Below are 112170 nucleotides of genomic sequence, written 5' to 3' on the forward strand. Positions count from 1 at the left end.
CGGGATGTGATAGAGCACGACCTTGAGCCTGGCATCGCCAATGCGCTGCACGATTTCGCTATAGGACGCGTAAACGCCATCGTCCGTGACACCCTTATAATAAAACGGCGGCAGCATCACGACGGTGTCGACGCCGACTGAAAGCGCGTGGCGCGTCAGGGCGATGGTCTCGCTGAACGCGGCAACGCCGGTGCCCGGCAAAAGTCGTTGCGGCGCGATGCCGGCGGCCACCACCGCCTCGAGCAGCGCCATGCGCTCGGCCGCGGAGAAGGAGTTCGCCTCGCCTGTCGTGCCGAGCAGCGCGATACCGTCGCAGCCCTCATCGAGGAGATAGCGGCAATGCGCGATGAAGCGCGCATGATCGGGGGCGAGCTCGGCGTCGAGCGGAGTCAGCGCGGCGGAGAACACGCCATGAGGGTGCAGTGATGGTGTCGACAAACTTCCTCCGATCGTCAAATCTGTTGTTCGGAATGCGAACATTTGTTATTGGCTTGCACCAGTCGTAAAATCAGCTTGCCGCCGCGTCAAGGGCGGTGGCTGTCATGGCAAGGCATTCGAGCATGGCCAAGGTCGAAAAGAAGGCCACGAAGCGCAAATCGGAATCGTCCCCGAAAAATCCCAAAAATCATGTCGCGTCCGTCGGCAAGGCCTTTGCCGTGCTCAAGAGCTTCAGCAGCGAAGCCTTTGAGCTCACCCTGAGTGAGATTGCCGCACGGGCGGATCTCGATCGCGGAACGGCGTTCCGGCTGATCCAGACCCTGACCGAACTCGGCTATCTGCAAGCCGTGCCGCAGAGCCGCCGGTTCCGCCTCGGCGTTGCCTGCCTCGACCTCGGCTACACCGTGCTGTCGCACGGATCGCTAAGGCCGATGGTCGAGCCGTTGCTGCGAGATCTCGTGCCCGATGTCGGCGATGCGGCTTCGCTCGGCATCCTCGACGGCGGTGACGTGGTCTATCTCGCGCGCGTCGGCGCGGGCCTCGACCGCCACAAGATGGATCGCCGGCCCGGCACGCGCATTCCCGCCTATAGCGCCGCGCTCGGTCATGTCATGCTGGCACATCTGGCGCGGGACGAGCAGATCGAGCGACTGGAATCGCGCCCTCGCGTCAAACTGTCGGAACGGACGCTGACCGATCTCGATGCCCTGCTCGCCCGGCTCGATCAGGTGAAAAAGAAAGGCCACGCCGTCTCCGACGGGGAGAACGCCTACGGCCTGCGCACGCTGGCAACGCCGATCTTCGACGCCCAGGGCCTCGTGATCGGGGGATTGAGCATCACGGTCGATGCCATGCGCATGGACATGCCGACGTTCCGTGACCAGGCGCTGCCGCGGCTGATGGAGCTGACCAGCCAGGTGCAGGATCTCGCGATCAAGTCGGGATTGACGAGCTGAGCGATCTCTTCGCGGATGTCCCGTGCGACCTCACAGCTGACGATCTGCATTCGAAGATCATTGTGAAAAAGCTTTCGCGACCTATATCCTCGAGGCTTCCTTCCGAAACCCGATCTCCCCTTGCGAAGAGCCGTGCTCATTTTCTTCCTGCTCCTGTTCGTGCCGATCGGCCTATCGGCCGCGCGGTACTATTGGCTTGGAGATGGCCGCGGCAATTGGCAGACGGCTGACCGTTCCAGCGCGGGCCTGCTGCCGCCGGCTTCTTCCCATCCCGACGCCCTGATCCGGGTTTATGCGGCCCGGACGGTCCGGTGGCGAAGCATCTTCGCCGTCCACACCTGGATCGTCGTCAAGGAAAAGGATGCGACCAGCTACAGCCGATACGACTACACCGCGTGGGGCGAACCGATCCGGAGCAATGGCTTCGCCCCCGATGGAAGGTGGTTCGGCGCCCTGCCGGAAACCGTCGTCGCCGTAGATGGGTCACGGGCCGAGCTCCTCATTCCCAGGATTCGGACTGTGATCGAGACCTACAAGTTTCGAACCTGCGGCGACTACAGCGCCTGGCCGGGACCGAATTCAAACACCTTCGTTCAAGCCGCGCTCGATGCCGTGCCGGAACTCCGCGCGGTTCTGCCGCCGACCGCGATCGGCAAGGATTATCCCTATTCCGGGGAATGGATTGGGCTGACCGCCTCGCGCACCGGCTTCTATGCCTCGCTCTTCGGCTATCTCGGCCTGACCCTCGGATGGGTTGAAGGCCTCGAGGTCAACTTCTTCGGCGCCGTGCTCGGCCTCGACATCCGCCGGCCCGCCGTCAAGCTGCCGGGCATCGGCCGCCTCGGTGTTGCCGCCGGTCTGTAGAGCCGGCCGAGACGGCGATGTCTCGTCGCGACGGCTAGATCACGACGTGATCGAAGTCGGCGGCAATCCGGCTGTTCGGAAAGATCCGCGCCGCCTCCGCGAAAATCTCTTCGTCCTCATAGCGTCCCGACATATGGGTCAGCACGAGCTGCTTCACATTGCTCGCCGCCGCAAACGACGCCGCTTCTGCCGCGGTGAGATGGCCGTAATCCCGCGCGGTTGGCGCGTCACGATCGAGGAACGTTGCCTCGATCACCAGCATGTCGGCGTCAACGACGTGTTGCGCCAGCCCCTCGGTGGTTTCGGTGTCGCCGATCACGACGAGTTTCCTGCCGCCGCTCCGCGGCCCCAGGACGTCTTCCGGATCGATCGTTTGATCGCCCTCGATTACGACTGCCCGGCCTGCGGCCAGCTCGCCGCGCAAGCGACCGTCGGGAACGCCAAGCGCCGCCAGCCGATCCGGCTGAAGGTGGCGGCGAGCGGGGCTTTGGAAGACGAATCCAAAACTGTCGGTGTCGCGATGGCGGACCGGAAAGCAGTCGATGGTGAAATCACCGGCGTCGACGAACCGTCCTGCGGCCAACGAGGCGAACTCCACTGGGAGCGGCGCCCTGCCCGCGCCCCACAAGCCGGCCAGCATCTGGATGACCGTATCAAGCGTCGATGGGCCACCATGAACCATCATCACCTCGGCGCTCTGCCGCAAACGCAGCGTCGAGAACAGGCCGGGGATGCCGAGCACATGATCGAGATGGGCATGCGTCAGTAGAATGCGGTCGAGCCGTCGAAAACCTGCGCCACTGCGCAGCAACTGACGCTGCGTGCCCTCGCCGCAATCGACCAGCATGCGCTGTCCGGCAGCCTCGATCAGCAGGGCCGGATGGTTGCGTTCCGCGGAGGGAACGCTCGCCGAGGTGCCGAGGAATGTCAGGGCAAACATGGTCGTCGATGTCCAGCGACCGCCCCTCTCCGCGACGGTACGGTGGACGGTCTCACCGTCCCCAATGCCACGCGAGCAACAACGCGTACAGCCCCATCGAAGCGGCGTAGAGCGCGGCAAGAAGTGCATAGCCCGCGATCTGGCGACTGATCGCCGCCTTCGGCGCGACCCACCAGTCGAGTGCCCTGAAGGCCGCGGGCACGAGCCACCAGCCGAGCAGCTGGGTGCTGACGAGATTGCCGACAAACAGCGACAGCCAGATCGGTACGCCATGGCTGTCGATCAGGGGCCGGCTGACGAAAGTGCCCCAGAGATAGACCACGGGGTAGAGCACCAGGAGGACGATGAGGTTGCTCTTCCAGATCATGGCCGGGCCCTGCTCGGGAGCCCCAGTCTTGCCGGCCGGGAACCAGAAATTGAAGCCGTAGCTCGCGCGCTTCACGTTCATGCCGGCGTTGAAGCGCTCGCCCTCTTTCAGCAGGGTCTGACGGACGGGTGAGCCAAGCCATGCATTGAGGTTGGCATCGCTGTCGAACGACAGGATGACGATCCATTCGTCGCGCAAGCCTGGAATCGGCCGCTCGATCTTGTGACGCAAAAATCCCTTGAACTCGGCCTCCGCGGCCTGGATGCGCTGCTGCCATTTCAGAAACGCGTCCTCGAGTCCATCCGGCACCTTGAAGGAGATGACGGCCGACACCGCGCTGTCACGCTGAACGCCGGTGTCGGGCAGGATGTGGACATCCTCCGAACCGACGAAGAAGCGCTGCACCTCAGCGATCAGCTTCGCCCGCACCTCGCTCTGGAGCCAGGCGCGCGCCGCGGCCGGACTGGCGAAACGCAAAATCGTCACCCAGTCGACATGCGCCGGCGGCTGCGGCGGCACCACCTCCTGCCCCAGGAAACCGGGCCAGGCCTTCAGCGCCTCGCCCACCTCGCCGTTCCACCGCGCGAACGCGGCAAAGCCCTCGTCAGCGATGCGGCGTTGGATGACGAGGGCGACCGGCTGGCCGGCCGTGTCAGGAGATGTGCTCATCGCGGCGGCTTCAGCCTTTTTTGTAGAGACGCTTGCCCATCACCCAGGTCTCGTCGACGCAGCGATCGTCGCCGACCATCATCACGGCGAACAGCATGCTCGCGGCCTCGTCCATCGTGCGCGGGCCGGCGCCCTCGGCGATCAGCGATTGGTGCCACGCTTGGGCGATCTGCCCGCCGTTCGGATCGAGCGCAACGAAATCGGCTTCTTTGCCGGGCTCGAAATTACCGAGCTTGTCGTCGATGTAGAGGCCCTCGGCACCGCCAAGCGTGATCGACCAGAAGCCGCGATAGGGCGAGAGCTTGTTGCGCTCGGCTTCCGCAAGGTCCTTCCGCGTGGGATCGATGCTGCCGTCGAGCAGCGTGTTGTTGCACATGCCGACCTTGTAGGCGTCGTCGAGCACGGAGATCATCGAGAAGCGGTTGCCGCCGCCGACATCGGTGCCGAACGACATCTTCACGCGATGCTCCGGATCGGTGGCGCGGCCGAGGCGGAACAGGCCGCTGCCGAGGAACAGGTTCGAGCACGGACAGAACACCACCGCCGCGCCCTTCTTCGACATGCGCCGGAATTCGTTGTTCGAGAGATAGACGCCATGGCCGCCTGAGAACTTCGGCCCGACGAGGTCGAACTTCTCGTAGACGCCGAGATAGTCCTCGCAGTCCGGATGCTCGACCAGCACGCCACTGCATTCAGCCGGGTTCTCGGAGATGTGGGTGTTGACCCAGCAGTCCGGATGCTCGTGCTTGAGGCGCTGGCACGCCTTGAGCAATTCCGGCGAGGCACCGAAGGCGAAGCGCGGCGTGATGGCGTAGAGGTTGCGGCCCTTGTTGTGATACTCTGCTATCAGCCGCTTGCTGTCGCGATAGAAATTCTCCGGGGTATCGATGAAGTCCGCCGGCGCGTTGCGATCGATGCCGGTGAGGCCCGCGATGACGCGCATGTTGCGGCGGGCCGCTTCCTCGAACAGTTCCTCGGTTGAAACAGGCGAGGAGCTCGTGAAGGCCTGGCAGGTGGTGGTGCCGGACGCGAGCAACGCGTCGAGGAAACGCTTGACGCCCTCCCGCGCGTAGTTGCGATCCCGGTATTTGAGCTCTTCCGGATAGACCCATTTCTGGAGCCACGGCAGCAGCTGCTCGCCATAGGCCCCGAGCACGCGGGTCTGCGGCAGATGGATGTGGCCGTCGATGAAGCCCGGAACGATGATGCGGTCCTTGATGTGGGTGATCTCAACGCCGGGATGGGCGGCGGCGATCGTCTCGTAGGGTCCGAACGCCTTGATGACGCCATCGGTGACGATCATGAGACCGTCCTGGTGAAAGCGCGCGGCGGCTTGCTCGTTGCCGACATGCTTCCAGGGATCGTCGACGAAGTCGAAGAACGTGCCGCGAATACCGACCGTGGTCATGATTGGGTCCCTTCCTTAAGACTGTGTGGCTTGGCGCACTGACGGCAGCGACATCGCGAGCAGCGTGCCCGCGATGGCGCAGAGGCCGAGATAGAGCCATCCGATCGGCGCCTGCGTTGCCTCAGGCAACACCGCCGCGATCGCCATGGCGCCGCTCACGGCGAGATAGCAGAGCGCGCTGATCAGACCGCCGATCAGGCCGTGGTCGCGCTCGAACAGGCCGAGCGCCATGCCGTACATCATCGGGCACAGCACGCCGCAGCCGCCGAGCACCAGCGCACCGCCGATCGTGATCGACGCGAAATCGAGACCGACGACCATGCCTGTTACGGTCAGCACGGCGGAGCCGGCGAGAAACAGCGCGAAGGCACCGAAGCCCAGCAGGCGCGCCGGCATGAAGCGCGCAAAATGCGCGCAGCCGAGCTCGCCGGCGAGATTGACCCCGCCGAGGCCGAGCGCGACGAGGCCGTAGATCGCCGCCGAGTAACCGAGGCCGGTCTGGTAGAAGAACGGCGCGACGACGCCGAACGCCAGCTGCGCGCTCGCCGCCGCGGCGAAGACCAGCACGAAAGCCAAAAAGCCTGGACGGACCAGCGCCTCGCGCAAGATACCCGCCGTGCGGCGCGGATCGAACGGCGCGCGCCGCTCCGACGGCAATGTCTCGGGCAGAAGAAAAACGACGATCGCAGCGACGATGGCCGCGGCAATCGCAATGATGACGAAGACACCGCGCCAGGACGTCAGCTCGACGATGAAGCCGCCGGCCGCGGGCGCGAGCACCGGCGCCAGCCCCCAGGCCGCGCCAAGCAGGCCGGAGATCGCGGTGAGCTCACGGCCGCGATAGCAATCGGCCGCAACCGCATAGGCCACGACGAGGCAAGTGCAACCGCCGATCCCTTGCAGGAAGCGCAAGCCCAGCAGCAGCGAGGCGCTGGTGGCGAGCGCGCAGGCGATGCTCATCGCGATCAGCATCGACAGGCCTGCGAGCAGGACGTTGCGGCGGCCCAGCGTGTCGGAGGCGATGCCGACCGGCACCAGCGCCAGACTCATGCCGAGCATGTAGGCGGTGACGGTGTTCTGCATCGAGGCGGGATCGGCGGCGAGATCCACCACCATCTGCGGCAGGCCGGGCGTATAGGCATCGAGCGGAATCTGGCTGAACGGCACGACGCACAGCAGGATCGGCACGATCCCGCGCTTCGCGCAACCGGCGTCCGAAGCAAGTGCGGTCATGAGCAACGCCCCCTTGATCTCCGCGGGCCCCGTCTTTTCGTGCGCGCAGTGAGACGCGACGATGCAGGTTGCGGGAACTTTGACGCGCGGGAGCGTGCCAGAACTGTGTGTAAGAATTCTTAGGAGCGCCCGTATCGATACGGCCTTTGATGATGCTCTGGCCGGGGGACGCCCAAACAAAAAACGCGAAAACAACCCCATGCAAAGTACAAATCATTGAAGAATTTCGCGCCGCACTCCGCCAAGGCCTGCCCGCGCGGACGTTTGACACGTCGGGCAAAGCAGGCGCTGACTCGCCTGATGGCCGATTGTGGATCCCGCCAGCGCGCCGGTCCGTTAACGGGGCGGAAGGCATAGCTGCTTCGAAGCCCGGGCCTCCGCACCGGTGCCCCCGGCAAGCAGATCTGGTGCCCGTTGCGCCGCCTCCTCATCCCCCTTTCAAAATCGCATGTTCGGTGCCCCGAGCGATCTGCAGCGGGGATAGTGTAGATGCCGCGATGAGAGACATTGGAGTTCGTGATGACCGCAGATGCTGCTGACCTGAACTACGGCTCGATCAGAGCACTGGCGAGCGCCCTGCACGCGCGCAAGATATCTGCCTCGGAATTGCTCGAACACACGATCGCGCGCATCGAGGCACTGGACGGGCGGATCAACGCGGTCATCGTGCGCGATTTCGACCGCGCGAGAGCGGCCGCGCGCACCGCCGATGCCGCGCTTGGACGCGGCGAGCAACGGCCATTGCTCGGCATCCCCGTGACCTTGAAAGAACCCTTCAACGTCGCGGGCCTGCCGACGAATTGGGGCTTTCCGCATTTCAGGGATTTCCAGCCGGCAGAGGATGCCCTCGTCGTCTCGCGGTTGAAGGCGGCCGGCGCCATCGTCATCGGCAAGACCAACATTCCGATCGGGCTCAGGGATTTCCAGAGCTACAACGAGATCTACGGGACGACCAACAACCCCTGGGACCTCGGCCGGTCGCCCGGCGGTTCCTCGTCCGGCCAGCTCCCGCGCTTCTCCGGTGGCACCGAGGACGAGCGCCAGCAGATCGTGCAGATGCCCGACCCCGAGCTGCCGCAGCACGGGCGTCGCGAACGCCTTCTCCCGCACCAGCGTCACCGCGTAGTCGACCAGCAGCCTAAGTCCGGCGGAGCTTTCAGGCATGATGCGCATCACGGCATCGTCGACGTCCACGATCATTGGCGCCAGCACGCGCCTCGGCACGCGCAGCGAGAAGCAGCTTCCCAGCAACAGCCGCTCGAACGTCGTGACGTCCTCCGCGCTCGTCAGCACCGCCTCTCCTGCATGAAGCCTCAGATCGTGTCCCCGCTCGGATATGCCGAGAACGCCGGACCTGTTCACGATCAGGGCGAGGCTGTCGTCGCCATCGGCCACCAGTTGCTTGGTGCGAATGACCCGCGCTCCGCACAGCCCCCCGATCAACAACTGGGCTTCCGGCAGGACATGAGAGGTGAAGCTCGCCGCGGCCGGCTTTCCATCCCTTGCCTCGACCTCCGCCTTCAGCACCCCGCGGCAATAGAAATCGCGAAGCAACGGGATGCGCTCGTTTTCGGGAATTTCGTTCGTTGAAACATTGAGAACGGAAAAATCAACCATGCTGCTCACTGCAATCTCTCCAGCCGACGAGCAGACCCGGCCACGCGCTGTCGTTTCCTCCACACGCGCGTTCGATGCCGTTGTGGCAAGCTTCGCGGCGCTCGCTGCTCTTCAATTATCAGAAGCGCGATATACGAAAGTCTCGAATGAATCGCGTCCTGCATTCGGATGACCCGCGAGCGCCGATCATCACAATGGATTGAGAACGCGGCACGTAACATCGAGGCATGTGAAATGAATCACGCGGCGCCGTCATCGCCGCTCGTTCGCCGCGCGAACGGCACGGCAAAGCCGGCGGCGATCTTCACCAGATCAGCCTGCCTGCCGGCGCCCGTCTTCTCGAACAGGCGACCGAGATGCGTCTTCACCGTCGTCTCGGCGACGCCGAGTTTTGCGGCGATGTCGGGAACACCGCCGGTCTCGATGATCGCCATCAGCACGCGCAATTCAGACGGCGTCAGCCTGAAGGCTGCTGCGATCGCGTCGGCTGCGAGCAGCGGCAGCATGGAAGCTCTTTGAACGAAGAGCATCGTGGCTGCAATGTCCCGCGGCAGGCTGCGATCCCGCTTCAGCGGAAAAGCATGGAGCAGATAATGCTGCCCATCGGCCGACGTCGCAAGTTCGATCTGACGACGAGCGGCAGAATGTGTGCCTTCATCGAATTCGCACAGGCTGCGGAATATTTTATCGGTCTGGGTGTTGCGGGCCACGATCCGGTCACCGACGATCGCAAGCAGATTGGCATCGGCGAACAACTGGCGGCATGCCGCGTTGGCATGAACGACGCGGCCGTCCGCATCGAGCAGGCAGATCGCCGTGTTCAATCCGTCGAGGACGTCGGCAAGGTCGTCCACCGTATGCGAGCGCGCCCTGATCTGCCGGCCCATGATCTGCGACCGATGGATGTGCGGAGCGAGCAGCCGCATGCGCTCGCGCATCGCATCGTCGACGGTTCCACGGGAGCGGTGGCGCAACACCTGCAGGATCGTGGTGCGCGCGGCCGTCTTCTCGAGCGCGACGGTCGCGAGGTCTATCGCCCCCTGCGGTTCCACCCACTCGCGATGGAAGCTCGTCTCGAGAAAATCAGCATGGGACATGATGTCGGTCACGCCGATCGTCTGTTCGGACGCGAGGGTGAGGTGACGGTCGAGCAGAGGATCGAGCTCCACATACCGGTCGCGATAAAGCTGGCGGAAGCGGGCGTCGGTTCCAAAATGCTGCTGAATCTCGATCGTAAGCCGTGCTGAATCCCTGGACAGGATCATCGCGGCGCAACCACCGACGAACTGCGAAACCTGTTCCAGCGCGCCGCTGCGCAAGGCGGGGTCAACCGCCGCGTCGTAAATCTCGCCGATGAGAGACGAGAACCGGTTTGCCTGATGGGTCGTCATCGGACGGACGACGCGATCTGCGTGCGGCCCGTCCGAGACGGAGAGCTCGCGATCCGGGAACTGACGGAGAAGACGGGCCGGTCAATTGCCGCCTTCGACGAGGAAAAAACGTTGCAGCCAGATGCTGGAATATCGAACATCGTCCTTGCGTAACGTCAACCGCAGGGTGCGGCTTGGACTGTTTCGCCAAAGACTAGGATAAATGCGAACAGCGCGCGGACTGTGTGCGATGAGTCACGCGCCGGTTCGCTGCCGCCCGCTTCGTTGCCACGTCCTGCCCGCTTCACGGCCGGCAGCGGCAACCTATTTCCGATTCTCCTCGCAGAACTTCAACGCGGCCAGCGCTTCGCCGGCACGCGGTACCTGCATCTCGATACTGTCGTCGTCATCGTCCTCGAAATCGAGCGTCAGGCGTCTCGCCTTCGACAGGCGGTCCATCATCGACTGGTCGTACTCGAAGATGCCGCGCACGGTGGTCTTGTCCATGACCTCCCACTTCGCCTTCTTCATGATGTCCGCATCGTCAGTGCCGACATCGGCCCGAAGGATCTCGCCGACCTTCTCCCATTCCCAGCCATCATAGATCATCACGATCACGATCGCCTTCTCGGAATAGGTGATCACGATGACGTAGTCGCGGTTCTCGTCCTCCTTGTCCTTGTAGCCACGGCTCGCATTGCAATGCGTGTCCTGCGTGCGCTTTTCGATGGTCCAGTCGCCGACCTTGGATTGTTGCGCAAGCGCCGGTCCGGCGCTTAAGGCGCCCGTCGCGATCAGCAAAGCGGCAAGAAGGAATCGTTTCATGTCAGCCTCCAGCGCGTTCCCCGGGCCGAGATGACCACCTCCGCGGGAGGGCCGCAAGGGCTTACCCCGGCAGAACGGCGGCGCCCGTGCCTATCCCCGCCGCGGCACGATCGCGATGGGAGTGAAGGTGTAAACCTCCTCGCCGCTCTGGTTGAACATGGTCCATTTCACCAGCGCGATACCCTGCGGCTTCGACTTCGAGGGCGTCAGGCTCATCACCTCCCCAACCAGATGCAGGCGGTCATTGGGCCGTACCGGCATCGTCCAGCGCAGGCCGTCGACGCCGGCGCCGATCAGCGGATGCGGGCCGAACGGGCGTGTCTGGATCGCGAGATTCATGGCTATCGCCGCGGTGTGCCATCCCGATGCCGCCAGGCCCTTGAACAGGGTCGCCTTGGCCGCCTCGTGGTCGAGATGCATCGGCTGCGGATCGAACTCGGCCGCGAAGCGCTTGATGTCGGCCTCGGTGACCTCGACCTCGGGGGACCTGAACCGCATTCCGATCGCCAGATCGTCGAACCATTCGACCTGCGCCATGATTTTGCCTCGCAATGTCGTGCGCCGCCTTCGAAGAGACGGCCAAAGGGCTCCAGCAATGGCGGGACCGCAGCGCACAAAACCAGCCCCGAGGTTCCCCGCGAAACCCCTTTCCCGAGGCGACGAAACACCGCTGAAACAGATGGCCGCTTAAGTCGTTGTCAAAATAAATACAGGGACGGCTACCATGCAATTCCTTCTCGACCTGATCTACGACTATTCCTGCTGCCGCAACCTCGTTGCCCATTCAATACGGGAGGACGAGCTATGATCGAGCTGATCTCGGGCCTGCTCGCCCTTTGCAGCGCCGGTGTCTTTGCGGCGCACGCGCTGGACGCCTACCGCACCACACATCACTAATCACTGACCGCTTCACCGTTTCAGCCGCTAAAAAGGCCGCCGGTAGAAGTGCTCCGAATGCGTTGCCGGCGGAAACCGGTTGGCAAGAGCGAGCGCGCCTGTCTCGTCGGTCTCGAGCGCGATCTTCTGCGCCAGCATGACGTCGCCCGGCACCAGGAAGCCTGACGGGACGAAGCACCATCCCATCGTGGCGCGGCCTTCGCCGTCAATTTCATGGACATTGGCGGCGGTGCCGTAGTGAATGCGATAGGTCTTGCCGGTGTCGCATCCAATGACGTCGAAATACCGGTGCTCTTCGAATTGGGCGCGCTGTGCGGGCGAGAGCCAATCGAAGAGCAGCCGGCGACCACGGGCATCCGGCGTGTTCTCGCCGAAGAAGCGCCGATACAGTTCACGCAGCGCATGCAGACGCGCACGCGCCGGCGCGCGGAGCCAAACCGCCGTAATCATGAGCAGCTCAGATCAACCGCCGACCAGGCGGGGATAGAACAGCGTTTCCTGCGCGGTCGGGTCGAACGATCTGATACGAGTGACTTCGCCGGGTCCGTTGCGAAGGGCCGCGGTGAAGCCGGCTCCAGTCAGCTCCCGAAAGCGCCGTTCGGCTCGCGCCAGCGCTTCGGCATTGCCAGGATCAAACTCGTGGCGCGTATCGCCAGTCTGGTCCATCACGATCTGGGTTGCCATGTTGAGTCTCCTCATGCCCAGCCCTGAATCTGATCAAAGCAAACCTCGTGCCCTCGGTTCCTGATGGCAACAACTTTCTCATGTCGGCGCATCACGCCTTGCTGAGCAGGAGCGTTTTTCGAGCGAAGTGGACGGGTTTTCGTCAGCGCGAGGCCGCCGCTCCGCCGCCCTCGTCGATCTGCCGGCCCATCAGCGCGATCGCCTTCTGATAAACGCCGGCCGCATTCCAGGCCTCGATGGCGACGAAATTCGGCTCGCCCGGCTGGTAACCGGCTCCTGCTTTCCAGCCATGACCTTTAAGGAAATTCGCGGTCGAGTTCAGCGCGTTGGCGGCCACCTCGAGGTTGCCGGTGCCATAGGCCAGGATGTTCTTGGGCATGAACTGGGTCTGGCCGACCTCGCCATGCATGGAGCCGCGGGTCGCCCCCGACAGCGTGCCGCGGTCGACCAGCTTCAAGGCCGCGTAGAGCTGGTCGGTGAAGAATTCAGGACGGCGGCAGTCATAGGCCAGGGTTGCGATCGACGACAGCATGTTCTGGTTGCCGCGCTGGCTGCCGAAACCGGTCTCCATGCCCCAAATCGCGATCAGCGGGCCGGGCGGGACGCCATAGCGCTGCTGGATGGAGGCGAACAAGGCAGCCTGCGACTGCTTGAGCTGGCGCCCCTTGGCGACGATAGTGGTGGCGCCGCGCTTGGCGAGAAACTGGTCGAGCGTCAGCGAAAAGCTGCGCTGGCCGCGGTCGGCCGCGATGGTGGCACTGGCGTAGTTGGTCTGCATCAGCGCCGAGAGCGCGGTCTGGCCGATGCCCTTGCCCTGCGCCTCTGCGCTGAACTCTCGTTTCCAGGCCTCAAAACCCGCCGGCGAGCTGCCGCATTGCGCGGCCGCGGCGGCGGACGCCAGGCACCCGAGCAGCGCCATCGCACCAACAACCGCTCCCGCAACAGCCCTGCCCGTGGTCATACCCAATCTCCCGTCCTGTAACCGATCGGCGCAACCTTACCCGGAGGAACGCGCCGACTCCATGGCCTGATCATAGGACAATTCGAGGCCGTCCAGATTGCCTTCCTTCCGCCATTTGTCGAGCAGCCGCAGGAAGGCCACCGGCCCGCGCCAATATTGGCTGTTTCTTGCCGCGATCGGATCGAACACGCCCTCGTTGTTGTAGTAACCGGGCGTGCATTCGGCGAGATAGGTCTGGCGGCCGAGCGCGGCCTTGACGACCTCCTCGACCCAGGCGTTTTCCGCGGCCAGCGTCGGCTCCAGCGTTCGGGCTTTGCGCTTGCGCGCTTCGGCGATCACATAGGCGATGTGCTGTGACTGCTCGTCGATGATGTGGGGGAAGTTAGCGCTCTGGCCGGCCTGCACCGTGACGATCAGGAAGCAGTTCGGAAAGCCGCGGCTGTAGAACCCATGCATCGTCTTGACGCCGCCCTGCCAGCGCTCGGTCAGGCTCATGCCGTCGCGGCCGTAGACCTCGAAGCCCATGCGGCGGGCATAGTCGGTGCCGACCTCGAAGCCGCTGGCATAGATCAGGCAGTCGAGCTCGTAAGCCTTGCCGCCGGCCATGACGGCGTTCTCGGTGATGCGATCGACACCCTGCCCTTTGGTGTCGACGAGATGCACGTTGGGACGATTGAAGACATCGAGATATTCGTCGTGGAAGCACGGCCGCTTGCAGAACGCCTTGTACCACGGCTTGAGCGCGTCCGCGGTCGCCGTGTCCTTGACCACCGCATCGACGCGGGCGCGGATCTCCTCCATCTTGCGGTAGTCGGCCTGCTCGATGACCTTCAGTGCCTCTTCCATCGAGGTCACCGGCTGCGGCTGACGACGCGGCGCCAGCAGGATCTCGCCGAGCAGGCCGGTCCAGCCGTCCTGCACCAGGTCCCGTTCGACCGGCTCGCCGGAGATCACGGCAGTGAAATTGTCCATGCGCTCGCGCTGCCAGCCGGGCTTGAGGCTCTGCGCCCAGTCTTGATCCGTCGACCGGTCGTCACGCACGCCAATCGCTGACGGCGTGCGCTGGAAGACATAGAGCTCCTTCGCAGCGCGGCCGAGATGCGGCACGCATTGCACGGCGGTGGCGCCGGTGCCGATGATTCCGACGCGCTTGTCGGCAAGTCCGGTCAGTCCACCATCCGCATTGCCGCCGGTATAGCCGTAATCCCAACGACTGGTATGGAAGCTGTGACCTTTGAAGGTCTCGATGCCTGGAATGCCCGGCAGCTTCGGTCTGCTGAGCGGACCTCCGGCGAGAATGACGAAGCGTGCACGGATGCGATCGCCCCGATCGGTCTCGACCAGCCATCGCGCCTCCTGCTCCTGCCATGCCATCCGCGAGATGACGGTCTGAAACAGCGCGCGATCGTAGAGATCGAAATGGCGGCCGATGCGGCGGGAGTGCTCGTAGATCTCCGGGGCGCGCGCATATTTGCGCACCGGCATGTAGCCGGTCTCTTCCAGCAGCGGCAGGTAGATGTAGCTCTCGGTATCGCAGGCCGCGCCGGGATAGCGATTCCAGTACCAGGTGCCGCCGAAGTCCGCAGCCTTTTCCACGATACGGAAATCATCGATGCCGGCCTCGCGCAGACGCGCGGCACAGAGAAGCCCGCCAAAGCCGCCACCGACGACGAGCACTTCAGTCTCTTCACTGACAGGTGCGCGCGCAAATCCGGGATCGGCCCAGGGGTCGTCGAGGTAGCGGCCGAATTCCCCTGTTACCTCGACATACTGAGCCTTGCCCTCGGCACGCAAACGGCGGTCGCGCTCGTCACGGTAGCGCGCGCGGAGGGCTGCAATATCAACGGTAGGTTCGCCGGCTGCACCGGTCTTGTGTCTTTCCGCTGACATGCATTTCCTCCACGGAGAACGCTGCTTCGCCGGCAGCTCGGATCAGTTAGCCCTGAAAAAGTGACGCATGCAATCGCGTCCAATGTTTTTTGCGTGAACGCCGCGTGACGTTCCGCTAACCTCGCGCACAAATCACAAGCGCAACGCCACGCAACGACGTGGCCGTGGAGGAGACCATGCAGGGATTGATGATGGACATGCCGCTTCTGATCAGCGGCCTGATCCAGTATGCCGCGGACTATCACGGCGAAGCCGAGATCGTCGCGCGCGAGATCGAGGGCGACATTCATCGCTACACTTATGCCGATGCCCATCCGCGCATCAAGCGCATGGCGCTGGCGCTGAAGCGGCTCGGCATGAATCCGGGCGATCGCGTCGGCACGCTGGCCTGGAATACGCATCGTCATTTCGAGATGTTCTATGCCGCGCCGGGCATGGGCTATGTGCTGCACACCGTCAACCCGCGGCTGTTTCCCGAGCAGCTCGTCTACATCATCAACCATGCCGAAGACCGCCTGCTGTTCATCGACCGCGCCACGCTGCCGATCGTCGAGGCGATCGCGCCGCAGCTCAAGACGATCGAAGCTTATGTCGTGATGTCGTCGCGCGAGCGGATGCCCGAGACCAAGCTCGCCAACGTGCATTGCTACGAGGAGCTTCTCGACAAGGAGAACGAGGCCGGCTTCACCTGGCCGGAGTTCGACGAGAAGTCCGCCTCCACCATCTGCTACACGTCGGGCACGACCGGCAATCCCAAGGGCGTGATCTATTCGCACCGTGCCGCGATCCTGCAGACCATGACCTGCTGCAATTTCGACTTCCTGCCGGGACATGTCGAAGGCGTGCGCGAGGTGATGATGCCGATGGCGCCGCTCTTCCATGGCAATGGCTGGAACATGCCGTTCACGGCTCCCTACACCGGATCGAAGCTGGTGCTGCCCGGCCGCAACTACGAGCCCGACAAGCTCTATGAATTGCTCGAAGGCGAGAAGGTGACGCTGTCGGCGGGCGTGCCGAGCTTCTGGCTGATCCTGCTCGACTGGCTGGGCCGCACCGGCAACAAATTCTCCACGCTGCGGGCAACGTTGTCGTCGGGCTCGGCGCCGCCGCGCGCCATGGTCGAGAAACTGAAGCGCGACTACCATATCGACTACATCCAGGCATGGGGCATGACCGAGGCGCTCGGCTGCTCGATGCCGGGCTTGAGGCCCGGCTCGGAGCATCTCGGCGACAAGGAGAGGTTCGACCGGCGCCAGGTATCTGGCCGCGCCTGCTTCGGCACGAGCTTGCGCATCGTCGACGACAGCGGCGCCGAGTTGCCACGCGACGGCAAGTCCGTCGGCCATTTGCGCGCCCGTGGCCCCTGGGTCGCCTCCGGCTACATGAAGCTAGACGAAGGGCTCGACCGCGACGGCTGGCTGATCACCGGCGACATGGCGGTGATCGACCCACAGGGCCACGTCACGCTCACCGACCGCTCCAAGGACGTGATCAAGTCCGGCGGCGAATGGATCTCCTCGATCCAGCTCGAGGACGTCGCCTTGTCTCACCCCGACGTGCTTCAGGCAGCCGTGGTCGCGATCAACCATGAGAAATGGCAGGAGCGTCCCCTCCTCCTCGTCGTCCGCAAGAAGGGCGCGACCGTCGACGGCAAGACGCTGCTCGACCATATGCGCCCGAAAATCGCGAGCTGGTGGATGCCGGACGCGGTCGAATTCCTCGACGAATTCCCGATGACGGGGACCGGCAAGGTGTTGAAATCGGCTCTGCGCGAGAAGTTCAGGGAGTATCGCGTCGCGTGAGCCGCGCGCAGAGGCGTCGACCTTGTAGCCCGGATGGAGCGCAGCGCAATCCGGGCTACGAAGGCGGACATCGGTCGTCTTCCCTGACGCCATCATCTTCACCTTTTGGTCAATTCAGCGACGATATATCGGGAGGTCGCTAACCCCGCATCGAGGACATCATGGCGTTTTCCGGATTGGGCCTGCATCTCGGCAATCTGTCGCGCCTGTCGAACGCGCAGACGCGTTCGATCAGCCCCGAGAACTTCACCGGCGAGAAGGGCAAGGGCGGCATGTCCGTCGATGGCCCCGCCGCCCGCCAGGCCCGCGATCTCGGACAGGGCTGGAAGGTCTCGCCCTACGTCGTCATCGAACCGGGCACGACCTTCACGCTCGGCGACATCGCCGGGCAAGGCGCGATCCAGCAGATCTGGATGACGCTGGCGCGCGGACGGCTGCGGCATTCGATCCTGCGCATCTACTGGGACGACCAAACGCTGCCGAGCGTCGAGTGCCCGGCCGGCGATTTCTTCGCCTGCGGATGGGAAGAGTTCGCGCAGGTGTCCTCCCTCGCGGTCTGCGTCAATCCCGGCCGCGCCTTCAACTGCTATTGGGAGATGCCGTTTCGCAAGCGCGCGCGCTTCACGCTCGAGAACCGCAGCGAGGAGCAACTCACCGCCTACTACCAGATCAACTACACCCTGACCGACGTGCCGGAGGACTGCGCCTACTTCCATGCCCAATTCCGCCGCACCAACCCGCTGCCTTACAAGGAGGTCTATACCATCCTCGACGGCATCAGCGGCGCGGGCCACTATGTCGGCACCTACATGGCCTGGGGTGTCAACAACAACGGCTGGTGGGGCGAAGGCGAAATCAAGTTCTTCATCGACGGCGACGGTCACTTCCCGACGATCTGCGGCACCGGCACCGAGGACTATTTCTGCGGTGCCTATAATTTCGATCCCTATGTCGCCCATTCCGGCCAGGGCCAGCAATCGCGCTACCAGGAATTCACCACGCCCTATGCCGGCCTGCCCCAGGTGATCCGCCCCGACGGCGTCTACAAATCGCAGCAACGCTTCGGCATGTATCGCTGGCACATCCCCGATCCCGTGCGCTTCCGCTCCGATCTGCGTTTGACGATCCAGGCGCTGGGCTGGTTGTCGGGCACCAAGGAGGCCAAATACCTTCCGCTGCAGGACGACATCGCCTCCGTCGCGTTCTGGTATCAGACGCTGCCGACGGCGCCCTTCCCGGAATTGCCCGGCCCGGATTATCTCGAAATCGGCTGATCCTGCCGCCGATCAATAAGGAGACCAGAGATGCTTTACCCGATGTCGCCAAAAGTCGTCGAACTCAAGCGCAAGCTCGAGAGCTTCATGGACCGGCACATCTACCCGAACGAGGAGCGCTTCTATCGCGAGGCGGAAGAGCTGGGGCCCTGGAAGGTCTATCCCGTCGTCGAGGAGTTGAAGCCGCTGGCGCGTGCGGAAGGTCTCTGGAATCTGTTCCTGCCGGAGTCCGGCCATGGCGCAGGCCTGACCAATCTCGAATACGCGCCGCTCTGCGAGGTGATGGGCCGATCGCATCTGGCGCCCGAAGTGTTCAACTGCTCGGCGCCCGATACCGGCAACATGGAGGTGCTGGAGCGCTACGGTTCGGAGACGGACAAGGAGCGTTGGCTGAAGCCGCTGCTCGCAGGCGAAATCCGCTCCTGCTTCGCCATGACGGAGCCTGCGGTCGCCTCATCCGATGCGACCAACATCGAGAGTTCGATCCTGCGTGACGGCGACCATTACGTCATCAACGGCCGCAAATGGTACACGACCAATGCGACCGACCCGCGCTGCAAGATCTGCATCTTCATGGGCAAGACCGATCCTGACAATCCGGACCGCCACAAGCAGCAATCGATGATCCTGGTGCCGATGGACACGCCTGGCATCGAGGTGAAACGCCCCCTGCCCGTGTTCGGCTTCTACGGCGTGCCTGACCGGGCGTCCGAAGTCGTCTTCACCAATGTGCGGGTCCCCAAGGAGAACATGCTGCTCGGCGAAGGCCGCGGCTTCGAGATCGCGCAGGGCCGCCTCGGCCCCGGCCGCATCCACCATTGCATGCGGCTGATCGGCCTTGCCGAACGCACGCTGGAGAAGATGTGCCGCCGCGTGCGCAGCCGCGTCGCCTTCGGCAAGCCGGTCTCCGAGCAAACGGTGACGCAAGAGCGCATCGCGGAATCCCGCATCATGATCGAGCAAGCCCGGCTGCTGACGCTGAATGCGGCCTACGCGATGGACACGGTCGGCAACAAGGTGGCGAAGGCCGAGATCGCAATGATCAAGGTCGCGGTGCCCAACATGGCCTGCCAGATCATCGACTGGGCGATCCAGGCCCATGGCGGCGGCGGCACCTCGAACGATTTCGGTTTGACCCAGGCCTATGCGACCGCGCGTTTGCTGCGGCTTGCCGATGGACCGGATGAGGTGCACCGAAACCAGATCGCCCGGTTCGAGCTGAAGAAATATTCGAACGCGTAGATCCGGTGTTCGCCGAGAGCGCGCGGGTCGTTTCCCGCGCGCCTCGGCGCCCTCGCCTCAGTTCGCCAGATACACGTCCGGATCTGCGCTCCAGCTCGGTTTCTTGAAGGCGTTGCGCAGGGCGGGCGACATCGGGACGTTGTAGTTGAGGCCGTTCGGCGGCGTCGGGGACTGCAGCCATTTCTTGTAGAGCACCTCGATCTCCGGGCTTGCATAGAGCTCCGCAGTCGCACGGTCGGCGAGCGCCTTGAACGGCGCATCCTCCCGCCGCAGCATGATGCCGTAGGGCTCCGGCTTGGAGAACGCCTCCTCGCTGATCATGAAGGCTTGCGGCTCCTTCGAGCGCGCGATCGCGACCGCGAGTTGCACGTCGTCGAGTGCGTAGGCCTGGGCGCGGTCGGTTTCCAAGAGCAGGAAGGCCTCGGCCTGGTCCTTCGCCGGCATCAGGCTGATGCCGAGATTGCGTTCCGTATTGACCTTGGCGAGCTGCGTCAGGTTGACCGAGCCGGCCACGGCCGTGACCGCCTTGCCCTTGAGATCGTCGATGGTGTTGATCTTCGTGGCCTTCTTGGCTGCAAATCGGGTCGCACTGAGGAAATGCGTGTTGGTGAAGGCGACCTGCTTCTGGCGATCGGCGTTGTTGGTGGTCGCGGAGCAGTGCAGGTCGAGCGTGCCGTTGACCATCAGCGGGATCCGGTTCGACGAGGTCACCGCGAGCGTGTCGACGGCGATGTCGGGCATGCCCAGCTGCTTCTTCACGGCATCGACGATCCTCAGGCAGATCTCCATGGCAAAACCGACCGGCTTCTGGTCGCCGTCCAGATAGCTGAACGGGACCGAGGCCTCCTGATAGCCCAGGGTGATCTTCTTGGTCTCCTTGACCTTCTGGAGCGTGCCCGACAGATCTTCGGCTGAGGCTGCGCCGGCAAGACATGTGAGGGCCAGGATAACGGTGGGTAGACGCATCGGCTGCTCCTAGAGGGGGCTCGCGCCTCCATGCCGGGCGCAATCGCGGAACTTGATAGCGCAGGGGCGCGACGGCCGCCAGACAGGCTAGCGCCTATCAGCTATCGCAGCTTTCGATATGACGAGCGGCCGTTCGGCTCCGCCTGTGGCGTGACGGACCTTACGCGTCGATGCCGCGCTGGACCAGGATGCGCTCGGCGCTATCGTTCCAGACATCCATCCTGGTGATCTTGCCATTGCGCACAACGAAGCGGTCGACGTAACGGTTGCCCTCGAACGGGGTCCCATCCTTCCATTCGCCGTAGAGCGTGCCGACGCTGTAAACCACGGTCTCGCCGTCGCCGGGGCAGACGTCGAACCGGTCCATCTTCTTCTTGACCCAGCGGTAGCGCTTGGCGTTGAAGCCGGTCGGGCCGCGCGGATGATCGAACTCGCGCCCGCCGGTGAAGGTGATCACGGTGCCCGGCGCCATATAGGTCGCCGCAGCGTCGGGATCGGGAATCATCGATGCCGTGAGATAGGCCTCCACGATCGCGGCGTCGGACAAATGAGCAGTTTCGGCTCTGGCGGCAACGGACATGGCAGGCTCTCCCCGGTTCGCGAGATACTACCGCCACGGTCACGGAATCCATGCATATATTTTGAACATTTGCCTCGCTACACTGCCGACAATCTGGAGCCGCCGATCCCCGCTGATTGCTCGAAATTCCGTCCGTAAGAACCATGATCACCCAGCCCGCCTTCGACCTGATCTTCCGTAACGCGCTGTTGCGGTCATCCGCCGCGCCCGTCGACATCGGCGTGAAAGCCGGCCGGATCGCCGCAATCGCGCCAAAGCTCGCCTGCGAAGCGGTCGAGGTCGATATCGGCGGTCACCTCGCCCTGCCCGGCTTCGTCGACACCCACATCCATCTCGACAAGGCCTGCCTGCTCGACCGCTGCGGCCACGATCACGGCAGTCTCAGTGACGCCATCCGAGCCGTATCGGCGATGAAACGCGACTTCACCGTCGAGGACGTCTACGCCCGCGGCGCCAAGGTGCTCGAACGCGCGATCGTGCACGGCACGACGCACATGCGCACGCATGTGGAAATCGATCCGCGGATCGGCCTGCGCAGCTTCGAGGCGGTGAAGGCGCTGAAGCGCGACTATGCGTGGGCCCTCGACCTGTCGCTCTGCGTGTTCCCGCAGGAGGGGCTCACCAACGATCCCGGAGCCGAGGAGCTGCTGGTCCGGGCGCTACGCGACGGCGGCGAGACGATCGGCGGCTGTCCCTATACCGACACCGATCCGACCGCGCATGTTGCGCGCATCTTCGACCTCGCCCAGGAATTCGACGTCGACGTCGACCTCCATCTGGATTTCGATCTCGATCCCTCCTGGTGGCATCTCGACGAGGTCTGCCGCCAGACCGAGCGGCGCAACTATCATGGACGGGTCGCGATCGGCCATGCGACAAAGCTCTCGGCATTGCCGCCCGAACGGATGAAGGCTGCCACCGCACAACTGGCAAGAGCCGGCGTCGCCGTCACCGTGCTGCCCGCGACCGATCTCTATCTCATGGGGCGCGAAGCCACCCACAACGCTCCGCGCGGGCTGACCCTCGCCCACAAGCTCGCGGGCGACGGCGTGGTTTGCTCGGTCGCGACCAACAACGTCCTCAATCCCTTCACCCCGTTTGGCGACGCCTCATTGCTGCGGATGGCGAACTTCTACGCCAATGTCGCACACGCTTCGGTCGGGGATTTCGACACCTGCCTCGATCTCGTGACCGAGCTGCCCGCGCGGCTGATGAACCTCGACGATTACGGCATCAAGGTCGGCAATCCCGCCGATCTCATCGTGCTTGATACGCAAGACAGCCGCTTCGCCATCGCCGAGCTGCCCGACGTCATGATGGGCTTCAAGGAGGGCCGACAGACGTTTGCACGGCAGCGGCCCACTCTGTTCCGGCCTGGGGCCTGAACGCGTTTCCGGTCGAATCTCCAACGGTAAAATCGTCGGGAACAGGGCTGATCGTCGGACCGTTTCGTACCGATTCACGGCCGATACGTCCCCAGATCCGAGCCCGGTAGAATCCCGGACCGTAGCTGTGCGCATTGCGCAACGGGTCGTCCGGATCATACTAAGGGGACGCACTGAACGAGCTGTTCAGTGGGGAAGTATGTATATGTTCAGCGCATTCAGTAGCATCGATTATCGCTCCATTCGGGCCAACTCGCCGGCTGAAACCGCCGTCAAGCGACTGAATGGTATTGGCGAAGTCCTATCTGGCCTCGATATCTCGGCGATCCACACGCAGGACGACATGACCCGCGCGCTCTGGACGCTGGATACCGCCGACAAGTGCATCCGCATGATTCTCACCGAGTTCCGCACCGCGCCCGCCAAGGAGCAAGTCGTCCGCGAGGCCAAGCGCCTGGTCGACCTGATCGAGCTCGCCCGTGACGAAATCTCGAACTATCGCGACAGCGACAGGGTTTTGAGCTCAACCCACGCGTTCGGCGTCAGCGTTTGATCTTGCTCAGGATTCGATCTGCCTCGGTACGCCAATCAGCGCTGCGCGCGAACTCCGCCGTGCCCCTGACGCCGAACAGACCTTCATCAGCAAGGTCAGCCACCCAGGCCTGACGCTCTGCCGTGCCCTGCGCGGACCATGGTGTCAGTCCCGCCTCACGCACGGTCTCGGCGACCTCACGCACCTCCTCGGCGCGCCGGCGACCGTGCTCGATCACGCGCTGGAAGAAATAGGCGCCCTGCTTCTCCCAGTTGATCCCGGGGAACGTCTCCGCGAGCGAGGCCAACACCGCATCCTCGACCCCATAGGCACGCGCGGTCGTAAAACTCTCGATGACCATCGCCTCCAGGCCCTTGATCAAGATGCTGCGGCACATCTTCACCGCGGAGGACACGCCGAGCTTGTCGCTCGCGACCTTGGCGGCAAAGCCGATGGTGTTGAGCAGCGGCTCGATCTCTCTCGCGCCGGGGCCGCCGAGCAGCAGCGGCACCTTGATGCGATACGGCGGCACCGAGGTCATCACCGCACCCTCGACATAGCGGCCGCCTCCGCCGTCGATCAGCGCAGCAGCGCGCTGCTTGGCGCCCGGAGAGGCCGAATTGAAATCAAGGAACCAGTTACCCTGGTTGATCGCAGCGGCGCAGGCCTTCGCCACCGGCACGGCCTGGCTGGCGGTGACCGCGGAGATGATGAAGTCCGATTTCGCCGTCAACTCGGCGTGCGAGGCCGCAAGCGCCACACCGTGTTTCGCCGCATGCTCCTTCAGCGGCGCGCCCTGCTCGCCCCCGAGCTTGATGTCATAAGCCGAGACCTTGATGTCCTGCTGGCGCAAATCCTCGGCCAAGATTTTGCCGACTTCGCCGTAGCCCAACCAGCCCGATCTGCCATCGTTTCGGATCCACCATCAGTTCAATCCTCGTGTCGTCTCGTCGAACAGCTCCTCGACAGCATAGCGGCGCGGGATCAGCGCCTGCTGGAATGCGTAGTCGACGATCAGCTCCAGCGGCTTCCGGTTGGCCTCGATCCCGAACGGGACAAGGTCAGGCGTTGCCACTGCTCCCGCCTGCTCCTTGTTCCGCTTGAGCAGATCATAAACGCCTACAACGACGTCGGGCCGCGATTTCGCAAGTTGCTCGGTCACGACCACGAGGTGATTGACCGGGACGACGCCGCGCCTCGCGTACCATCTGGCGGCCTCCGCGGCTGGATCGGAGAAGAGCGGCTTCAGCTTGGGATTGTCACAGGTCTCGCCGAGGACGGCGTCGAGCTCACCGTCGAGCAGCATCTGCAGGATCTTCTTGTCCTTCGGGGCGCGCTCGGTGGTGTCGACATATTCGGCCACGTGCGGATCCTCGAAGGTGATCCAGCGGATCGTGTCGAGATTGACGCCATAGTCGTTGGCGAGGATGCCCCTGATCCAGGCGCCGGTCGTGGTCGTGAACGAGCGGATGCCGACGCGCTTGCCTTCGAGATCGGACGGCCCGAGCATTCCCCGTGCGGGATTGTACAGCGCATAGGAATGCTGGAAGCGCCCGAGCATGGTCGCCGGCAGCAGCACCAGCGGCTTGCCGTGCGCCTTCGCCATCAGATAGGTGACGATCGCCATCTCGCAGACCTCGAAGGCCTGCTCCCGCACCATCGGCTTGAACGCGGTGTTGGTCGGCGTGTACGCGATGAAGTCGAGATCGAAAAGATCGGAGCGGAGTTCGCCGCCCTTCACCGCCTGCACGTGGGGGTGGCTACCGAGCACGGCCTTCAGCTTGAGACGATCCATCCACCCGCTCCCACCGTTGCTCTAGACATCCTCGGTATTGTCGACATAGACGAGCCCGGCCTTCGCCAGCGCTTCGCGCATGCCGTACATGTCGAGGCCCAGTTCGCCCGAGGCAAGGCGCGTGCGCTTGCCGCCCTCGTCCGCGTTGCGCTTCCTCGCCTTCTCGGCGACCTCGGCGGCATAGCGCTTCGGGACCACCACGACGCCATCGTCATCGGCGACGACGATATCGCCGGGGTCGACATTGACGCCGGCGCAAACGACGGAGACGTTGACCGAGCCGAGCGTCGCCTTGACTGTGCCCTTGGCCGACACCGCACGCGACCACACCGGAAACTCCATCTCGTGCAGCGCTTTGACGTCGCGGCAACCGGCATCGATGATCAACCCCTGCACGCCACGTGCCTGCAGCGAGGTCGCCAGCAATTCGCCGAACATGCCGTCGGTATTGTCGGTGGTGCAGCCGACGACGAGGATGTCGCCCTTTTTGCACTGCTCGACCGCGACATGGATCATCCAATTGTCGCCGGGCTGCGCCAGCACCGTGACGGCGGGCCCCGCAATCGACGCACCAGACCAGACCGGGCGCAGATAGGGCTTCATCAGGCCGATGCGGCCGTAAGCCTCGTGCACGGTCGAAACACCGTACTCGGCCATGTCGGCGGGATCGGCCCGCTCAATGTTGCGAACGACGACCGGCTTCATGCCAGCTCCTCCGCAACCGTCGGGAACAGGCGCTGATAGGCCTCGCCATAAGTCATGGGCACGCCGGTGTTGCGGCTGCCCTGAATACCACGGTTGAGCGCGACCCGCTCGTAATAGCCCCAGAGGTGTTTTTGCGCAGCGAGAATCTGGAACGCCTCGTACTTCTCCTTCCAGACCTCGTCGATCTTGAGGAGCAGATCCGGCTTGTAATTGCACTGCTCTGGCTGATGCGGCTCGAACAGGAACACCGGCGGCGCCGAATATTTGTACTGCGCGCCGGGCTTGTGACCCATCGCCTGCGCGACCACGCGGGTCTCCTGCGCGAAATGCGCCGCGTTGGGATGGTCGAAATTATAGGGGTCTTCCAGCGCGTGGGTCAGCACGAAACTGGGATTAAGCTCGCGATAGATGTCGACCATGCGGTCGAAATGCGCCTCGGTGAGCTTGAGAGGATAATCGCCGCAATCGAAGAACTCGATCTCCGCGCCGAGCAGTTTTGCCGCGCGCTCCGCTTCGTCCTTGCGGCCGGCCTTTACCGATTCCAGCGTCGCGCCCTTCTCCTTCCAGGCGAACTGGCTCTCGCCGCGCTCGCCAAAGGACATGCAGACGATCTTCATGCGATAGCCCTTCTTCGCATGCAGCGCGATCGCGCCGCCGGCGCGCCAGACGAAATCGCCGGGATGGGCGGTGATGACCAGACCTGTCTTCATGGGAGAAACTCCCCTCTCTTGTTCGTAACCATCATAGGCCGCCTGCGTCACGCCGGAAGCCACTTCATCAGATTGCAGCGGCCACTTGTTCCTCGCCGTCGAGCACGCGCCTCAGGCGCTCGCCGTCGAGCGCGCCTTCCCATTTGGCAATCGCGATGGTCGCGACCGCGTTTCCGATCAGGTTGGTCGGCGTCAAGCCCTGCGACATCAGGCGATGGATGCCGAGCACCAGCGCAACGCTCGTCACCGGGATGGTGCCGGTCGCCGACAGCGTCGCCGCCAGCACGACGAAGGCGGCGCCGGCAATCCCCGCCGCCCCCTTGGAGGTCACCAGCAGGATCAGCAAGAGCTCGATCTGATCGGCCAGCCCGAACGGCGTGTTGGTTGCCTGCGCCAGGAACACCGAGGCCGCCGCGAGGTAGAGGCAGGTGCCGTCGAGATTGAAGGAATAGCCCGTCGGGATGACGAGCCCGACCACGCTCTTCTCGCAGCCCGCTTTCTCCAGCTTGGTCAGCATCCGCGGCAGCACCGTCTCCGACGATGTCGTGGCTATGCAGATCAGCAGCTCTTCCCAGATGTAGCGGATCAGCTTGAGCAATGAGAAGCCGCAGAGCCGCGCCACCGGGCCGAGCGCCACGACGATGAAGACCACACAGGTGAGATAGAAGTCTCCGAGCAGCTTGCCGAGCGAGGCCAGCGATCCCACGCCGAACTTGCCGACCGTAAAGGCGATGGCACCGAAGGCACCGATCGGCGCCGCCCACATCACGAAACCGACGACGGCGAACACCATTTTCGCAGCGATGTCGATCAGATGGACCAGCGGCGCGGCCCGTTCGCCGAGCTGCACCAGCGCAAAGCCGCAAAGGACCGAGATGAACAGCACCTGGAGGATGTTGCCTTCGGCAAAGGCGCCGATGAACGTCGCGGGCACGATGTTCATCAGGAACGGCACGAAGCCAATGACGCTGGTCTGCTTGACATAAGGCTCGATCGCGCTGGCATTGATGCTGGCGGGATCGATGTTCATGCCGACGCCGGGCTTGAGCAGGTTGATCGCGATGAGACCGATGATCAGCGCGATCGTGGTCATGATCTCGAAATAGACGATCGCCTTCACGGCGACGCGCCCGACCCGCGCCATGTCGGCCATATGGGCGATGCCGTGCACGACGGTGCAGAAGATGATCGGCGCGATCAGCATCCGGATCGCCTTGATGAAGGCATCCCCCAGCGGCTGCATCTTGGCGCCCGCCTCGGGACTGGCGATCCCAAGCGCGATGCCGGCGGCCATGGCGATGAGCACCTGGATCCAGAGCTCCCTCCACCAGGGCCGCCCGCGCGGCTTGTCGATTGCAAGCACGGTCATCGGTCGAACTCGAACAGGCGCGCCGGATTGTCGACAAGGATCTTCTGCTGGAACTCGGGTTCGGGCGCGAACAGCGGAATCAGGTCGACGAGGTCGCCGTCATTCGGCATCACCTTGACGTTGGGATGCGGCCAGTCGGTGCCCCAGATGACGCGATCCGGCGCGGTCTCGACGATCTTTCGCGCGAACGGCACCGCATCGGTAAAGGGCGGACCGCTGGAGGACACCCGCTCCGAGCCGCAGATCTTGACCCAGCATTTCTCGTCGCGCTGCATCAGCTCGATCAGGATCCTGAACGGAAGCTGATCGAGCCCCTGCGCCGCCTTCACACGGCCCATATGGTCGATGGTGTAGCTGAGCGGCAGCCTGGTCAGCATGTCGGCATATTCAGGCAAATCGATCGCATCGAAATGCAGGTCGATGTGCCAGCCAAGCGGCGTGACCATCGCGATGATACGGTCGAACACGCGCTTGTCGGGCACGCCGCCGAGATGGCGGACGAAATTGAAGCGGCAGCCGCGGAAGCCACCTTCGTGCAGCACACGGAGCTCGCGCTCGGTGATGCTGTCGTCGATATTGGCGACCGCACGGTAGGCGCCGTTGCTCTCAGCGATCGCATCAAGCGCCACACTGTTGTCGGTGCCGTGCACGCTGGCATTGACGATGACCGCACGCTCCACGCCGAGCTTGGCATGCAACGCCCTGAAATCCTCCAGCGGCGCGTCCGGCGGCGTGTAGGACCGGTCAGGCGCATAAGGGTATTTCGCACCGGGACCGAAGATGTGGCAATGCGCGTCGCATGACAGCTTCGGCAGCTTGAACTTGGGCGTGCGCGTGTTCGGATCGGGCGGCGGAATGGTGGGCGTGTACATCATCGTCATCACTTCAACCGTCGAGCGAGACGGCTTCTTTCAAGTCCTGCTGCCGACGACCGGCCGCCGCCGCGACGGCGCGACATGATCGAGCGGCGGCGCCTGGAAGGAGGCAACCGTGGCCTGCACCAGCTGCTCGATAGCGCTGGCGGCATCGCCGCCACCGGCTTCGCCGCGCGACAGGCGCGAGACGCGATCGGGCGTCACCAGCGAGTAATAAAGTGCGCCTAGCAGGAAGTGACTGCGCCAGACGATGTCGGTGCGCGGAATGTGCGGCAGGCTCTCGTGGATCGCATCGATGAAGGCGTGGCTGGTGTCGTCAAATGTCTGCGCGATGATTTTTCGCGCGACCTCGTTGCCTTCGGCCGACATCACGGCGCGCAGCCGCGTGAAGCGCGCGCCGCCGCCGGCAAGATCGCTGCCTGAGGTGAAAGCCGGCACGACATAGGCGCGCACCACCGCCTCCAGCCGGTCCTGGAGATCACGCACGCGCCTCGCGGCGGCGAGCAGTTCCGAACGGCGCAAATTCATCGGCCCGCAATGGCGGCGGTAGATCTCCAGCAGCAGGCCGTCCTTGGTCTTGAAATGATAGGTGACGCTGCCTGGATTGGCTCCGGCAGCCTGCGCGATGTCGCGCACCGAGACGGCATTGAAGCCGTTGGTGGCGAACAGCTCCTCGGCCGCGGCGAGGATCGCCTCGCGCATGTTCGGCTTGCGGGCCGTTTCCTTGCTGGTGGGCTTGCGTACCATGTGATTTGTACTATCGTACAAAAGATCAGGTCTCGTCAACAAAAACCATGGCGGCATCCAGACGACTCGAAGACCGATGCAAGGATGCGCGCCCGCAAGGAGTGCTGGGAAAATGCTGGGTTTGAACAAGACAATCGGCGGATTGATGCTGGGCGCCGGTTTGCTGCTGGCGGGCAGCGCCGCGCAGGCCGCCGACAATTATCCGAGCAAGCCGGTTCACATCCTCGTTCCCTACGCGGCCGGCGGCGCGGTCGATGTGCTCGCGCGCACGCTGGGCCAGGCGCTGGCCAAGTCTTGGGGGCAGCAGCCGGTGGTCGACAATCGTCCAGGCGCCGGCGGGATCGTCGCCTCGCAGGCGCTGACACAGGCCGCGCCCGACGGCTACACGCTGATCCTGGTCGCGAGCGGCCATCCGCTCAACCAGTTCATCTATCCGAGCGTGCCCTACGACACGTTTAGGGATTTTACCGCAATCACCGAAGTCGCCTCCTCACCGCTCGCGATCGTCGTGGCCAAGGACAGCCCCTACAAGACGCTCGGAGATCTCCTCGCTGGGGCGAAGAAGGAGCCGGACAAGCTCTCCTACGGCATGTCCGGCAATGGCACCTCGGCGCATCTGGCCGGCGAACTGTTGAAACACATATCCGGCAGCAAAATCGTCGCGATCCCCTACAAGGGCGGCGCGCCGGCGCTGACCGCCGTGATCGCAGGCGAAATCCCGCTCAGCATCAATCCGCTTGCGGAAGCGATCGGTCAGCTCGAAGGCGGTCCGGTGCGCGCACTCGCGGTGACCTCGGCCGAACGCTCCAAGGCGCTACCTGACGTCCCGACCGTCGCAGAATCCGGCGTCGCCGGTTACGACGTTTCGGTGTGGTGGGGCGTGCTTGGTCCGGCAAAAATGCCGCCGGAGATCGTGGCGAAGCTCGAAACCGATCTGAAGGCAGCGCTTCAGGACCCGAACGTGCTGTCGACGCTCGGCAAGATCGGCGCCGCTCCGGTCGGCTCCTCTGCCAAGGAGTTTGACGCCTACATGCACGCCGAGGCAACCAAATGGGAGCCGGTGCTGAAGGCGGCCAACATCCGCGCGCAGTGAGCAGCAGCAGGCGGCCTTGCGCGGCGCGGTCAGGACTTCGCGCGCGTAGCAAGCCTCGGCTCAGCAACAAGGGCCTGTTCAGTTGTGGGCCCTCGCCCGCATCTTCTCCGGCGTAACGGGCCGTAGGAAATCGGCATCATCGTCGGTCGACGGGATCAGGATCGCGCGCTCGCGCGGCAGCGCCTCCGGCATCTCGTCGCGGATGAAGGCCACGAGCTTTTCCCTGATCTCGCAGCGCAGGTCCCACGACTGCGGCGCGTTTCTCGCGCTGACCAGCGCGCGGAGCTCGATGGTCCGCGAGTCCGCGTCGATCACCTGGAGATTGACCACGGCACCATCCCAGAGCTTGGACTGTTTCACGGCGTCCTCCAGCCAACGCCGGATGCGCGGGACGTCGGCACGATAGTCGACGTGGAGCGCGATCACGCCGATCAGGGATGCGGTGTCGCGGGTCCAGTTCTGGAACGGCTTCTCGATGAAATAGGACAACGGCACCACCATGCGGCGCCAGTCCCACAGCCGGATCACGACATAAGTCGAGGCGATATCCTCCACCCAGCCCCATTCGTTCTCGATGATCACGGCATCCTCGATGCGGATCGGCTGCGTGATCGCGATCTGCAGGCCTGCGATCAGGTTGCTGAGCAGCGGCCGGGCGGCAAGGCCGACGATGATGCCGGCCGCGCCGGCGGAGGCGAACAGGCTGACGCCATATTGCCTCACCGAATCGAACGTCATCAGCGCGGTGGACACCGTGATGACGACGATGATGGTGTCGGTGACGCGCTTGAACACGCGAACTTGCGTCACGTGCTTGCGCGCGACGAAATTCTCGCTGACGTCGCGGAAATTCTGCAGATAGCGCGCCGCGCTCATGTCCACGATCCGGATCGAGATCCAGCCGATCAGGGCAATGACGGCCACGACGAACAGGCGCATCAGCGGCGTGCGGATCATGTCGTCGAGCGGGGCAAGCGGCAGGACCAATGCGACGGCCGCCAGGCAAAGCGCCAGCTGGGCCGGGCCGGCGGTGCGGTCGATGAATACGCTCAGGAGCGGAAGGCGGGTTCCGAAGGCGCGCGCGAGCAGCCATACGGCGAGCCGGTAGACGAACAGCGCAAGCAAGATCGCGCCGACAACCAGGCCGAGGCCGACAAACCACGACGGTATCCAGCCGAACATCCTGTCGATGTCAGCCATCAGGGCCTGCAAATTCATCGATTGTCCCCGTCATTGCATTCGCATAGCCCGCTCAACGCCTCCCGGCCGGCTTCGCTCCCCTCTCTCGTGCAACGCAGCATTCCGCAGATGCAACCGTCGCCGAACTGCGCTAATTTGTGAGCACCATGACCAGACGTACCGGCAGCGCCGATCTTCCCTTGCACACCGGACGGGTTCCGCCGTGGCTCGCGAGCCGCATGGCTTCGCTGGGATCGATCGTCACGCAGGCGATCGTGCATCATTACGGCCGCGATGCGTTTCTCCAGCGGCTGTCCCATCCATTCTGGTTCCAGTCATTCGGCGCCGTGATGGGAATGGACTGGCACTCCTCCGGCATCACGACATCCGTGATCGGCGCACTGAAGCGCGGGCTCGGGCCGCTCCAGGACGAGCTTGGCATCTATGTCTGCGGCGGCCGCGGCCAGCATTCGCGCAAGACGCCGGACGAGTTGATGCAGCTCGGCGACCGCGTTGGATTCGACGGCGCAAAGCTCACCCGCGCCAGCCGCCTGGTGGCGAAGGTCGACAGCGCGGCCGTGCAGGACGGCTTCGACCTCTATCTCCACGGCTTCTTCGTGACCGCCGACGGCAAATGGACGGTGGTGCAGCAGGGCATGAACGGCGACAAGCGGCAGGCCCGCCGCTATCACTGGCATTCCGAGGCGCTGAAGAGCTTTGTCGATACGCCGCACAGCGCGATCGACGGCCCGCAGCAAGGCGAGATCGTCAATCTCACCGACCACCGCGCCGATATCTCGCGGAGCGCGCAGCTCGAGCTCCTCAACGATCTCGGCCCCGATCGAATCCTCACTGAATTCGAGCGGCTCACCGGGCCTGCGCCCGAGCCTGCGCAGGCCATGCTGCCGCATCTGATCATGCCCGCGCATCACGATGTCCGGCCGAAGGATGTGTTCGCGCGGCGCCTGCACGGCACCCTCGCCGCAGCCGCCGAACGCGGCCCGGTCGATTTCCCGGAGCTGCTGCTGACGCCCGGCGTCGGCGCGCGCACCGTGCGCTCGCTGGCGATGGTCGCCGAGGTCGTGCACGGCGCGCCCTATCGCTTCAGGGATCCCGCGCGTTTCTCGCTCGCCCATGGCGGCAAGGACCGGCATCCCTACCCTGTCCCGATCAAGGTCTATGACGAGACCATCCGCGTGCTGAAGGGCGCGATCCAGAACGCCAAGCTCGGGCGTGATGAAGAGATGCAGGCGATGAAGCGGCTAGATGATCAGGCACGGCGGCTGGAACGCACCGCGCACGGCCCGTCGGTCGAGACCTACATCGCCGGCGAGCGCGCGGCGTCACCCGACCTCGACGGCCGCTCCGTCTTCGGCTGGGAGCGCGATCTCGTGCCGACAAAAAAGCGGACCGGCTGAAGACCGGTCCGCAAGTTTCAGCGGGAGGAACGGCTCTCTCAGGTCTCGTCAGTCTCCGGCGTCTCGTCGAGCCGGTTGGCTGCATGATCCTGATACTGTTCGGTCTGAATGGACTTGCCGTCCATGCCGCGAATGTCCGAATGCTGGGCCTTGTCGCGGTTGGACAGGACCATGTTATCGCCGATCTTGTCCTTGGGCACTTCGGTCAATGCACCGGTGCCGTCGCCCTTGCCATGCATGCCGGATCTGAAGTGCGTCTTGCTGCCGTGCCCACTTGGCATCAGTCTCTCCTCTTGCAGTGATCGCCCGTTGAAAGCTCGGTACTCCCGTTGCACCGGCGTCGGTCGCGGCGGCCGCTGTGGTCTATCTGCCGCCGCCCTTGCCGGCCGCATCGTGGCGGTGATGGGAATCCTGCTCGCCTCCACCACCGGAGACGCGGCTGTGGCTTCGCTGTTCATCGTCCGCAGGCGGCTTCTTCACCTCCAGCGGCGCCTTCGCGTTCTCATGCGATGCCCCGGGGCCGCCCTGACGAATGCTGCTGGGTGTCTTGGTGGATGTCGACATGAATGTCGCCTCCTCAACGGTCTTGCTGGTGTCCCTGATTGGTCGTGTTCTGCTTGATGTTGCCTTGTTGGCCCTGTTGGTCCGGATTTTCCGCGCGCTGCTGGCCGCGCGGAGTCTGATCGGCCGACGTTTGCTTAGTGTCGCCAGTTCCCTTCCGGCTCTGATTGTCCGGCGGAACATTCGGCATTTTGCTGGTCATGATCCAACCTCTCTGAGAGATGGGAATCCCTGGACACGCAACTGTTCCTTCGCATGCCATCAGGTCCCGGTGGACAACAGCAAGCGCCACAGGCTGTTCCGAGCAGATCATGGTCAGCGACGATTTGCCGAAGAGAGAGCCTCACTCCGCCCGAACGGGAGAACGATCAGCCATCGCCGGCGCCGCAGCGGTAAATGTTCCGTGGACCGCGGCCGTGACAGGAAGCTTCGCAATCATGCGAATCCCCGGCCGCTTGCGCCAATGGATCTGCGAGGGATCGACGGCCAGACCAAGTTTCGGCCAGCGCACGAACAGCGCTTCCAGCGCGCAGGCCGCCTCGATGCGCGCCAGCTGATGGCCGAGGCAGAAATGGATTCCTGTCCCGAACGAGAGGTGACGGTTCGGCTTGCGCTCGAGATCGAGGCTTTCGGGACGATCATGCATCGCCGGATCCATGTTTGCGGCGGCGAGCATCACCATGACACGGTCGCCCTTCTTCAAACGCACGCCTTCGACCTCGACGTCCCGCCGCACATAGCGCGGTTTTGAAAATTGCACCGGAGAGACGAAACGCAAGAACTCTTCCACCGCAAGCCCGGCGCGGCTCCAGTCCTGTTCCAGCCAATCGTGAAGGCCGGGATTCCTGAGCAGCTCGTAGGCGGAACCGCTGATGAGATGCGTGGTCGTCTCGGAGCCGGCTGCAAGCAGCAGAAACACCATCGAGACCATTTCATCCGGCGTGATCTGAGCACCCTCGCGCTCGACCTGGACCAGTTCGGCGATCAGGCCTTCACCGCCCTGCACGCGCGCGGCCTGCAATTGCTGCTCGAGGTAGGCCCGCATCTTGCGAAAGGCCCACAGCAATCGAAAGAAGCTGACGACATTCGTCAGCGAGGACATCGCGTTGCCCCAGGCGATGAATTTGGGCCGGTCGGCCAGAGGCAATCCCAGAAGCTCGGAGATCACTGCGAGCGGCAGGATGCGCGCGTAGCGCTGGACCAGATCTGCTGGCCGTCCCTCCGCGAACAGCTCGTCGGCCAAGCCGTCGGCAATGGCACGGATGCGCGGCTCCATCGCGACGATGGCACGACGGCGAAAGGCCTCGTCCACGATGCTGCGGAGCCTCGTGTGATCTGGCTCGTCCATCGTCAGCATGTTGTTGGCGATGGTCCTGACGAAGCTCGGCATCCACCAGCGCAGACTCGCGACGTCGCCATCCTCCTTGCGCAGCGTGAAGGTGGCGCCGTCTTTCAGCACCTGTGCCGTCGCGTCATGGGTCGTGGTGATCCAGACATTGCCGACCAGGGGAAATCGCGTCGCGACGAGAGGACCGGACATGCGCAACGCCGCGATCGCCTTGGGCGGATCACGAAAGAAGGCCTCGCTTGTGAAATCGAGGCGCGCTGTCATGGGATCACCGGAGTGATTGTTGGCGTCTCACCCAAATGGTATGGGCGGGCCAACGCGCAAGGGTCGGAACTGGCGCGAGGAGACGAAGACCTATCCACGCCCGGGCGAGCGCTGGCCGGTCTTGCGCTGCTGCTGGTTGGTATAGGCGTCCCAATGGCTCCAGCTGCCGTTGCTGAGGCTCTGCATGTCGGTGCCGAGCGGACGGCGCGTGCGCTTGTCGTGATCGGCGATCACGCGCTCGGACTGGGCGATCTTACGCTTGAGTTCCGCGATCGCCTTCTGGGTCTGGCCGTTCCGCTTCGAGGAGGCGATCTCACCCATCGTGAAGCGCGCGGTCTCCAGCGCCTTCAACTCGGCGCGGTTCTTCTTCAACTGGACCCGGTGCCAGGCGATGTTGCTGTCGCTGTCCGCAACCATGTGGGAACTCCGCTGATTCGTTCCCACAGTGTATCAAGCGCCGAATCGGCGCCGCAACGGGCCCGACGCGGCGAAAATGCGGTCTTCTCAAGCAAGAATTGCGTGTTAGCGCTCGGCAAAGGCCTTTTCGACCACGAATTGGGCCGGCTCGCCGTGATTGCCCTCGACAAAGCCGCGCTCTCCCAGGAGCACGCGCGTATCAGCGACCAGTGCCGGGCTGCCGCAAATCATGACGCGGTCGTGGGCAGCCTCCAGCACCGGCAGGCCAATATCGGCGAACAGCTTGCCCGTGGTGATGAGGTCGGTGATGCGGCCGCGGTTGCGGAAGGGATCGCGCGTCACGGTCGGATAGTAGATCAGCTGATTCTGAATGTACTCGCCGATCAGTTCGTCCTTCGGCAGCGTCTCGGTGATCATCTCGCCATAGGCGAGCTCCTTGACGTGCCGGCAGCCGTGCAGCAGCACGACCTTCTCGAACCGCTCGTAGGTTTCGGGGTCCTTGATCACGCTCAGGAACGGCGCAAGACCCGTGCCGGTGCCGATGAGGTAGAGGTTGCGCCCCTCCTCCAAATTGTCGATCACCAGCGTGCCCGTGGCCTTGCGGCTGACGATGATCTCGTCGCCTTCCCTCAAATGCTGGAGCCGCGAGGTCAGCGGACCGTCCGGCACCTTGATCGAGAAGAACTCGAGCGTGTCCTCGTAATTGGCGCTGGCGACGCTGTAGGCCCGCAGCAGCGGCTTCTCCCCGACCTTGAGCCCGATCATGGTGAATTCGCCGTTGCGGAAGCGGAAGGTCGGGCTGCGGGTGGTCTTGAAGGAGAACAGCGTATCGGTCCAGTGGTGGACGCTCAAAACACTTTCCTGATTGAAATTGCTCATCTCACCTTCCCTGTCGCGTCCAATGCGGTTCCGAGGCGGGCAGCTATGCGTCGTTTGTACACGATCATTCGTATACTAATGAATAATCCTGCTTGATCCCGCGGTCAAGGCTGCCCAAGATCGAAAGCGTTGCAGTTAGGAATAAGGAGCCCCTTCCATGGCGCATGACGCACCCCAGGCCGCCGGACCCTCGAAGCTCGTGATCCGGAACATCGGCCTGATCCTGTCCGGCGCCCTGGAAAAGCCGATCCTGGATGGCGACACGATCGTCGCCGAGAACGGCAAGATCACCGCGATCGGCCGCTTCAAGGACGTCGACATCGAAGGCGCGACCACCATTGTCGACGCCCAGGGCACCACGGTGGCGCCGGGCCTGATCGACAGCCACGTCCACCCCGTTGCGGGCGACTGGACGCCGCGACAGAACCAGATCAACTGGATCGACAGCTATCTGCATGGCGGCGTCACCACCATGATCTCGGCCGGCGAGGTTCACATGCCGGGCCGCCCCCGCGACGTCGTCGGCCTGAAGGCGATGGCCATCTTCGCCCAGCGCGCGTTCTGGACCTTGCGTCCGGGCGGCGTGAAGGTTCACGCCGGCGCGCCGGTGATCGAATGCGAGATGGTCGAGGAGGACTTCAAGGAGCTGGCCTCCGCCGGCGTCAAGCTGCTCGGCGAGGTCGGCCTCGGCGGCGTCAAGGACGGTCCCACCGCACGCAAGATGGTCGGCTGGGCACGCAAATACGGCATCCAGAGCACCATCCACACCGGCGGCCCCTCGATCCCCGGCTCCGGCCTGATCGACAAGGACGTCGTGCTGGAGGCCGACACCGACGTGGTCGGCCACATCAATGGCGGCCACACCGCCCTTCCCGACGACCAGATCCGCTGCATCTGCGAGGGCTGCAAGCGCGGTCTCGAGCTGGTGCATAACGGCAATGAGCGCTCCGCTCTGTTCACGCTGCGCACCGCGCGCGAGATGGGTGATCTGCACCGGGTCATCCTCGGCACCGACGCGCCCGCCGGCTCCGGCGTGCAGCCGCTCGGCATTTTGCGCATGGTCTCGATGCTGTCCTCGCTCGGCGAGCTGCCGGCCGAGATCGCCTTTTGTCTCGCCACCGGCAACACCGCCCGGATGCGCGAACTCGATTGCGGCCTCATTGAAGTGGGACGTTCCGCCGACTTCGTCATCATGGACAAGGCCCAGCACTCGCCCGGCAAGAACATCCTGGAGAGCGTCCAGCTCGGCGATCTCCCGGGCATCGGCATGACCATCATTGACGGCATCGTGCGGACGCAACGCAGCCGCAACACCCCGCCGGCGGGCAAGGTGCCGGAGGTGGTGGCGAAGTGACGCAGCCGGAGCGGCACACTGCTCCGCACCTCCCTCGATGGCGTTGAACAAGTCTGCGACCTGCTGCGTCTAACGCAGGCAGCCCCCGGTGGCGGCATTTCATTGCTGGACCATCGACATGAAGAACTCATCGCGAATAGCCCTCGGCGTTGCTGGCGCGGTGGCGGGCTATGTCGCGATCTTTGTGCTGTTTTCCCTGTTCGATTTCGGCAACCGCGCGGACCCGATCACCTCGGGTCTGTTGGGACTGTTCGTCTACTCCCCCATCGGCGCGATCGCCGGCGCGGTGTTTGCCAACTGGCTGGTGACGCGTTCAGGCGAGGACGCAGGCAATGGCAGCGTCGGGCGCAACAGCCTGAAGTCCCTCGGCGTCGTCGTCCTGCTCTGCGTCGCCGGGATCGGCCTCTACATCGCCTACGCCTATGCGACGGCGACGCCCTGGCTCAACCGGAACGGCGGCAATCCCCTGCTCGTATTCGAGGTGCGTTTTCCGGCCGGGGTCACGGTGCCGACATCAGCCCAGGGCATCACCATCGAATTGCAGACCAACCTCAACACGATGCCGGGCGAAGTGACCCCGGCCGCCTTCTATCGTGACGGCGACCAGCCCGTCATCGCAGGCGAAGTCGAGCTCGCGTTTCGAACCTCGCACCGGCAGCTCGCCGTCAATATCGAGGGCCAGCCGAGCCGAACCTACCCGATCGACTTGACGGCCCGGGCGCCGCATACGCCGGAGTTCGGGACCTGGCGGCGGCTCGCCGACGGCAGCGAAATCCGCTACCGCGCCAAATGGCCAGGCAAGACATAAGCGTTCGAGATCAGCGCTTCTTCGCGATCTCGCAACGCACATAGGTCTGGCGCTTGGCCTGCCCGACCGGTCCGTTGTCCATCACCAGCTTGCCGTCGGTTGCGATGGAGACCCGGGGATTGGAGCGAAACTTCTCGCCCTCGCCTTCGCAGGCGAGCTTCATCTTCCAGCCGAGCTTTCCGTCGGCGGTGATCTCGCCGGCGCGGCAGCGCGTCTCGTACCAGTAGAGGCGGTTGCCGCCTTCGATGCTCATGCGGTTGGGGCTGTCGTCGTCGCGGCAGTCCTTTTTGGTAGACGCCCAGAAGCCTTCGTAGGGCTGCGCGGCAAAGGCAGGCGCACTGCCCGCCAGCGCCGCACCGAGAGTGAGGAGCATTACAAATTTCGTGGCGACTCTCATGAATAAAGACCTCGACAGACCCTTCATCGGGATTAGTCGCCAGTCCTCGCACCTTGTTCAACTGCCGTAGCGTGGGCAAAGCGAAGCGTGCCCACCATTGAGAAGTCGTGGGCACGGCGCTTCGCGCCTTTGCCCACCCTACGAGACCGTCTTCGGCACCCTCACCGCAGCTTGTTCAACAACGCCATCAGCATCTCGCGCTCCCTGGGCTCGAGCGGCGCCAGCGTCTCGCGGGTGATGGCCAGCGCGTTCGGCGCGACCTTCTCCGAAAGCTGCTGACCGGCGCGCGTCAGGCTGACAAGGAGCCGCCGACCGTCCTCGGGATCCTGGCTGGTCTCGGTCAACCCGCGCGCCGTGAGCCGATCGATCACGCCCTTGATGGTCGCGACGTCCATCGCCGTCAGCCGGCCGAGCTGGTTTTGCGAGCACGGCCCGGTCTCGGCGAGTTTCGACAATGCCGCCCACTGCGTCGGCGTCAGATTGGTGCCGATATCGCGGGAGAAGATCGAGCTGTGGCGCTGCCAGACCTGGCGCAGGATGAAACCGACCTGCTCGTCGAGCACGTAAGGCGGTTTTCCCGGTTTGACGCTCTTCTTGGCCGTGACGCTTCTCGCCATCCGCTCGCTGCCCCTCCCTTTGCGTTCACAACGACAGATGCGCGTCGCGGATATCCGGACGCGCATCGAGCTCGGCCATGGTGCCGCCGAAGCAGATGCGGCCGCGCTCGATGATGTAGGCGCGATCCGAAATCAGCCGCGCGAAATGCAGATTCTGCTCGGAGACGACGATGCTGACGCCCTCCTTCTTCATGGTCAGGATGGCGTCGACCATCTGCTCCACGATCTTCGGCGACAGACCTTCCGAGGGCTCGTCCAGCAGCACCAGCGACGGATTGCCCATCAGCGTCCGCGCAATCGTCAGCATCTGCTGCTCGCCGCCGCTCATGCGCCCGCCGGGACGGTTCTTCATCTCGCCGAGATTCGGAAACAGCGCGAACAGCTTTTCACGTGTCCAATGCGGCGCGTTCGGACGCTTGGGCTGCTTGCCCACTTCGAGATTTTCCTCGACGGTCAGGTCGGTGAATATCCGGCGCTCCTCCGGCACATAGCCGAGCCCCTCGCGCACGATCTCGTGGGTCGGCTTGGCCGAGACGTCCTTGCCCTCGAACATGATGCGGCCGGTTCGTTGCGCGACCAGGCCGACGATCGAGCGAAACGTCGTCGACTTGCCGGCACCGTTGCGCCCGAGCAGCGCAACCACCTCGCCCTCGCCGACCTCGAAGCCGATGTCGAACAGGATATGCGCCGGGCCATAATGGCTGTTGAGGCCCTCGACGGTGAGCTTCATATTGATGCTCCGTCGCGATGGCGGGCATCGTAGACCAGGCCCTCGCCGAGATAGACCGCCTGCACCTGCGGATTGCCGCGCACCTCGGCCGGCGTGCCCTCGGCGATCAGCGTCCCTCGATTCAGCACGATGATGCGGTCGGCATGCTCGAACACCACGTCCATGTCGTGCTCGGTGAAGAGCACGCCGATCGATTTCTCCCGCGCGATGCTCGCGGTCAGCCGCATCAGGTCGACGCGTTCGCGCGGCGCCATGCCGGCGGTCGGCTCGTCCATCAACAGCAGCTTGGGCTGGTTGGCGAGCGCCACCGCAAGCTCGAGCCGCTTGAGGTCGCCATAGGCAAGCTCGCCGCAGGGCCGATCGGCATAGCCGCCCATGCCGACCAGCTCGAGCAGACGGCCGGCCTCGCCGCGGTCGAACTTCGGCGCCGAGCCGAACAGATTGAACAGCTGCCTCCCGTGCGAGATCAGCGCGACCTGCACGTTCTCGCGCACGGTCATGGTGGCGAAGGTCGCGGTAATCTGGAAGGTACGCCCGACACCCATGCGCCAGATCTCGCGCGGCTTCTTCCCGGTGGTCTCTTCGCCGAGCAGACGGACTTGCCCGGTATCAGGCTTGTTCTGGCCGTTGAGCATGTCGAAGCAGGTGCTCTTGCCGGCGCCGTTCGGCCCGATCAGCGCCAAAATCTCGCCGGCGCGCAGCGAGAACGCGACGCCGCGCACGGCATGGATGCCGCCATAGGATTTGGTCAGACCTTCGACCGCAAGAAGTGGGGGTGCAACACTCATTCGGCAGACTCGATCGGCTTGGCGAGCAGAGGTGATCCCGGCGGCGACGCCTTCCTGCGACGCTGCGCCAGCATCTCCAGCATGCCGACAATGCCCTTGGGGAAGACGACGACGATCAGAACGATGAAACCGCCGAGCACGAGTTTCGACAAATCGGTCTGGCTGACCAGCCAGATGTTCAAGGCCTTGTAGACGATGGCGCCGATCACCGCGCCGGACACCGTCTCGACACCGCCGAGCAGCACCATCACCAGCGCATCGACCGAGAGCGAGATGCCGAGATTGTCAGGGAAGACGCTGCCCTTGAGGTAGGCGAACAGCGCGCCGCCGATGCCGGCGGTCGTGCCTGCGATCACGAAGGCGGTCCACTGGATGCGCTTGGCATTGATGCCGATCGCCTCCGTACGCAGGAGCGAGTCGCGCGTGGCGCGGAGCGCGTAGCCGAATGGCGAGAATACCATGGCCCGCAGTGCGATGGTCACCAGCGCCGCAACGCCGAGCGCCAGCCAATAGAAGTGCGACGGGCTAGCCGCCCATTTTTCCGGCCAAACGCCCAAGATGCCGTTGTCACCGCCGGTGACGCTCACCCACTGGAATGCGATCGACCACACGATCTGCGCGAAAGCGAGCGTCAGCATCGCAAAGTAGACGCCGGAGAGCTGCACGGCGAAGAAGCCGAACACGGCCGCGCCCATGCAGCCGAGCAGCGGCCCGAGCAGCAGGCACACGATCATCGGCAACCCCGCCATCTTGGCGAGGAAGGCGACGCCGTAGGCACCGAGCCCGAAATAGGCGGCATGGCCGAAGGACGCGAGCCCGCCGACCGACATCAGGAAGTGGAGGCTGACGGCAAAGATGACGAAGATCGCGATCTCCGAGCCGACGGTCAGCGCATAGTTGCCGGCGAACAGCGGCAGCGTCGCTGCGATCACGAGCGCGGCAAGCGCTGCAAGCCGCTCGTTCGACGTCAGCGGGCGCCAGGGATTGACGGTGAGACCGGGCGTCTTGCGCGCCGGCGCCTCCGGTTTGCCGAACAGACCCCAGGGTCGCACGATCAGCACCACCGCCATCACCAGGAAGACCAGGATGATGGAAATCTTGGGGAAGATCAGGATGCCGAAGGCATTGAGCTCGGAGACCAGCACCGCCGCGACGAACGCGCCGACGATGCTGCCGAGGCCGCCGATCACGACCACGACGAAGACTTCGACGATGATGCGCAGATCCATCGCGTGATGCACGGCATCCCGCGGGATCTGAAGCGCGCCGCCCAGCGCGGCGAGGAAGACGCCGACCGCGAACACCGACGTAAACAGCCATTTCTGATTGACGCCGAGCGCTGCGACCATGTCGCGGTCCTGCGTCGCCGCGCGTACCAGGACGCCCCAGCGCGTGCGCTGGAACAGCAGCCAGAGAATGCCGAGCACGACGGGCCCGAGCACGATCAGGAACAGATCGTAGCTCGGGATGTTCTGGCCGAAGAAATCGATGGCCCCCTTGAATCCGGGCGCACGACGGCCGACGAGATCGTCGGGCCCCCAAATCAGGACGACGAGATCCTCGACCATCAAGGTCAGGCCGAAGGTCGCAAGCAGCTGGAACAGCTCGGGGGCGTGATAGATGCGGCGGAGCAGCACCATCTCGACCAGCACACCGATCATCGCCACGGCAATCGCGGCCAGCACGATACTGCCCCAGAAGCCAAATGCGCCCGACAGGCGCTCCGTCAGCGTGAAGGCAATGTAGGCGCCGATCATGTAGAAGGCGCCATGCGCGAAATTCACGATCCGCGTCACGCCGAAGATGATCGACAGGCCCGAGGCCACCAGGAACAGCGACGCCGCGCTGGCGAGACCGGTCAGAAACTGTACGACGTAAAAGGCCATCGGCGGTCCGGGTTCGGGGAACTCGTAGGGTGGGTTAGCGCAGCGTAACCCACCACCTTTTCTCGTGTGGCACCGAAAGAGGTGGGTTACGCCGAGCAGATACGCTTTGCGCATCTGCAGGGCTAACCCACCCTACGGCAGCGGGGATCAATCCTTCGGACGCAGCTTCTCGACTTCGGCATCGCTGGGCAGATAGTCCGAGCCCTTCTTGTAGGACGAATCCACCATCACGCCCTTGCCGTCCTTCAGCGCAGTCTTGCCGACAAAGGCACCGAGCGTCGACTGATGGTCGATCTTGCGGAAGGTGATCTCGCCGAATGGCGAGGGCATCGACAGCCCCTCTGCCGCTGTGATCAGCTTCTCCGGATCAGTCGAGCCCGCCTTCGCCAGGATCGCGGCGGCCGCCTTGATGGTCTGGTAGCCAACGATCGAGCCGAGGCGCGGATAGTCGTTGTACTTGGCCTGGTACGCCTTCAGGAACGCGTCGTGCTCGGGCGTCTTGATCGAGTACCAGGGGTAACCGGTGACGATCCAGCCCTCGGGCGTCTCGTCCTTGAGCGGATCGAGATATTCCGGCTCGCCGGTCAGGAAAGAGACAACCTCGCGCCCCTTGAACAGGCCGCGGGTATTGCCTTCGCGCACGAGCTTGACGAGGTCGGCACCGAAGGTGACGTTGAGGATCGCTTCGGGATTGGCGGCGGCAACAGCCTGTACCACGGGGCCCGCGTCGATTTTGCCCTGCGGGGGCCATTGTTCGTCGACCCACTGGATGTCAGGCCGCTTCTCCGACATCAGCTTCTTGAACACGGCAACCGCGGACTGGCCGTATTCATAGTTCGGGGCGATCGTCGCCCAGCGCTTGGCGGGCAGCTTGGCGGCTGCTTCCACCAGCATCGCCGCTTGCATGTAGTTGGAAGGGCGCAGGCGGAAGGTGTATTTGTTGCCCTTCGACCAGGTGACGGCATCGGTCAGCGGCTCGGCCGCGAGGAAAAACACCTTCTTCTGGTTGGCGAAGTCGCTGACGGCGAGGCCGATGTTCGACAGGAATGTACCCGTCAGCATCGCGACGCCCTCGCTCGACACCAGCTCATTCGCCGCAGTCTGCGCGTCCGCCGGCTTGCCGCCGTCGTCCTTCGAGATCACGACCAGCTTCTTGCCATTGATGCCGCCGGCCGCGTTGATCTCTTCGACCGCGAGCTGCCAGCCCTTGCGATAGGGTTCGGTGAACGCCGGCAGCAGCGAATAGCTGTTGATCTCGCCGATCTTGATGTCCTGCGCCAGGGCCGAATGAGCCATGCCGCCCGCCAGAAGCGCAAAGGCCGCGCCGACGAAGTAATTTCTTGCTCGCATCCCAACCTCCAGTTTTTGAGTTCTATGTCTCGATCACGATCTTGCCGGAGAAGCTGTGCCCGCATCTCCGGATCATGCCTTATCTCAGACCGTCCTCGCCCTTTACTTCCGCGACCGTGAGCCCGCCGACGCGCGGCAGCGGACGGCCGCTGTCGGTGACGGCGACCGCGACCATGATCTCGTTGGCGCGCGGCGCGTCGTTGATCTGCACCTCCATGCCGTCGAAATGGCTGCGCACGAACGCGGCGTCCTTGTGCCCGAGCGGAATGTCGAGCGTCGTGCCCGGCCCGCTGCGCTTCTTCGACGAGGGGATCAGCGCCGCGCCCTTGCTCAGAACTTTCCGCACCGGCGCGCCCATCTTGGGGTGGAGGATCGCGGCGGCATGCTCCAGCTCGCCGTTCTCGCCGACAGCGGCAGCCTTGCCGTAGCTCTGCGCCTTCGCGCCATCGATGCCGAGCGCCGCCACGGCGCGCTTCGACAAGAGCTCACCGAGCTCTTCCCCGATCGCGATCAGCGGCGAGAGGTCCTCGACATATTGTCCGGCAAAGGGATTTTCGATCACGGCGATCGCAGCCGCGCGCCGGGTCGGCGGCGAGACCTGGCGGCCCATCTCCATCTGCGTCTCTTCGACGACGGTGACGATCTTGCGGATGATCGCGCTCATGTTTCACTTCCCTGTTCAGGCACAGACGGCGTTCTCCGGCAGATGCGGGCGCGTTCGTTGCTCTTCTATATCCTTAGCTCCGATGACAAGCATATCACCACAAAGCTGCAAGACGGCACCCTCGATCAATCCGCGATCGAACAATTGGCGTGCACATTCCGCGCCAGATTCGAGCGTTGTCCCGACCTCGTCCTGCGACAACTCGCCGACGTCGCGGGTGACGAGGCGCGAGCCGAGATCGCTGTCGGGCTGAAGCTCGTTTGCAGGCGTTCGGATGATGGCGGGATGCCCGGGCAGGTCGACGGCATTGGCTATGACCGTCGCCGCCGCATCGGCCTGCGACGCCGTTGCCGCCAGCACCGTCACGGCGTCGGCAATGCCGAACGAAAAACTGCGGCCGTGGCGTCCGCTGGTCGCGATGCCCCGCACGGGGTCATCCGCATCCACCCTCATCGTTCGCATCACGCCAGCGCGATCGGGTCGGTCCATCAGGCCGACCGAAAAATGCTCGCCCTTGCCGAGATGGAGCGCGATGTCGCCACCATTGTTGACATAGGCCTGATCCAGCGTCACAGCGCCCAGCATGGCGCCCAGAATCTCCTCAGCCACGCTACCGGCAACAGCCGCCATCGGCGTGATGAAGCAATCGGAGGCGTAAGGCGCGACCGCTGCGTGCATCCGGCGCGCCACCACGCCCCTCAGCGAAGTGCGCTTCCCGGCGGCCGTCCGCAGTTCCGGCAGCTCCGCGCAGAGTTCGTCGAGCAGTCCGGTGAAGCGGCGCGCGGCCGCCTCATAGGCCGCACGTACATCGTCCGTGCGCCCCCTCGCCTCAACGACCAGATCGATCGGCCCATCCTGCAAATGCAGCCGCCGGCCATCAGATAGCAATGCGATTTGCGGGAGCCTTGTCATGCCCGCGGTACCGGGATCGGGTTCTGCCAGGGCAGCTGGCGGATATCGTCGCCGCTCTGCACCTCGGAGAGCGGCTTCACATAGTCCATGTGCCCGCCGAGCGCGGCATAGTCGGACAGCTTCATCGTGAACTCGATCGGCGCAACCAGCGCCGGCGTCGGCACGTAGCCGAACGCGCCCGCCGGCATCTGCGTCACGTCGACCATGTAGGTGATGCCGCCGCCCGGCCAGACATAGACCGGCGCGCCGCCACTGGTGACGCGCGTCAGCGCGTCCTTCACCGAGCGCGTCAGCCGCACCGGATTGTCGGTGACACCGGCGCGCAGCGAGCCGCCGGCACCGGCCATGAACAGCACCGTGCACAGCGCCGGCTCGCAATTCTCCTGGATACGCTCGACCGAGAACTTCAGGTCGTCAGGCATCTCGGTCTCGACTGGCTTCAGGGCCCCGTCGAGCACGTAATAAGACGAATGCTCGCCGGTCGTGGAGACCATCAGCATCGAGAGACCCGGTTTTGCTTCCTTGGCGTCGAACGGCCCGAGGATCGCGAGCGGATCGGAAATGTTGGTGCCACCCCACCCCGTGCCGGGATCGGCGACCTGGAAATAGCGGCCTGGCGTCGAGCGGCGGCCCTTCATCTTGATGCCGGTGTCGGCGATGTCGAGCAGCTTGCCGGCCTGATGCTCCGAGAGCACGCCGGTGATGTGATCGTCGACCACGACGACTTCGTCGACCTTGCCGTGCCATTGCTTGGCAAACATGCCGATCGTCGCCGAGCCGCAGCCGACGCGCATGCGCTCTTCTTTCATGCCGTTGACGATCGGCGGCTGGCCGGCCTGGACCACGACGCTCGCGCCGCCGTCGATGGTCAGCTCGACCGCCTTGCAATTGGCGAGATCCATCAGCGTGTCGCAGGTGACGCGGCCCTCCTTCTTGGAGCCGCCGGTGAGATGATGCACGCCGCCGAGCGACAGCATCTGCGAGCCGTATTCGCTGGTGGTGACGTGGCCGACCGCCTCGCCCTGCGCGCGGACTGTCGCAGTCTCCGGCCCGAGATAGCGATCGGTGTCGATCTTCACCTTGATGCCGCAATAGGAGAAGATGCCCTCGGTGACCACAGTCACCATGTCGACGCCGTCGACCTCCGCCGAGACGATGAACGGCGCCGGCTTGTAGTCGGGATAGGTCGTGCCCGCGCCGATCGCCGTCACGAAGGTGGAAGGTTCGTGGACGATCTTGCCGTCCCAGTCTTCGGTGCGGCTGAACGGGACCAGCTTGCCGCCATGCGAGACCGTGCGCTCCAGGATCACATGCGGATCGACGCGGACGAGCTTGCCGTCGTGGTTGGCGTAGCGATCGCAGGCGCCCGCCGCGCCCGGCTTGATGTAGCACATCACCGGACAAGCATCGCAGCGGATCTTGTCGATAGCAGCGCTCGTCGTTTCCATCACCATGTCAGAGCCGAGACCGCGGTTATCATTCGTATACGAACGATGGTGCGCGCGCCCCGGATGGCTGTCAAGCGGCGGTGCAGCGCAAAAGATGCTGCTGCTGCATAAAACCTCATTTGCCTATCCGCCCTGTCCACAAAGAAGGCAGTCGCGCTGCAGTGCGGCATGCATGGCTTGCACGTTTGTGTACAAACGGTATCGTCGCGACGTAGATTTTCGCCATTACTGGCCGAGCGCTTGGAAACGAGGATGACGCAGACACCGATCCGCCTCACCGTGAACGGGGGGATCCACGAGGTCGCTGCAGCGCCGGAGACGCCGCTGCTCTACGTGCTGCGCAACGATCTCGCGCTCAACGGCCCGAAATATGGATGCGGCCTCGGCGAATGCGGCACCTGCACTGTCCTGATCGACGGGGCCGCGGCCCGCTCCTGCGTGATTCCCGTCAGTGGCTGCGCCGGCCGCGACATCGTGACGCTCGAAGGGCTCGGCACGCGCGACAAGCCTGACCTCGTGCAGCAAGCCTTCATCGACGAGCAGGCCGCGCAATGCGGCTATTGCCTCAACGGCATGATCATGACCACCAAGGCGCTGCTCGCGATCAACCCGCGCCCGACCGAGCAGGAGGCGCTGGCGGCGCTCCGCTACAATCTCTGCCGCTGCGGCACACATGTCGAAATCCTGCGCGCCGTGATGCGCGCTTCCGGCCAACTCACCGAGGCCGTTGATTGATGGCCTCCCCTGCCCCTGATGGATCTGAGCGCCAATCCGGTTCGCTCGTCGTCGTCCGCACCGTGGACGAGCTCACGTCCGAGACTTTCATCCGCATCGCCGCGGATGGCTCGGTCAGCGCCTATAACGGCCATGTCGATCTCGGCACCGGCATCCGTACCGCGCTCGGCCAGATCGTCGCCGAGGAGCTGGACGTGTCCTTTGCGCGCGTCGTCGTGGTGCTCGGCGACACTGCGGTGGTGCCCAATCAGGGCGCGACGATCGCGAGCGAGACCATCCAGATCACGGCCGTGCCCCTGCGCAAGGCCGCGGCGCAAGCCCGTCACTTCCTGATCGCGCGCGCGGCCGAGCGGCTGGAGCTGCCGGCGGCCGATCTCAGGATCGAAGACGGCCTCGTGCGCGGGCACGACAATCGCAGCATCAGCTACGGCGAATTGATCGGCGACGAGACGATCCGCCTCGAGCTGGCCGACGACGTCACCGTCAAGGCGGTCGGCGATTATGCCATCGTCGGCCAGTCGATGCCGCGCGTCGACCTGCCCGCCAAGGCCACGGGCGAGCTGACTTTCGTTCACGATATCCGCGTCCCCGGCATGCTGCACGGCCGCGTGGTGCGCCCGCCCTATGCCGGCGTCGATGCCGGTCCGTTCGTCGGCACCAGCCTGATCGCGGTCGACGAATCCTCAGTGCGCAACATTCCCGGGCTTGTCGCCGTGGTGCGCATCGGCGACTTCGTCGGTGTCGTCGCCGAGCGCGAAGAGAACGCGATCCGCGCGGCGGAGCAGCTCAAGGTGAGCTGGAAGCCTACGCCTACCCTCACGGATCTCGCCGACATCGAGACCGCGCTGCGCGCCAATCCATCGACGCCGCGCACGCTGATCGACAAGGGCGACGTCGATGCGGCGATAGCAGGTGCGGCCAAGCCGATGCAGCGCACCTACGTGTGGCCGTATCAGATGCACGCCTCGATCGGCCCATCCTGCGCGGTCGCGGATTTTCAGGACGGCAATATCCGGGTCTGGTCGGGCACGCAAAATCCGCACGTGCTGCGCAGCGACCTCGCACTTCTGATCGAGCGACCGGAAAACGAGGTCGAGGTGATCCGGCTGGAAGCCGCCGGCTGCTACGGGCGCAACTGCGCCGACGATGTCACTGCCGACGCCTTGCTGCTGTCGCGCGCGGTCGCACGGCCCGTGCGCGTGCAATTGACACGCGAGCAGGAGCACGCCTGGGAGCCCAAGGGAACCGCGCAGCTCATCGACGTCAATGGCGGTCTGGATGCGGACGGCGGTATCGCGGCGTATGATCTCGCCACGCGTTATCCCTCGAACGCCGCGCCCACGCTGGCCCTGCTGCTCACCGGTCGCATTCCATCTGAACCTGCCGTGCTGCAGATGGGCGACCGCACCGCGATCCCGCCCTACGATTACGACCACATGCGCGTCCTCGCCCATGACATGCCGCCGATCGTCCGCGCCTCCTGGTTCCGCGGTGTCTCCGCGCTGCCGAACACGTTTGCGCACGAATCCTACATCGACGAAGCCGCCACCGAGGCCGGGGTCGATCCCATCGAATATCGCCTGCGCTATCTGAAGGACCAGCGCGGCGTTGATCTCGTCAATGCCGTGGCCGAGCGCGCGGGCTGGGCGCCGCGACCGGTGCGCGAAGAGAAGGACGGCGAGATCGTGCACGGGCGCGGCTTTGCCTATGCGCTCTACGTCCACAGCAAGTTTCCCGGCTACGGCGCGGCGTGGTCGGCGTGGATTGCCGACGTCGCGGTGAACAAATCGACTGGCGATGTCAGCGTGACGCGCGTGGTTGCGGGACAGGATTCCGGATTGATGATCAATCCGGACGGCGTACGCCACCAGATCCACGGCAACGTCATCCAGTCCACCAGCCGCGCGCTGATGGAGGAAGTCTCGTTCGAGCGCGGCGCGGTGGCGGCGCGCGAATGGGGCGCCTATCCGATCATCCCTTTCCCCGACGTGCCCAAGATCGACGTGCTGATGCTGCCACGTCAGGACCAGCCACCGCTCGGCGTCGGCGAGTCCGCTTCGGTCCCGAGTGCGGCGGCGATAGCGAATGCGATCTTCGATGCCACCGGTGTGCGCTTTCGCGAGCCGCCCTTTACGCCCGAACGCATCCTGAGGGGATTGCACGGTGAAACATCGCCCGTGCCGCAGGCCCTGCCCGCGCCCGCCGCGCCGCCGCCGTCGCGCATCTGGGAGACTCCCTTCGCCAAACGCGCCGGCATTGTCGCGACGATTGCCGCGGTCTGCACCGCCGCGATCGGCATTGGCGCGGCGCTGCTGCCGGGGCGCGCGATTGCGCCGATCGCCCGGCCCGACGCATCGGTCTATTCCGCCGCGACGATCGCACGGGGAGAGCAGCTTGCTGCGCTCGGCAATTGCGCGGAGTGCCACACCAATATCGACAGCGTACTCAATGCCGGCGGCCGCGCATTGGAGACGCCATTCGGCACGATCTATTCAACCAACATCACCCCCGACGTCGAGACCGGCATCGGCGCCTGGTCCTATCCCGCCTTCGAGCGCGCAATGCGCGACGGCTTGCATCGCGACGGGCGGCAGCTCTATCCCGCCTTTCCCTACACACACTTCGCCAAGACAAACGAAGCCGACCTTCAGGCGCTCTATGCCTATCTGATGGCGCAGCCTGCAGTGCGCGCGACGGCGCCGGCGAACACGCTCGCCTTCCCGTTTAACCTGCGCCCGCTGCTCGCGGGTTGGAATGCGCTCTTCCACCAGGCAAAGGAATTCAAGCCCGACCCCACCAAGTCGGAGGCCTGGAATCGCGGCGCCTATCTCGTCGAGGGCCTCGGCCATTGCAGCGGCTGCCACTCGCCGCGCAATGCGCTCGGCGCGGAGCAACGCAAGGCCTATCTCGCCGGAGGCTTCGCCGAAGGCTGGGAAGCGCCGCCCCTGACCTCGCTCTCTCACGCCCCGATCCCGTGGAGCGAGGACGAGCTGTTCGCCTATTTGCGCACCGGCCATTCGCGCTATCACGGCGTCGCCGCCGGCCCGATGGCGCCTGTTGTCAGGGATCTCAAGGCCCTGCCCGATCAGGATATCCGCGCGATGGCGGTCTATCTCAACTCGTTCAACGACACCGCAGCCGATGCGCCGGAGGTGCTCGCCGCGAAGCTGGAGAGCGCGACGCAGGTTACCATCGGCTCCTCCACCGGCGCACGGCTCTATCAAGGCGCCTGCGCCGTCTGCCACGAAGTCGGCGGCCTGCCACTGTTCGGCAGCCGGCCCTCGCTCGCGCTCAACAGCAATCTGCACAGCGCAACGTCGGACAATCTCGTGCAGGTGATCCTGCACGGTATCGCCGAGCCGGTGTCGAGCGACCTTGGCTACATGCCGGCGTTCAGGAACAGCATGAGCGACGCGCAGGTGGAGGAGCTCGTCAGCTTCCTGCGCGGCCAGTTCGCGCCGGACAAGCCGGCGTGGACCGGCATCCGCGAGACGATCGCGAGGGTGCGCGGCTCAATCCACTAAGCGTGCTTCTTCACTTCCACCGGCGGCGTGCCGTGGGTGTGGAAGGACTCGATCGTCTTCAGCCCCCACGCCTGGCCCTTCTTGCGCTCCTCCTCGGTCCACACGATCGGCTTCCAGTCCGGCGCGAGGATCAGGCGCGCGCCGGCATTGGCGACTTCGACGCGGTTGCCGCCGGGCTCGTAGACGTAGAGGAAGAAGGTCTGCTGGATCGCGTGCTTGTGCGGGCCGGTCTCGATGTGGATGCCGTTCTCCAGGAAGATGTCGGCAGCGCGCAGAATTTCCTCGCGGCTATCGAGCGCATAGGTGACGTGGTGGAAGCGGCCCGGCACGCCTGAATGGTCGAGCGAATAGGCGAAATCGTAGCTCTTGTTCGACATCGTCAGCCACATCGCCGCTTCCCGCCCGTCATTGAGCACGATCTGCTCGGTGAGGCGGCAGCCGAGGTAGTTCTCGAAGAACTCGCGGTTGGCCTTGATGTCGACGGCGAGGCAGTTGAGATGGTCGAGACGGCGGACATTGACGCCGCGCGCGGGAAAGCGCTGCGCCTGGTTCTTCAGCGCCGGCTTCAGCTCGGGCGGCGCCTGATACCATTCGGTCTCGTAATAGAGCTCGACGATGTGGCCGTCGGGGTCGCGGCAGCGGAAGGTCGGCCCCTGCCCCATGTCGCCGTCGATCCAGCCGATGTCGAAGCCGGAGTCCTTGAGCGCGGCCACGCGGCGCTCAAGCGCCTGCTGGCTGCGCGCGCGCAGCGCCATGTGCTCCATGCCTGAGGTCTTCGACGCCGTCAGCTTGAGCGAGTAGCGCTCGTAATCGTCCCAGCCGCGTAAGTACACCGACTCGCCCTTCTGGCCGCTGACGGTCATGCCCATGACGTCGACGAAGAATTTCAGGCTCTCATCGGGCTTGGGCGTCAGCAGCTCCATATGGCCGAGATGAGCGAGATCGAGGATCGGTTCGGGCTGCATGGCTTTCCTCCAGGGCACAGCTGGCGATCCGCCGACCGGATCGCATCATCGGGAGCAAGGCTGCAACGCGCTCTGCACCCGGAGACGGTCACAAGGTCCGCCAGCCTATTTGTACTAATGTACAAATGATTAGGTCCCGTCAACAAATCAACCACCCCTGGATCGAAGGAAGACGTCCCCCGAACGGTGGACTGACTGGCCTGATGGTAAAATGTTCCTTAATTGCCTTTCGGCTCCAACGGCCCGAAATTGCGCCAATTCCCCACCGTTTCCGCCAGTAAGTACGCAATCGGAATAAACCTCGCGGCCGAATTGTCGCGGATTTAACGAAGTGCCCGCGCCCGGCGCTTAACCGTTTGTGCAGCCACGGCCGCGCATAGTCCGAGCAGATCCCTTGCTCTTGCCAGGTTCATTCATCGTGACATCCTTTGGACGCGTGATTTCGGTTCGCGGATCGCTGGCCCGAGTCGGGCTGCTGGCAGAAAGCCAGATGCCTATCTCGGAAGTTCGGGCGACCGTCGGCCGCTTCGTCAGTATTCGCAGCGCCAGCTCGGTCATCGTTGCGATGATCACCGAGGTGTCCTGCGAGAACCTGTCGAGCAGCGACAGTTATATCGCGGTTGCCTCGGTCGACCTGCTCGGCGAGATCCTCAACGCCAGCGACAAGCCGAAATTCCAGCGCGGCGTCACCAACTATCCGACCATCGGCGGTTCCGTCGATCTGATTACCAGCCAGGAGCTGCGCACGATCTACGCGCCGACCGGCTCGGACCAGATCAATGTCGGCTTCCTCCAGCAGGATCGCTCGGTCGTCGCCTATGTCGATGTCGAGGAAATGCTGTCCAAGCATTTTGCAGTGCTGGGATCGACCGGCGTCGGCAAGTCCACCGGCGTGTCGCTGCTGCTCAACGAGATCCTGAAGGCGCGCCCGAACCTGCGCATCTTCCTGCTCGACGTGCACAACGAATATGGCCGCTGCTTCGGCGACCGCGCGCTGGTGCTCAACCCGCGAAACCTGAAGCTGCCGTTCTGGCTGTTCAATTTCGAGGAAATCGTCGACGTGCTGTTCGGCGGCCGCGCCGGCGTGCCCGAGGAGCTCGACATCCTGGCCGAGGTGATCCCGCTCGCCAAGGGCGTCTACACCCAATATCAGAACGCCGACCGCATCGGCCTCAAGCGCATCGATCCCAAGCAGATCGGCTACACCGTCGACACCCCGGTGCCGTACCGCCTGGTCGACCTGATGTCGCTGATCGACGAGCGTATGGGCAAGCTCGAGAACCGCTCCTCGCGCATCATCTATCATAAGCTGATCTCGCGCATCGAAGCGGTGCGCAACGACCCCCGCTACGCCTTCATGTTCGACAACGCCAATGTCGGCGGCGACACCATGGCCGAAGTCATCAGCCATCTGTTCCGCCTGCCGGCGAACGGCAAGCCGATGACGGTGATGCAGCTCGCCGGCTTCCCCGCCGAGGTCATCGATTCCGTCGTCTCGGTGCTGTGCCGCATGGCCTTCGATTTCGGCCTGTGGAGCGACGGCGTCTCGCCCCTGCTGTTCGTCTGCGAGGAAGCGCACCGCTACGCCTCCGCCGACCGCAATATCGGCTTCGGCCCGACCCGCAAGGCGGTGTCGCGCATCGCCAAGGAAGGCCGCAAATACGGCGTCTATCTCGGCCTCATCACCCAGCGTCCGGCCGAGCTCGACGCCACCATCATCTCCCAGTGCAACACGCTGTTCACGATGCGTCTTGCCAACGAGCGCGACCAGGCGCTGCTGCGCGCCGCGGTGTCGGACGCCGCCGCGAACCTGCTCTCCTTTGTGCCCTCGCTTGGCACGCGTGAAGTGCTGGCCTTCGGCGAAGGCGTCGCACTGCCGACCCGGTTGCGCTTCAAGGAGGTGCCACCGCACCAATTGCCGCGCGGCGAGGCTACCATCAGCAGCGTGCCTTCGGTCACCTCCGGCCATGACATGCATTTCGTCAGCGCCGTGCTCGAACGCTGGCGCGGCGCCACCTCGCAGCGCGACGTGCCGAACGACCCTGTGTTCTCGGCTCCGCCCGCCAAGACGCTCTCCAACGTCGAGGCCCCGATGCTGCAGCCCTCGATGGGGCTCGATCCGGACCGCTTCTCGCTGTTGAAGAAGCCGCTGCGGTAAGGACTCTCGTGTCCCGGACGCGCAGCAGCGTGAAACGCTGCTGCGCAGAGCCGGGCGCCACGCCACAATCACGGACTCTCGGAGACATGGGCCCCGGCTCAGCAGCGCACCGCACCGAACGATGCCTCGCATCGCCGGGAGCGCTGCGCTGCGTCCGGGGCACCAGACGTAACGACTCCTCTGGAGCCTCTCGCCCGCATCGACTATGGTCCCCGGCCGCAAGCCGGAATCCATGACCATGACACAGCCCTCACAACGTTTCCCAGCTCCCGCCCTCGACACGCTGCCCGATGACATCCGCACGCGTCTTCTCGCGGTGCAGGAGAAGAGCGGCTTCGTGCCGAACGTGTTCCTGACGCTGGCCTATCGTCCCGACGAGTTCCGCGCGTTCTTCGCCTATCATGACGCACTGATGGAGAAGGACGGCGGCCTCACCAAGGCCGAGCGCGAAATGATCGTGGTCGCGACCTCGGCCGCCAACCAGTGTCAGTATTGCGTGATCGCCCACGGCGCGATCCTGCGCATCCGCGCCAAGAACCCGCTCATTGCCGACCAGGTCGCGGTGAACTACCGCAAGGCCGACATCACGCCGCGGCAAAAGGCGATGCTCGATTTCGCGATGAAGGTCTCGGCCGACGCGCAGCGCATTTCCGAGGACGATTTCGCCGCACTCGCGCCGCACGGCTTCAGCGACGACGACATCTGGGACATCGCCGCGATCTCCGCCTTCTTTGCGCTGTCCAACCGGCTGGCGAATTTCACGGGCATGCGCCCGAACGACGAGTTCTACCTGATGGGACGCGTGCCGAAGAAGTGACGGACAAGACATGACCGAGATGGACTGGCCCGAAATCCTGCTGCGCCTCGGCACCGCGACGCTCGCCGGCAGCGCGATTGGCCTGAACCGCGACCTGCACGGCAAGCCGATCGGGCTGAAGACACTCGGCATCGTCGGGCTCTCCACCGCAACCGTCGTGCTGCTCGCGGTCCAGTTCGCCGAGCCCGGCAAGATCACCGATGCGGCGAGCCGTGTGATCCAGGGCATCCTGACCGGCATCGGCTTCCTCGGAGCCGGCGTCATCGTCCATGAGAGCGATCGTTTTCGCGTACGCGGCCTGACCAGCGCGGCCTGCACCTTCCTCGCCGCCTGTCTCGGCATTGCGTGCGGCGCCGGGCAATGGAAAATCGTCCTGGTCACGCTGGCCTTCACCTTCGTGCTGCTCACGATCGGCCGACGTGTCGAACGCTGGCTGCATCGGATGCTTGGCGGAAAGGATGAGAAACACGACGTCAGCCACGATATCGAAGAGCGCCACCTGTCGGAGCCGGATCGCCGTCCATAAGTCTCAGCGGGGTCGACCTGCACGGCGCCAGCAGACAATCGCCAGAACGACCGGCAACGACAACCCCAGCCACGAAAGAGCGTCCCAGAAGCCGTCCCCGACGAGCGCAACGCCGAGCCCCGCGCCGCAGACGACGCCGACAAGGACAGGCCAGCGGAAGACATCCCAGGCGCTCCTGTGAATCCGGAGCTGGTTCCGGGCGGGAATGGCCATGGGCTAGACGCCGACTGCCGCGGTCCGGCCCGCGTCGAGCGGCTTGCGGCGGACCGACGACTTTCGCCTCGCCACCCACAGATAGATCCCGCTGACGAGAACGATGATCGTGATGATGTCCAGCAGCGCCCAGATGATCTTCAGTGGAAGCCCACCATAGTCGCCGAAATGCAGTGGGCGCGAGACCTGAAGCGTCTTCAGATACCAGGGCACCTCGGGTGCCGCGATCGTCTTGCCGTCATTGGCATCAACGAGCATCGGCTGGAGCATGCGCGCCGTGAAAGGCGTCGCGCCCTTGGTCCAGACGACGAGGTGCTGCGGACTGCCGAAGCGGGCCGACGTCGGCATCGTCACCGAGGTGACCAGACGATCCGGAAATCTCGCGCGGACGAGTTCGACAGAAGCCTGAACCGACGGGATCGGAGCCACGGGCTTGCCGAGATGAGGCGCCAGCAAGACCGGGATCAGCTGCGCGCGCCACAGATCGAACAGCGGCGTCGCCAGCGTGTTGATCATGCCGGTGAGACCCACAACCATCGTCCAGGTCACGGTGACGATGCCGAGGAGATTATGGGTGTCGAGCCATTTGGCGCGTGGCGACGAGCGCCGGCGGATCGTGCCGAAATCGAGCCGCCGCATGAACGGCCAATACACGACCACACCGGATATGATCGACGCTGCGAACAGAAGACCCATCCCTCCGAGAAACAATTCGCCGGGCAAGCCCGCGAACATGTCCTTGTGAATCCGCAATACAATGTCCATGACGTCCTGATGGGGAGCCTCCTCCCCGAGCACCTCGGCGGTGCGCGCATCAAGCGTTAGGCGATGAAAGCTGCCCGGCGCCGGGATCGCCGTCGGAGAAACCGCGACCGTGACCAGCGGCTCCGTCTGCTTGAGATTAAGGAGCAGCACGTACTGACCGGGAAAGCGCGCCTGTGCCGCCGCGATCATCCGGTCGAGCGAGAGCCGCGCCGTACCGGCCGGCATGGCGGGCGCCGCGATCTCATCCTCGAGCAGGTCGTCGATCTCATCGTGAAAGACCAGCGGCAGCCCCGTGACGCACAGCATCAGCAGAAACAGCATGCACACCAGGGACGTCCAGGTGTGAATGCGGGACCACAGGCGAATCGTGCGTGCTTGAACCATGACGAATACTACCAGCGATAGCTGACCGTGCCCGTGATGGTGCGCGGGCTCGTGTATTGGCAACCGCCATTCGTCGTGCAGGCAAGCGTGACGCGATCGGCGATGTTCTTCACGTTCAGCGCCAGGTTGACGCCCTTCGGCTGACGATAATGCAGGCCCGCATCCAGCACGACGTAGCCCTCGTTGACGATTGTGTTGGTCGTGTCGGCGAAGGTCGGTCCGTTGTAACGGATGCCTCCGCCAAGTCCCCAGCCGTCCCAGGTGCCGCCCTGGATCGTGTAGTCGACATAGGCCGATGCGAGCTGGCGGGCGACGAGCGTCGGCACCTTGCCGAGGTCGGTCCCGGTGCTCTGCGTCACCCTCACATCCTGGTTGGTGTAGGTCGCCACGAAGTTCAGCCCGGGCATGATCTGCGCCAGCGTCTCGAACTCGATGCCGCGCGAGTTCACCTCGCCGAGCTGGACCGAGAAGCCGAGATGTGATGGATCGGACGTGAGCGAATTCTGCCGCGTCAGGTCGTAGATCGCCACGGTCATCAGCAGGTTTCGCGACGGCTGATACTTGACGCCCACCTCATGCTGCTGCGCCATCGTCGGCTTGAACGGGTTTCCCGCAAAGTTCGTGTTGGGTGTCGGCAGGAAGGATTCCGAGTAGCTATAATAAGGCGCAACACCGGAATCGAACACGTAGGAGACGGCTCCCCGCTTGGTGAAGGCCGTGTCCTTCGTGTCGGTGGTCTTGTTGGTCGCCAAGGCGTAGGTGTTTTGTTCCGAGGCGTCGTACCGGCCACCCAGCGTGAAGATCCAGTTCTGGATCTTCATCTGATCCTGCACATAGACGCCGACCTGGTCGATCGTCTGGTTCGTCGAGGGGGTGGTGAGCGCAGTCGGAACGACGACGGCCTGGTCGTACACCGGATTGAGCTTGCTGAGCGGCGGCGCTGCTCCGGAATAAGTCCGGTCCGTCATGTTGAACGTCAGATAGTCGACGCCGGAGACCACCGTATGCTGAAGCGGCCCCGTGCTGAACTTGCTGATCAGGTGGTTGTCGGTCGACAGCGATTCGACCTGCTCCTGTATGCGCACCGCACGCCGCGGAAAGACCGTGGTCGTATCGAGCGGACTTCCGATGAACGTCAGATAGCGATAGTCGAGTTCGGTGTGGCCGTAGCGGGCCTTCGATTCGAAGACCAGATTGTTGCTGAAGCGATGCTCGAACTGGTAGCCGACACGCTCCTGCTCCTGGTCGAACTTGTTGTAGCTGGGATCGCCAAGGAAAAGCGGCAGCGCCGTGATACCGGTGATCTTCCCGCCGCTCACATGGGCCATCGACAGCGGAAAGGCGTTGCCGGTCAGATCGCGGGTATAGTCGGCGAGAATGGTCAGCGTCGTGTCATTCGTCGGCTTCCAGGTCACCGCCGGCGCGATATAGGTGCGATTGTCCTTCACGTAGTTCGAGAAGTTGGCGATCTGCGCATCGGAATCCCTGAACACACCGGTCAGCCGGTAGAGCAGCGTGCCGTCCTTGGTGGCAGGACCACCGAAGTCGAAGGCACCCTGAAACCGGTCGTAGTTGCCGAACTGCCCGACAATCTCACCGAAGGCCTTTTCGGGCGGCCGCTTGCTGATGACATCGACAAGTCCGCCCGGCGCGCCCTGTCCATACATGACCGAGCTCGGCCCCTTGATGACGTCGATGCGCTCGAAACCATAGGGCTCGTTGCGGAACAGCGAGAGGAAGTTGGGATCGCCCATCTCGCGAAGCCCGTCGCGATATGCGCCGTAGCCGTTGTTGTCGAAGCCGCGGATGAAGACATTGTCGAAGCGCGGGTCCTTACCGCCCGGCTGAATGGCGAGACCTGCGACATGCTGCAATCCTTCGACCAGTGTCGTGACGGAGCGGGCATCGAGCTGATCGCGACTGACGACGGAGACGGATTGAGGCGTCTCGAGGATCGGGACGTCGGACTTCATCGCAGCCGAGCTGACGACAGGTACAAATCCCTTCACCGGATCCGTACCGCGCTCCATGGCGACGGCGGCGGGCTGAGAGCCGGACTGGAGCACCTGTCCTGCCGCGCGCGATCGCGCAGTTCGGGCGCTCACAGACCGGGTGGTGCGCGATCTCGTGACCTGACGCTTGTTCGCGCGGCTTTGCTCGACGACGACCGGCGGAAGATCTGATGCTGCGCTCGCGCTCTGGGCTTGCGCGTTTCCGCCAAAAGCGATCGCCGGAGGAAGCACGACAAGACCGCACAGCATCGACACGCATCCGCGCTTCGTTGCGCGTGCGTCAAACACGAATTCCAGCATTCCCAGTCCCCGAATTTACCGGGACGACCATGCAAAGACTCCGAACGCACAATCAAAGTCTTTTGGACGTTCGTGTCGTAGAATCTATGTAGACTGGATCCATTCTAATGAAATGGCCTCAGCATCTTGCGCCGGCCCTCCACGGGCTGCATGAATTCCCGACGCTGACGATCCACCGCAGCGCGCCGCGATGACCGACCTGCCGCGTCACGATCTAGAATCGCAACCGCCGGCCCCAAACCGGCTTCAGCAGTTCGAGCGCCGTGAGTACCAGCAATCCTGCGCCGAGCGTGACCATCAGATCGTCCAGGTGCAGGGGACCGAACCGGAACAGACTGGACGCCGGCGGCCAGAACAGGGCCGCGGCCAGAACGAGCGCGATCGACAGGAATATCCAGAGCAAAGCCGGATTCGGACGGAAGAACGCCGACAAGAACGACGCGCTGAAGGACCGGTTGACCAGCACCAGCGCGACGACGCAGACGACCAGCGCGATGAAAGCCAGCGTGCGCGCCTCGTCGGGTGGAATACCGGAACGAAGCGCAACGACGAAAATCACCGCGATCAAGGCAAAGGCCATGACGCCTTGAAGAACGCTCCAGCCGACCAAAGCCCACGAGAACAGTTCCGCATCGGCTCGCCGCGGCGGGCGCGTCATGACATCGCGCTCCTCCCGCTCGGCTTCGAACACGAGCGAGCAGACCGGGTCGATGATCAGCTCCAGAAATGCAATGTGAACGGGCCCGAGAACCAGAGGCAGCCCGAAAACCAGCGGCAGCAGGGCGAGCCCCGCGATCGGAACGTGGACGGCGAAAATGAAGGCCATCGCCTTGCGGAGATTGTCGTAGATTCGGCGCCCCAGCCGGATGGATGCGACGATGGAGCCGAAATCGTCGTCGAGCAGGACGATCGAGGATGCCTCGCGGGCGACATCGGTGCCGCGGCCACCCATCGCGATCCCGATATGGGCCGCCTTCAGGGACGGCGCGTCGTTGACGCCGTCGCCGGTCATCGCGACGATCTCGCCGTTGCGCTTCATCGCCTGAACGATCCGCAGCTTCTGCTCCGGCAGGACCCGCGCGAACACGTTCACGTTCCTGACGAGGGCCTCCAGCCCGCTCTCGTCCGCGAGCCTGATCTGCTCACCGGTCGCGACCTCGTTGACGTCGAGCCCGGCCTGCCCGGCGATCGCCATGGCGGTCGCCGGATAGTCGCCCGTGATCATGACGACGCGGATGCCGGCCGAACGACATTCGGCCACCGCCTCGGGGACATGCGGACGAAGCGGATCGGCCAACCCGACCAGACCGAGGAAGCGAAACGAAAAACCTTCCTGCGAGCTCGGCAGGGCCTCGCCGTCGCAGGTCGCGGCGGCCACGCCGAGCACGCGAAGACCGTCCTTGGCCATCGCCGCGACCGCATCCCGCATCGCGTCCTGGTCCGCACCATGCAACTTGCAGAGGCGCGCAATCGCTTCGGGAGCACCTTTGGCCGAGGCGAACACTCCTTGGGACGATTGCCAAACCTGGGTCATCGCCAGCAGTTCGGGACGCAGGCCGTAGGTGCGGATCAAGGTCCGAGCATGCAGGGTTTCATCAGCCTCCGGCAGGTTCGCCTGCGCGAACGCGTGCAGGGCCTTCTCCATCGGATCGAACGGTTCGGGCGAGCTCGCCAGAGCACTGCAACGCGCCAGCTCGAAAAACTCCGCTCCCACGGGCGCCGGCTGCGAAGACACGAGGCGGACGCTCGTCCCGCCGCGTAGCCTCAGCTCCGCGACCGACATCCGGTTCTGCGTCAACGTGCCGGTCTTGTCGGTGCACAGCACCGTGGCGGAGCCGAGCACCTCGATCGCGGCCGCGCGCCGCGTCAGCACCCGCGCCTTGGAGATCCGCCAGGCGCCCATGGCCATGAACACCGTGAGCACGACGGCAAACTCCTCAGGCAGCATGGACATGCCGATCGCGATGCCTCCGAGCATTGCCTGCAGCCAATCCCCGCGCAACGCTCCGTAAAGCAGGACAGCCGCCAGGCTGATCGCCGCGCCGCCGAGAAAGCAAAGCCGTACGAGCCGTGCGGTCTGCTGCTGCAGCCGCGGCGGCTCCGACTGCAAACCATGCAGCGACAGTCCGATCTTCCCGATCTCGCTGCGAGGGCCGGTGGCCTCGACCTCGGCGAGGCCCTCGCCTCGCACGACCAGCGAGCCCGAATACACGAACGGCAGGTCATCGCCGCCCGGGCGATGTTCGGCCAAGGCGACCTTTTCAGTCATGGAAGCCTCGGCGACCGGCGTCTTGAGGGCCTGCTTGCGAACCGGGACCGACTCTCCGGTCAGCAGGGACTCATCGACCGCCAGATCACGCGCACTGACGAGTACCGCATCCGCCGGAATCCGATCGCCTTCGGCCAGGACGAGGAGATCGCCGCGGACGACGTCCCGGCCCGCGATCCGCCGCCGCTCGCCATCCCTGACCACGAGCGCTCGCGGACTGGTCAGCTCCCGCAACGCCTCCAGCACGCGCTCGGTGCGGGTTTCCTGCACGATCGTGATCACGACGGAGATGGCGCCGAATGCCAGGAGAAGCAGCGCCTCGCGGAGGTCGCCGAGCAGCAGGTAAACCAGCCCGCCACACAGAAGGAGAGCGAGCATCGGCTCGCGCAGCACCTCGAGCACGATGCGCAGGGGCGTGCGCCGTTCGGGCCGAGGCAGCTCGTTGTAACCTTCATGTTGCAGCCGCAGCCGGGCCTCGGTTTCGCTGAGCCCGGCCGAACCGCCGCTTTCTGTCCTGCTCACGTCTTCCGCCGCATGCTCCAGAGACTTCCAGCCCCCACGACGGCTGTCACGAGCAGGACGGCGACGAAGGTCTGGATGATGGTGAAGTTCAGGGCATCACGCGCGACGAACAACGCGGTGAGCGCGCCGGCAATGATAAAGACGATACGAAAGATGAGGCTCATGGTCATGTCTCCAGTCTTGCATGACTTGGAGCCCGGGCCCACGACGTCTGGGCACAACGCTGCTTCTGCAACCATGCAGAGAGACTTTAGCCCGTCACAGCGGCGCAGATTTGCGACAAGTCAAGCCTGATCCGGCCATCGCCGCATCTGGCCGGTCGACGGGTGCGACGTGATGTCCCGCCGCGAGCGATCAGCCGCGGCATCGCTCATGGTTGCAAGGCGCCGTGCCGCTAGCGCTTCGCCATCAACTCGAGCGCCGGAGCAAAGCGCTCCGCGAACGTCAACGACTTGGCGTGGTGAACTGCGGCAAACGATGCCGAAATTCCTGCCGAAGCGACCGCGAGCAACGCAATTACGAAAGCCAGACGGCGCATGTTCGCCTCCTGTGTGAGCTCGTCTACCCCATACAGATGGGACGGCTCTGTTTCAGGACGGTTTCATGGGCGCGGAAATTGATTTCACTCAAGCGCCTGTGATGGGATCCGGCTTATCTGGACGCATTCCGCAACCAACTAACAATGGTCGACGTATTTTGCAGCGGAGCCCGGCCGTGTTGGGAATTCTACGTCCGCGGACACGATCCTAAAGCACTGCGGCGACCAGCAGCATTCGCTGGAATGGGAGTCATCAAGGACTATTCAAATGAAGATCGTGATCCAGAAGCTCAATGGCCTGTGGCACCTCATCGTCGGATCGTGCCTGATCCGAACGCCCTTCCTCGACACGCAGGATCGTGCGCTAGTGGTCACTTACGCTCGCCGCGCCTATCCCGGCGCCAGGATCTTCCAGCGCGACTGACGCGAGCGGCTGCGCATGATGGTCAGCTCACTAGAGCGATTCCCGACTGCCCCTAATCATCGTCCTCCGGACCGCACCAGCCGGGCAGATAGATCGCGTCCTTGCTCTTGGCTGCGGACATCGCCTTCTCGATCGCCTTGTCGAAATCGGCCTCCACCGTCTTGCGCGAGACCTTTCGGCGCAGGAAGTCGGCCCACAGGAATTCCGAGAACGGCGTGGTGTCCTTGGCGAAGCCGCCCAGGCGGCGCAATTCGCCGGCAAGGCTGCGGAACGGATCGTCCTTGAGATCGGCAACCGATTTTGGCAGGTCGCGAAACTGCCGCCGTTCGCCCTTGGCGTCGTAAGGATAGACCCAACGCTTGTTGTCCATCACGCCCCAGAACGCCTCGCGCTCGACCATGCGGAGGTCGCCGACGATGGTCACCAGCACCTCCTTGACGCCTTCGTCGTGCAGTGCGCGGCCGAGATGATGATGGTCGATCACATAGTAGCGCGCGTCGGGGCCGTAGACGACGGGGATCATGTGCTTGCCGAGCAGATCCGCCTGCTTCTTCTTGTCATGCTCGCGCCAGCGCTTGCGCTTCTCCTTGACCTCGCGCATGCCGACCGTCATCTGCGTCGGCCGGAGCGACAGGATCGGGACCGGGTGCACTCTCGGCTCACGCGCGTTGGTCGTGGTCATGGTCGAAGGCCCCTCGCATGGATGCAACTGACGGTTCAGGTTCCACGACTATGACATGGGCCATGCGGCGGCAAAACGTGTTCGGAAGGACGCGGAGATCACAAGCCGATGTAGAGGGGAACGAAGGTGTGAAATCCTTGGCCCTTGCTACCTCTGTTGTTGCAACGCAACCCTTGCATCCCTGCCGCCGACACGACGGCCGGTTCCGCGGTCGCTTCCCACAATCCATGCACAAATAGTGCGAGCGTACAAATGCACGCGGGCATTGCGAAGATTTTCTGCAACACGTTCATCACGTGTGCTATCTAAAATCGCTGCTTCGGAGTGATCCCCGCCCCATGACGACCCAGCGGCCCATAAGCTCTGACGACGAGCACCGGGTGCTCCAGTTCAGGCCGCGCACCTCGCCTTCCCCGACGGTCCACCGCGGCAGCGGTACCGTGCAGCCGTTGCGAGTCGCCCCCGAACCGCTCGACCTGTCGCGCTACGAGAAGCCCCGCGCCGAGCCGGACAATTTCCGCCATCGCATGCTCGCCAACATCGCGGCGCTGGCCTTCACCATCGCGCTAACCGCAATCGGAATTTGGCTCGCGGTCAGCATCGCCGACCTGCGCCGGACCCAGGATTGCGTGCTGATGGGCCGTCGCGACTGCGTCAAGATCACGACGCCGCACATCTAGGCCCACCTCGCCCCGGCCCCGGCGGGCACGCGACTTCAGCGGGGCATCCCCAGCCCCGTCTCACCGCCTGCCCGCCTCCATTGAACTCAGGGCGGCGCTCCGATATACGGGCTTTCGACCCGGCCAGAGGGGGGTTTGAGGGCGTCATCAGGGGCGCGATGCCCACCCACCGTGCCACTCTGGATAACCTGACAAATATCCGCAATATATCAAAGGCTTAGTGATGTCTTCCACATTCGATCAGGTCGCCACGATCATCGCTGAAACCTGCGACATCCCGCGCGACACGATCACGCCGGATAGTCATGCCATTGACGATCTCGGCATCGACAGCCTCGATTTCCTTGATATCGCGTTTGCGATCGACAAGCAGTTCGGCATCAAGCTCCCGCTGGAAAAGTGGACCCAGGAGGTCAATGACGGCAAGGCGACCACCGAGCAGTATTTCGTGCTGAAGAACCTGTGCGCCCGCATCGACGAACTGGTTGCGGCCAAGGGCGCGAGCGCCTAAGCGCGCGGTCATGCAACTCGAATACTTCCACATGATCGATCGCATCGTCGACCTCAAGGTCGACGAGAAGACGATCGTCGTCGAAGCGCAGGTCCCGCAGGAGAGCACCATCTTCGAGGGGCACTTCCCGGGTTACCCCTTGATGCCCGGCGTGCTCCTGATCGAATCGATGGCGCAGGCCTCGGGCTGGCTTCAGCTCGGCGTGTTCAAGTTTGAACGCATGCCGATCCTTGCCGCCGTGAAGGAGGCCAAGGTCCGCGGCTCGGTCTTCCCCGGCGATCTCATGAGCATCGAGGCGAGCCTCATCCATGAAGGCTCCGGCTATGCCATGACCGAAGCCAAGATCAGGGTCGGCGGCAAGCTGCGCGCGAATTCGGCGCTCACCTTCACGCTGATCCCCTTCCCCAATGCGGATATGCGCGGCTACATGACGAAAGTCGCCGAGCGCGTCGGCTTTCCGCAACAGGCCGTATCGCCATGACTGACACTGCTTCGAAGCCCGGCCAGACCGAAGTCTGGATCACCGGCATTGGACTCGCGACCTCGCTCGGCGAGGGCCTGGACGCCAACTGGGCCGCGCTTCAGGAGAAGCGCATCAATGTCGACGAGAAGGGCTTTGCGCCCTACATCGTGCATCCCTTGACGCCTGTCAGCTTCGACAGCCAGATCCCGAAGAAGGGCGACCAGCGCCAGATGGAAGCCTGGCAGCGCATCGGCACCTACGCCGCCGGCCTTGCGCTCGATTCAGCCGGGATCAAGGGCAACAAGGACATCCTGTCGAAGATCGACATGGTGGTGGCCGCCGGCGGCGGCGAGCGCGATCTCAACGTCGACACCGGTGTCTTGACGGCCGAGGCCAAGGGCGCGAACGCGCCCGGCTTCCTCAACGAACGGCTGATGAGCGATCTGAGGCCGACGCTGTTCCTGGCGCAGCTCTCCAATCTGCTCGCCGGCAACATCGCCATCGTGCACGGACTTGGCGGCACCTCGCGCACCTTCATGGGCGAAGAGGTCGCGGGCGCCGATGCTGCCCGCATTGCGCTTGCGCGCATCGCCTCGGGCGAGAGCGACATCGCGCTGGTCGGCGGCTCGCATAATGGCGAGCGCAAGGACTTGCTCGTCCTCTACGAATTCGGCGATTTCAACCTCAAGGACAAGTTCGCTCCCGTCTGGGCGCGCAAGGACCACGCCGGCTTCGCGCTCGGATCTGCCGGCGCCTTCCTGGTGCTGGAGTCGAAGGCGCATGCGCAAGCGCGCGGCGCAAAGCCGTTCGCAAGACTGTCGAGCGTCGTCGCCGACCTCGCCCGGCGCAAGCAGCCCGGCGACATGGCCGCGACGCTGGAGCAGCTGTGGGCCAAGCTGCCCAGGCGCGAAGGTAAAGGCGCCATCATCTCAGGCGCAACCGGTGCGGAGCCCGCAACGAGCGAAGAGCGCGGCTTCCTGAAGGGCCATGCCGATTTCCCGGTGCGTTCGACCGGCACGATGTTCGGCCACACCATGGAGACGCAATTCCCGCTCGGCATCGCGCTCGCCGCGCTGTCGATCTCGCGCGGTGCGCTGTTCCCGCCGAACGATTCGACGGGCACCGAGATTGAAATGCAGGGAGCGCCCACCCAGATTGTGGTGGTGGGGGCCGGACACTGGCGCGGCGAAGGCCTGGCGCTGGTCGAGGCAGTTAGCTAGCTCTATCGGGGGATCGACATGACTGCACCACGCGACAAACTCGGGCGTCCCGTCGTCGTCGTCACCGGCATGGGCATCATGACCTCGCTCGGTGCCGGCAAGGCCGACAATTGGGCCAAGCTCGTTGCCGGCGAATCCGGCATCCGTACCATCACGCGCTTTCCGGTCGACGGCCTGAAGACCACGATGGCCGGCACCGTCGATTTCGTCAGCGTCGATCCATTCTCCTCCACCGGCCTGTCCGAGCGGATGGCTGAGCTCGTGACGGAAGAAGCGCTCGAGCAGGCCGGCATCGGCGCCAAGGCCGATTTCCCGGGGCCCCTCTTCCTCGCGGTTGCGCCGGTCGAGGTCGAATGGCCACAGCGACGCGAGCTCGGCCGCGCCGTCGGCGCGCTCGACTTCAACTATGACGATCTCTTGCGCATCTCCGGCGGCGGCAAGTACAGCGCCTATCATCACCGCTTCATGTTCGGCTCGGTGGCCGCGCATCTCGCCGAGACCTTTGGCACCAAGGGCTCGCCGATCTCGCTGTCGACGGCCTGCGCGTCCGGAGCCACCTCGATCCAGCTCGGCGTCGAGGCGATCCGCCGCGGCGAGACCGATGCTGCGCTGTGCGTCGCGACCGACGGCACCGTGAACCCCGAGGCCCTCGTGCGCTTCTCGCTGCTCTCGGCGCTGTCGACCCAGAACGATCCGCCGCAGGCGGCCTCCCGCCCCTTCTCCAAGAACCGCGACGGCTTCGTCATGGCCGAAGGCGCCGGCGCGCTCGTGCTGGAAAGCTACGAGGCCGCCACCGCGCGCGGCGCAAAGATCCTCGGCGTGATCGCCGGCTGCGGCGAGCTCACCGATTCCTTCCATCGCACCCGCTCTTCGCCCGACGGCAAGCCGATCATCGGCTGCATGAACAAGACGCTGGCCGATGCCGGCATGACGCCGGACCAGATCGACCACATCAACGCGCACGGCACGGCGACGCCCGAGAACGACAAGATGGAGTTCAACACGACATCGGCCGTGTTCGGCGAGCTCGCGCAGAAGATTCCGGTGACCTCCAACAAGTCGATGGTCGGCCACACCATCTCGGCGGCAGGCGCGGTCGAGGCGATCTTCTCGCTGCTCACGCTCGAGCATCAGCGCATCCCGCCGACGATCAACTACGAGACGCCGGATCCCACGATCCTGTTCAACGTCGTCGGCAACAAGGCGCGCGACGCCCGCGTCACCGCGGTGATGTCGAACTCGTTCGGCTTCGGCGGCCAGAACGCCTCGCTGATCCTGACCCGCGAACCGGCCTGACCGGACGCATGGCGCTGCTTCCTGCGAGGACGAAGGCCCGCGCGCGGGAGGCTGCGAAATCGATCGGCGGCAGCCTGATCGGCGCCGCCACCGTCGGCATGCTGCGTACCACGCGCTATTTCGATCCGGTCAAGACCTCGGACTTTTTCGCGCGCGTGGTGAAGCTGATCGGCCCGCGCCTGCGCGAGCACCGCATCGGTCGCGCCAACCTCACCGCGGCGTTTCCGGAGAAGTCGCCCGAAGAGATCGAACAGATCCTGATGGGCGTCTGGGAGAATCTCGGCCGCGTCGGCGCCGAATTCGCCCATATGGATCACGTCTGGGATTACGACCGCGATCATCCCGAAAACAGCCGGATCGAACTCCCGGCGCGCAGCATCGAGCTGTTCGACCAGATCCGCGACGACGGCAAGCCGGCGCTGATCTTTGCAGCTCACCTCGCCAATTGGGAGTTGCCGGCGCTCGCCGCCGTCTCGCATGGCCTCGATGCCGCGATCCTCTACCGTCGGCCGAACATCGCATCTGCCGACCGCATCATCCAGGAGATGCGCCAGGTCAACATGGGCACGCTGATCCCGGCCGGGCGCGACGCGCCGCTGCGCCTCGCGCAGGCGCTGAAGGACGGCAAGCACGTCGCCATGCTGATCGACCAATATCTGACCGGCGGCGTCGAGGTCACCTTCTTCGGCCGCAAGACCCGCGCCAACCCGATGCTGGCCCGCCTGCTCCGCCAGGTCGAATGTCCGATCCACGGCGTCCGCATCATCCGCCTGCCCGGCGACCGCTTCACCGCCGAGATCACCGAGGAGGTCCGACCGGTGCGCGATGCCGACGGCAAGATCGACATCCAGGGCACGACCCAGGCGATCACCAGCGTCGTGGAAGGCTGGGTGCGCGAGCATCCCGAGCAGTGGTTGTGGCTGCACCGCAGGTGGCGGTAGTTGCCGTCACTGCGAGGAGCTAAGCGACGAGCAATCCAGAGTGCCCTCACCGAGAGATTCTGGATTGCTTCGCTCCGCTCGCAATGACGAGTGCTGCCCCTCTACCTTCCCGTCTTCACCTTAGTCCACAGCCGGTTGATGATCCGCTGCGTCGCCGGCTCGCGCGCGGTGATGACGAACAGCTTTGCGAGCGTCGCCTCGTCCGGATAGATGTTCTTGTCGTTCAAAATCTTCGGATCGACCAGCTTCTGGCTGGCGAGGTTGCCGCTTGCGTAGGACAGGAAGTCCGAGTTCTTGGCGGCGACGTCCGGACGGTAGAGATAGTTGATCAGCTCGTAGGCTTCCCTCACGTTCTTTGCGTCCGCGGGGATCGCGAGATTGTCGAAGAACATCTGCGCGCCCTCCTTCGGGATCGCGTAGCCGATCTCGATGCCACTGCTGTTGTCTTTCTTGGCCTCGGCCGCGCGGGCGCGCGCCTGCATGATGTCGCCGGACCAGCCGACCACGAAGCAGATCTCGCCGGTCGCGAGCGCGCTGAGATATTCGGAGGAGTGGAATTTGCGCACGGAGGGGCGGACTTTTGCGACGACATCGGCGGCCTTCTCGAGGTCAGCCTGCTTGGTCGAGTTCGGATCGAGCCCGAGATAGTTCAGCGCCGCCGGAAAGATGTCGTCGGCGGAGTCGAGCATGTGGACGCCGCAATCTCTAAATTTGGCGAGGTTCTCCGGCTTGAAGACGATGTCCCAGCTGTCGATCTTCGCGTCGGGCCCCAGGATCTGCTTCACCTTGGCGACATTGTAGCCGATGCCCGTCGTGCCCCACATATAGTTGGCGGCGTAATTGTTGCCGGGATCGTAGGTCGCAAGGTTCTTGGTTACCATCGGCCAGGCATTTTCCAGGTTCGGCAGCTTCGACTTGTCGAGCTTCTGGAAAATGTTGGCCTTGATCTGGCGCTGCAGGAAATAGGCCGTGGGCACCACGACGTCGTAGCCGGACTTGCCGGCCATCAGGCGCGTCTCCAGCGTCTCGTTGGCATCGAAGGTGTCGTAGACCACCTTGATGCCGGTCTCCTTGGTGAAGGCCTCGAGGACGTCTGGCGCCATATAGTTGGACCAGTTGTAGAAATTGACGACCCGCTCCTCGGCCCTGACAGGGGCGGAAAGCAAATTCAGCGTGGCGGCGATCGCGAGGCCAAGGCCAAATCCGCAGCGGCCGACATTCGTCATCTCTACCTCTTGCGACCGCGCACCGCGTCCGACAACCGTTCCAGGGCGGTGTCGAGGGTCTCGTCCTTCTTGGCAAAGCAGAAGCGCACCACTGAGGTCACGGGATCCTGCTCGTAGAAGGCCGAGACCGGGATCGCCGCGACCTTGTAGTCCTTCACGATCCGCCAGCAGAACTCGGTGTCGCTCTCGTTGAGCCCGAGCGGCGACAGGTCGACGGTGAGGAAGTAGGTTCCTTGCGACTTCAGCACGGGGAAGCCGAGGCTCTCCAGCCCGTTGGTCAGGCGGTCCCTGCTCCGCGTCAAATCCTTGCGCATCGACAGGAAGTAGTCGTCGGACTTGCCGAGGCCGTAGGCGACGGCGGCCTGCAGGTTCGGCGCCGTGGTGAAGGTCAGGAACTGGTGCACCTTGGCGGCGACGCGCAACAGCGGCGGCGCGGCGCAGACGAACCCGATCTTCCAGCCGGTCAGCGAGAAGATCTTGCCGGCCGAGCCGACCTTGATGGTGCGCTCGCGCATGCCCGGAATGGTGATCAGCGGGATGTGCTTGTGCTCGTCGAAGGTGACGTGCTCCCAGACCTCGTCGCAGATCGCGATGACGTCGAACTCCTGACAGTAGCGCGCCAAGAGCTCGAGATCCTCGCGCGGAAAAACCACCGCGCTGGGATTCAAGGGGTTGTTGAAGAGCACAGCCTTGGTCTTTGAATTGAAGACGCTTTTCAGCATGTCCTCATTCAGCCGCCAGTGCGGCGGCTCCAGCCGCACGAGGCGCGGGATGCCGCCGGCCTGGCGGATGATCGGCAAATAGGAATCATAGACCGGCTGGAAGCACACCACCTCGTCGCCGGGCTGCACCACCGCGAGGATCGCCGAGGTCAGTGCCTCGGTGCCGCCGGAGGTGACCATCACCTCGCTCATCGGATCGAGCTTGAGCCCGTGCCAATGGCCGTAATGGGTCGCGATCGCCTGGCGCAGCTCCGGCAGGCCCATCATCGACGGGTATTGGTTATAGCCGTTCAGCGAGGCCTCGGCCGCGGCGCGGCGGATGTCCTCCGGACCCGGATCGTCGGGAAAGCCCTGGCCGAGATTGATGGCGGCATTGTCGCGCGCGGCCTGCGACATCGCCTCGAAGATGGTGACGGGAAGGTCGGCGAAGACCTTGTTCAGCGAAGAGCTCTTGGACGTCATCGCGGGGCTAGCCACCGACCTTGCTGGGAAGCCCCGCCGCCTTCCAGCCCAGCATGCCGCCGGCCAGATGCTTGTCGTAAGGCAGGCCCGCCGCCTGAGCCGCGAGCGAGGCCGTCACCGAGCGTTTGCCCGAGCGGCAGGCAAACACGACGTCCTTGCCCTGGGGATCGGGGATCGCCTTGGGATCGAAGGTCGAAAGCGGCACCACGACGCCGTAGGGATAGGCCTCGGCTTCGACCTCGTTCGGCTCGCGCACGTCGACGAGGAGATAGCGGCCCTCCGCGACACCCTTGGAGACCTCGTCCGGGGTCAGATCCTGCACCTGGTTTGCCACATCATCCTCCAACGTCGCGCGTGCCAGCCGGACCTATCCCGGCCGGCGGCAACCTCGCCTCTCGGCTCACGAAAATCAAGCGCTACAAAGGCTTGAGCCGCGCGGCGCAAGTTAAAGCTAAATCGCAGCGACTTGAAGTGGGGCGTTCAGGACGCCCGAATCTGCTGCTGCACCTCTCACCACTCGTTCGGCGTCATTCCCCCCGAAGGCGGGAAATCCAGCACGCCGCGGCTCCTCGGTCCTAGCCGGGCGATGACAGCGGTGGAACTAGATCGTCACCTGCGTTCCGACCTCGACCACGCGGCCAGAGGGGATCTGGAAATAGTCAGTGGCGTCGTTGGCCGAGCGGCTGAGCGAGATGAACAGCCGGTCCTGCCAGCGCGGCATGCCGGAATGGACGGCGGGCTTGAGCGCTCTGCGCGACAGGAAGAACGAGGTCGACATGATGTCGAACTGCCAGCCGAGCTTGCGGGCGATCGCCAGGGCTTTCGGCACGTTGGGCGATTCCATGAAGCCGAACTTCAGCGTCACCTTGGAGAAGGTCGGTGAGATCTGCTCCAGTTTCACGCGCTCGGCCGGATCGATCCGTGGGGTCTGCGCCGTCTCGATGGTGAGAATGACATTCTTCTCGTGGAGCACTTTGTAGTGCTTCAGACTATGCATCAGCGCGGTCGGCGCGCTGAGCGGGTCGGAGGTCAGGAACACCGCGGTGCCGGGCACCCGCTGCGGCGGCCGCTTCTCCAGCATCGCCACGAGATCGGCGAGCGGGAACTCGAGTTTGCGCGACTTCTCGAACAAGAGGCGGCTGCCGCGCCGCCACGTGTACATCAGGATGATCATGAGCGCGCCGAGCGCCAGCGGCACCCAGCCGCCTTCGAACACCTTGAGCAGGTTGGCGGCCAGGAACGTGAGGTCGAGAAACAGGAACGGCGCAATCAGCGCCCCGGCCGCGAGCGGCGACCAGCGCCAGACCTTCCAGATCACGACGAAGCCCATCATCGCCGTGACCACCATGGTCCCGGTGACCGAGATGCCGTAGGCCGAGGCGAGCGCGCTGGACGAGCGAAACAGGAGCACCAGCAGCACCACCGCGACCAGCAGCAGCTGGTTGATGCGCGGGATGAAGATCTGGCCGGAATGGGCTTCCGACGTATGGCGAATTTCGAAGCGCGGCAACAGGCCGAGCTGGATCGCCTGGCGCGTCAAGGAATAGGCGCCTGTGATGACCGCCTGGCTGGCGATGACAGTCGCCATGGTGGCGAGCACGACCATGCAGCCGCGGAACAAGCCCTGCGGGAAGAGCTGGAAGAACGGGCTGACGATGGCGCCGGGATCGCCGAGCACGAGGGCGCCCTGCCCGAGATAGTTCAGCGCGAGCGACGGCAGCACGATGAACAGCCACGCGGTCTGGATCGGTCGCTTGCCGAAATGGCCGAGATCGGCATAGAGCGCCTCAGCCCCGGTGACCGCGAGGAACACCGCGCCCAGCGTGACGAAGCCGATGATGCCGTGGTGGAACATGAAAGAGACCGCATAGAGCGGGTTCAGCGCATACAGCACTTGCGGCTGTTGGATGATCGGATGGATCGCCGCCGCGGCAAGGACCGCAAACCAGACGCACATGATCGGGCCGAAGAAGGCGGCGACGCGGGCGGTTCCGCGCGACTGCACGGCGAACAGGCAGACCAGGATGACCACGGTTAGCGGCACGATATAGGGCTCGAACCGCAGCGTGACGTCCTTCATGCCTTCGATCGCGGACAGCACCGACAGCGCAGGCGTGATCACGGCATCGCCATAGAACAGCGCGCCGGAAATGATGCCAAGCAGGACGACGGTCGCCCCGCCGGTGCCGACCGCGCGCTGGGCCAGCGCCATCAGCGCCAGCGTGCCGCCCTCGCCGTTGTTGTCGGCCCGGAGCAGGATCACGACGTATTTGAGCGTCACCACGACGATCAGTGCCCACAGGATCAGCGAGACCACGCCGAGCACCGCCGCCGGCGTCGGCAGCCCGTCCGCGCCCGATGCCGCCATCACCGCCTCGCGGAACGCGTAGAGCGGGCTGGTGCCGATATCGCCGTAGACGACGCCGATGCTGCCGAGGGTCAGCGCGCCGAAACGGGCGGTGGTATGGGCCTCGCCATGCCCATTGGCCGCCGCCGTTTCCGGGGCGGAAATCACTATGTCGCTTGTCATGGGAGAGCCCAGTGGCCTCTAAAATGCTTCACTGCACAATGGCGGAAGAGCGCGCGGCTTATAGTCCTGCGCTACCGGCATAGCCTAGCCCGATTCCGGGGCTTAGACATGCGAATTTGCATGACTAAGGCAGTTGCGTTCTAGATGGTGACTTGGGTTCCGACTTCAACCACCCGTCCCGTGGGGATCTGGAAGTAATCCGTGGCGTCGTTGGCGGACCGGCTGAGCGCAATGAACAAATGGTCCTGCCACAGCGGCATACCCGACTGCGCTGACGCCTTCAGCGACCTCCGGGACACGAAGAACGACGTCGACATGATGTCGAACTGCCAGCCCTGCTTGCGCGCGATCGCAAGTGCCTTGGGCACGTTCGGCTGCTCCATGTAGCCGAAGCGCAGCCGGACCTTCGAGAACTTCTCGCTGATCTTCTCCATCCGGAATCGCTCGGACAGATCGACCCGCGGCGTATGCGCGGTCTCGATGGTCAAGATCACGTTGTGCTCGTGCAGCACCTTGTTGTGCTTGAGATTGTGCAGCAGCGCGGTCGGCACAAAGGAGGGATCGCTGGTCAGGAACACCGCGGTGCCCTTGACGATGTGCGGGGGCCGCTTCTCCAGGCTGCGGATCAGATCGTCCAGCGGCACCTCGATCCGGCGCGTCTTCTGGATCAGGATCCCGGAGCCCTTCCGCCAGGTCCAGATCGTTCCCGCCATGGCCACGCCGAACAGCAGCGGCACCCAGGCGCCCTCAAGCAGCTTCAAGAGATTGGCGCTGAAGAAGCTCAGATCGACGATGACGAAGGGCATGATCACGGCCGCAGCCGTGGCAGCGCGCCAGTTCCACAATTTCCAGATCACGATGAAGCCCATGATGCCGTCGGCGACCATGGTGGTGGAGACCGCGATGCCGTAAGCCGACGCCAGATTGCTGGGGGTGTGGAACAAGAGCACCAGCAGCATCACGCCGATCAGCAGCAGCCGATTCACCCGCGGCAGGTAGATCTGGCCGGCGTGAGTCTCGGAGGTATAGCGGACCTCGAAGCGCGGCAAGAGGCCGAGCTGCACCGCCTGATAGACCAGCGAATAGGCGCCGGTGATCACCGCCTGGCTCGCGATCACGGTCGCGGCGGTCGCAAGCCCGACCAGCGGCAGCACCAGGCTCTCGGGCACCATGCGATAGAACGAGTGCTCGATCGCGCTGGGATCAGACAGCACCAGCGCGCCCTGCCCGAAATAGTTGATCAAGAGCGCGGGCAGCACAAAGAACATCCAGGCCGACTGGATTGGCTTGCGCCCGAAATGGCCGAGATCCGCATAGAGCGCCTCGCCCCCGGTCACCGCCAGGAACACGGCGCCGAGGGTGACGAGGCCAATCGTGCCGTGCGACAGCACGAACTGCACGGCGTAATAGGGATTGATCGCCGCCAGCACCGAGGGATCGTCGGCGATGTGGACCGCTCCCATCACGGCGATGACGGCGAACCAGATCACCATCACCGGCCCGAAGGCCGAGGCCACCAACGCCGTCCCCTTGCTCTGGACCGCGAACAGCAGCACCAGGATGAGGACGGTGAGCGGCACCACGTAATGCTCGAGCGCGGGGGTTGCGAGCTTCAGGCCTTCGACCGCCGATAGCACCGAGATCGCCGGCGTGATCATGGAATCGCCGATGAACATGGAAGCGCCGACCACGCCGAGGGCGAGCAGGAACCAGCTCCGCCGCCCGAGCGCGCGCTGGCCGAGCGCCATCAGCGAGAGCGTGCCGCCCTCCCCGTTGTTGTCGGCGCGCAGCAGCAGCAGCACGTATTTGGCGGTGACGACGATCAGCAGCGCCCACAGGATCAGCGAGAGCACGCCGAGAACCATGACGCGCGAGACCGGCTCGCCATGGGCGGCGCCCCTGACCGCCTCGTGGAATGCGTAGAGCGGCGAGGTGCCGATATCGCCGAACACGACGCCGATGCTCCCGAGCGTAAGGGACCAAAAGCCCGAGGTGACCGGCCCGTCCTGGGTCTCGGTCTGTGTGATGCTCGCCGTCATGAAGATGGAAAACGCTTCTTCCCTGGAATTGATCCGGCGCCTTTTGACGCTTCCGGTGCGCCTGTCAATCGGCGCATCACCATAGCAGGCGCAGAGCCGGATGCTGTGACGCTGCAGCCACGCTCATTGCCAGCGCGACGACATGCCTCAGGTAGAATGGTAGCGCAAGGGGGCCTATTTTCCGGGCAGGATCTCGTCGGAAAAAGGTGCTCACCGTGCCCGGGTGATGCTCACGGCTTCAGATTCGGCGGCAGCGGCGGATCTTCGCGCATCAGGGTGATGGTCACCCGCCGGTTGGCCGCGAGCGAGGGATCGTCCGGAAACAACGGCTGGGTATCTGCCTTGCCGGAGACGGCGAAGATGTGCGACGGCGGCAGGCCCTCGCGTTCGAGGATCTGGCGAACGGCATTGGCGCGGTCGGCCGACAGATCGAAGGCGCCGTAGTCGCTGCGGGTCGGCACGAAGCCGGCCGCTGTGTGGCCGGCGATGGAGACGCGGAGCGGCGTGGCCTTGAGCGGGATCGCGAGCTTCTCGACCAGGCGGCGGGTGCGGTCATAGGGCACCTTGGAGCCGTCGGCGAACATCGAGCGGCCGTCCTGGTCGACGATCTCCAGATTGAGACCCTGCTTGGTCTCCTCGAACATGATGTGCTTGGACATCTCGGTCAGCTCCGGCATGTCCTGCAACGCCTGGCGCAGCGAGGCTGCGGCGAGCGCGAAATTGCGGTCGACCTTGATCTTCGCGCCCGACGTCTTGTCGCGATCTTCCTGGTCCGGGGTCGGCGTGTTGGAGGCATCCTCGGGCTGGATATGGTCGACGTTCTTCAGCCGCGGGCGGGTCGGCAAACCGTCGGACTCGACGATGCCGGCATAGCGCGCCTCGCTCTGCACGCCGAAGGCGTCGCGCATCGATCCCGCGACGATCTTCAGCTTGTTGGCGTCCTGCGTCGAGAACGCCACGAGCATCACGAAGAAGCTCATCATCAGGCCCATGAGGTCGGCGAAGGTCACGAACCAGCCGTGACCGCCTCCATGGGCATCGCCGCGTTTCTTCTTGGCCATGTCTCAAAATCCCGGCGGGCGGGCTTACGCCGGCACCGGCTCGCCCTCGGCGTGGCGATGCTTCTCCGGCAGGTAGGCCAGCAGCATTTCGCGCACCAGGGTCGGGCTCTTGGAGTCGCGGATCATCAGGATGCCGTCGATGATCAGCGTGCGGTTGGTCTCCTCGTCCAGCAGCTTGCCGTGCAGCTTGTCGGCGATCGGCAGACAGAACAGGTTCGCGACCAGCGCGCCGTAGAGCGTGGCGAGCAGCGCGGTCGCCATGAACGGGCCGAGCTTGGAAGGGTCGGTCATGTTGGCGAACATCTGCACCATGCCGATCAGGGTGCCGATCATGCCGAAGGCCGGAGCGCAGTCGCCGATGGCGCGATAAATCTTGCTGCCCTCGTCGAGGTGCATGAGGAAGTTGTCGCGGTCGCGCTCGAGATTGTCGCGGATGAAGTCGAGGTCATAGCCGTCGGCGACGTAGCGGATGCCCTTGGCGAGGAAGGGCTCGTCGGTCTCGACCTTTTCCAGACCCACCGGGCCCTGCTTGCGGGCGATCTCGGCGATGCGGGCGAGTTCGTCGACGAGGTCGTGCGCCGACAGGCGGCTCATGGTGAAGGCGAACTTGGCGCCGAGCGGAAGGCCGTGCAGGAGTGCCGAGAGCGGAAAGCGGATCATGGTGGCGGAGATCGAGCCGCCGAAGATGATGATCATGGCATGTTCGGAGATGAACATGTGAAGGTCGCCGCCCATGAAGATCATCATCGTGATCACGATGATGCCCGCAATGAGCCCGACGCTCGTCATGATATCCATGGGATACTCCAACGCGTACGCAACAACGGCCGTCCTGGCCGCTGGCGCGGCCCAACCCCGAACCGCATCGGAAACCCTAGAGTGCCGCCCTTAAAGCCGCGTAAAGGTTAAGTTGAGCCGGCGCGCCAGACCGGGGCAACGCATCGGGATGAGGCCGGCTTTGCCGACTGCCGACACGAATTTCAACGCTTTGCTAACCATGATTGCGGCGCGCTAGCGTGCCAGGCCCGTCAGCTTCAGGCTCAGTTCGCGCAGGCGCTTGCGGGCAGCTGCATCGTAGGCCTGCGGATTGGCACGCGCCTCGTTCATGCCGTTGAAGAACAGCCCGCTCTTGCCTGCGACATCGTCGCCCTCGACGAGGCGCAGGATCGCCGCCCCACCCTGCTCCACCGTCGAGATCGGCGTGACGCCGCCGGCGCGCACCATCGTGGTGTTCATATAGGTCGCCGGATGCAGCGCGTTCACGGTGATGCCCGCGCCCTTCAGTTCGTCCGCGAGATCGATGGTGAACATGATCTGGGAGAGCTTGCTCTGTGCATAGGCACGCGAACCGCTGTAGCCTTTCGTGATCATGACGTCGTCGAAGTCGATCGGGTGCTGGCCGAGGGAAGCGACGTTGACGATCCGCGACGGCGCCGCCGCCTTGAGCAGCGGCAACAACAGATGGGCCAGCAGGAAACCGGAGAGGTAGTTCACGGCAAAGCGCAGCTCGTGACCGTCGGCGCTGACTTGTCGCTGCGGCCCATCGTTTTGCGAACCGATGCCGGCATTGCTGACGAGGACGTCGAGACGTTGATGATCGCGGATGACCGCTTCGGCGAGCGCACGCGTACCCGACATCGACGACAGATCGGCCTGGTAGAAGGTCGGCGCGGCATTGCCGGCTTTCGCGATCTCGTCGCTCAACACCTTCGCGCGCGTGGCGTCGCGGCCATGGATCAGGACCCTTGCACCGTCTTCCGCCAGCCGTCGCGCGACGTAGCGGCCGACGCCGTCGGTCGAGCCGGTTACCAGGATCGTCTTGCCATTCATCTTCATCGTGCGTCCTCCGGCTGCGGCCCTGCGCCACGGGGGCGGAACGAGGGATGACTGCTATTCTAGGGCCCTGCGGCATGCTCCATCGCGGGAGCCGTTTTGCAATGTTGACGCTGTTCAGCCTTCTCACCGCGCTGCCTGCGGTGTTGGCGCTCCACCTGCTCGAGCCGGAACTCGTTCTGCCGGCCTTCAGCCTCGTGCTCTTTGCCGAGGCCGCCTTCGCGGTGATCGCAGCGCGCTTGATTCACCTTCCGGACAATGCGGAGGACATCACGCTGTGGGACCTTGCAGGCGGCTTCACCCTGATCGGGTGCGCCGCCGCGATGTTCGGCGAGCCGGATCAGGCCGCCCTGTTTCTGACGGAACAGGGTGACCCGCGACCGGTGTCGCGGCCTTAGGCCGCCTCATCACCCCTCAGTGGATCTCCGCCGAGCGCTTCAGCGCGGCCTTCAGCTTCTCGAGCGAAAAGTCGGGGCTGCGGGCGATCTCCAGAATCGGCGTCTCGCGGCGGCCGCAGAGCTCGGCGGCCTCCGGCAGCTTTGCCGCGATGTCGAGCGGGATCACGATGGCGCCATGCTGGTCGGCGTGGATCAGATCGTCAGACTTCACGGTCATGCCTGCAACGCGAACCTCGCCGCCAAAGCTCTCCGCATGCACCCAGGCATGCGACGGACCGATCGAGCCGGCCAGCGCCTGGAAGCCCGGCGCCCATTGCGGGATGTCGCGGATCGAGCCGTCGGTGATGACGCCGAGGCAGCCGAGCGCCTTGTGCACGTTGCTCTGCACCTCACCCCAGAACGCGCCGTAGCCGACGTCGGGACCATCGATATCCTGAATCACCGAGATGCGCGGACCATGGCCGGTGCCGACATATTCGTAATACTCGATGCGGCGCCTGGACTGCTCTTCGGCCGGAAGCGAGGATTTCAGCACCGAGCGGATCGCGACCGTACGGGCATAGCCGACGATCGGCGGCAGGTCGGGAAACGGGCAGACCAGTTGCTTGGTGGTGTAGCCGATCAGCCGGCGCTCGGGCGCCACAATCTCCATGGCATTGCAGATCGTCGGCGTGTCGTAGCGGCCCAGCGCTTCGAGGACGGAAGCGGGCAGCGGCCCGGTCGCTTTATCAGTCACGGCGTTCTCTCCCAGATTGGCGGTCGCTGTTGGCGCGATGCCGCCGGCACAGGGCGATATAGCGGAGATCAGGTCTCAGCCCAACTCGGGGAGACTCATGGCAGATATCCGCGCGTGGTCGCTCAGTGCAGCCGTCCGGGCCGGTCGTCGTCCTCGTTGGGCGGCTCCGACAAATTCGCCAGCGTCGGCGCCGACGGCGGTGAGGTGACCTCGCCTCCCGACGGCGCGGAGGCTTCCATCGCGCGGGCCTGGTCGCGGTAGGATTTGTAGCCGAGCGGCAGGCAGAGCAGGTACAGGACGGTGCCGGACGAGAGTACGTGCCAGGGATAGGCGATCAGCAGTGCGATGAAGACGATCACCGCGACGAACGCCGGCAGCACCAGCTCCGGCGGCACGCGCATGCGCTTGGTCTTGCCGGAGAACACCGGCAGGCGCGACACCATCAGGAAGGCGATCAGCAGCGTATAGGCCGCAGTCATCGCGGCGGGCCAGCGGCCGAGATCGAGGAACGCAACATAGATCGGCAGCAGCACGGTGATCGCGCCGGCCGGCGCCGGCACGCCAGTGAAGAAATTGGCGGCGAAGGCCGGCTTGTTCGGGTCGTCCATGGTGGCATTGAAGCGCGCCAGGCGCAGGCCGCCGGAGATCGCGAACACCATCGCGGCGATCCAGCCGGCATTGCCGAGCTCGTGCAGCTGCCAGAAATACAGCATCAGGCCCGGCGCGACGCCGAAATTGACGAAATCGGCGAGGCTGTCGAGCTCGGCGCCGAACTTGGACTGGCCCTTGATCATGCGCGCGATGCGGCCGTCGATACCATCGAGGGCGGCCGCGAACACGATGGCGTAGACGGCGAGCGACATCCGCCCTTCGATCGACAGGCGGATCGAGGTCAGGCCGGCGCAGATCGCCAGCAGCGTGATGACGTTGGGCACCAGCATCCGCACCGGAATCGGGCGGAACCGCCGGCGGCGTACGTCAGGGTCTTTGAAGTCATAGGGCGTCATCGCTGGTCCTCACCTCAAGGCGAGATATAGCAAGCCGCGTCTCCCTCCGCCATTGCGGCGGAAGGCCCCCACAGACCCACTTATTGGTTAATTGGCGCGGTAGGCGCGGCTGGGGTCGTCTCCGGAAAGATCGGCCAAAATCGTCTCGCCGGCGATCGCAGTCTGCCCTTCCGAGACCAGCGCCTTGGTCCCCACAGGCAGATAGACATCGAGCCGGGAGCCGAAGCGGATCAGGCCGAAGCGCTCGCCGGCGCCGATCGCCTGGCCCTCCCTGACGAAGCAGACGATGCGCTTGGCGACGAGCCCTGCGATCTGCACCACGCCGATCCGCGCCGTCGCCGTCGAGATGACCAGCGAATTGCGCTCATTGTCCTCGCTGGCCTTGTCGAGCTCGGCATTGATGAACAAGCCGGGCCGGTAGGCGATGCGGTCCACCCTGCCCGCTACGGGAGCGCGGTTCACGTGGCAGTTGAACACGCTCATGAAGACCGAGATGCGCGGCAGCGGCCGGTCGCCGAGCCCGAGCTCGGCCGGCGGCAGCGCCATGGTGATCATCGAGACGCGGCCGTCAGCCGGCGACACCACAAGCCCCTCGCGCACCGGCGTCACACGGACGGGGTCGCGGAAGAACAGCGCGCACCACACGGTCAGGATCGTGCCGATCCACCCCAAAGGCGACCACAGCCAGAACAGGACGAGGCTTGCCAGCGCAAAGCCGCCGATGAAGGGATAGCCCTCCTTGTGGATCGGCGGGATCTGACGCTGGATCGAATCGAGAATGGACATCGGTATCTGCCGCTCGGGGTTAATGGCACGGGTCGTCGCGCGGGCCTGTTTAGGCCAGAGTTGGGACCGGAGACAAGGTCACTCCGCTGCCGCAGGCGCCGTCAGGGCGTCATCGACCGGCGGCGGCTCCCGGTTGGGGGCCTCGCTGGTATCGGCCATCTTGGCCAGTTTCTCGCGTGCCGCCTCGGCCTCACGCTGCCTGTTCCACATGCTGGCATAGAGACCGCCATGCGCGAGCAGCTGGGCGTGGGTCCCCCGCTCGGCAATGCGGCCCTGATCCAGCACGATGATCTCGTCGGCCCCGACGATGGTCGAAAGCCGGTGCGCGATCACCAGCGAGGTGCGGTTCTTCGCCACGCGGTCGAGCGCGCCCTGGATCTCGTGCTCGGTATGGGTATCCAGCGCCGAGGTCGCCTCGTCCAGCACCAGGATCGGCGGCGCTTTCAGGACGGTGCGCGCGATCGCGACGCGCTGCTTCTCGCCGCCGGACAGTTTGAGCCCGCGCTCGCCGACCTGGGTCTCGTAGCCCTTGGGCGCCATGCGGATGAAATGGTCGATCTGCGCCAGCTGCGCGGCCTCTTCGACTTCAGCGTCATCGGCGTCCCAGCGACCGTAGCGGATGTTGTAGCGGATGGTGTCGTTGAACAGCACGGTGTCCTGCGGCACCATGCCAATGGACGCGCGCAGCGAATCCTGCGTCACCGCGCGGATGTCCTGGCCGTCGATCAGGATCTTGCCGCCGGAGACGTCATAGAGGCGGAACAGAAGGCGCGAGATGGTCGACTTGCCTGCGCCCGACGGGCCGACGATGGCAACGGTCTTGCCGGCCGGCACCTCGAAGCTGATGCCCTTGAGGATCGGGCGGGTCGGCTCATAGGCGAAGCGCACGTCCTCGAAGCGCACGGTGCCGGCGGAGACGACCAGCGGCATTGCATCGGGCGCGTCCTTGATCTCGGCCTCGCGGCCGATCACGCCGAACATCTTCTCGATGTCGATGATCGCCTGCTTGATCTCGCGATAGACCATGCCCATGAAGTTCAGCGGCTGGTAGAGCTGGATCATCATGGCGTTGACCAGCACGAAGTCGCCGACCGTGTTGGTGCCGTTGCGCACGCCGATCGCGCACATCAGCATGGTCGCGGTCAGCCCCAGCGTGAAGATCACGGCCTGGCCGGTGTTGAGCACCGCGAGCGAGGTGTAGGTGTGAACGCTCGCCTCCTCGTAGCGCGCGACCGACTTGTCGTAGCGCTGCGCCTCGCGGGCCTCGGCGCTGAAATACTTCACGGTCTCGTAGTTGAGCAGCGAGTCGATCGCCTTGGTGTTCGCCTCCGTGTCGGAATCGTTCATCCTGCGGCGGATGCCGATGCGCCACTCGGTCGCGATGTAGGTGTAGTACATGTAGAGCGTGACCGTGATCAGGGTGGCGACCACGTAACGCCAGTCGAACTGCCAGAGCAGCACGGCCATCAGCAGCGAGACCTCGACGATGGTCGGGATCAGCTGCAGGATCACCATGCGCACGATGACCTCAATGCCCTCACGCCCGCGCTCGAGCACGCGCGTCAGGCCGCCGGTCTTGCGCTCGAGGTGGAAACGCAATGACAGCTCGTGCATGTGGACGAAGGTGATGGTGGCGAGCTTGCGCACCGCATGCATGGCCACGCGCGCGAAGATGCCGTCGCGCCATTGCGTCAGCAGCGCCATCAAAATGCGCATCGCACCGTAGCTCACGGTCAGCAACAGCGGCGAGGCGATCACCCAGAGGTGCCAATTGTCCGCCTGCACCGGCGCCGTGTTGGCGCCGGTCAGCGCGTCCGTCGCCCATTTGAAGCTGAACGGCACCGTCAGCGTGATCAGCTTGGCAGCGAGCAGCAGCACAAGCGACCACACCACGCGCATCTTCAGGTCGAAGCGGTCGCCCGGCCAGATATAGGGCCACAGATGCGCCAGCGTTCCCATCAGCGTCGCCCGCTCCGGTGGTCCGCCGGGAGGAGGATCGGGAACGTCGGCGCCGTCGAACGATTGAGGTTGGTCCATCAAAAAGCCTGAAAGCCCGCCGGATGCGGGCGTCGCTGCGATCTACGATTTTCGCACGTCATATAGAGCCTTCCCGATGCCAGCGCACCCCGCCAGATGGCGATTCTTTGATTGTTTGCCGTCGTTTACCAGTAGATTTCCGGGAGTATCGAATCACCGATTGGGCTTGACGCCTCTTCGCTGCAATGCATCATGGCACCAATGAGCACGATCAAAACTGTCTGTGTCTATTGCGGCTCCGGCCCCGGAACCAATCCCCGCTTCACCGAAGGCGCCAAGGCGTTCGGCAAGGCGCTCGCCGAGAACAACGTCCGGCTCGTCTATGGCGGCGGCTCGCTCGGCCTGATGGGCTCGGTCGCGACCTCCGTGCTCGATCACGGCGGCACCGTCACCGGCATCATCCCGGAATTCCTGCGGATGCGCGAGAACGCGCTGACACGCGTGCAGGAGATGATCGTCACCCCCGACATGCACGAGCGCAAGCGCTTGATGTTCGAGCGCTCCGACGCCTTCGTGGCGCTGCCCGGCGGCGTCGGCACGCTCGAAGAGCTGGTCGAGCAATTGACCTGGAAACAGCTCGGCCGCCACGCCAAGCCGGTGCTGCTCGCCAACATCGACAATTTCTGGGAGCCGCTGTTCTCGCTGCTGTCGCACATGCGGCAGACCGAGTTCATCCGCGCCGGCCTTTCGGTCGACATCCTCAAGGCCGATCGAGTCGAGGACATCTTGCCGAAGCTGAAGGCGGCCGCAGCCCAGATCGACGAGGCCGAGAAGAAGCTCGCCCCGGAAGTCGCGCGCAAGCTCTGACGTCCTACTCGCTCGGAAACGTCACCGCCTCGATCCGGTTACCATCGGGGTCGGTGACGAAGGCCGCGTAGTAGCGCACGCGATCATGCGGACGGATGCCGGGCGCACCGTCCGAAGCGCCGCCGGCGGACAGCGCTGCGGCGTGAAACGCATCGACCTCGCTTGTCGTCTTCGCCCGCAGGCAGATATGAACGCCGCTTTCGGGCGGCACGCGCGGCATGGCCTCGCGTAGATTGATCCAGAATTCCGGATAGGCCTTGCCGAAACCGACCGTGCGCGGCCGCGTGACGAGGCGCGAAAGGCCGAGGGCGGCGAGCGTTGCCTCGTAGAATTTCGCGGCGCGATCGAGATCGCTGACGCCGACGGAGATGTGGTCGATCATGCCGTACTCCCTCCCCTCGCAATGACGGCGTTTGTGGCCACGCCGTCGCTTACGCCGGCGCGCCCGACTTCACGAGCTTGTAGATCACCGAATCCATCAGCGCCTGGAACGAGGCGTCGATGATGTTGGGGGAGACGCCGACCGTGGTCCAGCTGTCGCCGTTCTCGTCCTCGCTCTCGATCAGGACGCGCGTGACCGCGCCGGTGCCGCCGTTGAGGATACGCACGCGGTAGTCGATCAGCTTCAGCCCCTCGATGTATTTCTGGTACTTGCCGAGGTCCTTGCGCATGGCGACGTCGAGCGCGTTGACGGGACCGTTGCCTTCGGCAGCCGAGATCAGATGCTCGCCGGCGACGTCGACCTTCACCACGGCCAAAGCGACGGTGACGCGTTCGCCATGCGAATTGTAGCGCTGCTCGACATTGACGTCGAACTGCTCGACCTCGAAATAATGCGGCACCTTGCCGAGCGTGCGGCGCGCCAACAGCTCGAACGAGGCGTTGGCGGATTCATAGGCGTAGCCGGCCGCCTCGCGCTCCTTCAATTCCTCGACGAGGCGTGTCAGCTTCGGATCGCTCTTCTCGTAGGGAATGCCGGCGCGGTCGAGCTCGGCGATGACGTTGGAACGTCCGGCCTGGTCCGAGACCAGGACCTTGCGGTGGTTGCCGACCGTCTCCGGCAGCACGTGCTCGTAGGTCTGCGGGTCCTTCAGCACCGCGGACGCATGGATGCCGGTCTTGGTGACGAAGGCGCTCTCGCCGACATAGGCCGCATGCCGGTTCGGCACCCGGTTGAGCATGTCGTCGAGCGTGCGCGAGACCTTGACAAGCGTCGCCAGCTTCTCGGCCGTGACGCCGATCTCGAGGGCGTCCGAAAACTCCGGCTTCAGCTTCAGCGTGGGGATCAGTGAGCAGAGATTGGCGTTGCCGCAGCGCTCGCCAAGGCCGTTCAGCGTGCCCTGGATCTGCCGCGCGCCTGCCCGCACCGCGGCGAGAGAATTGGCCACCGCCTGCTCGGTGTCGTTATGGGCGTGGATGCCGACGTGGTCGCCAGGGATGTGTTTCGTCACTTCAGTGACGATGGCCTCGACCTCGTGCGGCATGGTGCCGCCATTGGTGTCGCACAGCACCACCCAGCGCGCGCCGGCCTCGAAGGCGGCCTTGGCGCAGGCGAGCGCGAAGCTCGCATCTTCCTTGTAGCCGTCGAAGAAATGCTCGCAGTCGAGCATGACCTCGCGACCGGCGGCCTTCGCGGCCGCGACGCTGTCGCGGATCGAGGCGAGGTTTTCTTCCTTCGTCGTCTCCAGCGCGACGCGCACCTGATAGGCGGATGCCTTCGCCACGAAGCAGATCGCGTCGGCCTTCGCTTCCAAAAGCCCGGCCACACCGGGATCGTTCGAGACCGAGCGCCCGGCCCGTCGCGTCATGCCGAACGCGGTGAAGCGGGCATGGGCGAGCTTGGGCTTGCTGCAGAAGAACTCGGTGTCGAGCGGATTGGCGCCGGGATAGCCGCCTTCGACATAGTCGATGCCGAGGTCATCGAGCATCGCGGCGATGACCTGCTTGTCGGTCAGCGTGAAATCGACGCCGTTGGTCTGCGCGCCGTCGCGCAGCGTGGTGTCGAACAGATAAAGGCGCTCCCTATTCATTGCGGTACTCCGAGCGTCTTCTTCATGGTGGTGTTGGCAAGCCACTCGTCGTTAATCGTGATGCTGTTACGCTGCATGGCGACGTAGCCGCGCTTGGCGAAAAAACCCTGCGCGGTGTCGCTGGCATCGACCGAGAGGTTTTGCGCGCCGCGGCCGCCTGCAAGCTTTTCCAAAGCGTCGACCAGCAGGGTTGCGATGCCCTGCCCGCTGACGGCCGGATGCACGTAGAGCATGCGGATGTGGTCGGTACCGCGCAGCGAGGCAAAGCCAACCGGCGAACCATCGAGCGTCGCGATCAGCGTCAGGTCGGACGCGAGGTGCTTGCCGAACTCTTCGCTGTCCGCCGCTTCCATCCAGGCCTGTTGCTGCGCCTCACTATAGTCGTCGCCAGTCAGCTCCTCGATGCTGGCGGCGAAGATCGCAGCAAGAATTGGCACGTCCGCCGGCAGGAACGGCCGCAAGCCGGGCTTTGGCAAAGTCTGTCCCATCGTCCTCACCACATCCCATAAAGCTTGAGCACCAGCGCCACGGCACCAGCGAGCAGCGCGATCTTCAGCGCGATGTAATAGAGCCAGTGACGCGGGAAAGGCGTGTCGGGCCGTTTCATCGCGAAAACTCCCAGGTGGTGCCGTCCTTGGAGTCCTTGATCGCGACGCCCATTGCAGCAAGCAGATCGCGAATGCGGTCGGATTCCTTGAAGTCCTTGCGGCTACGGGCCGCCGTCCGCTCTGCGAGCAGGCGCTCGACCTCCTTGGCGTCGACGCCACTCGCCTGCTGCTTGCGGCCTTCCCACTGCGCGGCGCTCTCGGACAAGAAGCCGAGCAGGCGCAACGAGCCCGCCAGGGCACCCACGTCACCTCCACGCAGGCTGTGCAGCGCCGCGATCGCCAGCGGGGTGTTGAGATCGTCGAGCAGCGGCTCGACCACGGACGCAGCCGGCTCGCCGGGTGCGACGTCGGCCGCGACGCGATACCAGTCGTCGAGCGTCTTGGCGCTCTCCTCCAGCGACTTCATGGTCCAGTCGATCGGCGAGCGGTAGTGCGTCTTGAGCATGTTCAGGCGCAGCACCTCGCCAGGCCAATCCGCGAGCAGCTCATGGATGGTGATGAAGTTGCCGAGGCTCTTCGACATCTTCTCGCTTTCGACCTGCAGGAAGCCGTTGTGCATCCAATAGTTCGCCATGCGCTGCTGGTGGAAGGCGCAGCAGGTCTGCGCGACCTCGTTCTCGTGATGCGGAAACACGAGATCGATACCGCCGCCATGGATGTCGAAATGCTCGCCGAGATGCTTCCAGGCCATGGCCGAGCACTCGATGTGCCAGCCCGGACGCCCCTCGGCCTTGATACCGGCCGGTGACGGCCATGACGGCTCGCCCGGCTTGGACGGCTTCCACAGCACGAAATCGGTGGCATCGCGCTTGTAAGGCGCGACATCGACGCGGGCGCCGGCGATCATCTCGTCGAGCGATCGCTTCGACAGCGCACCGTAGCGGGGCAGCGAGGAATTGGCCGCGTTCATCGCCTGCGGCGAGAACAGCACATGGTCCTCGGCGGCATAGGCAAAGCCGCCCTTGATCAGCCGCTCGATGATCTCGCGCATCTCGGCGATATGCTCGGTCGCGCGCGGCTCGACGCTCGGCCGAAGCGCGCCGAGCGCGTCGACGTCGGCGTGAAACTGCCTGCCGGTCTGCTCGGTGACCTTGCGAATGGCCTCGTTCAGCGGCAGGCCCGGGAAATCGCGCGCGGCGCGGTCGTTGATCTTGTCGTCGACGTCGGTGATGTTGCGGACATACTTGACGTGCGCCTCGCCATAGAGGTGGCGCAGCAGCCGAAACAGCACGTCGAACACGATCACCGGCCGCGCATTGCCGATATGGGCGAAGTCATAGACGGTCGGCCCGCAGACATACATGCGGACGTTCTCCGCATCGAGCGGCGCGAAGATGCGTTTTTCCTTCGTCAGCGTATCGTAAAGGCGCAATTCCATATGGATACCCGTCGGCTGTTGGCCGGGCGTCCGAGGCTCTCAATGCTTTTTGAGAAAAGACGGCTCCAGCCAGCGAATCGCTAGCTCGTAATCTCGCGGCAAATGGCGCAAATGGCGAGGAGACCGTTCATGCGGCCACATATGGGCTATGAGGCGGCCCCGCGTCAAGGGAGCCGCGAAAATGCCGTTTTACGTCCGCAAAGCGCGCCGCCGCCGGGATCGTTCATGATCCTTAACTATTTGAGTCCATTTTGGAACCAGATTGTTCCTTTTTGCCTCCCGGTATTTTCATGCGATCCCTGCCCGCGCTCATTCTCAGCGCCTCGATTCTCGCGACATCCGGCGCCTGCGCCGAGACCCGCGTCTTCATCATCGCCAACCAGGCTGACGGCTACGGCGTCGATCAGTGCCTGGCCAAGGGCGAGAAATGCGGCGCCTCCGTCGCCCGCACCTACTGCCAGTCACGAGATTTTGCCCAGGCATCAAGCTATCGCCGGGTCGACCCCGACGAAATTACCGGCTCTGTCCCCAAATCCGGCGCAAACTGCTCCCATGGCCATTGCGACGAATATGTCGCAATCACTTGCCAGCGCTGAATTCGCTCGGAGCTGGCGCAGCTTAGGCCCGGTCCATTGGCCCCCAAAACGACGTGACGATGCCGCGGGAAGCGGCTATTGGGAGGGCGCGCTTCGGGGCCCAAATTGCTTCGGCGTCCAAGTCGCTTCGGCGTCCAAGTCACTTCAGCGTCCAAGTCACATTGGGCCATGACCTCGCTAGAATGGCGGATATGCCTGAATTCCTATCCCTCTCCCGTGCTCGCTTGCTTCTTGCCTGTACCGTGCTCTTGAGCACGGCCGTGCTCGTCACCGGCGCTCTCGCGCAGGCCGGTCCGCCCGGACCGCCGCCTCAGCCCGGTCAGAACGGACTCGGGCCCAATCCGATGTGCGTGCGTTTGGAAGGCCAGCTCGCGGCGCTGGACCGCGGCGGCGGTGGTGACCCCGCGCGCGAAGACCAGATCCGCCGTTACCAGGATTCCCAGGCCAAGCAGCAGGCCGAACTCGACCGGGTCACCATGCAGGCCAAGCGCATGGGCTGCGATTCCTCCGGCTTCTTCTCGCTGTTCAACGGCCAGTCGGCCCAATGCGGACCGGTCAACACCCAGATCCAGCAGATGCGCGCCAATCTGGACCAGATCACCGGCAATCTCGAGCGCCTGCGCGGCGGCGGCGGCTTCAGCCCGGAGCGCGACAGTCAGCGCCGCTCGGTACTGGTTGCGCTGGCGCAGAACAATTGCGGCCCGCAATATGCCAACGCCGTGCAGTCACAAGGCGGCGGCAACTTCCTCAGCAATCTGTTCGGCGGCAACAACGCGGGCAATCCGCAAGGTGTGCCGCCGTCCGATCTCGGCCCGCCATCCGGCACCTACCGCACCGTGTGCGTGCGCACCTGCGACGGCGCCTATTTCCCGGTCTCGTTTGCAACGGTGCCGGCGCGCTTCCCCGACGACGAGAAGACCTGCAAGGCGCTCTGCCCGGCCGCGGAAGCCGTACTCTATACCCATCGCAATCCCGGCGAAGACATGAACTCCGCGGTCTCGGTCAGCGGCCAGCCCTACACGGCGCTGCCGACCGCCTTCAAATTCCGCAGCGAGTTCAACCCGTCCTGCTCCTGCAAGGCCGCAGGACAGACCTGGGCGGACGCGCTGAAATCGGCCGACGACAAGGCGGCAGCCGAGCAGCAGGGCGATATCATCGTCACCGAGGAGAGCGCCAAGAAGATGCAGCAGCAGCGGCTCAACAAGGGCACGCCTGCGAACGCCAAGAAGGGCGCAGCCCCCGCGCCGACGACGGCGAATGCACCGGCCGCGACGCCGCCGGCAGATACCGGCACGGCAGCATCGAGTTCAGAGAACAAGCCGATCCGCTCGGTCGGGCCGACCTTCCTGCCGCAGCAGCAGAAGTAAATCACCTTTTGCCCAACTGTCATGCCCCGCGACCCGGCTACGCCAAGGCTTCGCCGGGGTTTGAGGTCTTGGCGCGCCGAAGCTTCAGCGTAGGCGGCAAGCGGGGCATCCAGTACTCCGTGTCGACACTTGGCTCGCACCGGCAGCGCCGCGGCGTACTGGATCATCCGCTTTCGCGGATGATGACAACAATCAATGGGCGCAATCGCCCGTCTCACTCACCCTCGCGGCTCCACGGGAAGAGATTGGCCGGAAAGTCCGCTGCGTAGCGCCTTCCCTTCGTGGGCGGCGGCGGCGCGTCCGGTGGATTCGGATTCGGCTCGACCACCCGCCGATAGAGGTGCCAGGTGGCATGGCCAAGCACCGGCAGAACGACAGCGAGACCGACGAAGAGCGGTACCGAGCCGATCACGAGTAGCACCGCGACGATGAGGCCCCATCCGGCCATCGCAAGCGGGTTCGCCGCTACTGCTCGGAGCGAGGTACGGATCGCGTCGATCGCAGTCGCATGCCGGTCAAGCATCAACGGAAACGACACGACGCTGACACACAAAGCCACAACCGCAAACAGGAAGCCGACACTGCAACCGACGATGATGAGCGACCAGCCTTCCGGTGTCGTCAGCACGCGCGTTGCGAAGTCGGGAATGCTTGCGGCCGCCGCATGACCGAAGATTGAGACATAGATTGCGTTCGCGACACCGATCCATGCCCCGAACAGGACCAGCAGGAGCACGCCGAGTTCTACCATGGCCCCGAACGACGGTGCGCGCAGCACCTTGACCGCATCCCATGCAGCGACCTCCTCGCCGCGCTCACGACGCCGGCTGAGTTCGTAGAGACCGATCGCGGCAAACGGGCCAATCAAGGCAAAGCCGGCGGCCAGTGGAAATAGCAGCGGCAGCACCGAATAGCCGAGAACCATCCTGAACAGGACGAGACCGAGAACGGGATAAATCACGCACACGACGATCGCGTGACTCGGCATCGCCTGGAAATCTTCCCAACCCAGGCGCAGGGCCTCGGTCAGATCGGACAGGCTGATCTTGCGAATGGGATAGGAGGCCGCTTCGCCGAATACGTGCCGCCTGATGATGTCGTGGGAGTACAGAGTGGCCATGAACGGACCCTCCCGTGCTGAAAATCGCGGTTTCGATAACACGCGCTTTCCAGCCACGCGTGTCCGCCTGATGAGCAGGAAACGCGATGGGTCGAGTACGGCAACTCAGGTTCAGCGAACGAGCCTGGCCGGACGGAACCCGTCGCGACCTGCCTCGCAAAGTTTAGCGCTTGCGGCGCAAAGCTGCACTCACGGTTGAGTGAATTGTGCACCAGCACGGATTTGTGCGTTGCATCACCCAGACCCAACATGCGCGCCAGATGCTTCGTCGGCTTGCCAGCACGGCGATCACCCCACGTCGGGCACCTACCATTGCGCTATTGACGCCGGGTTAGGCTGGTATCATTTTAGAAGCAGACGCCCTTAGAGTTGATGGTCGCGAACATTCTCTTGATTTCGCGGCCGGTGGAATGGGCGAGGCAAGAGGCCGGCGATGGCATAAGTGCCAACCGAGAAAGGCCAGCCATCGCGACAGACATGAGCTCCGCCCTGGATTCGTATCCGTAGCCTTTGATGGCAAGGATGGATCAGGATGGCTGTCGCACTGATACTGCTTCTGGTCGCGATCGGCTCGGTGCTGTTTCACCTCTACAGCCCATGGTGGTGGACGCCGATCGCCACGAACTGGGCCTATATCGACCACACCATCAACATCACGTTCTGGATCACGGGCTTTGTTTTCGTCGCCGTAATCGCCTTCATGGCCTATTGCGTCTTCCGCTTTCACCACAAAGAGGGAAGACGGGCTGATTACAATCCCGAGAACAAAAAGCTCGAATGGTGGCTGAGCGTCGGGACCGGAATCGGTGTCGCGGCCATGCTGGCGCCCGGCCTCGTGGTCTGGCATCAGTTCGTGACCGTGCCTGCGGACGCCACCGAGGTCGAGGTCATGGGCCAGCAATGGCAATGGAGCTTCCGCCTTCCGGGCAAGGACGGGCGGCTCGGCACATCCGATGTCCGCAACATCGCTTCCGACAATCCGATGGGACTCAATCGCGACGATCCGCATGCGCGGGACGACGTCGTGATCGAGAACGGCGACCTGCACCTTCAACTGGGAAAGCCGGTCAAGGTTCTGCTCCGCTCGGTTGATGTCCTGCACGATTTCTACGTGCCCGAATTCCGGGCCAAGATGGACATGGTTCCAGGCATGGTGACTTATTTCTGGATCACGCCGATCCGAACCGGAACGTTCGACGTTCTCTGTGCGGAGCTTTGTGGCGCGGCTCACTATCAGATGCGGGCCAAGGTCATCATCGACGAAGAGCGTGAATATCACGCTTGGCTGGAGCAACAGAAGACGTTTGCAGAATTGTCGCCGGCAAACACCGTCGTGAAGGCGGCATATCAATCCGGCGGCAAGTAGCAAGGCGCCGCCGCGAAGATGAATCGGGTGCGTGAGACCAACTCGTCGCCCCCGATGGAAACGACCGAGGAGGTTTTCTATGGTCGATATTCCATATGAAGGGATCGCTGGCACGCCGCCTGCCGAAGTACCTGATGTCGAGCTCTATCATCCGAGGAGCTGGTGGACACGGTATGTCTTCTCGCAGGACGCCAAGGTGATCGCCATTCAGTACTCGCTGACGGCCTCGGCTATCGGGCTGGTGGCCCTCGTGCTGTCGTGGCTGATGCGACTGCAGCTGGGATTCCCCGGCACGTTCTCTTTCATCGATGCCAACCAGTACCTCCAGTTCATCACCATGCACGGCATGATCATGGTGATCTACCTGCTCACCGCGTTGTTCCTCGGCGGCTTCGGCAACTACCTGATCCCGCTGATGGTTGGCGCCCGGGACATGGTCTTCCCTTATGTGAACATGCTGAGCTACTGGGTCTATCTGCTCGCAGTGCTGGTGCTGGCCTCGACATTCTTCGTGCCCGGCGGCCCCACCGGCGCCGGCTGGACGCTGTACCCGCCGCAAGCAATCCTCTCCGGAACGCCCGGGCAGGATTGGGGCATCATTCTCATGATGTCGTCGCTGATCCTATTCATCATCGGCTTCACGATGGGCGGGCTGAATTATGTGGTCACGGTGCTCCAGGCACGCACCCGCGGCATGACCTTGATGCGCCTGCCCCTGACGGTGTGGGGGATTTTCACGGCGACGGTCATGGCGCTCTTGGCATTCCCTGCGCTCTTCGTTGCCTCGGTCATGCTGCTGCTCGACCGTCTGCTGGGCACCAGCTTCTTCATGCCCTCCCTGGTCGAGATGGGCCAGCTGTCGAAATATGGTGGCGGCAGCCCGCTGCTCTTCCAGCACCTGTTCTGGTTCTTCGGCCATCCCGAGGTCTACATCGTCGCCCTGCCCGCCTTCGGCATCGTCTCCGATCTGATCAGCACCCATGCGCGCAAGAACATCTTCGGTTACCGCATGATGGTCTGGGCAATCGTGGCCATCGGTGCGCTCAGCTTCGTCGTATGGGCGCACCACATGTATGTGAGCGGCATGTTCCCGCAATTCGGGTACTTCTTCGCCACCACGACGCTCATCATCGCCATCCCCACCGCGATCAAGGTCTACAACTGGGTGCTGACCCTGTGGCGCGGCGACATTCATCTCCGGGTGCCGATGCTGTTCGCCCTCGGCTTCATCATCACCTTCGTGAACGGCGGGCTCACCGGCCTCTTCCTCGGCAACGTCGTCGTGGACGTGCCCCTCTCCGACACCATGTTCGTAGTCGCGCATTTCCACATGGTGATGGGCGTGGCGCCGATCATGGTCGTGCTGGGTGCGATCTATCACTGGTACCCAAAGGTCACGGGACGAATGTACAATGACGCACTCGGCAAGTTTCACTTCTGGGTCACTTTCCTCGGCGCCTACCTGATCTTCTTCCCCATGCACTATCTTGGACTGCTCGGGGTTCCGCGCCGGTATTTCGAACTCGGAGATACGTCGTTCATCCCGTCCTCGGCCCATTCACTGAACGCCTTCATCTCCGTGGTGGCCTTGACCGTCGGCTTCAGCCAGATGGTGTTCCTCTTCAATCTTGCCTGGAGCCTGTTCAAAGGTGAGGCCTCAGGCGGCAATCCGTGGCGGGCGACGACGCTGGAATGGCAGACGCCGGAGACCCCTCCCGGGCATGGCAACTGGGGCAAGGAGCTGCCGGTCGTCTACCGCTGGGCCTATGACTACAGCGTACCCGGCGCCGAGGAGGACTTCATTCCGCAGAACCAGCCGCCGCGCGCGACGCACGTCGTTCAAGGAGCCGCTTCGTGAGTGCCGTCATCCTGTTCGTGGCTGTGATCGCGGTCGTCGCCGGATGGTGGCTGTCGCAGCAGCGGCTGACGGCCAGGCCCTGGCTGGAGGAAGGTCCGGCCGGTGACTTCCCCGGCGGCGATGCCATGACCTGGCCGGCAGCGAAGATCGGACTTGGCGTGTTTCTCGCCGTCGCGAGCGCATTGTTCGTCCTCTTCATCAGCGCCTACTCGATGCGCATGAACGTGGTGGACTGGCGGGCGCTGCCCGTGCCGCGGCTGCTGTGGTTCAACACGGGCGTCCTGATCCTGAGCAGCGTCGCGCTGCAATGGTCCTACGTGGCCGCGCGCCGAGACGATGCTGAAGGCGTCATGATCGGCCTGCTCGCGGGCGGCGCAGCTGCCGTGATCTTCCTCGGCGGACAGCTTCTGGCCTGGCAACAGCTCGGTGCGGCCGGATATTTCGTGGCGTCCAATCCGGCGAACTCCTTCTTCTACCTGTTGACCGCAGTGCACGGGCTGCATCTGTCGGGCGGTCTGGTGGCTTTGGGCCGAACCTCGACCAAGATGTGGCGTGGCGCCGGGATCGCCGACATGCGCTTGAGCGTGGAACTGTGCGCCATCTACTGGCACTTCCTGCTGCTGGTCTGGCTTGTGTTGCTCGGGCTTCTCACGGGCTGGACCGACGATTTCGTCAACGTCTGTCGCCGATTGCTGAGCTAGGGAGGCGTGACCAGATGGCCGAGACTGTGCTGACAAATCCGGGCCATTCGACTGCGCGGCTTGAAGGCTGGCGCGGCATCGCCGCCGACTGGGCGTCCGATCAGCGCGCCTTCAAGAACGTGTCCTGGGGCAAGGCCATGATGTGGATCTTCCTCCTCAGCGACACCTTCATCTTCAGCTGCTTCCTGCTCTCCTACATGACGGCGCGCATGTCGACGACCGTGCCGTGGCCGAATCCCAGCGAAGTCTTCGCCCTCAATATCGGCGGCAACCACATCCCCCTGATCCTGATCGCCATCATGACCTTCGTGCTGATCAGCAGCAGCGGAACAATGGCGATGGCGGTCAATTTCGGCTACCGCCGCGATCGCGTGAGAACCGCAATCCTGATGCTGGTCACAGCGGCATTTGGCGCAACATTCGTCGGAATGCAGGCGTTCGAATGGACCAAGCTGATCATGGAGGGCGTTCGCCCCTGGGGCAATCCGTGGGGCGCGCCGCAGTTTGGTGCGAGCTTCTTCATGATCACCGGCTTCCACGGCACCCACGTGACCATCGGCGTGATCTTCCTGATCGCCATTGCGCGGAAGGTCTTGCGCGGCGACTTCGATGTCGAAAGGCGCGGCTTTTTCACAAGCCGCAAGGGCTATTACGAGATCGTCGAGATCATGGGCCTGTACTGGCACTTCGTCGATCTCGTGTGGGTGTTCATCTTTGCATTCTTCTATCTTTGGTGAGGTCGGCGCATGACAAACGCGACAATACATATGGAAGGACAGCTCCACGCTCCGGCGCATGGCGCAGTCGCAACAGGAGCCGTTCACGCCAAGGGTCAACAGCACCCGATCAAGCTCTACCTCGTGGTCTGGGGCTGGTTGTTTGTCCTCAGCACGTGCTCCTACCTCGTCGACTATTTTGGCCTGCACGGCTACCTGAGGTGGTCGCTGATCCTGCTGTTCATGATGTTGAAGGCCGGCCTGATCGTCGCCGTCTTCATGCACATGGCCTGGGAGCGACTGGCCTTGGCCTATGCAATCCTGCTGCCGCCGATCGCGGTATTGGTATTTGTGTCGATCATGGTGCTCGAATCCGAATACACCCACTTGCTTCGGGTGCTGTTCTTCGCAACCCCGTCGTAGCACCGGCAGGCCCAGTCTCTAAGTCAGCCCTCGAACGCGTCGATCGACGCCTTGCTGCCGCGCGAGACCAGCGTCTCGTCCCCGGCGGGCAGCCCCTCGCCCTTGTCGCGAAAGCGGTTGGTGATGGGATAGCGGCGGTCGCGGCCGAAATTCCTCGGCGTCACCTTCACGCCGGGCGCGGCCTGGCGGCGCTTGTATTCGGCGACGTTGAGCAGATGGTCGATGCGGGTGACCGTTTCGCGATCGAAACCGGCCGCGATGATCTGATCCAGCGGCTGCTCGCGCTCGACAAGACGCTCCAGGATGGCATCGAGCACCTCATAGGGCGGCAGCGAATCCTGGTCGGTCTGGTTCTCGCGCAGCTCTGCGCTCGGCGGCCGTGTGATGATGTCGGGCGGGATCACCTCGCCCGCCGGCCCGAGCGCGCCATCGGGCTTCCAGCCGTTGCGGAGGCTTGCCAGCCGAAACACCTGCGTCTTGTAGATGTCCTTGATCGGGTTGAAGCCGCCGTTCATGTCGCCATAGAGCGTGGCGTAGCCGACCGACATTTCGGACTTGTTGCCTGTCGTCACCACCATCAACCCGGTCTTGTTGGAGATCGCCATCAGGAGCGTGCCGCGGCTGCGGGCCTGGAGGTTTTCCTCGGTGATATCGGGCGGCAGATTCTTGAAGAGGCCCGAGAGGATGGTCTCGAACCCGGTCACGGCCTCCGCGATCGGCAGCACCTCATAGCGGATGCCGAGATGGCCGGCGAGTTCGCCCGCATCGGCGATCGAGTGTGCTGCGGTGTGGCGATACGGCAGCATCACGCCATGCACCTGATCGGCACCGAGCGCATCGACCGCGATCGCCGCGCAGAGAGCCGAGTCGATGCCGCCGGAAATGCCGAGCAGTACGCCGGGAAAACCGTTCTTGGCGACATAGTCGCGCAGGCCCAGCACGCAGGCGGCGTAGTCGGCCTTGTCGCCCTCGGGTTGCTCGGCGATCGGTCCCGTGCAGCGCCAGTCGTCGCCGTTGCGGATGAAGCGCAGCGTGACGATGCTCTCCTCGAATGCCGGCAATTGCGCGCCGAGCGAAAGATCGCCGTTGAGCGCGAAGGACGCGCCGTCGAACACCAGTTCGTCCTGACCGCACACCTGGTTGAGATAGACCAGCGGCAGCGCGCTTTCGGTCACGCGCGCCACCGCGACCGACAGGCGCACGTCGTTCTTGTCGCGGGCGTAAGGCGAGCCGTTCGGCACCAGGATGATCTCGGCGCCGGTCTCGGCCAGCGTCTCGACCACGTTCTCGTAATCCTCGGACTCTTCCAGCCAGATGTCCTCGCAGATGGGGACGCCGATGCGCACGCCGCGCACAGTCACGGGCCCCGCCGCCGGGCCGCGCGCAAACAGCCGCTTCTCGTCGAACACGCCGTAGTTTGGCAGATTGCATTTGAAGCGAAGTGCGGCGATGCGGCCGCCGTCGAGCAGCGCGCAGGCATTGTAGAGTTTGCCGTCTTCGACCCAGGGCGTGCCGACCAGCATGGCCGGCCCGCCATCGGCGGTCTCTCGGGCAAGTGCCTCGATCGCGGCGCGGCAGGCCGCCTGGAAGGCCGGCTTCTGCACGAGGTCCTCCGGCGGATAGCCGGCGATGAACAATTCCGGAAACAGCACGAGATCGGCGCCGTCGGCGATGGCTCTCGCGCGCGCATTGCGCGCCTTGGCGGCGTTGCCCTCGATGTCGCCCAGGGTCGGATTGAGCTGGGCGAGCGTGACCGCGAATGCTTTGAGACGTTCGGTCATGGCCGCCGCGCTCCGATCAGATAAATCCCAGTCGCTCGATGATGGCGATGATCCAGAACGCGCCGGCCATCAGCAGCGCGACGCCGACGGCGGCCGAGCCCATGTCCTTGACCCGCCCGATCTGCTTGTCGTGATCCATCGTCAGCCGGTCGGCAAGCTTTTCGATCGCGGTGTTGAGCAGCTCGACCGTCAGCACGAACGCAACCGAACAGACCAGCTCGACCGCGCGCATCGCGGTCGCGCCGATCAACCAGGCCAGCGGCAGCGAGGCGAGGAGCGCAAAAATCTCCTCGCGGACGGCCTGCTCCGATCGGAACGCAAAGGCCAGACCGTTACGGGAATTGATCGTGGCCTTCCAGATCCGCAGCAAGATCCTAGAGCCCCGCTGCGGCCGGCATCGGCGTGGCCTTGCCCGCGCGTTCCTGCTTGAGGAGCTCGGCGATCAGGAAAGCCATGTCGATGGATTGCTCGGCATTGAGGCGGGGATCGCAGACCGTGTGATAGCGGTCGTTGAGGTCCTCGTCCGTGATCGCGCGGGCGCCGCCGATACACTCGGTGACGTCCTGCCCGGTCATCTCCAGATGCACACCGCCGGCATGGGTGCCTTCGGCGGCATGGATCGTGAAGAAAGACTTCACCTCAGACAGAACCCGGTCGAAGGGGCGCGTCTTGTAGCCCGAGGTCGAGGTGATGGTGTTGCCGTGCATGGGGTCGCACGACCAGACCACCACTTTGCCCTCGCGCTTCACGGCGCGGATCATGTTCGGCAGATGCTCGCCGACCTTGTCCGAGCCGAAGCGGCCGATCAGCGTCAACCGGCCCGGCTCGTTGTCGGGATTGAGCACGTCGATCAGCTTCAACAGCTCGTCGGGCTTGAGCGACGGGCCGCATTTCAGCCCGATCGGGTTCTTGATGCCGCGGAAATATTCGATATGGCCGTGATCGAGCTGGCGGGTGCGGTCGCCGATCCAGATCATGTGGCCGGAGGTCGCGTACCAGTCCCCGGTGGTGGAATCGACGCGGGTCATCGCCTGCTCGTAGCCGAGCAGCAGCGCCTCGTGGCTGGTGTAGAAATCGGTGGCGCGAAGCTCGGGATGGGCCTCGAGATCGAGGCCGCAGGCGCGCATGAAGTTGAGCGCATCCGAGATGCGGTCGGCCAGCTCCTTGTAGCGGCGGGACTGCGGCGAATCCTTGAGGAAGCCGAGCATCCACTGATGCACGCTGCCGAGATTGGCGTAGCCGCCGGTGGCGAAGGCGCGGAGCAGGTTCAGCGTCGCCGCCGACTGGCGATAGGCCATCAGCTGGCGCTGCGGATCGGGCACGCGCGCTTCCTTGGTGAAAGCGATGTCGTTGACGATGTCGCCGCGGTAGCTCGGCAGCTCGACGCCATTGATCTTCTCGGTCGGCGAGGAGCGCGGCTTTGCGAACTGGCCGGCAACGCGCCCGACCTTCACCACCGGCACCGCGCCGGCGTAGGTCAACACCACGGCCATCTGCAGCAGCACGCGGAAGAAATCGCGGATGTTGTTGGCGCCGTGCTCGGCAAAGCTCTCGGCGCAGTCGCCGCCCTGCAGCAGGAAGGCCTCGCCGGCCGCAACGCGTCCCAGCGCCTTCTTCAGGTTGCGCGCCTCGCCGGCGAACACCAGCGGCGGAAAGGTCGCAAGCTGCGCCTCGACGTCGGCCAGGGCCTTGGCGTCGGGATAGTCGGGCACCTGTAGCACCGGCTTGCTGCGCCAGGACTCGGGCGTCCACCGCTCGGACATCGCAATCTCTCCGTGAAGCAAAAAAGTGCAACCTGATCTGGGGGTTGCGAGGGCCGCCTTATACACAGGCTGGCACGACATCGCCAGTTGTAAATCCATTTGGTACTGCAAACCCTTGCGGGGAAAGCCAAATTCGCATTTGCTGGGAGGGCGAGGCAACTGGCAGGATACCTTGCGCCCATGGACGCGGCACTGGACGACGTTTTCGTCGACGAGATCAACTTCCCGGCGACCGACGGGTATGCCCTGGCCGGCACCCTGTTCCTGCCGCGCGGCACCAAGCGCCATGCCGTGCTGATCAACTCGGCAACCGCCGTTCCGCGCAAGATCTACCGGGGCTTTGCCTGCTATCTCGCCCATCGCGGCTGCGCGGTCCTGACCTACGACTATCGCGGCATCGGCGATTCCCGGCTGCCGGCGATGGTCGGCTACAACCAGCCGAAATCGCTGGTCGGCTTCAGGGCCTCGATGTCGGATTGGGCCGCGCTCGACGTCACCGCCGCGGTCAGCTGGATGCGGGAGCGGTACAACACCCTGCCGCTGGCCTATGTCGGCCATTCCTTCGGCGGTCAGGCGCTGGGGCTGATCGCCAACAACAGCGAAATCTCGCGCGCCGCCTTCGTGGCCTCGCAGGCCGCGACCTGGCGGCTGATGACCTCGCCGGAGAAATACCGCGTCTTCGCCTTCATGAACCTCATTGGCGTACCGCTCGCCCATACGCTCGGCTATGCCCCCGGCTGGGCCGGCGTCGGCGAGGATTTGCCCAAGGGCGTCTTCCTGCAATGGGCCGAGTGGGTCTCGAGCCCCCGTTATCTCTTCGATTCCAAGCTGCCGGCGCTGGAGAATTTTGCGAAGTTCAAGGGCGAGCTGCGGGCGCTGTGCTTCTCAGATGATCCCTGGGCCACGCGGCCGGCGGTCGAGCTGCTCGCGAGCGGGTTCACCGCGATCAAGCCGGAGGTGCTCAACGTCAAGCCGTCCGAGGTCGGCGCCAAAGGAATAGGCCATTTCGGCTTCTTCCGCCCCGAGCACCGCGACACGCTGTGGCGAGGCGTCGCCGAATGGATCCAGGGGGACTGAGACACGCCTTCGCATCCTCGCGGCGCATTTCGCCCGAGCTTCCGGAATGCCTTCGCGGAGACAGTCTCGATTGCTTGTGCAAGGGCTTCTTGCAATGAGGGCGCGTGTGGCGATCTGCGTCTCTCTCGTGTCCCGGACGCGCTGCAGCGTCCTTACGCTGCTGCGCAGAGCCGGGACCCAGCAGGCCACGGCACTCGTTGATGCATGGGCCCCGGCTCTGCAGCGCATCGTCGAAGGGACGCTGCGCCGCGTCCGGGGCACGAGACCTTCGTTCAATGACACACATGATTGATCATCCTCGCGGCGCATTTCGCCCGAGCTTTGCTTGATCGCTTCACCCTCACTTGAAAGAGGGCGCAGGGAAGACCGGGCGCCGGCTGGCACCCGCGGTCCACTGTGCGAATTCTGCGTAACAAGAAGCTGCACAGCGGCATACAGGTGAAGCCGTACATCCGGCCTTCCCTGCGCAGTGGGTTTACGGCTTATGTCGTGCTCTCCCCGGGGAGCGTTGCACTATTGCCCCCGTCGCCTTGTAGATGACTGATGCGCGTGCCCGGTCGGGCCGCCACATCACCGCAAGACTTGGCGCACAGACCCCGGGCGCCAGGACGACACGATTTTGCCGTACGCCGATCACACCGGTCGTGTGCGCCAGGTGTTTCGCTCACGGTTGCCCGCCCTGCGGAATCCTTGGCGCCGATGTGACCCACGTCCACCGCCGCCCGGCCCGCGTTCGTGACGATCGCGATACGCCCCTCTTCGTTGGGCCGGGATGCCGCAACACATACGCGATATCCGAATTTCGGTAAAGTGGAATATTTTCGGCGATAAGGGTTGCCCCACCTCTGGCATGTTTTGCCCGTCGGGCAACACAAGGTGTTGTAGATATCGTGCCCGGCCGCGGCTCGGGCGTTTCCGTGGCAGCGCTGAACCCGACGCACAGCCGCGCCTTCACCGACGAGGAAGCCGCCAAGCTGAAGGCCCCGGGACCACCGGCGTGCGCCTTGAACGAGGGCGTGGACTCATAATGTTGGGTCGCTATCGTAAAGCGGAAGTCGACCACCTTGACCGTGATCTGCGGCTTGTAACCCCTTGCCGACCTTCTCTACCTGCTTTGCGGTGGTCCGTAGTTTGAGATAGGCTTCGGTCTCAGATGCAACCTTTGGACGAAATCGTTAGTGCGAATGGCACTGAGTAGACATACACTTAAGGGGCTGTTCCTCATATCCTGTCTGATAGGCATGGGGATGATCACCTTCCTTAGGGGGCGCGATCTCTTCCAGCAATTCGGCTTCTCTATCGGCCTCGGTGCGGTTCTGATCATTGCGGGGTCCTCTGTGATCTTCGTCGCTATTGCGATCCGGCAAACCTTAGCGGTTTCGGGAAAACGTCCGCAGGCGATCAATAGACAATCAGATGAGGCTGACTTGGACATGCCTCAATGAGCTTTCCTCGCATCGCTGTTTTCATCGCGACAATTTCTCGGCTGGGGCAGCGGCGCTTCCGCTCCTGACCCATCAGCGACCTCGGAAGCCATCCGCTCCTCGGCCGATGCCGGCGGTAAACCGGACGTCAGGCGGATAGCCGATCAATGAGCAGCGGCCCTACCGGATGATCGTCGTCAGCGACGAGTAACGCCTGTTCGGCTTGGCCTCGCCCGCCGAGAACTGGGCGAACGCGTCGCTGACGCGCGCCGCCGGCGTGGTGCCGTCTGCGAAGCGGAATTCCTTCGGCCGCGGCGCGTAGAAGCTGGCGCGGTAATAGGCGTCGTCGAAGCGCACCTCGCCGACCCCGAACAATGCGTCGCAGGCGAACAGGAGCGCGTAAACTCCCGCGAGCGCAGCGACGACCTCCTTGAGAACTGACATGCTGATGCCCCACCCTTTTGCGGGAAGGATGCACGCCGGTTCCAAAGCCCTGGTTTAAGACCGTGCGGTTCTTGTCGGCAGGGTTTGCCACGGCTGAGCGGATTGCAGACAATTTTATCGATCTCAAAAAAAGAGCCCGCCGATCGGACGATCAGGCGGGCTCAGGATTGGCCGCTCGGGAGGTTTCGGACGGCCAGGTTCATCAGCCGTGGCCGGCCTCCTTGCGATGGCCGCTCTCGCTGAGGCGGTCGACCCAGGCGATGCCGATCGCCGAGATGATGAAGGTCAGATGGATCAGCACCTGCCACATCACGCCGGTCTCGGTGAAATTGCTGCGCGTGGTGCCGAGATTGCCGGCCTCGATGAAGGTCCTGAGCAGCGAGATCGAGGAGATGCCGATGATCGCCATCGCGAGCTTGATCTTGAGCACGCTGGCATTGACATGGCTCAGCCATTCCGGCTCGTCGGGATGACCGGTCAGATTCAGGCGGGAAACGAAGGTCTCGTAGCCACCGACGATCACCATGATCAGAAGGTTCGAGATCATGACGACGTCGATCAGCCCGAGCACGACCAGCATGATCTGCTGCTCGCTGGCGTCGAACGAGTGCGCGACCAGATGCCAGAGCTCCTTCAGGAACAGCAGCACATAGACGGCCTGCGCGACGATCAGGCCGACATAGAGCGGCACCTGCAGCCAACGCGAGCCAAAGATGAGCTGCGCAAACAGGCCTAGGCGCGGCGGCTCGGCCTGCGCCGAAGGTGCTTGGGGTTCGGACGTCATGAATTACTCCGGATTGCGGAAAGAGTTGTCGCCTCAGAGACTCGCTATGACCGGCGCGAGCTCGAGCGAGCCCCGATAGATCATCTCGAAGGCGACGTAAATGATGATGGCGAGGCCGATATAGGCGACCCAGCGATGCTTCTGGAGCACCCGGCCAAGCAGATCGGCGGCGACGCCCATCATCGCGACCGACAGCAACAGCCCGAAGACGAGAATGTAGGGATGCTCGCGCGCGGCGCCCGCGACCGCGAGCACGTTGTCCAGCGACATCGAGACGTCGGCGGCGACGATCTGCACCGCGGCCTGACCGAAGGTCTTTCGCTGCACGGCCGCACCATCCGCGCCGCCGCCATGGCCGAACGCCAGCTGCCGCGCATGCGCCTGCTCGCGCAGCTCGCGCCACATCTTCCAGCAAACCCAGAGCAGCAGCACGCCGCCGGCAAGCAACAGGCCGATGACCTGCAGCAACTGGGTCGCGACGCCGGCGAAGACGATGCGCAATGCCGTGGCGGCGGCGATACCGACGATGATGGCGCGGCGGCGCTGCTCGGCCGGCAGTCCCGCTGCGGCGAGGCCGATGACGACGGCATTGTCGCCGGCGAGAACGAGGTCGATCAGGACGACTTGAAGGAGGGCCGTAAGCGCTTCGGGTGTGATGAATTCAGTCATGTTTGATCATTTTTTGGGGCAGACGGATCGAGCCAATGCGGCTTGCGGCGCTCGATCCAGTCGAAGACCTTCGAACGCGACGAGCGCAGCGCAGGCACGTCCTCGGCGAGCAGCGCGAGGCCGAGCGGCAGCATCCAGATGCCGAGCACCGGCAGGATGGAGAGCACACCGCCGACGACCAGCAGCGTGCCCGAGGGGATTCGCACCCAGCGGCTGGACGGCTTGAGCAGATAGGCGAAGGTGTCGCCCATGCGTGGCGGCAAACGGTGGACGAGCTTGTCCAGACGCGGGTCTCCGCCGGCCATCTGACCGGCGCCCTCGGTTTTCGCCGTGCGCTCGTCCGAAACTGTGCTCATAGTTACTCCTTCAAGGCAGCCTGCCGTTCGGCACCCGCAGCACTCGGCACGACCGGTTTCGCGCGCGGCAGCACCAGCGTCAGCAAGCGCAACAATTTGATTGCCTGCACTTCATGGGGATGGACGTCCTCATCCGCCGCAGCCACGCGCTCCGACAGCTCCATCAGATGGGACGAGAGCGGCAGGTTCGAAACCGGCCGCAGCGTGTCAATCACGACATTGGCAAAATCCGGCTCCTCGAGCCGTTCGGCCAGTTCATCGAACATCGCATAGAGCCGTTCTTCCGAGATGTGCGGCGCCAGCTTGCGATCCCTGATGAAACGGATCACCTCCTCGCGCTCGACCGCCGAAACGCGCCGGTCGGCAACCGCGACCAGCGCGCCCACGATTACCAACGCGGCCGCGGCCTGCTCGTTCAGGCGGGACGGTTCCGTGATCTCGATCTCGATGGGATTTGAGGATTTGGCGTCAGACATCGTTGCTCCCTTAACTTGCGAAATGACCGCACGGAGCTGCGATGGGGACGAATGGTCGGAGAGAACGTACAGAGGCCCGACGATCGGCCGATCCATCGCATTCGCGCGGGACAGGTCATCCGACATCACGAGGTTTGCCGACGTCGTCGGCGTCCTCGCCAGAGGGGCCCGGATTCTTGTTCGTGTCAGAGATAAAGGTGGGCCTGTCGGAATCAAGGCGGGACGGCTGCGACCAGCCGCCGCATCGGTTCCGTGGTGGGGCATCGTGTTCCGGACGCGCTGCGCACCGCTAAGTCGGCGCTGCGCTGCGTCCGAGGCAAGAGGCCACCATTTCGTCGCGCACCTGCATCAACGCGTCTCACCCCACCGGCTCGACCAGATGCGCACGGGATGGCGCGGGATCGAAGCGGTCGCCGAAATATTGCGTCTCGCGCGTCACCAGTCCGTCGTGGAATTCCATGATGCTCACGACATGAGACGGCACCCCGTCATAGCTCAGCACGAATTCACTGACCCAGAGATCGCCGCCGCCAACGATCCGCCGAACCGTGAAGCGCTTCTGGTTCGGCTGCACGAACCTGCTCTCCTGAATGTTCCTGCGACCGCGGATGCGCTCGCCCGACTGCGGATAGTCGAGCACTGCGTCCTCGCGATAGATATCGTGCTCGACCTCGAAATCATTGGCATCCGAGGCGTCCCAATGACGCTGAAGCGCGGCCAATACGGCTTGATCGTTCATCGCGGTCTCCAATTTCGAATTGCCGCATCGTAACACTGAAGCCGCCTCTGGTCGTGATCGCTGCTTGGCGCCGGGAACCACGAGGCCGGCACGTCGGTTAGTGCAGCTCATGACCCATCCGCCGCCTCACAGGAACCCCATGTGCCGCTGGATCGCATACCGAGGCGAGACCACCTCGTTTGAGCCCTATGTCACCGAGCCCGAACATTCGCTGGTCGCGCAAAGCATCCGCTCGCTGCAATCCACGGCGGGCTCGAATGGCGACGGCTTTGGTCTCGGCTGGTACGGCGAGCATCCGGAGCCCGGCCTTTATCGCGAGACCCGCCCTGCCTGGTCCGACGAAAACCTGCGCTACCTCTGCCGGCATCTGCGCTCGCATTTGTTCTTTGCCCATGTGCGCGCCGCCACCGGCACGGCAGTGACGCGGCAGAATTGCCATCCCTTTGCCTGCGGCCACTGGATGTTCATGCACAACGGATTCGTCGGGAGCTGGAATCGGCTGCGGCGGAAGGTCGAGGCGCTGATCCCCGATGCCTATTATCCGTCGCGGCTGGGCACGACCGACTCGGAAGCCGTGTTCCTGGCGATGATGGGCGCCGGCCTCGACGGCGATCCGCTTCGAGCGACGCGGCGCGTGCTGCAAGCCCTCGTCGGCCTCGTCAATGAAGGCCAGCTGCGCGAACGGCTGCGCTTCACCAGTGCGATCGCCAACGGCCGGGATCTCTATGCGTTTCGAGTTGCGGTCAACGACGCCGCAAATACGCTCTATTACCGCGAGGACGGCGGCCAGGTCATCGTCGTGTCCGAACCCTTCGACAAGGAATCGGACTGGACCGAAGTGCCGCCAAATCACGCGCTGATCGCGCGCGCGTCCGAAAACGTGAAGATTGTTCCGTTCGACGCGACAATTTGCAGTAGCGCTGACAGGGAACCCGCCCCTACCAGAAGGATTAGTGCCCGCAGGTGATCTTTGCCGGGTGGGATATGACATTTGCTTCAGACGTTTTGAAACTGCTTCGCCTGGATTCCTCGGGCGACAAGCAGAATCTCGTGATTCGCTCCGCTGGCGGCGGCGACAAGGCGGCTGAATATTCCTTCGGAATCGAGGAGGAATACTTCCTGGCCGATCGGCGCACGTTCGACGTTGCGATCGAAACGCCCAACGAGCTCTTCGAGTCGGCGAACTGGTCGACCGGCGGCCAGGCCATGCGGGAGATGCTGCAATCCCAGCTCGAGGTCGCCACCAACGTCCACGTCGACGTCAACGACGCCCGCGAAGAGCTTCGCTTCCTGCGGCGCGAAGTCGCGAACGTCGCCGCGCAATATGGTTTCGTGATCATGGCCTGCGGCACGCACCCGACCGCGGTCTGGCGCATGTCGCAGCCGAGCCCGAAACCGCGCTATGAGGAGATGATCGAGGATCTGCGCAGCATCGGCCATCGCAACATGATGTGCGGCATGCATGTGCACGTCCAGTTGCCCGATCCTGAGAAGCGCATGGCGGTGATGCGGGCGATGCTGCCGCATCTGCCGCTGTTCATCGCGCTGTCCGCGTCCTCCCCGTTCTGGAATTCGCACAAGACCGGACTGAAGGGCTACCGGCTTGCCGCCTATTCCGAGCTGCCGCGCACCGGCCTGCCCGAACTGTTCGAGAGCAGGCAGGATTACGACGATTATGTCGGCGCGTTGCAGCGCTCCGGCGTGATTCCCGACGAGAGCCACATCTGGTGGGCGATGCGCCCGTCAATGCGGCATCCGACCCTCGAGCTTCGGGCGCCCGACACCTGCACCTTCGTCGACGACGCCGTCGCCATCGCCTCGCTCTATCGCTGCCTGACGCGCCACCTCTATCTGCGACCGGATCTGTCCAAAGGGGTCACCGCGGTCGAACGCGCAATTGCGGTGGAGAACAAATGGCGCGCCCAGCGCTACGGCACCGATTGCATCTTCGGCTCCAGAGACGGACCGGTCACGATCTCCGAGATGCTCTCCCGAATCATCGACGACACCGCCGGGGACGCCGACGCCCTGGGCTGCATCGCCGAGATCGAGCATTGCCGCACCATTGTGGACCGCGGCAGCTCGGCCGAATTCCAGCTTCGCGCCTATCGCGAAAGCGGCGACGACATCGCAGCCGTGTCACGATGGATCGCGACATCGACGACTTCAGGGACGAGCGCGCCCATCGGGCGCAGCGCTCCAGCCCCGTCATAGCGCCCGCGCAAGCTTCGCGGACGAGAACGTCATTTCTGAATTTGCTACGCCGTGGGGGAATGCATGACTGACATCGCCTGGTGCGCCGGTTGCGGCCACAGCCTGGTCCCGATCCTGTCCGAGAACGGCCGCGCGCGGCCAAGCTGTTTGTGGTGCGAGGGCGTCGACGCACGGACCATGGAGATGGCAAAGTGGGCTGACAGCCCGGCCGGCAAGCCGGATCGGGCCGCGCCTCACGCCTTTGATTGAGCTGGCCTCTGCGTCAAACCCGCGCCACCACGCGCGGACGGAACACGGAATCCACGGTCGGGGAAAGAGCCGCGACCGGCTTTCGCGTCGGCCGGCGCCGCGGGATGAAGAAATTGTTCACGAGGATCGGCTCGTCATCGCCGAGCGCGATCCGCTCCTTCACGAGCAGGCTCATGACCGAGCGCATCTTGATGACTTCCTGCGCCACGAAGCTGCAATCCTCGTCGCGGTTGATCTGCTCATGCATGATCGCTTCCGCTTCGCGCATGCTCACGCGGAGCGCTCTGATGGTTCTGCGGATTTCGTTGATGCGGTTGTCCATGGCGGCCTCCATCTCGGTCGCAGTATAAGAACAAAACATGAACAATCTGTCAATCACTGCCCTGCCCGGTCGCGACGTTTTCGCTGAATCCCGAAGGCGCCATCGGACCGATCCGGCTCCGCCGCCGCTGCACGAGCACTCGCGCCTGCCGACAAATTAGACAGCCCTCTCGCTATGCCGAAAGCGCGCGTCCCTGGTACGCGTCCGACCATCAGAACAAGCCGTCGATCTAACCCTCCGTGCAACCACCGGATTTTTCCCGAACGGGCACGCCGGCATCGCGGCGCCAGGCCGGCTTGCTCCTTCGCAAACCAACTGGCCCAAAATTCGCAATGACGGTGCAAGCGAAGCAACGGCGCAGAGCGGAGAACGTCATGAACGTGCATGCTGCGGGCGATCTCAAGACGACCGGCCTCACCCATCCGAATGGCGCGCCGCTCCGCCTCAACACCCAGGACTTCGTCGCAATCGATCGCGACCGGAATGCGAAGTTCGAGGCGACGTATCGTCCGCAAGCGCTCTACAATCGCGCCAATGAAGGCTTTCACGCCAACAACGAGACGTTCCTGCTGCACGAAGTCGCGACCAATCTGCCGATCTACCGTCCCGACACCGGTCCCACCGACTTCCATCTGCATCTGCCGCCCGGCGGCTTTCAGCTCGTGCTGGTCACCTCGGGCGCTTTCACCTTCGACTATGACGGGCGCTTCTACAATGTCGGCCCCGGCGCGGCGATGCTGCAAAGCGCGATCGTGCATCGCCAGTTGTTCTACACCTGGTCGGGCCTGACGACCGAAGAGAATTTGAAGACGCCGCAGACGGTGGTACCGGATCCGGTCTCGATGGGCTATTCGGGCAAATTCCTCGAAGCCTTCATCACCGATCCCACCACCTTTCCGAATCCCACCATCGTCGGTCCCGATCAGATCAACGAAGCCGAAACGCCGCGCGTGGCCTGGAGCCATCCGCTGCACGATCGCCCGGCCAATGCCGGCTTCTGGCTTCAGGATCCGCTGGCGCTGGATGCGTTGTTCAAGCCGCTTTGCGACGGCTCGATCAAGTCAGCGCTGCCGGTTTACGTGCGCGATATCGGCATCGAGGCGCCGAGCGGCCAGCTCGTCACCGGCCACATTATCGCAACCGACCCGCGCGGCGGGTCGCTTCTGCCGAAGAGTACATTGGCATCCGCGGACGCCGCCTCGTTCGCCAAGGGCGAGGTCGTGATCTATCGCGTCATTCGCGGCACGGCCGAATTCAGGACCAAGGCGGGCGAGACCTTCGAGCTCGCGGCCGGCGACGTCGTGACCGCAGGCAAGAGCTCGATCAGCCTCATTGCGGTCGGCGAGAACACGCAGGTGCTCCGGCTCGGCCTTCTCAGGGGTATCGACGACCTTCGCGGCTGGACGCCGACGCAGCGCGACGAGATCGACGGTCTCGCCGGCCAGATCATCACACGGAAGGACATGCGTCCCCTGCGGACCGAAGGCAAGCCGGTCGGATATCTGTACGACCGAGCGTAGAAGGTCGTCCCGTTGGCTATTCCGGGACCCGGCGCCCCGGAAAGCAGACAGGCATTGATATCGACAGCCATCTTGTTGCGGTGCGCTTTGTTCAGGAGCGCGTCGCGCTCTGCACCGGGTTCAAGGCGCGCGGCCTGTTCGCGCAATCTCAGTGCATCGGCCGCCAGACGCTCGGCAAGTGAACCCGCCTGATGGATGCGGCTGCGATTCTCTGTCATGACAAATGTCCTTGGTGCCTTGGGAGAGTCGATCAAGCCTGCGCCTTTTTAGGGCGCAGGACCGGCGGGACCGCGCCGTCGAGCCAATCCTCAGTTTCCGCGAGAGCGAGCCAGGCATCGCCCATTCGCCTGTACCGCTTGCGCGCCGCGTCGCTGGGAGCGGTGCCTTCCAGGGTCAGACAGCGTCCGGCATTCTCCCGAAGATGCCCGGACCGACTGACCTGGATCTCCGTGCCGCTCGCGGGATCGGCAGAAGTCTGCCAGGAGTTTCGGCACACAGAACACCGCCATTGATAGACGAACTTGCCTATGGGCAAGTAGGTCGAGTGCACCGGGGCCGCAGCGAGCCGCCCGCACACGGCGCAGCCGACCGTCGCTTGCGACGCGGTCATTTCGCCGTCGTCCTGAACCACCTTCGCGCTCCAGCGGCGTTCAAACTTGCGACAAAGATGCAGGGGATATTGCAAAACGTTCAATGCGCGCCTCCTGTTTCGGCGGGAGCGCTGTAACGTCTCTCGGCCACTAGCGCCTGTCGTGTGTTGTGCTAGCGATACATTCAATGTGGGGTCTCAATCGCCATTCACCAGAGCGCGGCGCCGAAAATACGTTCCCGGCATCCGGCCCGTGGCCATACCCCGACCACACTTCACGTGCCGATGAACGATGCTCCGGCGGGGCTTCCGTTTGAGTGACAGTCTTCCTGCCGTACCAATCCGTGGGACTTAGGAACATATCGCGGCCTCTCCTGTTGCGTCTGCCCATGGATGCATGCGTCCCCGAGATCAGGCCATGGGCGTACGCTCCCTTTCTTCCCTTCCAATATCTTCATCGAAAGTTTTCAGATGCGCATACTGAAGAAACGTTCGCCATCTTTGGCGGCCACGAGCCTTCGCGTTCTTGCAGAAAATCCGGTCGCGTCCGCGATTGCCGCGCCTGTCGCCTTGATGGCCACGGCTGCGGTCGTCAATCGAAAGCTCGCCGACAAGGCTCAACGCGAGAACCCGCCGCAGGGGCGCTTCATCGACATCGACGAACAGTCCGGTCGCCTCCATGAGGAAATCAGGCACAGCAAGATGCGACGCGTCGCGAGAGCGGGTCATATGATCCAACAGTCGGATACGGCCGATTTGATGGCCGCAATCGACGAAGCCGCGGCCGAAACGCTGCA

110 protein-coding genes and 3 pseudogenes (2 of these 113 running past the window's edge) are annotated in these 112170 nt (G+C 64.2%); 40 read left to right on the forward strand and 73 right to left on the reverse strand.

Annotated features, from left to right (window positions below; all coding sequences use genetic code 11):
- Window positions 1-438: the 5' portion of a dihydrodipicolinate synthase family protein gene (locus CIT37_RS24055; protein WP_161966470.1), read on the reverse strand. 483 nt of this gene lie to the left of the window's left edge; 438 of the gene's 921 nt are visible here — the first part of the coding sequence; the start codon lies at window positions 436-438; its stop codon lies off the left edge, out of view.
- A gap of 104 nt (window positions 439-542) precedes the next feature.
- On the opposite strand from CIT37_RS24055, the gene CIT37_RS24060 reads away from it, so the two are divergent.
- Entirely contained in the window at window positions 543-1394 is an 852-nt protein-coding gene (locus CIT37_RS24060) for an IclR family transcriptional regulator (RefSeq protein ID WP_244611268.1), read from the forward strand.
- A 132-nt stretch (window positions 1395-1526) separates the two neighbouring features.
- Window positions 1527-2258, forward strand: a complete 732-nt coding sequence (locus CIT37_RS24065; RefSeq protein ID WP_095425894.1) for a DUF3750 domain-containing protein — start codon at window positions 1527-1529, stop codon at window positions 2256-2258.
- 34 nt (window positions 2259-2292) lie between these two features.
- On the opposite strand, the gene rnz is transcribed toward CIT37_RS24065, so the two are convergent.
- From rnz to CIT37_RS24085, 4 genes are read right to left on the reverse strand one after another with little or no spacing between them, the layout of a single operon-like run.
- Window positions 2293-3198 carry a ribonuclease Z gene (rnz, locus tag CIT37_RS24070; protein ID WP_095425893.1) on the reverse strand — a complete coding sequence of 302 codons (906 nt, stop codon included), beginning with the start codon at window positions 3196-3198 and terminating at the stop codon, window positions 2293-2295.
- A gap of 52 nt (window positions 3199-3250) precedes the next feature.
- A complete protein-coding gene (locus CIT37_RS24075) occupies window positions 3251-4234 on the reverse strand; it encodes an antibiotic biosynthesis monooxygenase (protein WP_038946369.1) in 984 nt (327 codons plus the stop codon).
- 10 nt (window positions 4235-4244) lie between these two features.
- Window positions 4245-5642, reverse strand: coding sequence for a guanine deaminase (guaD, locus tag CIT37_RS24080; protein WP_028145190.1), 1398 nt, complete (start codon window positions 5640-5642; stop codon window positions 4245-4247).
- A gap of 15 nt (window positions 5643-5657) precedes the next feature.
- Window positions 5658-6875: a multidrug effflux MFS transporter gene (locus tag CIT37_RS24085; RefSeq protein ID WP_028145191.1), complete on the reverse strand. Its 1218-nt coding sequence runs from the start codon at window positions 6873-6875 to the stop codon at window positions 5658-5660.
- A gap of 519 nt (window positions 6876-7394) precedes the next feature.
- Between CIT37_RS24085 and CIT37_RS24090 the strand changes: the two are divergent.
- Window positions 7395-7901, forward strand: a pseudogene (locus CIT37_RS24090) (amidase family protein); the annotation flags it as partial.
- Here the strand turns inward: CIT37_RS24090 and CIT37_RS24095 are convergent.
- The 8 genes and pseudogenes from CIT37_RS24095 to CIT37_RS24130 all read right to left on the reverse strand — a co-directional run.
- Window positions 7869-8492 (reverse strand): annotated as a pseudogene (locus CIT37_RS24095) (helix-turn-helix transcriptional regulator); the annotation flags it as partial. The pseudogenes CIT37_RS24090 and CIT37_RS24095 sit on opposite strands and share 33 nt — an antisense overlap.
- Before the next feature lie 239 nt (window positions 8493-8731).
- A complete protein-coding gene (locus CIT37_RS24100; RefSeq protein ID WP_028145204.1) occupies window positions 8732-9883 on the reverse strand; it encodes a LuxR C-terminal-related transcriptional regulator in 1152 nt (383 codons plus the stop codon).
- A gap of 303 nt (window positions 9884-10186) precedes the next feature.
- On the reverse strand, window positions 10187-10687 hold the full coding sequence (locus CIT37_RS24105; RefSeq protein WP_028145205.1) for a hypothetical protein: 501 nt from the start codon (window positions 10685-10687) through the stop codon (window positions 10187-10189).
- A gap of 90 nt (window positions 10688-10777) precedes the next feature.
- Complete coding sequence (locus CIT37_RS24110) at window positions 10778-11224, reverse strand: MaoC family dehydratase (protein WP_028145206.1); 447 nt, start codon at window positions 11222-11224, stop codon at window positions 10778-10780.
- A 387-nt stretch (window positions 11225-11611) separates the two neighbouring features.
- Window positions 11612-12034 (reverse strand): hypothetical protein, encoded by a 423-nt coding sequence (locus tag CIT37_RS24115; protein ID WP_095425892.1) that lies wholly within the window; start codon window positions 12032-12034, stop codon window positions 11612-11614.
- A 12-nt stretch (window positions 12035-12046) separates the two neighbouring features.
- Window positions 12047-12268, reverse strand: a complete 222-nt coding sequence (locus CIT37_RS24120; RefSeq protein ID WP_018319783.1) for a hypothetical protein — start codon at window positions 12266-12268, stop codon at window positions 12047-12049.
- Window positions 12269-12410: 142 nt separating this feature from the next.
- Window positions 12411-13229: a lytic murein transglycosylase gene (locus CIT37_RS24125; protein ID WP_038946356.1), complete on the reverse strand. Its 819-nt coding sequence runs from the start codon at window positions 13227-13229 to the stop codon at window positions 12411-12413.
- Window positions 13230-13265: 36 nt separating this feature from the next.
- The gene (locus CIT37_RS24130; protein WP_095425891.1) at window positions 13266-15119 is read right to left on the reverse strand and encodes a flavin-containing monooxygenase; all 1854 of its coding nucleotides are present in this window, start codon (window positions 15117-15119) and stop codon (window positions 13266-13268) included.
- A gap of 176 nt (window positions 15120-15295) precedes the next feature.
- Between CIT37_RS24130 and CIT37_RS24135 the strand changes: the two genes are divergently transcribed.
- The 3 genes from CIT37_RS24135 (at window position 15296) to CIT37_RS24145 (ending at window position 19437) form a co-directional block, all read left to right on the forward strand.
- Window positions 15296-16921 (forward strand): long-chain fatty acid--CoA ligase, encoded by a 1626-nt coding sequence (locus CIT37_RS24135; RefSeq protein ID WP_028145210.1) that lies wholly within the window; start codon window positions 15296-15298, stop codon window positions 16919-16921.
- A gap of 161 nt (window positions 16922-17082) precedes the next feature.
- Window positions 17083-18195 carry a glycoside hydrolase family 172 protein gene (locus CIT37_RS24140; protein ID WP_095425890.1) on the forward strand — a complete coding sequence of 371 codons (1113 nt, stop codon included), beginning with the start codon at window positions 17083-17085 and terminating at the stop codon, window positions 18193-18195.
- A gap of 30 nt (window positions 18196-18225) precedes the next feature.
- Complete coding sequence (locus CIT37_RS24145; RefSeq protein ID WP_028145212.1) at window positions 18226-19437, forward strand: acyl-CoA dehydrogenase family protein; 1212 nt, start codon at window positions 18226-18228, stop codon at window positions 19435-19437.
- 57 nt (window positions 19438-19494) lie between these two features.
- Here CIT37_RS24145 and CIT37_RS24150 read toward each other — a convergent pair whose 3' ends face one another.
- Together CIT37_RS24150 and CIT37_RS24155 are read right to left on the reverse strand one after the other, a co-directional pair.
- On the reverse strand, window positions 19495-20403 hold the full coding sequence (locus CIT37_RS24150) for an amino acid ABC transporter substrate-binding protein (protein ID WP_038946353.1): 909 nt from the start codon (window positions 20401-20403) through the stop codon (window positions 19495-19497).
- 160 nt (window positions 20404-20563) lie between these two features.
- Window positions 20564-20983, reverse strand: coding sequence for a nuclear transport factor 2 family protein (locus CIT37_RS24155; protein ID WP_038946352.1), 420 nt, complete (start codon window positions 20981-20983; stop codon window positions 20564-20566).
- A gap of 143 nt (window positions 20984-21126) precedes the next feature.
- On the opposite strand from CIT37_RS24155, the gene CIT37_RS24160 reads away from it, so the two are divergent.
- Both CIT37_RS24160 and CIT37_RS24165 read left to right on the forward strand, forming a co-directional pair.
- Window positions 21127-22368, forward strand: a complete 1242-nt coding sequence (locus CIT37_RS24160) for an amidohydrolase family protein (protein ID WP_038946351.1) — start codon at window positions 21127-21129, stop codon at window positions 22366-22368.
- A gap of 205 nt (window positions 22369-22573) precedes the next feature.
- Window positions 22574-22921 carry a hypothetical protein gene (locus CIT37_RS24165; RefSeq protein WP_038970964.1) on the forward strand — a complete coding sequence of 116 codons (348 nt, stop codon included), beginning with the start codon at window positions 22574-22576 and terminating at the stop codon, window positions 22919-22921.
- On the opposite strand, the pseudogene CIT37_RS24170 reads toward CIT37_RS24165, so the two are convergent.
- From CIT37_RS24170 to CIT37_RS24200, 7 genes and pseudogenes are all read right to left on the reverse strand, one after another.
- Window positions 22911-23826, reverse strand: a pseudogene (locus CIT37_RS24170) (DUF1932 domain-containing protein). The gene CIT37_RS24165 and the pseudogene CIT37_RS24170 overlap by 11 nt on opposite strands.
- Entirely contained in the window at window positions 23826-24695 is an 870-nt protein-coding gene (locus CIT37_RS24175) for a substrate-binding domain-containing protein (protein WP_038946346.1), read from the reverse strand. Before CIT37_RS24175 ends, CIT37_RS24170 begins: the two are co-directional and overlap by 1 nt.
- A gap of 21 nt (window positions 24696-24716) precedes the next feature.
- Window positions 24717-25400, reverse strand: coding sequence for a 4-carboxy-4-hydroxy-2-oxoadipate aldolase/oxaloacetate decarboxylase (locus CIT37_RS24180; protein WP_095425889.1), 684 nt, complete (start codon window positions 25398-25400; stop codon window positions 24717-24719).
- Window positions 25397-26110, reverse strand: a complete 714-nt coding sequence (locus CIT37_RS24185) for a PIG-L deacetylase family protein (RefSeq protein WP_027517331.1) — start codon at window positions 26108-26110, stop codon at window positions 25397-25399. Before CIT37_RS24185 ends, CIT37_RS24180 begins: the two co-directional genes overlap by 4 nt.
- 67 nt (window positions 26111-26177) lie before the next feature.
- A complete protein-coding gene (dctA, locus tag CIT37_RS24190; RefSeq protein WP_095425888.1) occupies window positions 26178-27479 on the reverse strand; it encodes a C4-dicarboxylate transporter DctA in 1302 nt (433 codons plus the stop codon).
- Entirely contained in the window at window positions 27476-28360 is an 885-nt protein-coding gene (locus tag CIT37_RS24195) for an amidohydrolase family protein (protein WP_028145221.1), read from the reverse strand. The genes dctA and CIT37_RS24195 overlap by 4 nt, the downstream gene beginning before the upstream one ends.
- Before the next feature lie 30 nt (window positions 28361-28390).
- Window positions 28391-29101, reverse strand: a complete 711-nt coding sequence (locus tag CIT37_RS24200) for a TetR/AcrR family transcriptional regulator (RefSeq protein ID WP_095425887.1) — start codon at window positions 29099-29101, stop codon at window positions 28391-28393.
- Between the two features lie 112 nt (window positions 29102-29213).
- Here CIT37_RS24200 and CIT37_RS24205 point away from each other — a divergent pair, with 112 nt between their 5' ends.
- Window positions 29214-30194: a tripartite tricarboxylate transporter substrate binding protein gene (locus tag CIT37_RS24205; protein ID WP_095425886.1), complete on the forward strand. Its 981-nt coding sequence runs from the start codon at window positions 29214-29216 to the stop codon at window positions 30192-30194.
- Between the two features lie 78 nt (window positions 30195-30272).
- Here CIT37_RS24205 and CIT37_RS24210 read toward each other — a convergent pair whose 3' ends face one another.
- Window positions 30273-31412, reverse strand: coding sequence for a mechanosensitive ion channel family protein (locus CIT37_RS24210; protein WP_028145224.1), 1140 nt, complete (start codon window positions 31410-31412; stop codon window positions 30273-30275).
- A gap of 128 nt (window positions 31413-31540) precedes the next feature.
- Here CIT37_RS24210 and CIT37_RS24215 point away from each other — a divergent pair, with 128 nt between their 5' ends.
- Window positions 31541-32791 carry a DUF763 domain-containing protein gene (locus CIT37_RS24215; RefSeq protein WP_038946340.1) on the forward strand — a complete coding sequence of 417 codons (1251 nt, stop codon included), beginning with the start codon at window positions 31541-31543 and terminating at the stop codon, window positions 32789-32791.
- A 38-nt stretch (window positions 32792-32829) separates the two neighbouring features.
- On the opposite strand, the gene CIT37_RS24220 is transcribed toward CIT37_RS24215, so the two are convergent.
- From CIT37_RS24220 to CIT37_RS24245, 6 genes are all read right to left on the reverse strand, one after another.
- The gene (locus CIT37_RS24220) at window positions 32830-33072 is read right to left on the reverse strand and encodes a hypothetical protein (RefSeq protein WP_028145226.1); all 243 of its coding nucleotides are present in this window, start codon (window positions 33070-33072) and stop codon (window positions 32830-32832) included.
- A gap of 82 nt (window positions 33073-33154) precedes the next feature.
- Window positions 33155-33355 carry a hypothetical protein gene (locus CIT37_RS24225; RefSeq protein ID WP_028145227.1) on the reverse strand — a complete coding sequence of 67 codons (201 nt, stop codon included), beginning with the start codon at window positions 33353-33355 and terminating at the stop codon, window positions 33155-33157.
- Between the two features lie 13 nt (window positions 33356-33368).
- Window positions 33369-33554, reverse strand: a complete 186-nt coding sequence (locus tag CIT37_RS24230) for a hypothetical protein (protein WP_028145228.1) — start codon at window positions 33552-33554, stop codon at window positions 33369-33371.
- Window positions 33555-33695: 141 nt separating this feature from the next.
- Window positions 33696-34964 carry a cytochrome P450 gene (locus tag CIT37_RS24235; protein WP_095425885.1) on the reverse strand — a complete coding sequence of 423 codons (1269 nt, stop codon included), beginning with the start codon at window positions 34962-34964 and terminating at the stop codon, window positions 33696-33698.
- Between the two features lie 90 nt (window positions 34965-35054).
- Window positions 35055-35381 (reverse strand): hypothetical protein, encoded by a 327-nt coding sequence (locus CIT37_RS24240; protein WP_018320980.1) that lies wholly within the window; start codon window positions 35379-35381, stop codon window positions 35055-35057.
- Window positions 35382-35486: 105 nt separating this feature from the next.
- A complete protein-coding gene (locus CIT37_RS24245; protein WP_091954151.1) occupies window positions 35487-36260 on the reverse strand; it encodes a ferredoxin--NADP reductase in 774 nt (257 codons plus the stop codon).
- 157 nt (window positions 36261-36417) lie between these two features.
- On the opposite strand from CIT37_RS24245, the gene CIT37_RS24250 reads away from it, so the two are divergent.
- Together CIT37_RS24250 and CIT37_RS24255 are read left to right on the forward strand one after the other, a co-directional pair.
- Complete coding sequence (locus CIT37_RS24250; RefSeq protein WP_028145232.1) at window positions 36418-37614, forward strand: amidohydrolase family protein; 1197 nt, start codon at window positions 36418-36420, stop codon at window positions 37612-37614.
- A 118-nt stretch (window positions 37615-37732) separates the two neighbouring features.
- A complete protein-coding gene (locus CIT37_RS24255) occupies window positions 37733-38422 on the forward strand; it encodes a hypothetical protein (RefSeq protein WP_038946332.1) in 690 nt (229 codons plus the stop codon).
- 10 nt (window positions 38423-38432) lie between these two features.
- Here the strand turns inward: CIT37_RS24255 and CIT37_RS24260 are convergent, their stop codons facing one another.
- The 9 genes from CIT37_RS24260 to CIT37_RS24300 form a co-directional block, all read right to left on the reverse strand.
- The gene (locus tag CIT37_RS24260; protein WP_038946331.1) at window positions 38433-38819 is read right to left on the reverse strand and encodes a hypothetical protein; all 387 of its coding nucleotides are present in this window, start codon (window positions 38817-38819) and stop codon (window positions 38433-38435) included.
- Window positions 38820-38980: 161 nt separating this feature from the next.
- On the reverse strand, window positions 38981-39436 hold the full coding sequence (locus CIT37_RS24265; protein WP_028145235.1) for a MarR family winged helix-turn-helix transcriptional regulator: 456 nt from the start codon (window positions 39434-39436) through the stop codon (window positions 38981-38983).
- A 25-nt stretch (window positions 39437-39461) separates the two neighbouring features.
- A complete protein-coding gene (locus CIT37_RS24270; RefSeq protein WP_018320974.1) occupies window positions 39462-40166 on the reverse strand; it encodes an ABC transporter ATP-binding protein in 705 nt (234 codons plus the stop codon).
- Window positions 40163-40954: an ABC transporter ATP-binding protein gene (locus CIT37_RS24275; RefSeq protein WP_028145237.1), complete on the reverse strand. Its 792-nt coding sequence runs from the start codon at window positions 40952-40954 to the stop codon at window positions 40163-40165. Before CIT37_RS24275 ends, CIT37_RS24270 begins: the two co-directional genes overlap by 4 nt.
- Window positions 40951-42840, reverse strand: a complete 1890-nt coding sequence (locus tag CIT37_RS24280; protein ID WP_028145238.1) for an ABC transporter permease — start codon at window positions 42838-42840, stop codon at window positions 40951-40953. Before CIT37_RS24280 ends, CIT37_RS24275 begins: the two co-directional genes overlap by 4 nt.
- A 147-nt stretch (window positions 42841-42987) precedes the next feature.
- A complete protein-coding gene (locus tag CIT37_RS24285) occupies window positions 42988-44190 on the reverse strand; it encodes an ABC transporter substrate-binding protein (protein WP_028145239.1) in 1203 nt (400 codons plus the stop codon).
- Window positions 44191-44269: 79 nt separating this feature from the next.
- Window positions 44270-44854 carry an amino acid synthesis family protein gene (locus tag CIT37_RS24290; RefSeq protein WP_018320970.1) on the reverse strand — a complete coding sequence of 195 codons (585 nt, stop codon included), beginning with the start codon at window positions 44852-44854 and terminating at the stop codon, window positions 44270-44272.
- Window positions 44855-44869: 15 nt separating this feature from the next.
- Window positions 44870-45766: a UPF0280 family protein gene (locus CIT37_RS24295; RefSeq protein ID WP_028145240.1), complete on the reverse strand. Its 897-nt coding sequence runs from the start codon at window positions 45764-45766 to the stop codon at window positions 44870-44872.
- Entirely contained in the window at window positions 45763-47220 is a 1458-nt protein-coding gene (locus CIT37_RS24300; protein ID WP_095425884.1) for a 6-hydroxynicotinate reductase, read from the reverse strand. Before CIT37_RS24300 ends, CIT37_RS24295 begins: the two co-directional genes overlap by 4 nt.
- A gap of 246 nt (window positions 47221-47466) precedes the next feature.
- On the opposite strand from CIT37_RS24300, the gene CIT37_RS24305 reads away from it, so the two are divergent.
- A complete protein-coding gene (locus tag CIT37_RS24305; protein WP_095425883.1) occupies window positions 47467-47949 on the forward strand; it encodes a (2Fe-2S)-binding protein in 483 nt (160 codons plus the stop codon).
- Window positions 47949-51473: a molybdopterin cofactor-binding domain-containing protein gene (locus tag CIT37_RS24310; RefSeq protein ID WP_095425882.1), complete on the forward strand. Its 3525-nt coding sequence runs from the start codon at window positions 47949-47951 to the stop codon at window positions 51471-51473. The genes CIT37_RS24305 and CIT37_RS24310 overlap by 1 nt, the downstream gene beginning before the upstream one ends.
- Here the strand turns inward: CIT37_RS24310 and CIT37_RS24315 are convergent.
- Window positions 51470-52438, reverse strand: a complete 969-nt coding sequence (locus CIT37_RS24315) for a catechol 2,3-dioxygenase (RefSeq protein WP_095425881.1) — start codon at window positions 52436-52438, stop codon at window positions 51470-51472. The genes CIT37_RS24310 and CIT37_RS24315 overlap by 4 nt on opposite strands.
- A gap of 418 nt (window positions 52439-52856) precedes the next feature.
- Between CIT37_RS24315 and CIT37_RS24320 the strand changes: the two genes are divergently transcribed.
- The 3 genes from CIT37_RS24320 (at window position 52857) to CIT37_RS24330 (ending at window position 55939) form a co-directional block, all read left to right on the forward strand.
- Window positions 52857-54596: an ATP-binding protein gene (locus tag CIT37_RS24320; protein ID WP_161966471.1), complete on the forward strand. Its 1740-nt coding sequence runs from the start codon at window positions 52857-52859 to the stop codon at window positions 54594-54596.
- A gap of 238 nt (window positions 54597-54834) precedes the next feature.
- Window positions 54835-55413 (forward strand): peroxidase-related enzyme, encoded by a 579-nt coding sequence (locus CIT37_RS24325; RefSeq protein WP_038946319.1) that lies wholly within the window; start codon window positions 54835-54837, stop codon window positions 55411-55413.
- A gap of 10 nt (window positions 55414-55423) precedes the next feature.
- A complete protein-coding gene (locus CIT37_RS24330) occupies window positions 55424-55939 on the forward strand; it encodes an MgtC/SapB family protein (RefSeq protein WP_038946318.1) in 516 nt (171 codons plus the stop codon).
- A 216-nt stretch (window positions 55940-56155) separates the two neighbouring features.
- Here CIT37_RS24330 and CIT37_RS24335 read toward each other — a convergent pair whose 3' ends face one another.
- From CIT37_RS24335 to CIT37_RS24355, 5 genes are all read right to left on the reverse strand, one after another.
- Window positions 56156-57301: a PepSY-associated TM helix domain-containing protein gene (locus CIT37_RS24335; RefSeq protein ID WP_095425879.1), complete on the reverse strand. Its 1146-nt coding sequence runs from the start codon at window positions 57299-57301 to the stop codon at window positions 56156-56158.
- Between the two features lie 8 nt (window positions 57302-57309).
- On the reverse strand, window positions 57310-59274 hold the full coding sequence (locus CIT37_RS24340) for a TonB-dependent siderophore receptor (protein ID WP_095425953.1): 1965 nt from the start codon (window positions 59272-59274) through the stop codon (window positions 57310-57312).
- Window positions 59275-59827: 553 nt separating this feature from the next.
- Window positions 59828-62404: an HAD-IC family P-type ATPase gene (locus CIT37_RS24345; RefSeq protein WP_028145249.1), complete on the reverse strand. Its 2577-nt coding sequence runs from the start codon at window positions 62402-62404 to the stop codon at window positions 59828-59830.
- A complete protein-coding gene (locus CIT37_RS24350; RefSeq protein WP_162832235.1) occupies window positions 62401-62568 on the reverse strand; it encodes a hypothetical protein in 168 nt (55 codons plus the stop codon). The genes CIT37_RS24345 and CIT37_RS24350 overlap by 4 nt, the downstream gene beginning before the upstream one ends.
- A 230-nt stretch (window positions 62569-62798) precedes the next feature.
- Window positions 62799-62942 carry a hypothetical protein gene (locus CIT37_RS24355; RefSeq protein WP_162832236.1) on the reverse strand — a complete coding sequence of 48 codons (144 nt, stop codon included), beginning with the start codon at window positions 62940-62942 and terminating at the stop codon, window positions 62799-62801.
- A gap of 268 nt (window positions 62943-63210) precedes the next feature.
- On the opposite strand from CIT37_RS24355, the gene CIT37_RS24360 reads away from it, so the two are divergent.
- Complete coding sequence (locus tag CIT37_RS24360) at window positions 63211-63366, forward strand: hypothetical protein (protein WP_162832237.1); 156 nt, start codon at window positions 63211-63213, stop codon at window positions 63364-63366.
- 52 nt (window positions 63367-63418) lie between these two features.
- On the opposite strand, the gene CIT37_RS24365 is transcribed toward CIT37_RS24360, so the two are convergent.
- A complete protein-coding gene (locus CIT37_RS24365; RefSeq protein WP_028145250.1) occupies window positions 63419-64048 on the reverse strand; it encodes a ParB-like protein in 630 nt (209 codons plus the stop codon).
- A 338-nt stretch (window positions 64049-64386) separates the two neighbouring features.
- Here CIT37_RS24365 and CIT37_RS24370 point away from each other — a divergent pair, with 338 nt between their 5' ends.
- The 6 genes from CIT37_RS24370 to CIT37_RS24395 all read left to right on the forward strand — a co-directional run bounded on the left by CIT37_RS24370 (window position 64387) and on the right by CIT37_RS24395 (window position 69159).
- Window positions 64387-64728 carry a hypothetical protein gene (locus tag CIT37_RS24370; protein ID WP_028145252.1) on the forward strand — a complete coding sequence of 114 codons (342 nt, stop codon included), beginning with the start codon at window positions 64387-64389 and terminating at the stop codon, window positions 64726-64728.
- Between the two features lie 223 nt (window positions 64729-64951).
- Complete coding sequence (locus CIT37_RS24375; protein WP_007592476.1) at window positions 64952-65239, forward strand: acyl carrier protein; 288 nt, start codon at window positions 64952-64954, stop codon at window positions 65237-65239.
- Between the two features lie 10 nt (window positions 65240-65249).
- A complete protein-coding gene (locus CIT37_RS24380) occupies window positions 65250-65720 on the forward strand; it encodes a 3-hydroxyacyl-ACP dehydratase FabZ family protein (protein ID WP_028145253.1) in 471 nt (156 codons plus the stop codon).
- Window positions 65717-66922, forward strand: a complete 1206-nt coding sequence (locus CIT37_RS24385) for a beta-ketoacyl-ACP synthase (RefSeq protein WP_095425878.1) — start codon at window positions 65717-65719, stop codon at window positions 66920-66922. Before CIT37_RS24380 ends, CIT37_RS24385 begins: the two co-directional genes overlap by 4 nt.
- Before the next feature lie 18 nt (window positions 66923-66940).
- Window positions 66941-68218: a beta-ketoacyl-ACP synthase gene (locus tag CIT37_RS24390; protein WP_028145255.1), complete on the forward strand. Its 1278-nt coding sequence runs from the start codon at window positions 66941-66943 to the stop codon at window positions 68216-68218.
- Window positions 68219-68226: 8 nt separating this feature from the next.
- A complete protein-coding gene (locus CIT37_RS24395) occupies window positions 68227-69159 on the forward strand; it encodes a lipid A biosynthesis lauroyl acyltransferase (RefSeq protein ID WP_095425877.1) in 933 nt (310 codons plus the stop codon).
- Window positions 69160-69260: 101 nt separating this feature from the next.
- Here the strand turns inward: CIT37_RS24395 and CIT37_RS24400 are convergent, their stop codons facing one another.
- The 8 genes from CIT37_RS24400 to CIT37_RS24435 form a co-directional block, all read right to left on the reverse strand.
- Window positions 69261-70385 (reverse strand): polyamine ABC transporter substrate-binding protein, encoded by a 1125-nt coding sequence (locus CIT37_RS24400; RefSeq protein WP_095425876.1) that lies wholly within the window; start codon window positions 70383-70385, stop codon window positions 69261-69263.
- Between the two features lie 2 nt (window positions 70386-70387).
- Complete coding sequence (locus tag CIT37_RS24405; protein ID WP_095425875.1) at window positions 70388-71569, reverse strand: aminotransferase; 1182 nt, start codon at window positions 71567-71569, stop codon at window positions 70388-70390.
- 7 nt (window positions 71570-71576) lie between these two features.
- Window positions 71577-71903, reverse strand: a complete 327-nt coding sequence (locus CIT37_RS24410; RefSeq protein ID WP_026202463.1) for a rhodanese-like domain-containing protein — start codon at window positions 71901-71903, stop codon at window positions 71577-71579.
- Window positions 71904-72170: 267 nt separating this feature from the next.
- A complete protein-coding gene (locus tag CIT37_RS24415) occupies window positions 72171-74099 on the reverse strand; it encodes a potassium transporter Kup (protein WP_095425874.1) in 1929 nt (642 codons plus the stop codon).
- Window positions 74100-74239: 140 nt separating this feature from the next.
- Window positions 74240-76138, reverse strand: a complete 1899-nt coding sequence (locus CIT37_RS24420) for a potassium transporter Kup (protein WP_038946304.1) — start codon at window positions 76136-76138, stop codon at window positions 74240-74242.
- Window positions 76139-76368: 230 nt separating this feature from the next.
- The gene (locus tag CIT37_RS24425; protein WP_028145261.1) at window positions 76369-77199 is read right to left on the reverse strand and encodes an OmpA/MotB family protein; all 831 of its coding nucleotides are present in this window, start codon (window positions 77197-77199) and stop codon (window positions 76369-76371) included.
- Window positions 77200-77223: 24 nt separating this feature from the next.
- Entirely contained in the window at window positions 77224-77997 is a 774-nt protein-coding gene (locus CIT37_RS24430; RefSeq protein ID WP_018320941.1) for a motility protein A, read from the reverse strand.
- Between the two features lie 213 nt (window positions 77998-78210).
- Complete coding sequence (locus CIT37_RS24435; RefSeq protein ID WP_038946303.1) at window positions 78211-79035, reverse strand: SDR family NAD(P)-dependent oxidoreductase; 825 nt, start codon at window positions 79033-79035, stop codon at window positions 78211-78213.
- A 101-nt stretch (window positions 79036-79136) separates the two neighbouring features.
- Between CIT37_RS24435 and CIT37_RS24440 the strand changes: the two genes are divergently transcribed.
- Window positions 79137-79430, forward strand: coding sequence for a hypothetical protein (locus CIT37_RS24440; RefSeq protein WP_028145263.1), 294 nt, complete (start codon window positions 79137-79139; stop codon window positions 79428-79430).
- Between the two features lie 16 nt (window positions 79431-79446).
- Here the strand turns inward: CIT37_RS24440 and CIT37_RS24445 are convergent, their stop codons facing one another.
- The 4 genes from CIT37_RS24445 to CIT37_RS24460 all read right to left on the reverse strand — a co-directional run bounded on the left by CIT37_RS24445 (window position 79447) and on the right by CIT37_RS24460 (window position 83996).
- On the reverse strand, window positions 79447-80166 hold the full coding sequence (locus CIT37_RS24445) for an RraA family protein (RefSeq protein WP_028145264.1): 720 nt from the start codon (window positions 80164-80166) through the stop codon (window positions 79447-79449).
- A 122-nt stretch (window positions 80167-80288) separates the two neighbouring features.
- Complete coding sequence (locus tag CIT37_RS24450) at window positions 80289-81173, reverse strand: CDP-alcohol phosphatidyltransferase family protein (RefSeq protein WP_028145265.1); 885 nt, start codon at window positions 81171-81173, stop codon at window positions 80289-80291.
- A gap of 87 nt (window positions 81174-81260) precedes the next feature.
- On the reverse strand, window positions 81261-81959 hold the full coding sequence (locus tag CIT37_RS24455) for a phosphatidylserine decarboxylase (protein ID WP_095425873.1): 699 nt from the start codon (window positions 81957-81959) through the stop codon (window positions 81261-81263).
- A gap of 78 nt (window positions 81960-82037) precedes the next feature.
- Entirely contained in the window at window positions 82038-83996 is a 1959-nt protein-coding gene (locus tag CIT37_RS24460; RefSeq protein ID WP_095425872.1) for an ABCB family ABC transporter ATP-binding protein/permease, read from the reverse strand.
- Between the two features lie 201 nt (window positions 83997-84197).
- On the opposite strand from CIT37_RS24460, the gene CIT37_RS24465 reads away from it, so the two are divergent.
- Window positions 84198-84803, forward strand: coding sequence for an LOG family protein (locus CIT37_RS24465; protein ID WP_026202462.1), 606 nt, complete (start codon window positions 84198-84200; stop codon window positions 84801-84803).
- 4 nt (window positions 84804-84807) lie between these two features.
- On the opposite strand, the gene CIT37_RS24470 is transcribed toward CIT37_RS24465, so the two are convergent.
- The 4 genes from CIT37_RS24470 to cysS form a co-directional block, all read right to left on the reverse strand.
- Window positions 84808-85185 carry a VOC family protein gene (locus tag CIT37_RS24470; protein ID WP_028145268.1) on the reverse strand — a complete coding sequence of 126 codons (378 nt, stop codon included), beginning with the start codon at window positions 85183-85185 and terminating at the stop codon, window positions 84808-84810.
- Between the two features lie 49 nt (window positions 85186-85234).
- The gene (gene cimA, locus CIT37_RS24475) at window positions 85235-86833 is read right to left on the reverse strand and encodes a citramalate synthase (RefSeq protein ID WP_095425871.1); all 1599 of its coding nucleotides are present in this window, start codon (window positions 86831-86833) and stop codon (window positions 85235-85237) included.
- Window positions 86830-87321 (reverse strand): GNAT family N-acetyltransferase, encoded by a 492-nt coding sequence (locus CIT37_RS24480; protein WP_161966472.1) that lies wholly within the window; start codon window positions 87319-87321, stop codon window positions 86830-86832. Before CIT37_RS24480 ends, cimA begins: the two co-directional genes overlap by 4 nt.
- A 115-nt stretch (window positions 87322-87436) precedes the next feature.
- Window positions 87437-88819, reverse strand: coding sequence for a cysteine--tRNA ligase (gene cysS / locus CIT37_RS24485; RefSeq protein ID WP_028145271.1), 1383 nt, complete (start codon window positions 88817-88819; stop codon window positions 87437-87439).
- A 290-nt stretch (window positions 88820-89109) separates the two neighbouring features.
- Between cysS and CIT37_RS24490 the strand changes: the two genes are divergently transcribed.
- Complete coding sequence (locus CIT37_RS24490) at window positions 89110-89415, forward strand: hypothetical protein (RefSeq protein WP_028145272.1); 306 nt, start codon at window positions 89110-89112, stop codon at window positions 89413-89415.
- A 182-nt stretch (window positions 89416-89597) separates the two neighbouring features.
- Entirely contained in the window at window positions 89598-90782 is a 1185-nt protein-coding gene (locus CIT37_RS24495) for a DUF2865 domain-containing protein (protein ID WP_095425869.1), read from the forward strand.
- A 214-nt stretch (window positions 90783-90996) separates the two neighbouring features.
- On the opposite strand, the gene CIT37_RS24500 is transcribed toward CIT37_RS24495, so the two are convergent.
- The gene (locus CIT37_RS24500; protein WP_095425868.1) at window positions 90997-91902 is read right to left on the reverse strand and encodes a DUF2189 domain-containing protein; all 906 of its coding nucleotides are present in this window, start codon (window positions 91900-91902) and stop codon (window positions 90997-90999) included.
- A 532-nt stretch (window positions 91903-92434) separates the two neighbouring features.
- Here CIT37_RS24500 and CIT37_RS24505 point away from each other — a divergent pair.
- From CIT37_RS24505 to CIT37_RS24525, 5 genes are all read left to right on the forward strand, one after another.
- Window positions 92435-93268: a cytochrome c oxidase subunit II gene (locus tag CIT37_RS24505; protein ID WP_028145275.1), complete on the forward strand. Its 834-nt coding sequence runs from the start codon at window positions 92435-92437 to the stop codon at window positions 93266-93268.
- 79 nt (window positions 93269-93347) lie between these two features.
- Window positions 93348-95126 (forward strand): cbb3-type cytochrome c oxidase subunit I, encoded by a 1779-nt coding sequence (locus CIT37_RS24510; protein ID WP_095425867.1) that lies wholly within the window; start codon window positions 93348-93350, stop codon window positions 95124-95126.
- Complete coding sequence (locus CIT37_RS24515) at window positions 95123-95827, forward strand: cytochrome c oxidase subunit 3 (protein ID WP_095425866.1); 705 nt, start codon at window positions 95123-95125, stop codon at window positions 95825-95827. The genes CIT37_RS24510 and CIT37_RS24515 overlap by 4 nt, the downstream gene beginning before the upstream one ends.
- Window positions 95828-95841: 14 nt before the next feature.
- Window positions 95842-96564, forward strand: coding sequence for a heme-copper oxidase subunit III family protein (locus CIT37_RS24520; protein ID WP_095425865.1), 723 nt, complete (start codon window positions 95842-95844; stop codon window positions 96562-96564).
- 9 nt (window positions 96565-96573) lie between these two features.
- Window positions 96574-96966 (forward strand): cytochrome C oxidase subunit IV family protein, encoded by a 393-nt coding sequence (locus CIT37_RS24525; RefSeq protein ID WP_028145279.1) that lies wholly within the window; start codon window positions 96574-96576, stop codon window positions 96964-96966.
- A 23-nt stretch (window positions 96967-96989) separates the two neighbouring features.
- On the opposite strand, the gene CIT37_RS24530 is transcribed toward CIT37_RS24525, so the two are convergent.
- From CIT37_RS24530 to CIT37_RS24540, 3 genes are read right to left on the reverse strand one after another with little or no spacing between them, the layout of a single operon-like run.
- Complete coding sequence (locus CIT37_RS24530) at window positions 96990-98747, reverse strand: NAD+ synthase (protein ID WP_095425864.1); 1758 nt, start codon at window positions 98745-98747, stop codon at window positions 96990-96992.
- A 16-nt stretch (window positions 98748-98763) separates the two neighbouring features.
- Entirely contained in the window at window positions 98764-99117 is a 354-nt protein-coding gene (locus tag CIT37_RS24535) for a diacylglycerol kinase (RefSeq protein ID WP_028145281.1), read from the reverse strand.
- A gap of 4 nt (window positions 99118-99121) precedes the next feature.
- Complete coding sequence (locus CIT37_RS24540) at window positions 99122-100510, reverse strand: class II 3-deoxy-7-phosphoheptulonate synthase (protein ID WP_095425863.1); 1389 nt, start codon at window positions 100508-100510, stop codon at window positions 99122-99124.
- Window positions 100511-100690: 180 nt separating this feature from the next.
- Here CIT37_RS24540 and CIT37_RS24545 point away from each other — a divergent pair, with 180 nt between their 5' ends.
- Both CIT37_RS24545 and CIT37_RS24550 read left to right on the forward strand, forming a co-directional pair.
- Entirely contained in the window at window positions 100691-101587 is an 897-nt protein-coding gene (locus tag CIT37_RS24545) for an alpha/beta hydrolase family protein (RefSeq protein ID WP_095425862.1), read from the forward strand.
- Between the two features lie 1241 nt (window positions 101588-102828).
- Window positions 102829-103032 carry a hypothetical protein gene (locus CIT37_RS24550; protein ID WP_131233226.1) on the forward strand — a complete coding sequence of 68 codons (204 nt, stop codon included), beginning with the start codon at window positions 102829-102831 and terminating at the stop codon, window positions 103030-103032.
- A gap of 159 nt (window positions 103033-103191) precedes the next feature.
- Here CIT37_RS24550 and CIT37_RS24555 read toward each other — a convergent pair whose 3' ends face one another.
- The 6 genes from CIT37_RS24555 to CIT37_RS24580 form a co-directional block, all read right to left on the reverse strand.
- Entirely contained in the window at window positions 103192-103455 is a 264-nt protein-coding gene (locus CIT37_RS24555) for a hypothetical protein (protein WP_028145286.1), read from the reverse strand.
- Window positions 103456-103657: 202 nt separating this feature from the next.
- Complete coding sequence (locus CIT37_RS24560) at window positions 103658-104239, reverse strand: TIGR00645 family protein (RefSeq protein ID WP_028145287.1); 582 nt, start codon at window positions 104237-104239, stop codon at window positions 103658-103660.
- Window positions 104240-104272: 33 nt separating this feature from the next.
- Window positions 104273-104908, reverse strand: a complete 636-nt coding sequence (locus CIT37_RS24565; protein WP_028145288.1) for a TerC family protein — start codon at window positions 104906-104908, stop codon at window positions 104273-104275.
- The gene (locus CIT37_RS24570; RefSeq protein ID WP_038946281.1) at window positions 104905-105264 is read right to left on the reverse strand and encodes a hypothetical protein; all 360 of its coding nucleotides are present in this window, start codon (window positions 105262-105264) and stop codon (window positions 104905-104907) included. Before CIT37_RS24570 ends, CIT37_RS24565 begins: the two co-directional genes overlap by 4 nt.
- A gap of 2 nt (window positions 105265-105266) precedes the next feature.
- Window positions 105267-105740, reverse strand: coding sequence for a TerB family tellurite resistance protein (locus CIT37_RS24575; protein ID WP_095425861.1), 474 nt, complete (start codon window positions 105738-105740; stop codon window positions 105267-105269).
- A 358-nt stretch (window positions 105741-106098) separates the two neighbouring features.
- Complete coding sequence (locus CIT37_RS24580) at window positions 106099-106479, reverse strand: nuclear transport factor 2 family protein (RefSeq protein WP_038946279.1); 381 nt, start codon at window positions 106477-106479, stop codon at window positions 106099-106101.
- Window positions 106480-106618: 139 nt separating this feature from the next.
- Here CIT37_RS24580 and CIT37_RS24585 point away from each other — a divergent pair, with 139 nt between their 5' ends.
- From CIT37_RS24585 to CIT37_RS24595, 3 genes are all read left to right on the forward strand, one after another.
- Window positions 106619-107446 (forward strand): class II glutamine amidotransferase, encoded by an 828-nt coding sequence (locus CIT37_RS24585; protein WP_028145291.1) that lies wholly within the window; start codon window positions 106619-106621, stop codon window positions 107444-107446.
- Between the two features lie 17 nt (window positions 107447-107463).
- Window positions 107464-108693 carry a carboxylate-amine ligase gene (locus tag CIT37_RS24590; RefSeq protein ID WP_038946278.1) on the forward strand — a complete coding sequence of 410 codons (1230 nt, stop codon included), beginning with the start codon at window positions 107464-107466 and terminating at the stop codon, window positions 108691-108693.
- Window positions 108694-108756: 63 nt separating this feature from the next.
- A complete protein-coding gene (locus CIT37_RS24595; RefSeq protein WP_028145293.1) occupies window positions 108757-108942 on the forward strand; it encodes a hypothetical protein in 186 nt (61 codons plus the stop codon).
- A 13-nt stretch (window positions 108943-108955) separates the two neighbouring features.
- Here the strand turns inward: CIT37_RS24595 and CIT37_RS24600 are convergent, their stop codons facing one another.
- Window positions 108956-109264 (reverse strand): hypothetical protein, encoded by a 309-nt coding sequence (locus tag CIT37_RS24600; protein ID WP_240536297.1) that lies wholly within the window; start codon window positions 109262-109264, stop codon window positions 108956-108958.
- 374 nt (window positions 109265-109638) lie between these two features.
- On the opposite strand from CIT37_RS24600, the gene CIT37_RS24605 reads away from it, so the two are divergent.
- A complete protein-coding gene (locus CIT37_RS24605; protein WP_095425952.1) occupies window positions 109639-110784 on the forward strand; it encodes a hypothetical protein in 1146 nt (381 codons plus the stop codon).
- A 250-nt stretch (window positions 110785-111034) separates the two neighbouring features.
- Here CIT37_RS24605 and CIT37_RS24610 read toward each other — a convergent pair whose 3' ends face one another.
- Complete coding sequence (locus tag CIT37_RS24610; protein ID WP_244611270.1) at window positions 111035-111478, reverse strand: hypothetical protein; 444 nt, start codon at window positions 111476-111478, stop codon at window positions 111035-111037.
- 366 nt (window positions 111479-111844) lie between these two features.
- On the opposite strand from CIT37_RS24610, the gene CIT37_RS24615 reads away from it, so the two are divergent.
- Window positions 111845-112170: the 5' portion of a hypothetical protein gene (locus CIT37_RS24615; protein WP_240536299.1), read on the forward strand. The gene runs 4 nt beyond the window's last position; the window shows 326 of its 330 coding nt (coding positions 1-326); its start codon is at window positions 111845-111847; its stop codon lies beyond the right edge, outside the window.

Origin of the sequence: Bradyrhizobium ottawaense, assembly GCF_002278135.3 — a bacterium.
In the GTDB taxonomy this organism is placed as follows: Bacteria; Pseudomonadota; Alphaproteobacteria; order Rhizobiales; family Xanthobacteraceae; genus Bradyrhizobium; species Bradyrhizobium ottawaense.

Bases quoted from the DNA above. Each gene is read 5' to 3' on its own strand.
- CIT37_RS24575 (WP_095425861.1), bottom strand. From the start codon at position 105,740: ATGTCTGACGCCAAATCCTCAAATCCCATCGAGATCGAGATCACGGAA.
- CIT37_RS24305 (WP_095425883.1), top strand. From the start codon at position 47,467: ATGACGCAGACACCGATCCGCCTCACCGTGAACGGGGGGATCCACGAG.
- CIT37_RS24425 (WP_028145261.1), bottom strand. From the start codon at position 77,199: ATGGCCAAGAAGAAACGCGGCGATGCCCATGGAGGCGGTCACGGCTGG.
- CIT37_RS24500 (WP_095425868.1), bottom strand. From the start codon at position 91,902: ATGGCCACTCTGTACTCCCACGACATCATCAGGCGGCACGTATTCGGC.
- CIT37_RS24380 (WP_028145253.1), top strand. From the start codon at position 65,250: ATGCAACTCGAATACTTCCACATGATCGATCGCATCGTCGACCTCAAG.
- CIT37_RS24530 (WP_095425864.1), bottom strand. From the start codon at position 98,747: ATGACCGAACGTCTCAAAGCATTCGCGGTCACGCTCGCCCAGCTCAAT.
- CIT37_RS24280 (WP_028145238.1), bottom strand. From the start codon at position 42,840: ATGGCCTTTTACGTCGTACAGTTTCTGACCGGTCTCGCCAGCGCGGCG.
- CIT37_RS24460 (WP_095425872.1), bottom strand. From the start codon at position 83,996: ATGGACCAACCTCAATCGTTCGACGGCGCCGACGTTCCCGATCCTCCT.
- CIT37_RS24235 (WP_095425885.1), bottom strand. From the start codon at position 34,964: ATGACAGCGCGCCTCGATTTCACAAGCGAGGCCTTCTTTCGTGATCCG.
- CIT37_RS24605 (WP_095425952.1), top strand. From the start codon at position 109,639: ATGAACGTGCATGCTGCGGGCGATCTCAAGACGACCGGCCTCACCCAT.
- CIT37_RS24405 (WP_095425875.1), bottom strand. From the start codon at position 71,569: ATGACGTCCAAGAGCTCTTCGCTGAACAAGGTCTTCGCCGACCTTCCC.
- CIT37_RS24260 (WP_038946331.1), bottom strand. From the start codon at position 38,819: ATGAGAGTCGCCACGAAATTTGTAATGCTCCTCACTCTCGGTGCGGCG.
- CIT37_RS24365 (WP_028145250.1), bottom strand. From the start codon at position 64,048: ATGACCACGACCAACGCGCGTGAGCCGAGAGTGCACCCGGTCCCGATC.
- CIT37_RS24465 (WP_026202462.1), top strand. From the start codon at position 84,198: ATGAGCACGATCAAAACTGTCTGTGTCTATTGCGGCTCCGGCCCCGGA.
- CIT37_RS24205 (WP_095425886.1), top strand. From the start codon at position 29,214: ATGCTGGGTTTGAACAAGACAATCGGCGGATTGATGCTGGGCGCCGGT.
- dctA (WP_095425888.1), bottom strand. From the start codon at position 27,479: ATGACCGTGCTTGCAATCGACAAGCCGCGCGGGCGGCCCTGGTGGAGG.
- CIT37_RS24180 (WP_095425889.1), bottom strand. From the start codon at position 25,400: ATGAAGCCGGTCGTCGTTCGCAACATTGAGCGGGCCGATCCCGCCGAC.
- CIT37_RS24590 (WP_038946278.1), top strand. From the start codon at position 107,464: ATGACATTTGCTTCAGACGTTTTGAAACTGCTTCGCCTGGATTCCTCG.
- CIT37_RS24315 (WP_095425881.1), bottom strand. From the start codon at position 52,438: ATGCAGCCCGAACCGATCCTCGATCTCGCTCATCTCGGCCATATGGAG.
- CIT37_RS24455 (WP_095425873.1), bottom strand. From the start codon at position 81,959: ATGTCCATTCTCGATTCGATCCAGCGTCAGATCCCGCCGATCCACAAG.
- CIT37_RS24175 (WP_038946346.1), bottom strand. From the start codon at position 24,695: ATGGATCGTCTCAAGCTGAAGGCCGTGCTCGGTAGCCACCCCCACGTG.
- CIT37_RS24195 (WP_028145221.1), bottom strand. From the start codon at position 28,360: ATGACGATGATGTACACGCCCACCATTCCGCCGCCCGATCCGAACACG.
- CIT37_RS24275 (WP_028145237.1), bottom strand. From the start codon at position 40,954: ATGAGTGTTGCACCCCCACTTCTTGCGGTCGAAGGTCTGACCAAATCC.
- CIT37_RS24375 (WP_007592476.1), top strand. From the start codon at position 64,952: ATGTCTTCCACATTCGATCAGGTCGCCACGATCATCGCTGAAACCTGC.
- CIT37_RS24310 (WP_095425882.1), top strand. From the start codon at position 47,949: ATGGCCTCCCCTGCCCCTGATGGATCTGAGCGCCAATCCGGTTCGCTC.
- CIT37_RS24565 (WP_028145288.1), bottom strand. From the start codon at position 104,908: ATGACTGAATTCATCACACCCGAAGCGCTTACGGCCCTCCTTCAAGTC.
- CIT37_RS24360 (WP_162832237.1), top strand. From the start codon at position 63,211: ATGAAGATCGTGATCCAGAAGCTCAATGGCCTGTGGCACCTCATCGTC.
- CIT37_RS24355 (WP_162832236.1), bottom strand. From the start codon at position 62,942: ATGCGCCGTCTGGCTTTCGTAATTGCGTTGCTCGCGGTCGCTTCGGCA.
- CIT37_RS24285 (WP_028145239.1), bottom strand. From the start codon at position 44,190: ATGCGAGCAAGAAATTACTTCGTCGGCGCGGCCTTTGCGCTTCTGGCG.
- CIT37_RS24130 (WP_095425891.1), bottom strand. From the start codon at position 15,119: ATGTCAGCGGAAAGACACAAGACCGGTGCAGCCGGCGAACCTACCGTT.
- CIT37_RS24110 (WP_028145206.1), bottom strand. From the start codon at position 11,224: ATGGCGCAGGTCGAATGGTTCGACGATCTGGCGATCGGAATGCGGTTC.
- CIT37_RS24390 (WP_028145255.1), top strand. From the start codon at position 66,941: ATGACTGCACCACGCGACAAACTCGGGCGTCCCGTCGTCGTCGTCACC.
- CIT37_RS24585 (WP_028145291.1), top strand. From the start codon at position 106,619: ATGTGCCGCTGGATCGCATACCGAGGCGAGACCACCTCGTTTGAGCCC.
- CIT37_RS24225 (WP_028145227.1), bottom strand. From the start codon at position 33,355: ATGTCGACATCCACCAAGACACCCAGCAGCATTCGTCAGGGCGGCCCC.
- CIT37_RS24350 (WP_162832235.1), bottom strand. From the start codon at position 62,568: ATGAGCCTCATCTTTCGTATCGTCTTTATCATTGCCGGCGCGCTCACC.
- CIT37_RS24540 (WP_095425863.1), bottom strand. From the start codon at position 100,510: ATGTCCGAGCGGTGGACGCCCGAGTCCTGGCGCAGCAAGCCGGTGCTA.
- rnz (WP_095425893.1), bottom strand. From the start codon at position 3,198: ATGTTTGCCCTGACATTCCTCGGCACCTCGGCGAGCGTTCCCTCCGCG.
- CIT37_RS24480 (WP_161966472.1), bottom strand. From the start codon at position 87,321: ATGGGACAGACTTTGCCAAAGCCCGGCTTGCGGCCGTTCCTGCCGGCG.
- CIT37_RS24295 (WP_028145240.1), bottom strand. From the start codon at position 45,766: ATGACAAGGCTCCCGCAAATCGCATTGCTATCTGATGGCCGGCGGCTG.
- CIT37_RS24165 (WP_038970964.1), top strand. From the start codon at position 22,574: ATGTTCAGCGCATTCAGTAGCATCGATTATCGCTCCATTCGGGCCAAC.
- CIT37_RS24325 (WP_038946319.1), top strand. From the start codon at position 54,835: ATGACACAGCCCTCACAACGTTTCCCAGCTCCCGCCCTCGACACGCTG.
- CIT37_RS24335 (WP_095425879.1), bottom strand. From the start codon at position 57,301: ATGGTTCAAGCACGCACGATTCGCCTGTGGTCCCGCATTCACACCTGG.
- CIT37_RS24210 (WP_028145224.1), bottom strand. From the start codon at position 31,412: ATGAATTTGCAGGCCCTGATGGCTGACATCGACAGGATGTTCGGCTGG.
- CIT37_RS24155 (WP_038946352.1), bottom strand. From the start codon at position 20,983: ATGTCCGTTGCCGCCAGAGCCGAAACTGCTCATTTGTCCGACGCCGCG.
- CIT37_RS24215 (WP_038946340.1), top strand. From the start codon at position 31,541: ATGACCAGACGTACCGGCAGCGCCGATCTTCCCTTGCACACCGGACGG.
- CIT37_RS24185 (WP_027517331.1), bottom strand. From the start codon at position 26,110: ATGAAGACAGGTCTGGTCATCACCGCCCATCCCGGCGATTTCGTCTGG.
- CIT37_RS24230 (WP_028145228.1), bottom strand. From the start codon at position 33,554: ATGACCAGCAAAATGCCGAATGTTCCGCCGGACAATCAGAGCCGGAAG.
- CIT37_RS24075 (WP_038946369.1), bottom strand. From the start codon at position 4,234: ATGAGCACATCTCCTGACACGGCCGGCCAGCCGGTCGCCCTCGTCATC.
- CIT37_RS24150 (WP_038946353.1), bottom strand. From the start codon at position 20,403: ATGCGTCTACCCACCGTTATCCTGGCCCTCACATGTCTTGCCGGCGCA.
- CIT37_RS24490 (WP_028145272.1), top strand. From the start codon at position 89,110: ATGCGATCCCTGCCCGCGCTCATTCTCAGCGCCTCGATTCTCGCGACA.
- guaD (WP_028145190.1), bottom strand. From the start codon at position 5,642: ATGACCACGGTCGGTATTCGCGGCACGTTCTTCGACTTCGTCGACGAT.
- CIT37_RS24385 (WP_095425878.1), top strand. From the start codon at position 65,717: ATGACTGACACTGCTTCGAAGCCCGGCCAGACCGAAGTCTGGATCACC.
- CIT37_RS24545 (WP_095425862.1), top strand. From the start codon at position 100,691: ATGGACGCGGCACTGGACGACGTTTTCGTCGACGAGATCAACTTCCCG.
- CIT37_RS24125 (WP_038946356.1), bottom strand. From the start codon at position 13,229: ATGACCACGGGCAGGGCTGTTGCGGGAGCGGTTGTTGGTGCGATGGCG.
- CIT37_RS24250 (WP_028145232.1), top strand. From the start codon at position 36,418: ATGGCGCATGACGCACCCCAGGCCGCCGGACCCTCGAAGCTCGTGATC.
- CIT37_RS24245 (WP_091954151.1), bottom strand. From the start codon at position 36,260: ATGAGCAATTTCAATCAGGAAAGTGTTTTGAGCGTCCACCACTGGACC.
- CIT37_RS24395 (WP_095425877.1), top strand. From the start codon at position 68,227: ATGGCGCTGCTTCCTGCGAGGACGAAGGCCCGCGCGCGGGAGGCTGCG.
- cimA (WP_095425871.1), bottom strand. From the start codon at position 86,833: ATGAATAGGGAGCGCCTTTATCTGTTCGACACCACGCTGCGCGACGGC.
- CIT37_RS24560 (WP_028145287.1), bottom strand. From the start codon at position 104,239: ATGACGTCCGAACCCCAAGCACCTTCGGCGCAGGCCGAGCCGCCGCGC.
- CIT37_RS24115 (WP_095425892.1), bottom strand. From the start codon at position 12,034: ATGATTACGGCGGTTTGGCTCCGCGCGCCGGCGCGTGCGCGTCTGCAT.
- CIT37_RS24435 (WP_038946303.1), bottom strand. From the start codon at position 79,035: ATGAAGATGAATGGCAAGACGATCCTGGTAACCGGCTCGACCGACGGC.
- CIT37_RS24135 (WP_028145210.1), top strand. From the start codon at position 15,296: ATGCAGGGATTGATGATGGACATGCCGCTTCTGATCAGCGGCCTGATC.
- CIT37_RS24400 (WP_095425876.1), bottom strand. From the start codon at position 70,385: ATGACGAATGTCGGCCGCTGCGGATTTGGCCTTGGCCTCGCGATCGCC.
- CIT37_RS24330 (WP_038946318.1), top strand. From the start codon at position 55,424: ATGACCGAGATGGACTGGCCCGAAATCCTGCTGCGCCTCGGCACCGCG.
- CIT37_RS24160 (WP_038946351.1), top strand. From the start codon at position 21,127: ATGATCACCCAGCCCGCCTTCGACCTGATCTTCCGTAACGCGCTGTTG.
- CIT37_RS24600 (WP_240536297.1), bottom strand. From the start codon at position 109,264: ATGGACAACCGCATCAACGAAATCCGCAGAACCATCAGAGCGCTCCGC.
- CIT37_RS24440 (WP_028145263.1), top strand. From the start codon at position 79,137: ATGTTGACGCTGTTCAGCCTTCTCACCGCGCTGCCTGCGGTGTTGGCG.
- CIT37_RS24510 (WP_095425867.1), top strand. From the start codon at position 93,348: ATGGTCGATATTCCATATGAAGGGATCGCTGGCACGCCGCCTGCCGAA.
- CIT37_RS24370 (WP_028145252.1), top strand. From the start codon at position 64,387: ATGACGACCCAGCGGCCCATAAGCTCTGACGACGAGCACCGGGTGCTC.
- CIT37_RS24495 (WP_095425869.1), top strand. From the start codon at position 89,598: ATGGCGGATATGCCTGAATTCCTATCCCTCTCCCGTGCTCGCTTGCTT.
- CIT37_RS24060 (WP_244611268.1), top strand. From the start codon at position 543: ATGGCAAGGCATTCGAGCATGGCCAAGGTCGAAAAGAAGGCCACGAAG.
- CIT37_RS24290 (WP_018320970.1), bottom strand. From the start codon at position 44,854: ATGAGCGCGATCATCCGCAAGATCGTCACCGTCGTCGAAGAGACGCAG.
- CIT37_RS24505 (WP_028145275.1), top strand. From the start codon at position 92,435: ATGGCTGTCGCACTGATACTGCTTCTGGTCGCGATCGGCTCGGTGCTG.
- CIT37_RS24255 (WP_038946332.1), top strand. From the start codon at position 37,733: ATGAAGAACTCATCGCGAATAGCCCTCGGCGTTGCTGGCGCGGTGGCG.
- CIT37_RS24240 (WP_018320980.1), bottom strand. From the start codon at position 35,381: ATGGTTGCGGACAGCGACAGCAACATCGCCTGGCACCGGGTCCAGTTG.
- CIT37_RS24145 (WP_028145212.1), top strand. From the start codon at position 18,226: ATGCTTTACCCGATGTCGCCAAAAGTCGTCGAACTCAAGCGCAAGCTC.
- CIT37_RS24340 (WP_095425953.1), bottom strand. From the start codon at position 59,274: ATGAAGTCCGACGTCCCGATCCTCGAGACGCCTCAATCCGTCTCCGTC.
- CIT37_RS24520 (WP_095425865.1), top strand. From the start codon at position 95,842: ATGGCCGAGACTGTGCTGACAAATCCGGGCCATTCGACTGCGCGGCTT.
- CIT37_RS24085 (WP_028145191.1), bottom strand. From the start codon at position 6,875: ATGACCGCACTTGCTTCGGACGCCGGTTGCGCGAAGCGCGGGATCGTG.
- CIT37_RS24265 (WP_028145235.1), bottom strand. From the start codon at position 39,436: ATGGCGAGAAGCGTCACGGCCAAGAAGAGCGTCAAACCGGGAAAACCG.
- CIT37_RS24140 (WP_095425890.1), top strand. From the start codon at position 17,083: ATGGCGTTTTCCGGATTGGGCCTGCATCTCGGCAATCTGTCGCGCCTG.
- CIT37_RS24525 (WP_028145279.1), top strand. From the start codon at position 96,574: ATGACAAACGCGACAATACATATGGAAGGACAGCTCCACGCTCCGGCG.
- CIT37_RS24270 (WP_018320974.1), bottom strand. From the start codon at position 40,166: ATGAAGCTCACCGTCGAGGGCCTCAACAGCCATTATGGCCCGGCGCAT.
- CIT37_RS24595 (WP_028145293.1), top strand. From the start codon at position 108,757: ATGACTGACATCGCCTGGTGCGCCGGTTGCGGCCACAGCCTGGTCCCG.
- CIT37_RS24220 (WP_028145226.1), bottom strand. From the start codon at position 33,072: ATGCCAAGTGGGCACGGCAGCAAGACGCACTTCAGATCCGGCATGCAT.
- CIT37_RS24100 (WP_028145204.1), bottom strand. From the start codon at position 9,883: ATGACGACCCATCAGGCAAACCGGTTCTCGTCTCTCATCGGCGAGATT.
- CIT37_RS24450 (WP_028145265.1), bottom strand. From the start codon at position 81,173: ATGACGCCCTATGACTTCAAAGACCCTGACGTACGCCGCCGGCGGTTC.
- cysS (WP_028145271.1), bottom strand. From the start codon at position 88,819: ATGGAATTGCGCCTTTACGATACGCTGACGAAGGAAAAACGCATCTTC.
- CIT37_RS24470 (WP_028145268.1), bottom strand. From the start codon at position 85,185: ATGATCGACCACATCTCCGTCGGCGTCAGCGATCTCGATCGCGCCGCG.
- CIT37_RS24550 (WP_131233226.1), top strand. From the start codon at position 102,829: ATGGGGATGATCACCTTCCTTAGGGGGCGCGATCTCTTCCAGCAATTC.
- CIT37_RS24120 (WP_018319783.1), bottom strand. From the start codon at position 12,268: ATGGCAACCCAGATCGTGATGGACCAGACTGGCGATACGCGCCACGAG.
- CIT37_RS24555 (WP_028145286.1), bottom strand. From the start codon at position 103,455: ATGTCAGTTCTCAAGGAGGTCGTCGCTGCGCTCGCGGGAGTTTACGCG.
- CIT37_RS24300 (WP_095425884.1), bottom strand. From the start codon at position 47,220: ATGGTGATGGAAACGACGAGCGCTGCTATCGACAAGATCCGCTGCGAT.
- CIT37_RS24430 (WP_018320941.1), bottom strand. From the start codon at position 77,997: ATGGATATCATGACGAGCGTCGGGCTCATTGCGGGCATCATCGTGATC.
- CIT37_RS24580 (WP_038946279.1), bottom strand. From the start codon at position 106,479: ATGAACGATCAAGCCGTATTGGCCGCGCTTCAGCGTCATTGGGACGCC.
- CIT37_RS24420 (WP_038946304.1), bottom strand. From the start codon at position 76,138: ATGACGGCGAGCATCACACAGACCGAGACCCAGGACGGGCCGGTCACC.
- CIT37_RS24415 (WP_095425874.1), bottom strand. From the start codon at position 74,099: ATGACAAGCGACATAGTGATTTCCGCCCCGGAAACGGCGGCGGCCAAT.
- CIT37_RS24200 (WP_095425887.1), bottom strand. From the start codon at position 29,101: ATGGTACGCAAGCCCACCAGCAAGGAAACGGCCCGCAAGCCGAACATG.
- CIT37_RS24570 (WP_038946281.1), bottom strand. From the start codon at position 105,264: ATGAGCACAGTTTCGGACGAGCGCACGGCGAAAACCGAGGGCGCCGGT.
- CIT37_RS24105 (WP_028145205.1), bottom strand. From the start codon at position 10,687: ATGAAACGATTCCTTCTTGCCGCTTTGCTGATCGCGACGGGCGCCTTA.